A 111,473-nucleotide genomic window follows, 5' to 3' on the forward strand; every position below is an offset into this window, starting at 1 on the left:
CCTGCGTAACTCATTGTTTATCAAGGAGTTTTCCGTTTCGACTGCGCCGGAAGTGGGGCGAATTATAGAGATCTGAAATCTGCCGTCAAGCACTGATTCTGTTTTTCTATCAATGACTTGCAGAAAGCAGCAAGACGCCCCCGCCTGAGCTTGATAGAGACATCAAAATGCTCCTTCTATATAGAAGGACTTCCTCATTGGCAGCCACCGCCCACGACATAGCCAAAAAACAAGACCATCGCGCACTGACGACTGGCTGGCCGCCAAAAAACAAAAAAGCACCCAAGGTGCTTTTTTGTTGCTGCCATCAGCTATATAAAGCCGCCACCCTGGCCCGCGCCATATGCAGCTTCTTGTAGCTGTCGATCAGCCGAAGGTGCCTGTCGAGCCCTTCCAGTTTCATACTCGTCGGTGTCAGACCGTAAAAACGGACGCTGCCATTCACGGACCCTATCGCCGCGTCCATCCGCTCGTTACCGAACATCCGGCGGAAGTTGGCTTCGTAATCGCTCAGTTCCAGATCATCGTCCAGTTGCATTTCCAGCACGACGTTCACGGCTTGATAAAACAAGCCGCGTTCGACGGTGTTGTCGTTGTATTGCAAGAAGGCTTCCACCAGATCTTTCGCCTGATCAAACTTCTGCAAGGCGAGATAAATCAGCAGCCTCAGCTCCAGGATCGTCAATTTTCCCCAAGGCGTGTTGTCGTCAAACTCGATGCCGATCAGAGTGGTGATGTCGGTGTAATCATCCAGCTCACTGTTTTCCAAACCCTTGGCAAGCGTTCTCAGACCGACTTTGCTCAGGCTGTGCAGGTTGAGGATGTCGGCGCGGAACTGCAGCGCTTTGTTGGTGTTATCCCAGATCAAATCTTCTACCGGATAAATTTCCGAGTAATCCGGCACCAGAATGCGACAGGCCTTGGCGCCGATGTGCTCATAGACCGCCATGTACACTTCTTTGCCCATGTCTTCGAGAATACCGAACAACGTCGCGGCCTCTTCGACATTGGAGTTTTCGCCTTGACCGGAGAAATCCCACTCAACGAATTCAAAATCCGGCTTGGCACTGAAGAAGCGCCACGAGACCACACCGCTGGAGTCGATAAAGTGCTCAACGAAGTTATTCGGCTCAGTCACCGCCTGACCTTCGAAGGTCGGTTGAGGCAGATCGTTCAAGCCTTCAAAACTGCGGCCTTGCAGCAGCTCCGTCAGGCTGCGCTCCAGCGCCACTTCCAGGCTTGGGTGCGCGCCGAACGAGGCAAACACGCCACCGGTACGCGGGTTCATCAAGGTGACACACATCACCGGGAACTCCCCGCCCAGCGACGCATCCTTCACCAGCACCGGGAAGCCCTGCTCTTCCAGGGCCTGGATACCCGCCAGAATGCCCGGGTACTTGGCCAGCACTTCCTGCGGCACATCCGGCAGGGCCATTTCGCCTTCCAGGATTTCGCGCTTCACCGCACGCTCGAAGATCTCCGACAGGCATTGCACCTGCGCTTCGGCCAGCGTGTTGCCGGCGCTCATGCCATTACTCAGGAACAGGTTTTCGATCAGATTGGACGGGAAGTACACCACCTCATTGTCCGACTGGCGCACAAAGGGTAGCGAACAAATACCGCGCTGGGTGTTGCCGGAGTTGGTGTCGTACAGATGCGAGCCACGCAACTCGCCGTCCCGGTCGTAAATTTTCAGGCAGTACTCGTCGAGAATTTCAGTCGGCAGTTCGTCCTTCGGGCCAGGCTTGAACCAGCGCTCGTCCGGGTAATGCACAAACGCCGCATTGGCGATGTCCTCGCCCCAGAACTGATCGTTGTAGAAGAAGTTGCAGTTGAGCCGCTCGATAAACTCGCCCAGTGCCGATGCCAGCGCGCCTTCTTTGGTCGCGCCTTTGCCGTTGGTAAAACACATCGGCGAGTGCGCATCGCGAATATGCAGTGACCACACATTGGGAACGATATTGCGCCACGAAGCGATTTCAATCTTCATGCCCAAGTCGGCCAGAATGCCCGACATGTTGGCGATGGTTTGCTCCAGTGGCAGGTCCTTGCCCACAATGTAGGTGCCCGCCTCGCCAGTCGAGTGCGGCATCAGCAACGCCTGGGCATCGGCGTCGAGATTTTCGACCTCTTCAATCACAAACTCAGGCCCGGTTTGCACCACCTTCTTTACTGTGCAACGATCGATCGAGCGCAAAATACCCTGGCGGTCCTTGTCGGAGATATCCGCCGGCAACTCGACCTGAATCTTGAAAATCTGGTTGTAGCGGTTTTCCGGATCAACAATGTTGTTCTGCGACAGGCGGATATTGTCGGTGGGGATATTGCGAGTCTCACAATACAACTTCACGAAATACGCCGCACACAACGCCGACGAAGCCAGGAAGTAATCGAACGGACCGGGTGCAGAGCCATCGCCCTTATAGCGGATAGGTTGGTCGGCCACCACCGTGAAGTCGTCGAACTTGGCCTCAAGTCGAAGGTTGTCGAGAAAGTTGACCTTGATTTCCATGCGTGCTTACCAGAATAACGAGCTATACGATTTGGCCGCCATTATCCGGTTTTTCAGCACAGACCGTTAACTTTCCACTATTTTTCGACCAACACCACCCCGCGCTCCTCAAGCAAGCGCACAAACATCGTCAGGCTCTGCGACACCGTCCCCCTGCGCCACACCAGCCAGGTACACAAATAGCGGAACGACTCCGACAACGGCCAGACGCTGACCGTCGTGCATCCAGGCATGCTTTCGAGCATGCTGCGAGGCATCAGCGCCAGACCGGCACCGGCGCTGACACAGGCCAACATGCCGTGATAGGACTCCATTTCGAAAATCTTGCCGGGCACCGCTGCGCCATTGGCGAACCAGCTTTCGAAATGATGGCGATAGGAGCAGTTGGAGCGGAATGCATAGATGTTTTCGCCATTCACATCCTTCGCCCGATGAATCGGCTCATGATTGAGCGGCGCGATCAAGACCATTTCCTCCTCGAATACCGGCACCCCTTCCAGCGCCGGATGCAACACCGGACCATCGACAAATGCAGCGGCCAGCCGCCCTGACAGCACCCCATCGATCATGGTCCCGGAGGGCCCGGTGGACAGGTCCAGCTCGACCTTGGCGTGCTTCTGGTTATAGACCGCCAATAGCTCTGGAATACGTACCGCCGCAGTACTTTCCAGCGAACCCAGGGCGAATGCTCCTTGTGGCTCTTCACCCGCCACTGTGGCGCGAGCTTCCTGAACCAGGTCGAGAATGCGTCGAGCGTAATCCAGAAAGCTCCAGCCAGCCGGCGACAGGCGCAGGCGACTCTTCTCGCGGATAAACAGGTCCACCCCCAAGTCCAGCTCAAGCTGCTTGATTCTGGTCGTGAGATTCGAGGGCACCCGATGAATATGCTGGGCGGCCACGCTAATGCTGCCGTGCTCGGCGACAGCCTTGAAAATTTCGAGCTGAACCAGATCCAGGATACTTTCTCCAAACGTGAACATTATGCTCAGTATTATTCAGTTTCCATAAAACATATACCCCCATAACCTGAGCACATCCCCACCTTGCAGGACGGTGCCATGACCAACGTTTCCAGCCTTAGCCATGCCATTTCGATCAACCCGACTACCGGCGAACAGATCGGCCAGTACCCTTTCGAATCCGATTCAGCATTGCAGGCTACGCTGACGCGGGCCGCTATCGGGTTTCGTAGCTGGCGCAGCAAACCGGTTGAACAACGCGCACAGCTTTTGATCAACCTCGGCCAAGCCTTGCGCAACAACGCAGAGGCCATGGCGAACATGATCACCCGGGAAATGGGCAAGCCGATTACTCAGTCCCGCGGTGAAATTGAAAAGTGCGCACAACTCTGCGAGTGGTACGCCGAACACGGCCCCGCCATGCTGAGCCCGGAACCGACCCTGGTTGAAGGCGGCAAGGCACGCATTGAATATCGCCCGCTCGGTCCGATTCTCGCCGTCATGCCGTGGAACTTCCCCATCTGGCAAGTCCTGCGCGGCGCGGTCCCCACTTTGCTCGCCGGCAATACCTACGTGCTCAAGCACGCGCCAAACGTCATGGGCAGCGCCTACCTGCTGCTGGAAGCCTTCAAGCAAGCGGACTTTCCTGAAGGTGCTTTCGAAGTCATCAATGTCACACCGGAGGGGGTATCCAGGGCGATCGCCGATCCACGCATCGCGGCTGTCACCCTCACCGGTAGCGTCCGTGCGGGCATGGCCATCGGTGCTCAGGCTGGAGCTGCACTGAAGAAATGCGTGCTGGAACTGGGCGGCTCCGACCCATTTATCGTGCTCGACGACGCGGACCTCGATGAGGCGGTAAAAGCCGCCGTGGTCGGGCGCTATCAGAACACAGGACAAGTCTGCGCCGCCGCCAAACGCCTGATTGTCGAACAAGGCATTGCCCGGGAATTTACCCGCAGGTTTGTCGAGGCTACCCGACAACTGGTCGTTGGTGACCCACTAGCCAGCAACACCTACATCGGCCCGATGGCTCGCTTCGATCTGCGCGATGAACTGGATCAACAGGTACGCGACACACTGGAAGAAGGCGCGACGTTGCTGATGGGTGGAAAGAAGACTGAAGGCCCCGGCAATTACTATGAACCCACTGTACTCGGTGACGTGACCGATCAGATGACATCATTCAAACAGGAATTGTTTGGTCCTGTGGCCTCGATCATCACGGCCCGAGATGCAGCCCATGCGCTGGAGCTGGCCAATGACAGCGAATTCGGCCTCACCGCCACCCTCTACACGCGCAATGTCGAACTCGCCCGGCAGATGGCCGGCGAACTTGAAACCGGCGGCGTGTTCATCAACGGCTATAGCGCCAGCGATCCGCGTGTCAGCTTTGGTGGAGTGAAGAAGAGTGGCTTTGGCCGGGAGCTCTCGCATTTCGGGGTGCGCGAATTCTGTAATGCACAAACGGTTTGGCTGGATCGACGCTAAGGGTTCTGTAACAGCGCTAGCTCAATGAGCAGGAGGGATCAGGGCGGAAATCAACCCGCCCTGAAAGAGACGATAAAAGTATCAATCGTCCCTGTCGTCGCGATCGCGATACTGACGGTGGTAACGATCATAGTCACGATGATCATGTCGACGATAATAACCTTGATCATCGTCATCCCCTTGGTCGTATCCACGACGATAATCATGATCATAATCTCGACCGTACCTCCCTCCGTCTTCCCAGTGAGGGCCGCAGCCTCCCAGCAAGAGCGAACCTGAAAGGGCCAAGATCATCATTACTGCGCGCTTCATTTGAACGTCCTGAATGGTCAGAGCTACAGAGGCGGTTGTCACTCTCCGAGAAGATCGTCTGGATAGCATTCAACCGTAATTATGACCACTCAGTAACTCAATGATTCATTTGTGAAATACGGCAATCCGAAAATTCTCGCCTCAGGGCAAGCTACCCCTACCAGGAGCGGTCGGTGAAACAAGGCCGCTACTATCTCCATAAATGGGGCATTACACCCACCCAACCGGGCGTTTACCACCTGATTTGAGGAATATTCCCCACTCCCCTTTCTCCTGCTCGAAACGCCCGGAAGCAGTCTACTAATTAAGTTGAACTTTTTTCGCCCTATTGAAATGGCTCATTAGTTGCACCCCTCCTCGTACCCGTAACAGCTGTCGTCCCGGACATCATGCAGACGACGGGGCTTGCCAGACTCCGCATGACGCGAGGGGTGAAATATGCAACGCGCGACACCAGCAGTCAGCGGTTCTACCTGACTGGCGAGCACTGTTCATCCTGCCGGTGATCCCGATGTACACCCTCTGCAGCTATTACGTGTTCCGCGGAAAAGTGAGGATTGGTGATGGCTTCCACTAATAAATCAATTGCTCGAATCACGAATAGACCGATACCCCGTTATAAGCATATCGCTCAGTTGAGCCTGATGTTTATAGCGTTATTGATTGCGCTGGCGTTGTCCACTGTACTGGCGATGGAGTTGACGCTTGGAACGCTCTGACGAGGCCAGTTAAAAAAAGCAAATCATGCTCTTGGCATTGGCGAGCACTGTAATTGATAGTTATTTTCATCATCATTGCGAAACGACATGAAGATCACAACACCTACGCAATGGAATGATCGCAAGCCACGTCACCAAGTTCTATTTACAACCAATCGAAACAGCACTCATCAGGCTGACGGCATCAATAGCACTGGCGTCGGGTCCTCACCGAAAACCTGCCAACCGGGGCCGCGTATTTCCCTTGCAACTCTCGCCATCAGGCGTCCATAACTCGACGTCTGGTAAAAACGGAAGAACATTGTTTTAAAACCACTACTATTCCTTAATAAATACCAGCCAACCTCTTTAATACATAAGCCGGCATAAAACCATCGAAGTCGATCAACATTCACACACCATCGCGCCGAAAGTCACCCCCCCATTACCCATCATTACATTACAGCTCGTTGAACAGTCCTTACTGGGCGTACTCCAACATTCAAACTCTCTACGAGCAACATAACACCTTAATAACACCCAGCCTTACAGCAACAACCATCGCTGACTTCTTATAACAATCGTTGACACTAAGATTTAGACGCTCTAGATTAATGGCACTCTGCCAACATCCAGACGACGCATAAACTTTTCAAGTTGATGATTTAAAGTTAATGGAATGCTGAGTTTCTGAGTTATTCCATTCCTGGTACAACGCATGAAATATGTAGATGATATTGCGAAACTCTTTACACGTTTTGGCGCCAATGCGGAGAGCTACCAGGAAATACTACCGAACTATAAAGATTTCAAAGACAACCCGGCTACACCTGCGCCGGCTGAGCAAGAACCGTCGACGGCCTTGCCTCCCCCAACACCAACACCCCCTGTGTTTCAACTGGACGAGCCACAGCCCTCTTTATTGATTGGCGCGCCGATCGAGCCTGTGAAGAATGCTGCCCTCTCGCAACCTTCGCCCAAATCCCCTCTCCTGACCAAGCCACCTGCGAGTTCTGCTACGGGTGACCGTCAGCGATTGAGCGACCTGTTGCGCGAACTCAATCAGGTTCGTCGAGACGGTCTGCCAGAAACGACTCGCAAGCGGACCAGGGCGAAGGTCATCGCTATCGTTTCGGCGAATGGCGGGGTGGGTAAAAGCACCATTGCCGCTGGCCTCGCAAAAACACTTCGGCGTCCTGGCGGGCGAACCATCGCGATTGATCTGGACCCTCAGAACGCACTGTCCAGCCACTTGGGTATCACCCGGGAGGTTCCCGGGCTGATCCAGCTCAAAGAGCAGGACGCCGACTGGGGCGCTCATCGCCTGCCGGGCTTTAGCGACAGCGAGTGCCTGCCCTTCGGCACTGGCGATGTGAACGATCGCCGATTGCTCAAGCAGTTGATGCTTGAAGATTCTGACTGGTTGAATCAGCACCTTGCGTCAATGAACCTCAGCGAAAACGATACGGTGATCCTGGACACGCCTTCGGGTGCGACCGTCTATTCGCAACAGGCACTCGATGCCGCCGATCTGGTGCTGGTGATGACAGTGGCCGACGCGGCCTCCTACCTGGCACTGGACACTATGACCCAATGGCTGGAAACCAGCCGACGACGCGCGCAGCGGCACCGCTATGTGCTCAACCAACGGGATGACTCGCGTTCGTTCTGCAGGGACATGGGCGTGCTGTTTCGGCGGCGGCTCGGCGCCAACCTGATCGGAACGATTCGCCTCGATCACCAGTTCAACGAGTCGCTGGCCTATGGTCGGGACCTGCTGCAGTACGCACCCGGGAGCGTTGGCTGTCAGGACATTCTCTCACTGTCAGACGCGGTCCATGCCCTGCTTTGCGCAGGTGATTCCAGCGAGCAGGGCACGCCATGACCGTCCAGTTGAATCAGGCACCCGCGAAGGCGTGGTGGCTGGAGAAGCTATTGGATACTTTCCAGGCTCGCGTCAGTCGATGGCCCCTGCGTTGGCGCCAGGGCCTGAAGTTCTCGGCCGGGCTGATCGCCGCATTGTTGGTGCTGGGTATCCTCATTGCGCCGCTGAATCTGTATTCCCAGGCCGCGTTTGCCGCCGTCTGTTTCGCCACCAGCCTGATCATCCGCAAGCAAGCCGGGCGTCTGGCGATCCTGACCCTGATCACCCTCTCGCTGATCGCTTCGCTGCGCTACATGTACTGGCGCCTGACAGACACCCTGGGCTTCGACAACTGGCAGGATGCCGTATTTGGCTACGGGCTGGTGCTGGCTGAACTGTATGCCTTGCTCGTCCTCATCTTCGGCTACGTGCAGACCGCCTGGCCGCTGCACCGCAAACCGCAGTTTCTGCAACAGCCGCCTGCTGAATGGCCGACGGTAGATGTCTTCATTCCCACCTATAACGAAGCGTTGGGCATCGTCAAACTGGTGGTGCTCGCCGCTCAGGCCATCGACTGGCCCGAGGGCAAGCTACGGGTGCACATGCTCGATGACGGACGCCGGGAGGAATTCAAGGCTTTCTGTCAGCAGATTGGTGTCAACTACATCACCCGCGATAACAATCAACATGCCAAGGCCGGCAACCTCAACGAGGCACTCAAAGTCACCGATGGCGAGTTCATCGCCATATTCGACGCCGACCACGTGCCCACCCGCTCCTTCCTGCAGATCACCATGGGCTGGTTTCTAAAGGACCCGAACCTGGCGTTGCTACAAACGCCGCACTTCTTCTATTCACCCGATCCGTTCGAAAAGAACCTCGATACCTTTCGCTCTGTACCCAATGAAGGTGAGCTGTTCTACGGCCTGGTGCAGGACGGCAACGACCTGTGGAACGCGGCATTCTTCTGTGGCTCCTGCGCGGTCATCCGGCGGACTCACTTGCTGGAAGTCGGCGGCATCGCCACCGAAACCGTGACGGAGGATGCGCACACGGCACTCAAGCTCAATCGCCGTGGTTTCAATACGGCCTACCTCGCCATCCCACAAGCGGCGGGCCTGGCCACCGAAAGCCTTTCCCGACACATCAGCCAGCGCATACGCTGGGCTCGGGGCATGGCGCAGATTTTTCGGACCGACAATCCGCTGTTTGGCAAAGGTCTGAACCTGGGGCAGCGCATCTGCTACCTCAACGCCATGATGCATTTTTTCTACAGCCTGCCCCGCCTGGTGTTCTTGACCGCACCCTTGGCCTACCTGATGTTCGACGCGCAGATTTTCCATGCCTCGGCGTTGATGGTCACGGTCTATGTACTGCCGCATATATTCCACTCCAGCCTGACCAACTCCGCCATCCAGGGGCGCTTCCGCCACTCCTTCTGGAACGAAGTGTATGAGTCGGTGTTGGCCTGGTACATCATGCGGCCGGTACTGATGGCCCTGATCAGCCCTTCGCTGGGCAAGTTCAACGTGACTGACAAGGGCGGCACCATCGCAAAGGACTATTTCGACTGGAAGCTCGCACGGCCTTACATCGTGCTGCTGACCCTGAACATGGTCGGTCTGGTGATTGGCGCGGTGAAGCTGATCTGGAGTGATACGGCCGAGGTCACGACCCTGCTGATCAACCTGGCCTGGACCCTGTACAACATCATCATCGTCAGCACCGCCATAGCGGTGGCCACTGAGTCCTCTCAGGTGCGCAACGAACCCAGGGTGCCCGCCGACCTGCCCGTGCGCGTCTACCGCGAAGACGGCACCTCGTTCGATTGCAAAACCCAGGACTTCTCTCAGAACGGCGTGGGTCTGGCACTGCCACCGCAGGTTCAGCTCAGCGTCAATGAAAAGCTGCGGCTGTGCATTCTGCGCACACCTCCCTCAAGCCTCTTTCCTGCAACAACGATCTTCAGCAACGACGGCGTGGCAGGCGTGCAACTCGAGGGTTTGACCCTGCGCCAGCAAAGTGAACTGGTGCGACTGACCTTTTCACGGGCCGACACCTGGGCCAATACCTGGGGTAACGGCCGCCTCGACGCGCCCATGTCGGCATTGCGCGAGGTCAGCGGCATTGGCTTGCGCGCCATCCTGCGCTTGTTCATTGCAACCCTGAAGGATGGCCAGGCGCTGCTGCGCAAACGCCCGGACGCTCCATCACCTATCGACTCCACCGCGGACACGCAACGATCTTGAAGCCTTCCACTCGCCGGACCTTTCCTCCTCGTCGCTCACTCCTGCTGATTGCCTGCTCGCTAATGGGCTGGAGCGGCTGGGCGTTGAGTGCCACCACGCAAATCAGCGCCACAGAGCCGGCGGTGATACCAGTCGCATCGCTGCCCGGGACCGATGCCCCCGGCAACAGCTATACCCGCACCCTCAAGGAGCTGGGCAAAAGCTATTCGATGACCCTTAAAGGCGTGGAGGCTACCGACAGTGTGAATTTCGATGTGCGCGCCGATGAAGTCGTCACGGCTGCCCAGGTCACGCTGCAGTACAGCTACTCACCGGCCCTGCTGGCCGATCTTTCGCAAATCAACGTGCTGATCAACGATCAAGTGGCCGCCAGCCTGCCCCTCCCTAAGGAAGAGGCCGGTAAGTTGCAGACCCGGACCGTGCAGATTCCACCGCAGACGATCACCGAATTCAATCGGCTCAGCCTGCAGTTCATCGGTCACTACACGATGCAATGTGAAGACCCTTTGCACTCCAGCCTGTGGGCCAGGATCGGCAACGAGAGCCAGTTGAGCCTTCAGGTGTCGTCGATTAAACAGCCCAACGACCTGTCCGCTCTGCCACAACCCCTGTTCGATCGTCGAGACGCCTCGCCCCTGAAGCTGCCCTTCGTGTTCGCCGCTCGCCCGGGCGGCCCTGAGCTTGAGGCCGCCGGTATCCTGTCGTCCTGGTTTGGCGCCCTGGCCAGCTACCGCGGCGCAACCTTCCCCGCCAGCCTCACCAGCCTGCCGGCCAAAGGCAACGCGGTGGTGTTTGTCAGCGGTAGCGAATCAACGGCCTTGAGCGGCCTACCGATCAAAGAGGCCACGGGGCCGACGTTGACCCTGGTGAGCAACCCGAATGACGTTCAGGGCAAACTGTTGATCGTCTCCGGGCGCGATGGCGCCGATCTCAAAGTCGCCGCGACAGCGCTGGCCCTCGGTGGCTCGGCCTTTTCCGGGCAGAGCGTGGTGATCGACCGGATCGATTCGCTCAAGCCGCGCCAACCGTACGACGCGCCAAACTGGCTGCCCTCCGATCGCCCGGTTCGCCTGGGTGAACTGGCGAAGCCTGCGGAACTCAATGTGTCGGGTTACAACCCGGGACAAATGACGGTTGCGCTACGCCTGCCACCTGACCTGTTCAACTGGCGTGAGCCCGGTGCGCAACTTGACCTGAAATACCGCTACACGCCGCAACCGGTCTCCACCAACTCTTCGTTGCTGATCAGTTTCAACGACAGCTTCATCAAGTCGATCGACCTGCCTTCGATCGAGAAACTCGGCAACAGCGACAGCCTGCTGTCGATGCTCAAGACCGACGACAGCCTGGCCCGCACGTCGCGCATGCTGTTGCCGCTCAATTCAGTCGCACTGCAATCGCGCCTGCAATTTCGCTTTATGTATGACTACATCAAACAGGGCGAATGCCGCGACATCATCATCGACAACATGCGCGGTGTGATCGACCCGGACTCGACCCTGGACCTCAGCCAGTACGAACATTTCATGGCCATGCCCAACCTCGGGGTGTTCAAGGACAGTGGCTTCCCGTTCACCCGCATGGCCGACCTGTCGGAAACATCGGTGATCCTGCCCGACGAGCCAGGCCCGGCCGAACTGAGCGCCTATCTGACCCTGCTGGGCCGCTTCGGCGACTCCACCGGTTATCCGGCCACTGGCGTGAAGGTAGTCCACGCCGACCAGGTTGCCGAGCAAAGCGACCGGGATTTGCTGGTGCTCGCCTCGGGCAACAATCAGCCGCTGCTGGAGCAATGGCAAAGCCTTCTACCGGCCAAGGACGAAGGTGCCGCGCAGTACTTTGAACTGTCTGACCTGCCCTTGCGTCTGCGCAACTGGATCAGCCCGGATACGAAGACCAATCTGCGAGAAGCGCGCAGCAGCTTCAGGTTCAGTGCCGAGGACGGCAGTGCTTATCTGACCGGATTCGAATCGCCGCTCAAGAGTGGGCGCAGCGTGGTGTTTATCGCCGGCACAAGGCCTGGCGGCCTGGCCGACGTGACCAACGCCCTGCTCAGCAGCGAAGAAAATGCCCAGGATTTGCAAGGCAGCCTGGTGGTAGTCAGGGGCAAGCATGTCGAATCGCTGGTCGCCGAACAGGATTACTACGTCGGGCGCCTGGGTCCGTTGCGCTATCTGCAGTGGTACCTCTCGCAGAATGTAATGGCGCTCATGCTGTTCACCCTCCTCGGGGTCCTGCTGCTTGCTTCGATGGCCTATCTGGCTCTGCGCATACGGGCCAAACGCCGTCTTGGCCAATAAGCCGCGCAGGCCTGTGTCGTCCATGAGCAGCCGGGGTGTTTCACTTCGCCAGGGCCTGTGCGGTAACGCGCGCAGGTTGAGCGCCGTGCTTGCGCTTGCCCTGCTGGCGCCGGCGATAGCGGCCGCAACATCCTGCGAGTCGCCAGCCTGGCCACTTTGGCAAACCTACGCAACGCGCTTTGTCCAGGACGACGGCCGGGTTCTCGAATCGAGCCTGAAGAGCAATCACAGCACCTCTGAAGGGCAGTCCTACGGCATGCTCTTCGCACTGATCGGCAACGATCAGTCACGCTTTGACAAACTCTGGCACTGGACCTTGGCCAACCTCGCCGGCGCAGACATCGCCACACGCCTGCCGGGCTGGTTATGGGGGCAAGGCACAGACGGACAGTGGCGCCTGCAAGACGCCAATTCGGCCGCCGACGCCGACCTGTGGATCGCCTACGCCCTGCTCGAAGCCGCTCGCTTGTGGCGTCGGCCGGACTATCACCGAGACGCCCTGCATCTGATGGCGACAATCGAAGCGCAATTGGTCGTCAAGCTGCCGGGGCTGGGCCCGATGGTATTGCCCGGACCACAGGGCTTCGTCCAGCCGGACGCACTCTGGCGCCTGAACCCCAGCTACCTGCCACTGCCGCTGTTACGGCGGCTGGCCAAGGAAGCACCGTCCGGGCCCTGGCAAGCTATTGCCCACAACACTGCGACGATGATTGCCCAATCCAGCCGCCACGGATTCGTCGCGGACTGGGTCGGTTATCAAGGCACTTCAGCGCAATCGGGTGTCTTCTTCAGCGATCCGATCAATGGCGACACAGGCAGCTACGACGCCATTCGCGTGTACCTCTGGCTGGGCATGAGTGATACCTCCGAACCGCTGGCAGCGCTGCTGCTCAAACGGCTGGACGGCATGGCCCGCAGCACTGTCGCGACGGGTTCCCCCCCGGAAACGGTCCAGGTTCTCCACGGCAGTGTTCAGGGTCAGAGCCCGTTCGGTTTCCGGGCTGCACTGATTCCCTACCTTCAGGCCAGGGGGCAACCCAAGTTGGCCGACCAGCAACGAAGCCGCGTCGAACTCGCCTTGCGCGAAGCGCTGGCCAGGCCTGATGCCGACGCCGGTGCGCCGCGTTACTACGACTTGATGCTCAGCCTGTTCGCGCTCGGCTGGGCCGATAAACAATATCGATTCCGGGAAGACGGAACGCTGAAACTCTCCTGGGAGACCGCATGCACCCGCACCATCGCACGCTAGCCATCGCCGTCATGAGCGCATGGACGGCCGCTGCTGCCCACGCTCAAAGTCCGACGCCACAGACAATACTCGTCGAACAAGGGCAGTACTGGCAGTTGCACAACAACCCTCAACGCGCTGCGGAAGTCTGGTTGAAAGTCCTGCTGCTGGACCCGGTCCAGGTTGACGCACTGTATGGCCTGGGCTTGATCGGCGTACAACAGGGCAAGCCACAACAGGCGCAGCAATACCTCGCCCGCTTGCAGGCCATCCAGCCAGCGCCTCGGCAGGCATTGCAATTGGCGCAGGACATCACCCTGGCACAACCGCAGAACCAGCAGCGTCTGGAAGAGGCTCGGCGCCTCGTCGATGCCGGTGAGCGTGACAAGGCGACCGTCGTGTTTCGCTCGCTGTTCGATGGCCGTCCACCTCAAGGTACGATCGGCCGCGAGTATTACAACAACCTTGCCTTCAATCAGGCTGACTGGGCTGAAGCACGCGGCGGATTTCAGCGCCTGCAACGTGAGATGCCCAACGACTCGATCCTCGCGCTGTTTTACGCCAAGCATCTGGTGCGCCATGAAGACAGTCGTGCCGAGGGCATCCGCGCCCTGGCCGCGCTGACCCAGCGTACCGACATAGCCGGTGATGCCGACGAAAGCTGGCGCCTGGCGCTGACCTGGATCGGCCCGCCCAATCAGGCACAGGTGCCGTTGTTCGAGGCGTACCTCAAGACGCATCCGGATGACGTGGAAATCCGCGCGCAGATGAACAAGGGCAAGCAACAGGTGGCAACGACGGCCAGCAAGGCATGGCAACCGCCGGCCGAAGTCGCGCGCGGCCTGAAGGCGCTCAAAGAAGGTGATCTGGTCACCGCCGAACAGGCTTTTCAAGCGCGCCTGAAAACCCGGCCCGACGATGCCGACGCCCTGGGTGGCCTTGGGGTTGTTCGCCAGCAGCAACACCGATTGGCCGAAGCGGAACAGCTCCTGGGGCAGGCCACTCGACAACCTGACGGCAGCCAGTGGCAAGTCGCGTTGAACGAAGTGCGCTACTGGTCTGCGCTGCAGCAGGCTCGGGACGCCCAGGCCAAAGGCCAGACAGTCCAGGCACAGACCCTGGTAAACCAGGCGCTGCGCCTGACCCCGAACGGGGTCGACGCTCGCCTCGCCCTGGCGGACATTCAGGCCGGCGCGGGCCAGTTCGATGACGCTCAGGGCAACTATCGCCAGGTGCTGAGCCTGCGCCGCGACGACCCGCAAGCACTGGAAGGGCTGGTCAACGTGCTGCTCAAGAGCGGCAAGAACGATGAAGCCCTGCAACTGATCAACAGTCTGCCTGCCACTGGACAGACCAGGATCGGCCAGTCCGCACGCCTGCAAGCCTTGCGTGCGACGCAACTGGCCGCCCTCGCCGAACAGCGCAACGACCTGCCCGCTGCGCGCAACGCCTTGCAAGACGCTCTGCGCTACGAACCGGACAACATCTGGACACGTTTCGCCCTGGCCCGCCTGAACCTGGCGATGGGCGAACCGCAAAAGGCTCGGGACCTGATCAACGCCATGCTCCAGGACCACCCCGACAATGCCGATTCGCTTTACGTCAGCGCCTTGCTGTCGGTCCAGATGGGTGAGTGGAAAGCCGCCCAGACCACCTTGGGACGCTTGCGACCCGACCAGCGCACCCCGGACATGCAAGCGCTGGCCGCAGATGTCAGCCTCAACCTGCAACTCAGCCAGGCGATCGACCTGGGCAAGCGCGGACAGCGCCAGGAAGCCCTGATCTTGCTCGATCGTATTCAGCCGATGGCCAACAACAGCCCAGATCGCACGGCGAGCCTGGCCTCGGCCTATGTCGCCGTCGGCGAGCCGACCCGTGCACTGGCCCTCATGCGCGGCCAGTTGCAGCACACCGCTACACCCTCGGCGGACTTCATCCTGCAATACGCCGCCGTCCTGCTTGAATCCGGAGAAGACGCACAGGTCAACGAGATTCTGCGCGACCTTCAGAACAGGCCCTTGAACGCGCCGGCTCGCAAGCGTTTCGACGACCTGCTCCATCGCTATCGCATCCGCCAGGCTGACCAACTGCGTGAACGTGGCGATCTGGCCAACGCCTATGACACGCTGGCGCCCGCACTGGCGCAACGTCCCGGTGACAGCGCTGCCGTCGCGGCCCTGGCACGGATGTACTCGGCCAACGGCGACACGGCAAAAGCCCTCGAACTCTACAAACCGCTGTTGCAGCGCCAGCCAAGCGACCCGCAACTACTGCTGGGTGCTGCCGACGCGGCGGTGCTGGCACATGACACGGCCTTTGCCGAACAGGCGCTGCAACAGCTGCTCAAGACCGAATCCGGTAACCCTCAAACGCTGACCGAGGCCGCACGTCTCTACCAGAACATGGGCAAGACGGGCATGGCGACCGATCTGCTGCGCAAGGCAGTGGCCATCGAACAGAGCGAGAAACGCAGAAACCAGAGCGGCCAACTGGCAGGTTCGACAGTGGCGCCCAACCCTTTTGCCGGGGTGTCGGGTTCACGTAACGAAGTCAGTCGCGACACCTTGCTGGCAGCCATCCCGCCACCGGTTCAAGAGATGCCGGGCCGCATGACGTCCCGCCCCCCTTTTGCCGTCGACGCCACGCCAAGGCCGCAGCAGGCGAGCAATCCATTCGAGTCGCAACTGCCGCGCGCAGCACTGCTGAGCGAGGACATCAGCCCCGCGCAACTGGCGCTGAAGAAAATCCTTCAGGAGCGCAGTGCCTACGTCACCCAGGGCGTGAGCATTCGCAACAACGACAGTGAGTCGGGGTTGAGCAAACTGACCGATGTTGAAACACCGCTGGAAATCAGTCTTCCGCTGGATGAAAGCCGCCTCGCCCTGCGCGTGACGCCGGTCTCGCTGAACGCCGGCAGTGCCAGCAGCGAGGCGCTGTCGCGTTTCGGTAACGGTGCGCAGAGCGGCAGCGTCGGCTCGCAAAAAGCCGAGGGGGTTGGCCTTTCCGTCGCCATGCAACGGCCCGCGGATGGACTCAAAGCCGATCTCGGCACCACCCCGCTCGGCTTCAAATACTCCACCGCCACGGGCGGCATCAGCGTTGATCGCCCCATAAGCGACGCCTCTAATGTCCGCTACGGAGTGAGCGTTTCCCGGCGCCCGGTGACTGACAGCCTCACCTCGTTTGCCGGCACCACGGACAAACGCAGCGGGCAGTCCTGGGGCGGTGTGACCGCCAACGGCGGGCGTGGCCAGTTGAGCTATGACGACAACGAAGTCGGCGCCTATGGCTACGCCTCCTGGCACCAGCTATCGGGCAACCACGTCGAATCCAACAGCCGCAGTGAACTGGGCAGCGGTGTGTACTGGTACCTGCAAAATGCAACGGACAGCAAGCTGACCGTCGGCCTGAGCATGACCGGCATCAGCTACGCCAACAATCAGGACTTTTTCACCTACGGCCACGGCGGCTATTTCAGCCCGCAAACGTTCTTCGCCCTTGGCGTGCCGGTGACCTGGGCACAACGCACCGGGCGCTTGACGTATCAAGTCAAGGGCTCGGTCGGCGTGCAGCATTTCGAGCAGGACAGCGTCGACTATTTCCCGACCGACAAAGCCCTGCAGGCGGCCTCGGGCCTGCGCTACGCAGGGCAAAACAAAACCGGGATCGGCTACAGCGTCGCCGCGGCGGCTGAATACAAGGTCGCTTCGAAGTTCCTGCTGGGCGCCAATCTGGGCCTGGACAACGCCCGCGACTACCAACAACTCAGCGCTGCCCTGTCCTTGCGCTACCAGTTCGAAGAGACCGACGGCCCCATGAGCCTGCCGGTCAGCCCGTACACCTCGCCTTATTCCAACTGATCATTCTGGAGCTTTCGATGCCCACTTCTGCCCTTGCCGGCCTGACTCTCCTTGTCCTTGGGGAGAGCCATATGAGCCTCGCGGACCATTTGCTGGAGCCGCTGCACGACAACCTGAGTCGCCAAGGCGCCCAGGTCCATTCCATCGGTGCCTGCGGCGCCAGCGCCGGTGACTGGCTGATCAGCAAAAAGGTCGACTGCGGTGCCGAGCGCAAAGGCAACGACAAGATCGTGATCAAAGGGCGCGAGGCAACCACCACACCGATCCAGGACCTGATCGCCGCCGACAAGCCCGACCTGGTGGTACTGGTCATCGGCGACACCATGGCGTCCTATGACAAGCCGGTGTTCCCGAAGGCCTGGGCATGGCAAAGCGTCACCGGCCTGGCCAAGGCCATCGCGGCCACCGGGACCCGTTGCGCCTGGGTGGGCCCGGCCTGGGGCAAAGCCGGTGGCATGTACCAGAAGAATGATGCCCGCACTCAATTGATGTCACAGTTCTTGGCCGCGAACGTGGCGCCTTGTACCTACATCGATTCGCTGACGTTCTCCAAACCCGGGCAATGGATCACCACCGACGGGCAGCACTTCACCGTCGCCGGTTATCAATCCTGGGGCAATGCGATCGGTGATGCCCTGGCCAAACTGCCCGCCGACCGCGTCAGCAGCACAGGAGCCGGCAAATGACCCGATCCGCATTCAGCTGGGCGCTGTTCGCACCCTTGACGCTCAGCCTGCACGCCCAGGCCGCCGACATTGCCCTGTACCCGACGGGCCCGGATCAGGACTCGGCCTTCCTGCGCTTTATCAACGCCGCCGACCGTCCCCTGCAACTGCTGGCCGAAGGCTCGCGGGCAAGCCTCAGACTCGAAGGCACCCATGCCGTGTCCGACTACCTGCCCGTGCCCGCCAACCAGCCGATCAAGGGCACCCTGGAACGCAACGGCAAGAGCCAGCCGCTGGACATCCAGGTGGCGGCAGGCGAATTCGCCAGCGTGATCGCCTTGCCAGACAGCGCACAAGGTATCCGCCAGGTCGTTATCCGTGAGCAACCCGACGACTTCAATAGCCTGAGAGCCTCACTGGCGTTTATCAGCGCCGATCCAGCGTGCACCCAGGCCGGTTTGCGCGCTGCGGGGAAGAACGCCGAGCTGTTCAAGGAGGTGGCCGACGGCAGCGTGCAACGTCGCGCGATCAATCCGGTCAGCCTATCGGTTCAATTGGTCTGCGCCCAAACCAACGTCGGTGCCCCGCTTGACCTGGGCCAGCTCAAGGCTGGCGAGCGCTACAGTGTTGTGCTGCTGCCTGGCGCAAATGGCCCTTACCTGTTGCTCGCGACTGACGTCCTGGCCCACTGATCGGATCGCGCCACCACCATGGTTTTTGCCTCTCTCGAGTTTCTGACGTTGTTCCTGCCGCTGTTCCTGTGTGCCTATGCACTGTCCCCGGCCGCCTGGCGCAACGTCACGCTACTGATCGGCAGCTGGCTGTTCTATGGCTGGTTGAGCCCACGGTTCCTCGCTGTGCATGTGGCGCTGACGATCACGGCATGGGTCGGCGGCTTGCTGATTGACACCTTACGGGAAGAAGGCAAGGGCCGTGTGCGGCTGCTCACGACGCTGATCGTGCTCAACACAGCGGTGCTATGCTGGTACAAGTACGCCAACATCGTCGCCGGCACGTTGATTGATGCCGCCACCTGGTACGGCGCCATGCCCCTGGACTGGCAGCGGGTTATCATGCCGGCCGGGCTGTCGTTTATCGTCTTGCAGGCGATTTCCTATCTGGTGGATGTGCATCGCCATACCGTGCCGGTTGAACGCAGCTTCATCAACTACGCCACCTATATTTCGATGTTCGGCCATTCGGTCGCCGGCCCCATCATTCGCTATGACTGGGTTCGGCGCGAGCTGAATCTACGTTTCTTCAACCTGCAGAATTTTTCCCTGGGCGCACGCCGGTTCATGGTCGGGATGTGCATGAAGGTCCTTGTGGCCGACACCCTGTCGCCCGTGGTCGATGTGGCGTTCAGTTTGCCGGCCCCCAGCTTCTTCGACGCCTGGGTTGGCTGCCTTGCCTACTCCTTGCAACTGTTCTTCGACTTCGCCGGCTACAGTGCCATGGCCATTGGGCTGGGACTGATGCTGGGCTTCCATTTTCCCGAGAACTTCGACCGTCCGTATCTGGCCAACAGCATCCAGGACTTCTGGCGCCGCTGGCACCTGTCGCTGTCCAGCTGGTTACGTGACTACCTGTATATTCCGTTGGGCGGCAATCGAAATGGCACCTGGAAAACCTACCGCAACCTGTTCCTGATCATGGCCATCGCCGGTCTATGGCACGGTGGCGACAGCTGGAACTATCTGCTGTGGGGCTGCGCCCATGGCCTCGCGTTATGCGTTGATCGTGCCTGGAGCCGTTCCACCCTACCCTCTGTACCGCCTGTGCTGTCCCATGGACTGACACTGTTATTCGTCTGCCTGGCCTGGACACTGTTCCGCGCCCCCGACTTTCATGGCGCGCTGAACCTGTACGCCGGACAGTTCGGACTGCAGGGCATCGCCCTCGGTGATGAACTGTCCGCGACCCTGCGCCCGATACACGGCCTTGCGGGGTTGCTGGGTGTGTTCGGTGTCGTCGCACCGCTGCTGCGTCCTTACTGTGAGAAACAACTTGGCGGCCTTGTGCTCTACGCCGCCACCCTTTGGCCCATCGCCGGTTTCATGCTGTCGTTCGCTCTGATTGCCAGTCGCGAAACCGTACCCTTCCTGTACTTCCAATTCTGATGACGATCCCAAGGCACACCCCGTCCCCTACTACTCAGCCAGATGATCTGGCGACACGCAGCAGTCGGTTGGCAGGCGTCGCGCTGCTGATTTTCCTGTTCGTCGGACTGCTGTCCTCTGGCAGCCTGATCGTTTCAGGGCAGATCTCGCTGTCAGCCGATAAAGTGCTGGCTCCGCCGTTTTTTGACGGCGATATCACGCATCGGATCGCCAAGGAACTGTCGAACGCTCAACTCCCCACGACGTTCGCCGAGCTGGAGCGCGGTGTCAGCTGGCTGCTCCTCGGTGACACCGGGCCGAGAGTTCGCCCGGGTTGTCCTGACTGGTTGTTTTTGGCCGATGAGCTCAAGGTCCATCATCAAGCGCAGCGTAATGCCGATGCCAAAGCCCAGGCCGTGATTGATCTGCAGCAGCAGCTCACCCAACGTGGCATTAGCCTGCTGGTGGTCATCGTTCCAGACAAGAGCCGCATCGCTGCTGAGCAGCGTTGCGCACTGCACCGCCCAGACGCTCTCGAAGGGCGCATCCAGGCATGGACCTCGAAGCTGGAAGTGGGTGGCGTGTCGAATCTGGACCTCACCGCTGCGCTGACGCCACTGGGAGCCAGCGCCTGGTTGCACACCGATACGCACTGGAGCGAATCCGGCGCGAAGGCGGCAGCCGAGGCCATCGCGCAGCGCCTGAATACCCTGGGCATCAGCGCAACGCCGCGCAGGTCGTTCATCGAAAGTCATGCCCCGCTCGCGGTGCGACCTGGCGATCTGGTCCATCTGGCGGGCATCGACTGGCTGCCGCTCAAATGGCAACCCCCCCCCGAAATGGTCGCCCAGACCAGCACCCACGAACTTCCCGTTGCGTCAGCCGCCAGCCCTGACGCTGAGGCAGACCTTTTTGGCGATGCCGACCTCCCCGATACCGTGCTCATCGGCACGTCATTCTCACGCAACTCTAACTTCGCAGGGTTCCTGCAGCAGGCACTGGGCGCCCCCATAGGCAACTTCGCCAAAGACGGCGGAGCGTTCTCTGGCGCTGCCAACAGCTACCTCAACAATCCGGCCTCCAAGGAAACGCCGCCAAGGCAAATCATCTGGGAAATCCCCGAGCGGGACCTGCAGACGCCTTACGTCGATCCCATTACCTATCGCCCGTTGCGGTAGGCCAATCGCATCCGGCCGAACCAATGCCCAACACTGGACTTTTCGTATCTACCCTGTCACACCTTCGTCACACCTGCCAGGCACAATGCAGTCAGCCAAAGGGATTTGGCCCATCTACAGAAAGCCCGGCCAGTGCCGGGCTTTTTCGTAATCCTCCATTAGTCGGACAACAGGCGTCCCCGTCCATAGGTCGTTGACGACCCCGTCCCGCTGACGGTGAATTTTCTTGCAGCTAATGCAAGGAGGTTATCGCATGGCAAAAATAAATATCCTGGCCGGGGATTTCCTTGATGGAAGTGCAGTATTTGAACCTGGCTTCATAACGATACAAACGGCTGTTTATCCATGGCCTGGCCTGAAGATTGCCACCTCCGAAATACTCGACACCCTGGTGGTCAGTAAAACTTCGTACCTGGACGTATCGAGTGCTGTCGGTTTGGGGTTGGCTGGTGCATTGGGATTGGAGCTGTCGCCGGTGTGATGTTGGCAGACGATGAGATCGAGCTGACCTTTTCGATGCAACTGAGGGATGGACGGTCGCTTCTCTGCGCCGCCGAGAAACGCACTTACCGAGACATCGAGGCAGCAATAGGCAAGCAGGCGATAACAAAACACTTCAAATAGCCTTGAATGCGCAGTCCGCAACATTCTTGAGCCCGGCCCGGCGCCGGGCTTTTCATTGCTGGCCCATGCCTCCCATGCCGGACGGGAGGATTCAATTCAACCCGGTCTGATGTTGCCCGGCGAATTGTCTGTGGAACCAGTCCGAGAGCATGGCCTTCTCGGAGTAGAGTCTGTCACCTCTGTTGGCGCGCCCCGGACGTTGGAGGTAGAGCTGATCCATGACCCTGGCGTCGGCCTGGCTCACGATCTGGTCGTTTTGTTTGAGCACGTAATGCAGATCGATGCTCGGCCAGGTAATGTCGCGCATGAAGCGCACCTCATAGGCATTTGGCCTCCAGGGTTCGTAACGACCGGCCAGATCGATGTTACGTATTTCAATTTGCAGCTGCTGGCCGGCTGGCAGGTACCGCTCGCCAAGCTTCTGGATGTAGTTGCGCAGCTCTTTCATGACATAAGCATCGGCACCACGTTCATAACCTGGACTATCCAGGCTGGCATCGCTGAATTTTTCGGGGTTCTTGAAGACGACTTCGACCGAAGACGCTGCGGTGGCAAGTGGCGCCATAAACAGCGCCAGCAGTGCGATTGAAGTGCAAACGGGTATTGAGCGCATGGCTCACCTCCACGTGCAGCGCGTTTCAGTGCATGCTGCACCGCGTTTAGTTTACGCCTGAGGTGCATGTCAGGGCACTGACATGCACCATGGTCCTTCTCCCAGGTGGCGACCTCAACTGATGGATCAGCGCTACATCGCAGACAGACGGCCCCTCAGCAGGCTTTTTCATTCCAGCGACATGTTTTTCACGAAACGCTCACAGAATGGAGCGCAGATTAAAAGGACAAAAGGATTTGACCCCGTACAAAAAGCCCGCCACTGCGCGGGCTTTTTGCTGCCTGCTAAGCTTTTCCTCACTTAAAGGAGGATCAAGCCATGCCAACCAACGACCTCGTCCCGTCCCTGATCTACAAACTCAACGAAAACCAGCTCGCCATAGCGGCGGCTGTGGAAGATCTGTCCGTTTGGATTGAACAGCTTCATGGGCCCGCTGAAGATGGAGCCAGAATCCGCAACTCACTGACCAAGCTGGATGAAAACCTGGAATTCATCACGCGTGGGGTCGCCGAGTTGTTGAATGATCGATAGCTCTATAGGAGCCTTCTCTCCTCGCTATGTAGTGGTCTAATGAAACCGGACACCCATTCAGGCGAGAATGCTCACCAGATAGAGGTGTCTGATGACCAAACAACGTCGTCCCTTTTCCGCTGAATTCAAACGCAAGGCCACAGGCCGGGCTGCAAACGACCTGCCCCATGCGAAACGTGACGAATGATGTTGCACAGACTGGGTTGTCGCATTTCTTTCGGGCAGCGTGGTTTTGGGGCAATGCTCATGACTATTCCTCCCAATCCCAGCTCAGCTTCGGATCAATGGCCGGGTAGGCCTGGAGGGTTTGCAGATTCAGCAAGGTGAAGTGGCCGTCCATCCAGCCGCCAGTGTCTATGTGGTAGACATTGCCGAGAACGGCTGGCTGGCGCACTGGTGTATGACCAACCACAACAGCCCTGACCCCACCAACAACCTGGGAGCTTTCTTCAAAAATGCGCTTCCTCGACCATTGGGCAATCGCTGCAACGTGAGCTGCTTCCACGGGGCCTCCCTGCTCGATCGCCCATACGAATTCATTCCAGTGGTCATATGGGCAGTCGGCATGGACGATCCCGATAAGTCCCGCTGGCGTCCACACTTCGATCACCAGTGGCAAGTCGGCCAACAGCTCGGAGTAATAAGCTTGCTCAACTGACGAGTGCGCATAGAGCCAAGAACCACCGTTAATGAGGTGCATGCCCCTCATGCGACCTTCAGGGTCTGCACGGTAGGCCTCTACTGCCATCTGCTCATGATTTCCACGCACGGCGTGAAACCATGGCTTGACCAGCCATAAGTCAACCTGCTCCGACTCCGGCCCGCGATCCACTAGATCACCGACGCTGAAAAGCCGGTCAATATCAGGATTGAACTGAACTGTATCCAAGGCGGCTTGCAACCTGGAGAAGCAACCATGGATATCACCAACCGCAAAGTCCCGGCCGATTTCGTTGATTTTGAAGCGATCAATCCGATTCATGCCGCCACCTCGCCCAGCAAATCGGTGAGCACCACACCGTGCGCCGTGAAACCGGCCACGATGCGGTCCGTGTACTGGCTACCCCGGGCGTGATTGAACAAGCGAATCACCTGGAAGCCATCCGGACCGAACAGCGCGCCCCCGCCCATCAAATCGAGCTTCTGCCCGTAGCTCAGATGACGCATGGTGTGATACCAGCCCTCACGAAAGTCGGCATCCTCGTTGTGCAGAATCTGTACCCCGAAATGCAGCTTGCAGTAGCTGCACGCGTCCTCGGCACCACCGATCTGCATCATCTCGGCAACACGCTGGTAAAGAGCAAACCAGAGGGCGTTCTGGTCGAGGGGGCGATCCTTGCCCGGATGCAGAGAGACCACAGCGTACTTCTTGTCCCGGAACATGGTGTTCAGCCTCGTGATAGCCTCAGTGAACCTGGCTTGGCTGTTAACGCTGATTTTACCAGTCATTGCGCCGCCCTCTTCGCTTCCAGTTCACTATGAGCAATCGCAAGCCCAACAACATGCGGGGACGGATCGAGCGGTCCTGCCGGGCGTTGCTCAGCACCAACCACGGGCACATTTGCCGCATTCGGAATGAGTGAGCACTTCGCCCGCAAAGAGGCGAAGCGCAAGGTTCGCGGCTTCAAGTTTGAGAAGGGTCAGCGGATAGAGTTTTCCATGAGCCAGTGGCTTCAGGATGTAGAAGACCGCGTGATCAAGATCATGGACGGTAAGCGTGTCGCTCAACTCAGCAGTATGTTCGATGCCCCCCAGTACGCCGCCGAGTATGCGGAGCGCATCCGTAAACTGGAGCGGTGCCGCGACGTGATCATCAGGTCGCTGATCATTCTGTCTGGATCAGCACGCTCTTCGATTATGGTCACCTCACCACTTGGCAGGTGATGCTCAAGCAGCTTTCCCCCTGACACCGTTCCCATGCCCGTTTCCAATGTCATCCAGGCCTGCATTCGCAGATATGATCACGACCCTATGTGCGAAAGCTCTTCGTCAATGATTCGCTCTGCATTCTTCGCAGCGGTTGTCGCAAACTCGTAACAGACCCAGTAGTCCTGCTCTGTTACGGATGCAGATCCCTGCAAGTTCTCCAGGCAGCGCGTTAATGCATGCTTTATCAAGCCATTATTTAGAACATTGCAGGCTGCCTCTTCACCTTCAACCGCTCGAATGGCAGCTTCGATTTCTTTGATCTGCTCAATCTTTGCCGCCAGCACGACCTTGGCGAACTCATCTCGCTCGATGATTTTGGTCCAAGAGTGATCAACTATCAGCGTTTTCATTAGTAGCCCCCTGTCTTGCGGACTCATGCCAAGCAATCAAGCAATAGCCCAAAAACCCGAATCACGCCAGCCCGGGCAAGCCCCGGCATAGGACGCCCCATGCCCACAGAAAACCCGCCGACAGATCCATTCGGTCCAAATGGTCGCACCTTTCACATTCATCTGTGCGTGCGCGGCGCGCTACGCGAATTCAGCAAACGCCAGCTCAAAGGCATGTTCTGCTTTTAAGCCCAAGGCAAAGCGGTTTTACCGTTCGGGCCGCCCTGCGAAGGTTTCGATTTCACCGGCGGTGAATGCCCATGATCTGGTATCGATGGAGTGATCATCGGTCTCACCTTTTGTCGCAAGTCGATTGACTGACAGGGGCCTTGGGAGCTCAGTAATCAGCCGGCCAAACCTGATCAGAAGAGAAGCACCATGTCGAAAATTACAGTGATATCCGGTGACTTTCTGGCAGGTGATGCCGAATTTCAATCTGGACGGTTCACTCTAAAATCCGCATTAAAACCTTCTCGCGAATTAACGATATCCATTTCAAAACTAGAAGCCCTGGAAACAGCAACCGAAGAAGTCGTAAACAAGAAAGGAAGCGTTATTCGATGGAGCCTGGCTGGAGCATTGCTTTTAGGGCCGATTGGGCTAGTTGCGGGCTGGTTGCTATGTGATAAAGAAAGGGAAATAACCTTCTACGCAAAATTCAAGGATGGCCGCTCTCTTCTTGCTACAACTGATATCGACACTTACTCCAAAATCTCTGCCTCTCCCCTCAAGTAACACCTGTAGCAGAAGTTCTTGTTGGTGCCTGACAGTGCTTGGCCGGCACGGCCAGCACCCAACAGCAAACTACAACGGCCCTCCGTTAAGCGTTCGTACCGTTTTTCATTGGCGTGCGCCAGGTAAAGTGCAGCACGAGTGTCGTGAACAAGAAGAACGGAAGGCCGACACCGATTGAAATTTTTTCAGTCATCAGTAGGCCGGCTCCTCCACCTACCACCGCTGCAAGTATCAGAAACAAAATATCGCTTTCCCGTTTGGCTGGACGCACAAAATATCTGAGCAAAGTCTGCATATTTACTCCAGTTTTCTAGTCTTGGAAGAATTCTCGAATAACCAACATCACGGCCAGGCCGATCATGATCACGCCGGAAATTCTTCCTACGACCCGTGCAACACCTGGACGGGTTCGCAACGCCTTGTTCGCCCCGAAGCCCACCATTGAATAGACCACCGAGCAGCTCGCCGTATAAACCAAGCCGAGCGCCAGGATTTGAGCGGGGATGCTCCAGGTAGCAGTTTCAGACGTCCACGGCGGCAAGAAGGCGAGGAAGAAGATGAACGCCTTGGGATTCAAGCCGCTGACAAGCGCACCCTGTCGGAACCAAGTCATCCAGCTGCCCCCATTTTCGGCTCCGCTATCAGCATGCGGGACAGGCGGATTGCGCAACATCCCATAGCCCAGCCATGCCAAGTACATGGCACCCACTACGGTGAGGATGGCCATGAGAACCGGGTTGCCGGCGATCAGTACGCCCACTCCCGCAGCAATCAAAATGGTCAGTACCACATACCCGGCCAGCAGCCCCAAAACGGAAGCACCAACACCTCGGTTGCGAATTCCAGCCGAGATCGCATATGCCCAGTCAGCGCCGGGCGTAAAGACAAAGAGAAGTGAAAAGGCCCAGAAAGCCACCAGTGTTGATTCGCTCATGCTGGCTCCAGGGGGCTGAAGAAAATCTGTGATGTGTGCATGTTGAACTCGGAGTAAAAATCACCGCCCGTACCTATCCCGGAAACCAAGTCTGAGGTGGGTACGGTGCGTGGTAGATAAGCGTCAGAGATTTACTTGTGCAGCGAGAGACCTTTGATGGCCTTGTCGACTGCTTTTTTGGTGCCGCGAATGGCAATGCCGACGAAATCCATGTTGGCCGGATCCTCCTCGAGGAAGACCTTTCGGTTCGCCTCGTCATGACCGGTAGAGAACATGGCGAACACATACGGCAGCATGGTCAGCTCACGCTCCAGGCCTACACGGTGGGCCTTCTGAATTTCCTCAAGACTGGCCTCGAAGATCAGCATTGGCTGGCCGGAGATGTTTCCGTAGCAATGGCCGTTGGCATCCACGTAGGGCTCCCCCATGACCTCAGGCGCTGCTGATGGGATGCCGGTTGCAAGAAAGGCGACGACGTTCATCCGCTGCCACATGGCAAGGTCATTGCGGACGATGATCGCTATTTTAGTGTCGAACATTGCGTACTCCTTCAAAACTGAACAGTGATGATGGAGTCGAGAGCGGGCTTCAGTCTGTTAGATTTGTGCACAGCCGCTGATAGGCTGCTGGGGTAAGGCGGTAAGCGCGGCGGAACCATACGCCCATGTGGCTTTGATCTGAAAAGCCCACTTCGGCGGCCACTTCTGCTGCAGGCTTGCCTGCGGCCAGTAACGCTCGAGCAGCTCGTAGTCTGAGCCTGATCAAATAGGCGTGCGGCGTCTGGCCGTAGGTACGCTTGAACTGCCGGGTGAGCCTGAAACGGTCAATGCCAGTGTAGTTGGCGAGCTCATCCAGGCTGACGTCCGTGGCCATCAGGACATGCAGGAAATCTCTGGCCCTTTCCATCACAGGCGCCGACTCGGCCTTGTCTGATGGCTGCGCTGGTCGGAGGTGCTTGGAAAGTACCTCCATGAGCAGGTCCAGGCTCTCATCTCTAGCAAGACGGCCTTCGTTCTGATGAATGGCCAGGAAGGCACGCTGTATCGCATCCCTGAGGGTGACATCGTCGGTCAGGGTGTTGCGAAAGGCGGCACCGAGAGAGGATGCATCTCCCACTCCGAGGCGGTCTGTCATGCTCGATACCCACCGCTGTGGGAGATAGAGCATGCCGTAGGTGAAGCCCTCAGGTTCGGGGGCGAAGCCATCATGCAGCGCGCCTGGTTCGATCAACATCGATCTGCCAGGTGTGCTGGTATGCGTTAAGCGATTGCAGCTGAAGCGCTGCACACCTTGGTGCGTCACTCCCACCAACATCTCATCATGATCGTGGGGATCGTAGGCGTGGCCTTGGAAGTGTGCATGCACGCTTTCGATCCCGGTTTCCTGATCGCGGCGAATGTTGATCCAATCACTTCCGATTTGGCCATCGGACGGAAGAGTCATTTGAACACCTATGCTCTGGTCGTCGATGCTGAACTAGCACTTTAGACGACCATTCTACCCATTCAAGCTTGAGCTGGTTACTCGGCGTACTGAGCGATGCCATTGCCGAACGACCAGTTCTCCTTGACCACAACGCTGCCCGAGACACGTTTTTCCAGGGACTTGCCGCGAGCGGTTGGCAGACGGCGGGCATCACAATGCGTTTGCTGGTAGCAAGCCTGCCGCTTGCACGTGGCATCATTGGCGCCGGTGCAGAGATGGCCTGGCCTCAAGCGACACGACCCGGTGACGTGCTGCGCGTCACCAGTAAAATCATCAGCATCTCGCCGTCTCGATCCAAGCCAGACCGGGGAATCGTAGTGGTTGAATGCATCACGTCTAATCAGAAGGATGAGGTCTTGCAGCGAATGGTGACCAAGATCTTGTGCTTCAAGAAATCAGGGTGACACCGTGGGACGCTCATCGCAGTCCAAAGCTAAAGAGAACCGTGCTCAAATAGTCCAGACAGCTTCGCGAATGTTTCGTGAGGCTGGCGTCGAAGGCGTGTCCGTAGCTCAGATCATGGCCGCTAATGGAATGACTGTCGGTGGTTTTTACAAGCACTTCGAGTCCAAGGACGCATTGATAGCCGAGGCGTTCTCTACGGCATTCGAGCAATCTCTTGAGGCCTGGAACGAGGTTTACACTCGAGCGGATCAAGCTGCTGAAGACAGAGCTTCTTCGTTGGTTCGTCAGTACCTTCGCAATAGCTCGGCGAAGAATCGCTGTCCCCTGTTGGCATTTGCCCCTGGCGTAGCGACTGGAGGGGTGAATCAAACAGGCGCAGAAGCTTACGAAGCGGGCGCGAAAAGTCTGCTCGATAAATTCATGGAAGAAAGAGTGGGTGAGGTGGGCGATCTGGCTCAGCCCACTGAAGCCGAAAACGAGGCATTGGTGATTTTCGCTGCCATGGTTGGGACGCGATTATTGGCTCAATCGGTCGACCAGAGCCCATGGATTCGAGCAATGGAAGCCGCTGTTAACGTGGCCGCCAGTAAGCCAAACCAACTAGGGTAACTTTCCGCAGATGAATCAGATGACGCTGTTGAGCGATGGGTGTATCCCGCAATGGCGTGGATACCTGGAGCGATTGCAAGCAGCTCCTTGACTAGCTTTTGCCGACAACCGCGAACGGCGGCTTTGGATTTGCAGCCCTTTGAGAAAGGCAGCAATCGCCGAAGCAGTCACTTGGATGGGCCTGCTCGTACTGCAATTAAACAAATTGCGGTAGCTGATATCGCAGGCTATCCGTCAGTTAAATGTTCAACGGCACCGGCCAGAAGCAGTCCTCCGAACGCCAAGGTTAAGCGGGCTTGTTCAAGCCACCGTTGCAACCTTACGGTTACTAATCCTTGCGAGTAAGGGCTAATGACGAAGCATCCAGGGATGCCTCGTCTTGACGCTTAGGCTGGCTTGAAACAGTACGCAGCCAGCTTGTTCCCATCGAGATCCCGCGCGTAAGCCGCATAGGCGTCAGGTGCCCAGCCTCGCGGACCCGGTGCACCTTCGTCGGTGCCGCCACTGGCCAGCGCCGCGGCGTGAAAAGCGTCAATGGCGGCACGACTCGGTGCCTCGAAGCTGATGGTGACACCATTACCCACGCTGGCCGGGGCGCCGTTCGCCGGTTTCAGAACGAAGAAGGACGGAGCGCTCTCACCCCAGATCGAACCATTCTCGTCCAGATCAGCGATGCGTTTTTGGCCCAGGGTACCCAGGACATTGTCATAGAAGTTGCGCGCTTTTTGCAGGTCGTTGGTACCGACGGTCACATGAGTGAAAATGGTCATCTTGGTGCTCTCTTTGGTGTAGACACGGTGGGTTGATGTTGCAGGTTTTCGCGCCTTTGACTCGCCCTGACAGGCTTCGCCAATCTGTTGAGTCAGCGATCGAAATGGATAACGGTGCGGATGCTTTCGCCTTTGTGCATCAGGTCGAAGGCTCTGTTGATCTCCTCCAGCCCCATGGTGTGGGTAATGAAACTGTCCAGCGGAATATCGCCCTTTTGCGCGTTCTCGACATAGCTGGGTAGCTCGCTACGTCCTTTCACACCGCCAAATGCCGAGCCGCGCCAGACGCGCCCGGTCACCAGTTGGAAAGGACGGGTACTGATTTCCTGTCCTGCGCCGGCGACGCCAATGATCACCGACTCGCCCCAGCCCTTGTGGCAGCACTCCAGGGCGGCGCGCATCAGATGGACGTTGCCAATGCATTCGAAGGAATAGTCCACACCACCCTCGGTCATCTCGATGATCACGTCCTGGATCGGCCTGTCGTAATCCTTGGGATTGATGAAATCGGTAGCACCCAATTGCCTGGCAATCTCGAACTTGGCCGGGTTGATATCGATCGCGATGATCCGGCCGGCCTTGGCCATGGTCGCACCGATAATGGCGGCCAGCCCGATGCCCCCCAGACCAAAGATTGCCACGCTGGCTCCCTCCTCCACCTTGGCCGTATTGGTCACCGCGCCAATGCCAGTGGTCACACCACAACCGAGCAGGCAGACCTTCTCCAGTGGCGCATCCTTGGGGATTTTGGCCAGGGAAATTTCGGGAAGCACGGTGTATTCGGAAAAAGTCGACGTGCCCATGTAGTGAAAAATCGGCTGTCCTGCATAAGAGAACCGGCTGGTGCCATCTGGCATCAAGCCTTTGCCTTGAGTGGCACGGATTTTCTGACAAAGATTGGTCTTGCCGGATGTGCAGAATTTGCACTCGCCACACTCCGGGGTGTAGAGCGGGATCACATGATCGCCCACCGCCAGTGAAGTGACCCCCTCGCCAACCGCTTCGACGATACCGCCACCTTCGTGGCCAAGAATGACGGGGAAGATCCCTTCGGGATCAGCACCAGATAACGTAAACGCATCGGTATGGCAGACACCTGTCGCAACAATGCGTACCAGCACCTCGCCGGCTTGGGGCGGTGCCACATCGACTTCGACAATTTGCAGAGGCTGATTCGCCGCGAAGGCGACGGCCGCTCGTGATTTGATCATGTTCGTGATTTCCCGGACGCAAAGAGACGCCGTTCCTGTGTAGAAACAGTCAAGAGATTGTGTTCAGAGGGGCGTAACAGAGGGCGGGCGTCCTTGCCCTGGAGGCCGCTTAGAGCGATGCTTCGATCTTCTTTGCTGCGCCTTCGTCGACCCAGGTATGCCAGATTTCCGGGTGTTCCTTGAGGAACATCCTGGCCAGCTTCGGCGATTCGATGCGTTCCCGGGTCATCCTCGCCAGGTTCTGATTCAACAAGTCGATGGGAATGTTGACCTTCTCCAGTACCGCGACCAGTTCAGGAGCCTGTTCATGAAAAGCCTTGGAGAGTCCCACCATGGTGATGACGTCTTTGTTGGACCCGGTCTTTTCCTCCAGCCTTACCGCATCGATCTGCCCCATCAGCGGCGTCGGTGACCAGTAGTAGAACAGCACCGGTTCCCCGCGTTTATAACTGGACAGGACAGCCGCATCCAATGCGGCACCAGTGCCTGGCCGGAAATTCGTGAACGTGTTTTCAAGACCGTACTCTTTCAACATCTCGGTATTGTCCTGCTCACAAATCCAACCCGCAGGGCAGTTGTAGAAACGACCTTTGGACGGCTCCTCCGAATCGTGAAAAACACTCGCGTACTTGCTCAGGTCCGCGACGGCCCTGAGGTCGGGCGCCTGCGCTGGCCGGTTACGTTTAGCGTCCCCTTCAACGACATAACGCGGCACATACCAACCCTGAGTCGCACCAATGATCGGAGCGCCAACCCCGACAACCTTTCCGGCCGCCGCCGCCTTTTTCCAGACTTCGCTGCGCTCCATCCACTCTTCACCAAACACTTGAATGTCGTTGCCGGCCAGTGCGGTCTCGAGAATGATGGTGTTACCCACCAACTGATCCGTTGCACAGCCATAACCATCCTTGAGCACGATCATCATGATGTCGGTGAGGAGCATCCCGCTCTCCCAGTTCAGCCCGGCAAATTTCACCGGCTTGCCCGATTCACACCACCCTGAAGCCTGGCTTGAAGCACTACCGACAAGCAAGCCAAGGGTGAGCAACGAGGCCAACAAACTCTTCCTGTTTTTCATGATCAGACGCTCCGAATCATTATTATTGGGGGCAGCGAACTGTTGCGTGCGACACAGGAACAAACGAGTCCATCAGATTTAGCATGGACAAGTGCGTGCGCAAACACGTGAAGCGAAGGAGTGAATCAATTGCTTTTGTTGTTATTGGCGAAGCTCAAGCTAATGGATCAACAGAGGTACGCCCGTAGAACAGCTGGCGCGCATAAGCACTGAACTCGACATTGGGCTGGTCCACGTATGCAAACACCGCGTTGAGCCTCAGCCTGTCCCCTTCCACCGGCGTGACCCGGTGCAATGAATAGCGGCCGCGGAACAATGTCAGGGTGCCGGGCACTTGAGGCAGAACTTCTACCTGCTGTGTTTGCGGGTCATCGAGGAATTGCCTGACCGCGTCATAGCAATCGTCGCTTTCATTACGCAGCATCCGCACATACTCGAAATCCCCACCGGCGCTTGCAGCCTGAAGCGACAGCGTGACGCTGAAATCTGAACGATCAAAGTGCCACCCCAACTCCTGTCCTGCCGTGAAACCCTGCAAGTTAAGGGCGGCTAATGGATCGGCATGTCGATAGAGCGTGTCCAGACCCAGAACATCTTTGATGAAAGCAAGGACGTCGTCCGATCCATAGATCTGCCGGATCAAATGGTCGGCAGGAATATCGGCATAGGCAACAGTGTCTTTTGCCGTGTTCATCAAGCGTCGTAGTGGATGTTGCGGATCAACGCTTTCGTCCTGGGGTTTGAAATAAACCGTGTGGTTTTCCCGAAAATGAAACATGTGCGAGTGCAGTGCAAGTGTCTGCTGCGCCATCGCGACAACCGATGGATTGCGAACAAAACCCGGAAAGATCGCAACGCCCTCTTGTCCCAGCAACGACTGACTGTGAGTGACCAGTGCGAGATAAGCGGGGCTGGTGCGATCGGTAATGGGGTAACGCTCGAGATCGACGAGATCGCCCAGGGTTAGTGCAGGTGTGAAAGGCAGGGTAGTCATTGTTGTTGGTCTCCGTTGGCTCTGCTGGATTCAGATTGCATCGGCACCAAAAACAAGTCACGCTCATAATTTTACGCAATTTTGTGAATTATTTTCAGGTCGATAACCATGAGACTGACGCTGGATCACTTGGTGATGTTGCAAACCCTGTCGGAAGTCGAGTCCGTCACGGCGGTGGCCGAACGCTTATGGCTCACACCCTCAGCCGTCAGTCACCGCATACGAGAAGCGGAGCGGCGGCTAGGTGTGAGCCTGACGGAGAGATCAGGAGGAAAGCTCAGGCTCAGCCCTGCCGGCGTGCGCCTGGAACGGGCCGCCAAAGACATCATCGCCATACTCAATGAGGCTGAGTCAGAAGCCCGGTCCATGGCCGGTGGCGTCTCGGCATTTGTCCGTATGGGTGTCACCTCCTACGGTCCGTTTCGCTGGATTCCCAAATTCATCAAGCACTACTCAAGTCTTCGGCCGGACATCGAAATCACACTGGTGACCGTACCCCGTAACGACGTTTACGCGAGCCTGATGCAAGGCAGACTGGACGTGTCCATTATCGATGACGGCATGGTGCCTAGCGGCGTCGCCAAGTTGCCGCTTTTCCGGGACGACTTGGTTGCGATCATGGCAACCGATCATCCCCTTGCGGGAAGGAAAAACATCTACGCCGAAGACTTCAAGACTTACAACCTGGTGACGTACTCAACCGACCGCGCCAGCGGCTGGGAATATGACCGTTTCTTCGCCCCCGCCAGCATCTTGCCGCGCCGCATGATCACGGTTGAGTTGATCGAAGCCATCGTCGAACTGGTCCGTTCAGGATACGGAATCAGCATATTGCAACGGGATTTGGTAACCCCCAGCCTGGAGCGCGGGGAACTTGCGTGGGCGGCCCTGAATGACGGCCTGGATATCGCCTGGAATGCGATCGTTCGCCCCTCGGAACGAGATGATAGCGAGGTCAGTAAAATGGTTACGGAGCTTGATACCTGGATTAAACATGCAGGAAAACCTGAACGCAGCTAATCACTGGTTAGCGCGTAAAAATGTTTTTCGGTCGATGGCTGCCCTTCGCGACGGGTTGAATCCACAGCCAAAAGCGGACTGCCGTCCCGACGTTCCCAGGCGGCATCTGGTCATAGTTCAACGACGAAGGACAACCTTATATTCACGTCGCGAAAAGTGATGTGAGCACCACTTCGCTTCCAACCTGCCACCCGCCGTCGAGGCGGCTCACAGCTGAACGGGCCTGCCGATGATCCATACCACCAGGAGGCCTGTGCCATGGCGCGGACTGGCCGACCTACTTCTGCTGCTTGCTACCTTTGATATTGCCGGCAACCCCACCGGCGACGGCGCCGATCGCCGCGCCAGTCCATCCACTACCGCCGGAGATCGCGGCAATACCAGCGCCGGCCGCAGCACCGATGGCCGCACCGCTCACCGTCCCCTGCTGCTTGGCGGTCATCGAGGTGCAACCAATCACGCTCGCTGCGGTGAGGACTGCGGCAAACCATAGAAACCTCTTCATGTTCACCTCCGCTACTTACTCTGCTTCAGACCGGGCAGGACCATCTCGAACCAGATGGTCTCGATGACGGGGCGTTTCACTCGGTCGGGATTGGCGGCGTACCACTGGTTGAGCCCTTCCCGCACGGTGTCGAGCGTATGGCCCTTCAGGCCCCTGCCGAATCGCGGAATCAGGCTCTGCTCATCGGACGGCAGTTTCGACCCATAGTAGGCCGCCTCGACCTGGTACGCATTGGCGATGCCAATGAGATAGACCTTCTTGAGTTGCTCCGACGACTGCATCCATTGCTCGCCGGTGATCATGGGCACCTCGTCCGCACGGGCAATGCCCGATGCCGTCGCCAGGGTCACGCATGCCGCCAATGCCAGAGTGCCCATTCGCAATGTCTTCATCACCTTCCCTCCTCGCTAGACTGAACCTCAACGCCGTGGCACGGCCTGCACCGGCGGCCCTGGGTCGCTTCGGCGGATCGCGCTTCGAGCCAGTCGAACTCTCCCGGAGCTTCATCGGACTCTCGCCGGCCCCGAATATCAATTGCCCGCACCCACAGTTGCATCCGCTGCACGCGAGCTACACGCAGTCTTACTCAGGTTGAGTCATGATCTGCTCCGTGACTCGTTGCTTCGCCTCCTGCGCGTCAATAATCAGCCGATAGGCGATGTAATACTTGTAGATGTTGTTGACGTAAGTCACGGTCTCCGCACCCACTCGGTCGGCAGCGACATACTCAACGTTATGGAACCAGACATTTGGGTCCAGTCCGCGCTGAGCGGTTTCTTCGCGTAGCCGGGCAACCCTGGCCGGACCGGCGTTGTACGACGCGAAGGTGAACAGGACTTTATCCAAATCGGTCATCGGTTCGTCACCGTAGTACCTGTCTATCATCACCCGCATGTACTTGACTCCCGCCTCAATGTTCGGCTGGGACCGCCTGATATCACCTACTTTTAGTTCCTTGCCTGTTGCCGGCATGATCTGCATCACGCCGATAGCTCCCACGGGGCTTCGGACGGACTGATTAAGCCGCGACTCCTGGTATCCCTGGGCAGCCATCAGCAGCCAGTCCACACTGTACTTGTCGCCGTACTGCTTAAAGAATTGAATCAAATCGACGAACTTCTTTCGCTCCGATTCGGATGCAGCGTCCTTGAGATATTTCGCGCTCTTCAGATAACGCATCAGAATGATGTTTCCCGTTGTGGTCCCTTGTCGGTGACGGGTGACAAAGTCATCAACAGCGGCTTTGAGTTGCGGGCTCCCCTTCCGAATCGCCCAAGCAATTTCGCCACCCGTACGTATGGCAATCCCTTCGTGGACGGTTACCTTGGGAAAAACCTGCTTCCAGATGTCCGCTTTGTGCGTGTCCATGACGATGAGCGAAACCAGGCCGGCATTCAGCATCTCGACCAGATCTTCATCCTCCAACTCCTCCGGTGCCAAATTGATCTTCACCAAGGGCCGCTTTTCTGCGGCGAAGCGCTTATTGAGCTCGACCAGACTCTCGTAGTAACTGGAGGACTTGCGAACAAAAACCTCCTTTCCTGCCAGATCGTCGATGCTGGCTACCCGTGGTGAAGCGGGACCGGACAAAATCACTTCGCTGACATTGGTGTACCCTGGCACGGAGAAATCCACCAATTCCTGTCTTCCGGAGGTAATGGTGAGGTTAGACGCAGCAATATCGCCCTTGCCGGCAATTAGCGCAGGGAGTAGTTCGTCCCTCTTGACCGGGACGAAGACCACTTGAACCTTTAGATGTTTCTTGGCCCCCGACTTTGCGGACGCCATCTCCTTGTTCAGCTCCTTCTCGAACAGACTGAACCACTCGTAGGTTGCGCCGCGCTGGGTACCCTTGTCGGTGAAGTAAAAGGTCTTGCTATAGATCGTGAGGACTCGAATGAACCGCCGTTTCTTCATCTCCTCAAGATCACCGGTCCACGGCTTCTGGATCTCACGCGGATCGACGGTGAGCATCTGCGAAGGCGGTGCCTCTGAGGATTCGACCGCATCAGCTGCGAGGGTCGGGCCAATAAACAAGGCCCCGAGAAATGCCGCCAGACTACCAATGATCAGCCGCAAGTGCGTCGTGCGATGCGCCAGGGGGTGAAGTAGCCGCGACAGATCCAGCATGATCACGTTCCGACAATGTAGTGAACAGCGATTCACTACTGCGATGAGCAGCCCTTCGCGCTGAGCCTTGACAGTGGTTGAGACATGGGGTTCGCGGCAGAAAATGGTGCGTAGCGACAGCAGGATCGTTACAAACCAACCACCGCAACTAAATGCACGTTTACCCAGCCCCGTACTAAAAATTAAGTCTAGGTCCCGGAGTAAAAACCACAAAGTTTTTGGCACATTCTAGAACCGACGCGACAACCGGCACACACCACCGACGAGCCCCCTGATCCTGGTAACCGCGCGAAGAGTTTCCCCAGTTTGTATGTCTTCAATCTCCGACTCAGCAGCGCAATGCAGTTATCGCCAGTAAATTCTGAGAACACTATTTCAGAGATTGGAGAGTGTCTAAAAAAGCTGGGGCGATTCACTCATGCAGCCCTGAAGGTGACCGGCAACCTGTGTGTGCGTTTTACCCCCGATCCAGAATTGGCCTGCGTTATCGCGAGCCACATGAATGCGCCCTTTACGACCGAGGCGAGTGCCTTGGGCGGCGATATAGGTATCCTCAACCACGGCTGTGCTGAACAGCCACTGTGCCAGTGAGGCGTTCAGGCTTCCCGTGACAGGGTCTTCGACGGTAGCGCCCAGGTGATCGCTGAAAAAGGCGCGAACTTCGAAAGCAGCATCACCACGGGAATGAGGGCCAACCACGCCAATGTCGATTCGGCGCGGCCAACTTCGTTGCGGATTCAGGGAAAGCACCTTCTCTGCCGAAGCCAACCTGATCCCCAACCATCCGGGACCGTTGTCGATCCAGGCGGCATCGACGACCTCGCGCATTTCTATCCCCAGAAATCGAACCGCCTCTGTCAATTCTTCCTTCGCCGGAGGGCCGGAGCGAATCAGCGGTGGCGCGCCAAAGGACAGTAGTCCTTGGTCGCGGCGAATGGAAACCAGCCCGACGCCGCACTCCTGGATAATTTCCGTCGTTTTCTTCGGTGCCCGCCCGGTCGAAAGCCAGGCATGGCAACTGCCCAATGTCGGGTGTCCGGCAAAGGGCATTTCTCTTTCCAAGGTGAAAATCCGCACCCTGTAATCGGCCTGCGGATGCGTTGGCGATAGCACGAAGGCTGTCTCCGACAGGTTAAACCAGCGTGTGAGGCGCTGCATTTCATCGGTCTCCAGCGCATCGGCCCCGATGACTACCGCCAGCGGGTTGCCGGAAAGAGGTTCGGCGCCGAACACATCGATCATCTGAAACACCAAGGTCACAACACCACTCCTTACGTTCGTGACGAGATGGGAACGACCGATCAGCCTTGATGGCGGCGTGATCAATCGCCTCGGCTTTCGGCTTCGGCACACCGGGACATCAGTCTGGCGATACCAGGAGCTTCAATCCCGCGACGGCAAACAGTGCCGAGAAAAGCCCTTGAATCCAGCGTCGAAGCCTGGTGTAGCCAGCGATCATCCGGGCGGTCGAAAAGAGGATGGCGTAGCCACCGAATATGACGACGCCGAGCAAAGCGCAGCCGCCGAGGATCGCGGCCAGGGTGCCATTGGGCGCGTCCGAGCGGAGTCCCAGCGACATGATTGCCATCCAGGACATGATCGCCTTGGGGTTCCCGATGTGCATGAGGACGCCCTGGCGGTACAGCGGCAGGTAGCGCGGCGGCGTCCGTCCGCCATCCACGCCCGTGAACGCCGCGGTCGGCTGCACGGCGGACCTGCCGGCGCGCATCGCCAGATAGAGCAGGTAGATACCGCCGCTTACCCTGATGACGAGAAGCGCATGGGCATAGGTGGCCAGCAAGGTGGAAATACCGGTCGCCGCCAGCAGCGCCCAGAAGAGCGAGCCAGTCATGACGCCGGCTGCCAGGATGAGGGCGGGTGTGCGCCCGTCACGCATTGCCGCTGCCATGATCGCCATGTTGCTCGGCCCCGGACTGGCGGCGGCCAGGGCATACATGCCAAAGGCGAGTGCGATCGGACTGGCGATCATTGAGGCATCCTCCGGCGCGTATCCCGAAACCTATGCAAGGTTTTCGGCGATCCAATCCGCTCCATGGCGTGGAGTTTCTTTATCATTCCTGGAGGTCTGCGCGATAGACGATGTGGACCTTGTTCCCATCGGGGTCGCGCAGATAGGCGCCGAAGTAGCCATTGCCATAGTGAGGGCGCGGTCCAGGTATTCCTTCGTCCGTGCCGCCACTCGCAAGGCCCGCCGCGTAGGCCACTTCCACGGCCTCTTCCGAGGCAGCCAGGAAGGCGACCATGCTGCCGTTGCCAAACGTCGAGGGCTCGCCATTGCGGGGGATATAGACATAGAAGCGTGGCAGCGATGCTGCACTGCTCACCCAACACAGCGCCGGAGGCCCGCCATCCGGCGCGACAGCGCGACGTTTCAGGCCGAGCGGAGCGAGGGTGGCATCATAGAAATGGCCGGCTCGCTCCAGATCCTGCGTGCCAATAGTCACATGGCTGAACATCGGATTCTCCATTGCCTCCCTCATCGCAGCGAGGCCGTTCGTGAAACAGTTGAAAGTCGCAAACAACCATAATGCACGTTACACTTTTGATCTATTTAAATAGTGTCACGTGACACTAATAATCGATCTGGACGTTAACAATGCTTCTTCAATCGCCCTGGATGCCGCGCCTTGCGGAGATCGACGCGAGTGTCACCGAGCGGCTGGTACTGGCTCTGGCCGACGACATTGTCGAGGGACGGCTGAAAGGGGGCGACCGCCTGCCTGCCCATCGAGATCTCGCATGGAAACTGGAAATCGGCCTTGGGACGGTGACAAAAGCCTATGCCGCCCTCGAACGCCGAGGGCTGGTGCGCAGCGTCAAGGGCCGGGGAACGTTCGTGGCGATCTGCCAGGCACATGAGGAGCGGGAGATCGATCTTTCGTCCAATGTACCGCCGGCGATGCTGACCGCCCGCCTTCTGGCGCGGACCCTGTCTGGGGTCGCGCGGAAGATCGACGCAGACCATCTCAATCTCTACTCGCCACCTGCCGGGCATCTGGAGCATCGACGTCTGTTAGCCCGTTGGCTTGAAATGCTCGGTGTAACGGTCGATCCGTCGAATCTGGCGCTGACGGGCAACGCTCGCCAGGCTATTTCGCTGGCCTTCGATCTCGCCTGTGGGCCGCAGGGCGTGATCCTGACTGAAAGACTCACTTATCCCGGTGCGATTGCGCTGGCTCGGCGCAAGGGGTATCGGATGCAAGGCGTCGAGATCGACGCAGAGGGGATGGTGCCGGAAGCGCTCGCCGATGCCCTCGAAAGCGTCGCATCGACCGTCAGCAGGGCGGTATATCTCACTCCGACGTTGCATAACCCGACCACGGCAACGATGGGCGTGGCACGAAGGCAGGCTATCGTAGATGTTTGCCGGCAGTCGGGTGCCTGGATCATCGAGGACGGTGTCTACGCACTGGGGTCATCACATGCGCCTGCGCTCGCTGCATTGGCTCCCGAGAGAGTCTTCCACGTCAATGGGCTGTCCAAGTCCCTGGGGCCCGGATTGAGGATCGGCATGCTCACGCTGCCAACGGGCATGGCCGCCGCGGCGCAAGAAGTCTTGCAAGACATCCCCATGGCTCCGTCGCCTTTGTCCTGTGCGGTGGTGGAGGACTGGCTGTCCACTGGCGTGATCGCGTCCATCCCGCAGGACTTGCGTCATGAAGCGCGTCGCAGATCGAGCTTGGCCGCTTCGATCCTCGGCGCGGTCGAACTCGTTTCGCATCCGGATGCCTATCACGTCTGGCTACCGATGCCGCGCGATGCTGCCAATCGCTTCGCAGCCGCGGCCGCCTCGTTGAGCATCAGAGTGACGGCCCCCGAATCGGTCATGGTCGAGCGCAGTGACCAGGCGGCAGGAATTCGCCTTTGTCTCGGCGGTCCGTCTCTCGAAGATTTGACGCAAGGGCTGACGCTTCTGGCAAGGCTCATGAAGAACGAGACTGATGCGATTGCATGAGGTCTGGCGAACCTGCGGACAGGCGTCTGTCTTGTCGAGTGCGATAGGGTTGGCACAAAGGATGTGGAGCGAACTCCAGGGAGGAGCAGTTCATGGTTCACGAGTACAACCTGGCGGTACCCGCATTGTTCCAGCCACTGGAGCTCTCCATTGCAACACCGTCGAGGCGCTCGACCATTTCCATTGAGAGCCCCGGTTCCAGTTCATTGAACCAGACACCCAGCGTTGCGCTCATGATGCCGCCACCGACGAGCAGCACGTCGACCTTTTCAACTTCTACGGCGTTGGACTGCGCAGCTACGAAAGACAGTGTTAAACCTGCAGGATGTATTTCAGTTTCTTCGTGTTCATCATGTGTTTCTCTCGCGATTCGCGGCCTTCCCTGCCGCTCGACTACTCTCTCGTTGGTGAAAGGTGTTTCGATAAGGCGCTTGGTTTTCAGGAGAACGCGCTTTGCATTACCAGACTTTGTTGTTCCACATGCATCGACATGTTGCCGGGTGCCGTGGAGGTGCCGGGTGGTGGGCCAACGTAGCGCAGCGATACCATCGCCGGGAGGATGTCGCGCAGATAGTCATCAACGAACTTCCACGCGCCCTGGTTGCGCGCTTCCTCCTGGGCCCAGACCACTGATTGCAGGTTGGCGTAACGAGCGAACTCATGGGCCACTGCCGCACTCGGAAACGGGTAAAGCTGTTCCACTCGTACCAGAGCGATGTGGTCGGCACTCTCGGCACGGCGCCGGGCCAGCAACTCGTAGTAGATCTTTCCGGAACAGACGATCACTTGGGTCACCTTCTCTTCTGCGGCAGGGGTGCTGAAACCTTCACCCATCACTTCCTGGAAAGAACCCTCGGCAAACTCCTTCAGCTCGTTCACCGCCTCTGGATGGCGCAACAGCGATTTGGGCGTCATCACGATCAAGGGCCGGGGCACGGAGTGCAGCGCCTGACAACGCAACAGATGTAAGAACTGCACCGGCGTCGTCGGCTGGGCGACACGCATGTTGTCTTGCGCGCAGAGTTGAAGGTAGCGCTCCAGTCTGGCGGAAGCATGTTCCGGCCCCTGCCCCTCTTGCCCGTGGGGAAGCAACATCGTCAAGGCACTGTGTTGGCCCCATTTGGCGGCAGCGGCAGCAATGAACTGATCGATCACCACTTGCGCGCCGTTGGCAAAATCGCCGAATTGCGCTTCCCACAGCACCATGGCGTCAGGACGGGCAATGGTGTAGCCGTATTCGAAGGCCAGTACCGCGGCTTCGGACAAGACCGAGTTGATCACCGCAAAGCGACCTTGGTCGGGCGCTACATGATCCAGGGGCCGGTATTTTCCCTGCCCCCTGAAGCAGATGGAGGCCATGCTGACCATCAGGCCGCCGGTATTCAGTTTCGTCTTCGGTATTCCCCCGGCGGGCATTCTTGCAGCGTGCAAGTCATTGGGTATTTTGACCATGGGCACTGCCACCACGGTGCAGGAAGCCCGGGCGCTGGAAGAAGCCGGTGTCGATTGCATCGTGGCATCGGGCTTCGAAGCCGGTGGTCACAAAGGCTCGTTTATCAAGCCTGCGCACGCTTCGTTGACGGGGATTTTTTCGCTGATACCGCAGATCGCGGATCAGGTGGCGATTCCGCTGATCGCCGCCGGCGGTATCGCCGATGCGCGAGGCGTGGCAGGCGCACTCGCCCTGGGTGCTCACGGTGTGCAGATCGGCACGGCATTTCTGGCCTGCAAGGAGTCAGCGGCGAGCCCCGCTCATCGCAAGGCACTAGGCGAGCATCAATCGACAGCTACCACACTGACCAAGGCCTTCACAGGGCGTCTGGCCAGAAGCTTCCCTAACCGAATGACCGCCGACATGGATCAACAGGAATCCAGACTCGCACCTTATCCGGCACAGGCGTGGTACATGGGTCAGCTCACCAGAGCCGGGATGAGCCAGGGCCGTGATGAATTCAATTCCTTGTCAGCGGGGCAATCCGCATCTCTGATACGTCACAACAGTGCGCAAGCATTGATGGACGCAATTGTCAGCGAAACGCCATTGGTATTTGCGAAACATTGGGCGCCCAGGAAATAAAGGCGAGGATGGTGCACTTGGCAATCCGGAATTGGCATTGAGGTCCGTTAGATGCTCTTTACGAAGGGCTGCTATGAGTTCGATTTCAGCCGGTTCCAGCAGGCAGCTATTGGCCGCTTTTTGCCTGTCACCAAAGGCAGCAACCGCTAAAAGCGGACATTGTTAATGGGGTACCGTTCATCGTTACTAGCCACAGAACTAGATTGGCTTTGCGGACATTCAAAAACGTCTACACAGGGTCGTTTCAAGTAACTCACCCTTGATAGCTGACAAGGTTAAAACCTTTGAACTCAAGGATGGCGAGGAGGTTCTGACTGGACAACGCTGGCTCTTAGCGCTCTGGCTACCTGGGTTTGAATCTCGTAAGCAGGCGCCTCGACGGCTGTGTAATCACGGGTATAGCGAGTAGAAAACTCCCGAACACCCCACTGCAGGTACTGCTGCACGTGCTTCAATTCATGCGCCCACAGCGCGACATTGTTAAGTGCATCATCGGAACTGCGAAAGACGATGATGTCTATAAGGGTGACTGCACTTACATCGGGATTCTGCAGCATGGTGTTAGCGGCGTTCAGCTCCACATCATCGCCTACCTTGTAGCGAGCCGAGTCAAGCACTTGAATGTCATAGTAGGGTTCGAGTTGGGCTCGGATATTCAGCGGGATTGTCTGAATATCGCCAGTTGCCGCGGTGTTGCGCGATTGCACAATCCAACTCTGTAATCCAGAGGAAGCCATTTGGTTCATACGTTCAAAGATCGCCCCCGTTTCCTCTTTGGAGCCAGGAGCACAAAAGCAAGCGACCACGCAGACTTCGTACTGCCCTTTTGGGCAGGCGTAAGCAGAAAATGAAGTGCCAACGGAAAAGAGCAGTACCGCTAAGCGGAAAACTTGACGCAAAAAGACAGCTGACAATTGGTTCCCCCAGAGGTAGTGGTGGTCGGCAGGTGATGCTTCTGGTATCTCGCACCCGGTGTCCAGCCACGCGTATGACCGCTGCGGCCACCGTTTGTTGCCTTAGCCCGGATTCATCCCTCTATTTGTGTATTCATGCGCCGTAACAGGCAGCGATATGACGTTCCTGCCGGACCTTTCTACGGTTATAACCGCCCTGGTGCAAAACCGTCTGAGGGCATCATCTGGAACGGGTGGCGACAAGGCATGATGGGCTGCGCAAAAGCACACTATGACTGGATCGTAGCCTTTTCCAAGACCGACTTTACCGACGATCCAATCTGCACCGATGCCCCACGCTCAACTGGTTCAATGCCTCGTTTTTCGCTCGAGTAAACGCACACCGAGTGACAGTGGATAACACAGTGCAAAGTAAATTGCGCCGACAAGTATGTAGATTTCCAGCGGCATGAAATACACCGAACTCAAGTCCTGAGCTCGCAACATCAAGTCCGGCGCTGCAATCAGCGACGCCACGGATGTGTCTTTCAATAGTGAAATGGCCACGTTACCGATCGGGGCCAGCACAATTCGAATGGCCTGGGGCAACACGACCCAGCGCAGCACGTTGTGGTGTGCCATGCCAATCGCCTTCGCCGCTTCCACCTGCCCCTTGGGCACAGCCTCCAGCCCTGCACGGTAAATCTCGGCCAGGTACGCTGCAGCGTTGAGCCCCAGACCAATCATGGCGGCCTGGAACGAGCTGAAATGAACGCCGATTTCGGTCAGGCTGAAATAGACGATGAACAATTGCACCAAGGCTGGAGTGCCACGAAACAGCTCGATGTAATAGAGCGCAGCGCGCCTCAATGCCCGGTTGCCGGACAGTCGTGCCAGCGCCACCAGCAAACCGACAATCAAGCCAATGACCAACGCACCGAACGCCAACTGGAGCGTGGCCCAGGCGGCCGCCAGCAATTCGACATGGGTCGCGCCCCACAACTCGCCATAGCCCATGTCAATTCTCCTTGACGACTTTGAGACGGCGTTCGGTACGCGCCGCCCAGTGGGAAAGCACCAGGCTCAGGATCAGGTAGATCATCGCCAGCAAGAAGTAGATCAGGTTGGTCTGGTAAGTTTCGCTGACCAGCATTTTCGCCTTGAATGTCAGTTCCGGCACCGCCGCCGCAGACGCCAGGGACGTGTCCTTCAGCAGCCCGATGGCAAAGTTGGCCATCCCGGGGATCGCCACCTTGAACGCCTGTGGCAGTACGATAATGCGCATCGCCAAAGAGCGGGTCATGCCGATGGAAAACGCTGCTTCACTTTGCCCGCGGTCAATGGTGCGGATGCTCGACCGAAAAACCTCCGACAGAATGGCCGCACCGTTCAGACCGAAACCGATAATCGCCGCGCCAATTGCCGGCAAGGTAATGCCGATATAGGTCAGCCCGAAGTACAGAATAAAAAGCTGAGTCAGGATCGGTATGTTGCGAAAAATCTCCAGGTACACGCTGGCGATCAGGCTCAGGATGCGGCTGCGCGAAAGCCGCATCAACGCCAGGGAAAAACCCAGCAATGCCGCCACTACAAACGCAGCAGCAGTCAGGCCAACCGTGGTCAGCGCGCCGATACCCAGTACATTCAAAAAGTACGGCAGCATCTCAATGGCTTTGTGCAGCGCAGTGGTATCGAACATCAATCAATGCTCCTGCACAGCGCGGATGAAGGAGCGGGTGCGTTCGATCTGGCTCTCACGGAAAATTTGCCGCGGTGGCCCTTGCTCGACGATGTTGCCGTCGGCCATGAAGATCACCTGGTCGGAGACGCTTTCGGCAAAGCGCATTTCGTGGGTCACGATGATCATTGTCATGCCCTCTTCCGCCAGCCTGCGCATGACGCTCAGCACCTCCCCCACCAACTCCGGGTCCAGAGCCGAGGTGGCCTCATCGAACAGCATCAACTTGGGTTTCATTGCCAGCGCCCGGGCGATGGCGATGCGTTGCTGTTGCCCTCCCGAGAGCTGTTCCGGAAACGCGTCACGCTTGGCGAACATGCCGACCTTATTCAGCAGATCCTCGGCCAGCTCCACCGCTTCGGCGCGATTGCGCTGTTGCACCCTGAGCGGGCCGAGGATGATGTTTTCCAGTACCGAGAGGTGCGGGAACAGGTTGAAACGCTGGAACACCATGCCGATTTCGGCACGCATCCGCGCCAGTTCCTTATCGCTCATGGGCACTTTTCGGCTGCCCACCAGACGCTGGCCGATCAGTTCGTTATCGATGTAAATGTTGCCTTGGGTCGGCTCCTCCAGGTAATTGACGCAACGCAACAAGGTGGTCTTGCCCGACCCGCTGGGGCCGATGAGCGAGATCTTCTGACCCTGCTGTACATTGAGGTCGATGCCTTTGAGCACATCCAGGCTACCGAAGGACTTGTGCAGCCCCTCGATGCGCACCAATGGAGTTGATTCAGCCATGAGCTATGTCCTCGACTCAGGCAAAAGCCTGACTGAAATCACGCGGTGGGTGTTCGAACGGACCAATGAGGTTGCCCTTCTCGTCTCGATCCACGCCGATTCGCGGATCCTTGGACGGCGGCACGAGATAGTCCGGGTTCTTGATCCCGTACTTGGCGAGTATCGGTTTGATCTGGTCCGTTGCCTTCAACCAGCGCAGCCCTTGGTTCACGCCATCGAACAGGTCCTGATTCTGCGGATGAACACCCCAGATCGCCTCAAACTTGGCGGTCAGGCTGGGGAATTTTTCATCGTAGGCCATGGGAATCTGTTTGAGCTTGAGGCTCGGGTCCTGAAGGATCATGTAGTCGATGGTCGGCGCATCCAGCACGGCAAAATCCAGGCGCCCGGCGCGAACGTCGCGCAAACAGGAATCCGTGTTGTCGTAGAGTTTGACCTCCTTTACGCCCTCGATCTTTTTCATGTCCGGGATAGTGAAATAGCCGGTAATGGCGCCGATGGTGCGTCCCTTCACGTCGTTGACGGCAATGGTGGTATCGAACGGTTCACTGTCACGCATGATCACGTAGGCGCCGGTGTAAAACACCGGGTCGGTCAACAGCAGGATTTTCGAGCGCATCGGATTCCAGGCGAAGTTGCCGCCGAACCAGTCGGCACGCCCGGACCGCACTGCTTCTACCACCGCCGGGAAGCCCATGGTCAATACATCGAGCTTCAGTTCCAGGCGGTCGGCAATAAGCTTGAGCAACTCCAGATCGGTGCCGACCGGTACGCCTTCGCGGAGCGCGCCCAGGGGCATGTCGCCCAGGCACGCTGCCGTCAGGTAGCCGGGGCGCACGGTCTTGATCGGCTGCCCGGCGGCGAATGCGAAGGACATCGGTCCCATCGCGCTGCCCACACAGGCAGCCAAAGTGCCATAGCCCGCCGCCTTGAGCAGCCCGCGCCGGGAAAAACCTTGGGTATCAAACTTGAAGTCGGACATAGATCACCTATAGGGCTATTTGTTTTTTTTGACCGGTACAAGCCTTACAACTCAACGCCATCCCTGGCCGGGTTCCCTGTGATTTATGAACGTGACGGCAAGCCCGCCAGAATGTCGATGGCGTTCAAATGAGGCTTGCCGGCCTGTTGGCGTCGACGCTTGAGCATCAGGTAGGCAGCAGATACCACGCCGAGGCTGACGAGGCTGGCCAAGAACTGCGTACGCAAGGAATCCTGGAATGCCATGGCCACCAAAACACCTGCAATAACGGCCACCACAGCATAGGACAGCCAAGGAAACAGCCACATCTTGAGGGTCAGTCGTGCCGGTGCAGTGGCCTCCACCTGACGACGTACCTTGATCTGCGCCAACGCCACCGCCAGGTACACAAACAACATCACCGCACCGGACGCGTTGACCAGGAACAGGAACACGCCCTCGGGAGAAATGATCGCCGCCATGATGGCGATGTAGCCGATCACGCTACTGAGCAGCACGGCGGCTCTGGGCACTTTGCGCCCGGTCAGAACCGACAGTTTCGCCGGGGCGTCACCGCGCTGACTGAGACCAAACAGAATCCGCGAAGACACATACAGCCCGGAGTTCAGCGCCGACAGCACAGCCACCAGTACCACCGCCTGCATGATCATCGCCGCACCGGGAATGCGCATCACCTCCAGCGCTGCCACGAACGGCGAATGACCAGCCACGATCTGGCCCCATGGAACGACGCAGACGATCAGAAAGATCGAACCGACATAAAAGGTGATGACCCGGAAGATCACCGAACGGGTCATGTTCGCCACGCTCTTCGACGGATCGTCGGATTCAGCGGCGGCAATTGTCGCGATCTCGGCACCGCCCACGGCGAAAATTACGGTCGGTACCCCGGCCAGGATGGCGCTGACGCCGTAAGGCATGAAGCCACGGTCATTGACCAGGTTGCCCAACAGGTCACTGGTGCTCGGGGCAAAACCAAACAGGTAGGCACCGACGACAAAGATGAAGACGATGATCGCGAAGACCTTCAATGAGGCGAACCAGTACTCGAACTCACCATAGGATTTCACCGACAGGCAGTTGATGGCCGTCATGATTGCCAACAGGCTCAGCCCGATCATCCAGGCCGGCAGTGGTATCCACTGCTCAAGGATATTGGCGCCGACCACCGCTTCTACCGCTACCACGATCACCCAGAAATACCAGTACAACCAGCCGCTGGTGAACCCGACCCAATTGCCCAGCCCGATCCGCGCGTACTCGGTAAAGGAACCGACACCGGGCAAGGCAACGGCCATCTCACCGAGCATGCGCATGACCAGCATCACCACGATACCGGCAGCGAGATAACTGAGAAACGCGGCAGGCCCGATCGCCTGAATCGTTGCGCTACTGCCGACAAACAGGCCGGCACCAATGATGCCGCCCAGGGAAATCATGGTGATATGACGCTGACGCAGCGCCCCGCTGAGGCGCTGTTGGCCGGGCTTTGTCTCGGTTGGCTGGGCGTTGCTCATCGGATGACCTCCGCAGCATGGGATAGGGTCGATCGACCGGAAAATTTCATCGAAGACTTTGCGCGAGGGGAACAACTCACCGGATACTCTGTGCCGCCTGCTGACAGGGACAAGAGTCGGTGGTGTCGGGTAGCCAAGGCTGTGCCCGGCTGGAATGTCTCATTAGTCATGTGTTTACCCGTTTGGGCTGATCATGGCAGCCATTTTCTTATTGTGTTGCATGACAAGCATTACAACTAACACACTAATCACGGTTTTTTAGCTTGTCAATGGGCCTTGTATCGGATAAAAAGCAATACAAATTTGCTTATTGTCTTGTTTTGAGCATGACAAGCAGGGATAAAGCACCATGAGTCAATTCGAACAACTGCTGGACGAACTCAAAGCCAGCGCAGCTTTGCAACGCGACAAGGCAGAAACCCTTTACGCCCAACTGGCCGATTCACTGGCCGAGGCGATCGGCAATGGCAAGCTCAAGCCGGGCGAACGTCTGCCACCCCATCGCGATTTCGCCAGCGCACTGGGGGTGAATATCACCACGGTGACCAAAGCCATGGCCGTGCTGCAACAGAAGGGACTGGTGGAAAGCCGCCCGGGACGCGGAACGCAAGTCGCACAGCCGCGGCATCCGGCGGCGCAGTTTCAGTCGGCCCCCAGCAATGACCCGGGCACTGTCGACCTGAGCGTCAATCGCCCCGCCACCAATGGCTTCAATCGGGTGTTGGCGCAGCTGTTACCGCGCCTTGCCAGTGATCCGCGATTTGCCGACATGAAGGACTACCACCCGTCTGAAGGCCCGCTTTGGGCCCGCGAAGCCGCAGCGCAATGGCTGCGCCATACCGGCGTAGAGGCCCAAGCCTCGCAGATGCTGATCTGCGAAGGCGCCCAGCACGGAATCGCCAGCACCTTGCGCAGCCTGACCAACAGTGGCGATACCGTGCTGGCCGACAGCGTGACCTATCAAGGCATCAATGCGTTGTGCCGCTCGTTGGGCCTGATCCTTGTCGGAGTCGACGCCGACGCGCGAGGTATGTCCCCCGAAGCCCTGCGCCAGGCCTGCGTCGAACATCAGCCACGCTTGTTGTTTCTGGTGCCATCGATCCACAATCCGACCGCCATCACCCTCGATGCCGAGCGCCGTAAAGAGCTGGCAACAGTCATTTGCGAAACCAACCTGCTGGTCATCGAAGACGACGTCTATCGTCCCCTGCTGGACAAGTCGCCGCCGCCCCTCGCCGCGCTGATGCCAGAGCGCACGATCTATATCTCCGCCCTGTCCAAATGCATCGCGCCGGGACTGCGCATGGGTTTTGTCATGGCCCCGCAACCCCTGATGCAAGACATCGCCGCCATGCAGCGCATCGACTGCTGGAGCACCTCACCACTGACGGCGCTAATTGCTGCCCGGTTGATCGAGGACGGTCATGCCGAGCAGTTGGTCTCGGAACAGCGCGAAGAGCTGCGTATCCGCCAAGCGCTGCTTGCCACGCACCTTGAAGGTCTGGAGTTCCAGCACAGCGCCACCGGTACCCACGCCTGGCTGGTGCTGCCGCAACCCTGGACCGGCTCACGTTTCGCCCGCCTGTGTCAGGACCGCGGTGTGGTGCTGCTTGCTGGTGGCGCCTTCACCTTGCGTCCGGAACTCTCGCCGCAAGCGGTACGGATCAATATCTCCGCGGCCCTGTCACGGGAGCAGTTGACCAAAGCCTTGACCATCATCAGCCAATTGGCGCGTCAGGGTCACCTCCATATGCATAACCGGATCTGAGGACATGACACAGCCAGTTCATTGTGAAATCGCCGTTATCGGTGCCGGAGTCGTTGGGGTTGCCACCGCACTCTGGCTGCGCCGTCAGGGCTACCAGGTGCTGTTGCTCGAGCGCGACTCGATTGCCGCGGGTGCCTCCTATGGCAATGCCGGCACCCTGGCGCCTTACGGTGTGATGCCGATCGCGCAGCCATCCCTGTTGAAGGCCATTCCTTCGCTGCTGTTCTCGAACGAGTCCCCCTTCGTCATCAATTGGGCCCGCCTGCCCCGGTTGATGCCCTGGCTGCTGCGTTTTCTCAATGAATGTCGCGCGTCGCGCTGTGAAGCCAATACCCTGGCCCTGACCAAAATACTTGAGCACACCTACAGCGGTTATGCACCGCTGCTAGCCGACTGCCCAGAGGCCAATCAGCATCTGCACCATAACGGCTGCCTCTATGCCTACGGCACCTCGCAAGGTTTCGCCGGCGCACAGGCGGCCATCGAATTGCGTCGTTCACTGGGCATTGCCCAGCAAGTCTTGAACGCGGCGGATGTCGAGCAATTGGAACCGGCGCTGGCGGGCAAGGCGGTGGCCGGCATTCTGTTTCCCGAGTCGTCGCACATGGATGACCCGCGTGCCTTCATTGAAGCGCTGGCGGCGCCGCTGATTGCCGAGGATGCATTACATCAGGCGACGATCACCGGCGTGCAACGAAAAAGCGACGGCCTGTATCTGAGCAGCGCCGAGGGCAAATCGTGGCGTGCCGATCGCGTGGTGCTGTGTGGTGGCGCCTGGTCCGCCGGGTTGGCGCGCCAGCTGGGCGATCACATCCCGCTGGATACCGAGCGCGGCTATCACATCGAATTCGACGTGCAGGACACGCTGCTCAACCGCCCCTGCTGCCCGGTGGAAAGTGCGTTCTACATGACGCCCATGGCCGGCCGTTTGAGAGTGGCGGGCACGGTGGAACTCGGCTCGATCAACGATCCAGCCAATCCAAAGCGCTTTGACTATCTGGAGCGACACGTGCGTCGTGTCATGGGGTTGACTCAACCGGTCGCGCGCAAATGGCTGGGGTTCCGCCCTTCCCTGCCCGACTCGTTGCCGGTCATAGGTCCGTCACCGAACGAACCGCGATTGATCTACGCCTTTGGCCATCAGCACCTGGGCTTGACCCTGGCCGGAGCCACCGGACAACTGGTCGCCGACTGCATTGCCGGTAAGGCGCCCCATTGGCTGGACCGTTTTTCAGTGCAACGCTTCTGATCGACGCTATTCCACAGGAGAACTATCGATGCAAACAATTGAGCGCAATCACACCAACCAGCGCATGAGCCAGATCGTCATCCACGGCAATACGGTGTACCTGGCCGGGCAAGTGGGCGACCCCCGGCACAACATTGCCGATCAAACCCGCGACGCTCTGGCACAGATAGATGCCTTGCTCAAGGAAGCCGGCTCGTCCCGGACTCAATTGCTGCAAACCACCATCTGGCTTGCCGACATGGCAGATTTCGCAGCGATGAACGCCGTCTGGGATGCCTGGGTACCGGCGGGCCTCGCGCCGGCTCGCGCCTGTGGCGAGGCGAAACTGGCTGATCCGCAATTGCTGGTCGAGGTGATTGTCTGCGCAGCGAGGGGGTGAGTTTTTACCGCTTCCTCAAACGCCTCAAATGGCTAACAGTGCCGAGGTCGCGGGGCCGTGCCAGGCCTTCCAGGACTTTTGCTACGCTGACCTCTTTCATGGAGGACTTACGATGCCGAACGCAGACCTGCTCCCTTCCTTTCTGTTCAAGAGCAACCAGAATCAACTCGCCCTTGAGGCCGCCATTATGAAGCTCACGCTGTGGGTCGAGCAGCGTGGATCGGGTGACGTAGCCGACCACGTTCGGGGTGCATTGGAGGCCATTAGTAGGAACGAAGAGTTCATAAACATGACGTTAGCGGTGCTCGTGACACCGGAGTGATGTTTGCCTTAGGGTGTCGAAAAGAGCAGACAGTCGACAGTTTCCCAACCAACAAACGCTCTCTCCATTCAAATGCCGCTCATGCGCGCATTTATACCGCTACCCCTGCCCTCGCAACACCGCGATATCTCGCTTGGGAGGCACGCCAAACAGTCGACTGTACTCGCGACTGAACTGGGATGGGCTTTCGTAGCCGACCTTGAAAGCCGCACTCGATACGTCCTGGTGTTCATTGAGCATCAAACGCCTCGCCTCATTCAATCGCAGCCATTTCTGGTACTGCAAGGGGCTCATTGCGGTGAGTTGGCGGAAGTGGTGGTGAAAAGTCGGTGTGCTCATCTGCACTCGGGCCGCCAGTTCCTCGACGCGAAGCGCCAAGGTGTAATTCAACTTCAGCCAATCGATGGCTTTGGCGATCCGGTAACCCTGACCATCGACGGATGTGATTTGTCGTAGTCTGCCCGCCTGATCACTCTGCAAGAGACGGTAGTGAATCTCGCGCTGGATCAAGGGTGCGAGAACCGGGATGGACTCCGGCTCATCGAGCAGTGCCAATAAGCGTTCGAATGACGCCAGCATTGCCAGGGTCACTGAACCAATTCCTACCCCTTTCGCAACTGATCGATCCCGGATTGGCGGCAGGTCACTTTGCGCTATCAGCTCAGCCAGCATGCGCAGATCGAGTTTCAACGTCAGCCCCAGGCATGGCTTTTCCGGGCTTGCAGCAAGCACCTCTGAATTGGCTGGCAAGTCCAATGACGTGACCAGGAATCGCGACGTGTCATATGGATAACCTTCGCCGCCTACCCACAGCTGCTTCTCGCCCTGAGCGACAAGAACGATGCTCGGCTCGACCATGCAAACGACGGGGGGGGAAGGATGCTCACGCCGATAAAAGCCCAGGCCAGCAATCGAAGTAGCGTAGTCACCAGGCTTTGCGATCCGAGCACCAATGGTATGCGCAAGCGCTTCTTGGGGTGATGTGTGTGCAGCGGCGGTTTCGTGTTTGATCGTCATGTTCGTCTTGTACCTCTTCGCTGAACTCTAACTCGCCAGCTGATGACCGTCCTGCAAAAAAGCCAAGACTCATAGGATCAGGCAAGTAATCAAGCGGATTGCTCTACTGAGTCGCTGGGCAGAGCCGGAGAATGATCATCCGACACCGCCATTCAGGACTTTCCCATGCTTGTAAAAGCCTATGGTGCTCACGCGGGCGACAAACCGCTTGAGCCGTTGCAGATCAGCCGCCGTGCACCTGCCGCCCATGACGTTCAGATCGATATCGCCTTTTGTGGTATCTGCCATTCGGATCTGCATCAGGTGCGTGCCGAGTGGGCAGGCACGCAATTTCCCTGCGTACCTGGGCATGAAATTGTTGGCCGCGTATCAGCAGTGGGTGCGCATGTTTCGGACTTCACCGTCGGTGATCTCGTCGGCGTCGGTTGCATCGTCGACAGCTGCAAACACTGTGATGACTGTGCCACGGGCCTGGAAAATTACTGCGACGGCATGGTCGGCACCTACAACTTCCCGACCCCGGATGTACCCGGCTGGACACTCGGCGGCTACTCGCAAAACATTGTGGTGCATGAACGCTACGTACTGCGCATCCGCCATCCCGAAGACCAATTGGCAGCCGTCGCACCGCTGTTGTGTGCGGGCATTACCACCTATTCCCCGCTTCGTCACTGGAACGCCGGGCCGGGCAAGAAAGTCGGCGTGGTCGGCATCGGTGGCCTGGGCCACATGGGCATCATACTGGCGCATGCGATGGGCGCCCACGTTGTGGCGTTCACCACTTCTGAATCCAAGCGCGAGGCCGCGAAGCAATTGGGCGCCGACGAGGTTGTCGTGTCGCGCAATGCCGAAGAAATGGCCGCGCACGCCAAGAGCTTTGACTTCATTCTCAACACCGTCGCAGCCCCGCACGATCTCGATGCTTTCCTGGTGCTGCTCAAGCGCGATGGCGCGCTGACGCTTGTCGGTGCGCCCGCATCGCCACATCCGTCGCCGAACGTATTCAACCTGATCATGAAGCGCCGAACGATCGCCGGCTCGATGATCGGCGGCATTCCCGAGACCCAGGAGATGCTGGATTTCTGTGCCGAGCACAGCATCGTCGCCGACATCGAACTGGTTCGAGCCGATCAGATAAACGAGTCATATGAGCGAATGCTCAAGGGCGACGTCAAGTATCGCTTTGTGATCGACAACGCCACGTTGGCTGACTAAACGCCTGAGTCAAAAACTCCAGCGAACAACCATGCAATCGAAAGGAATATCCAATGAAAGGAATTTTGCTAGCCCTGGGGCTGCTCGTTACCTCTTTTTCTTCAATGGGAGCCGATATGTCGAACGGCGCGGACAACTTCTACAAAAGCGAGAAAGTGACCGTTGAAAAGGTCACCTTCAAGAATCAATACGGTATGCAGGTGGCGGGCAACCTGTTCACCCTGAAGGGTCTCAACCCCAAAGCGAAAAATGCCGCCATCATCGTCGGCCACCCCATGGGTGCGGTGAAGGAGCAGAGCGCGAACCTGTACGCCACCAAAATGGCCGAGCAGGGCTTTGTCACGCTGTCGCTGGACTTGTCTTTCTGGGGCGCGAGCGAAGGCACACCTCGCCAGGCAGTCTCGCCAGATATCTACGCAGAAGACTTCAGTGCCGCCGTAGACTTTCTCGGCACTCGTCCCTTTGTCGACCGTGAGCGTATCGGCGTCATCGGCATCTGCGGCAGTGGCAGCTTCGCTATTAGTGCGGCCAAAATCGATCCACGCCTGAGGGCAATCGCCACCGTCAGCATGTATGACATGGGTGCGGCAAACCGTAACGGACTCAAACACGCCGTGACGCTCGAACAACGCCAGCAGATCATTCGCGAAGCGTCCGAGCAACGCTATGCGGAATTCCAGGGTGGCGAAATCCGCTACACCGGCGGCACGCCGCTCAAACTGACCGGCAACGAAGTAGGCGACGAGTTCTTCGACTTCTATCGCACCCCACGAGGTGAGGTCACTCCGGCAGGCGCAACACCGCAGACAACCACCATGCCGACACTGACCAGCAACGTGAAGTTCATGAACTTCTACCCGTTCAATGACATCGAGACTATCTCTCCGCGCCCACTGCTGTTCATTGCTGGTGCCCAAGCCCACTCACGCGAGTTCAGTGAGGATGCCTACCAGCGGGCTGCCGAGCCTAAAGAGTTGCTCATTATCCCAGGTGCCGGACACGTGGATCTTTACGACCGGGTCAGCCTCATTCCATTCGCCAAGTTGACCACGTTCTTCAAAAGCAACCTGAAGTAGTCCGGTCGGTGCTCTGGCCGGGCATCGATTCTCTCGTAGCCTCGCCCTCGGGGCTACAACGCTTCGTGCAATACAGGATTCAAGCAATGACTGATCACCTCCTCCCAGTGCCCCATAAATCATGGGGTGCCGTATTCGCCATGTCGCTCGCCGCCTTCGTGCTCGTGGCATCGGAGTTCATGCCCGTCAGCCTGCTGACACCGATTGCCGCAGATCTGCATATCACCGAGGGGCAAGCCGGTCAGGGGATCTCCGTTTCGGGGCTGTTTGCCTTGTTCACCAGCCTTCTTATCCCGCTGGTGGCGACGTGGGTTGACCGTAAACCGCTACTTCTTTCACTGACACTGATGATGGTCCTATCAGGAACAGTGGTCGCGTTCGCGCCGAACTACTGGGTCTTCATGGTCGGACGAGCACTGATCGGAGTGGCAATAGGCGGCTTCTGGTCATTATCGGCGGCGACGGCCATGCGCCTGGTACCTGATGATCAGGTCACACGGGCCATGGCAATCGTCAACGGCGGCAACGCTTTGGCGACGGTGATTGCAGCGCCATTGGGCAGTTTTCTCGGTGCCTTGATTGGCTGGCGCGGTGCATTCTTGTGCGTCATCCCAGTCGCGATAGTCGCCGGTGTCTGGCTGTGGTTAAGCCTTCCAGCGATGAAATCGCACAGCGGCTCAGGCACTGGAAACGTCTTCAGGTTGATGAAAAGCCTACCGGTCGCGTTAGGCATGGTGGCGGTCAGTGTCTTTTTCATGGGCCAGTTCATGCTGTTTACCTATTTGCGTCCGTTTCTTGAAACGGTCACGCAGGTCAGTGTTTCCATGCTGTCGCTTATGCTGTTTGTCCTAGGCCTGGCAGGCCTCGCTGGCACCTTCCTGATTGAACCGTTTCTGAAAAAGGGCTTACATCGAACGCTGATCGGCATCCCGATGTTGATGGCTGTGATCGCATTGGCGTTAGTCTCGTTCGGTGGTACAGCGCTGAGTGTCACCATGTTGCTGGGATTCTGGGGATTGGTCGCAACTGCAGCGCCTGTAGGCTGGTGGACATGGCTGGCGAAAACACTACCGCAAGAGGCAGAGGCTGGAGGCGGACTGATGGTTGCAATCATCCAGTTCGCTATCGCTGCAGGTGCGACCGTGGGTGGCATCGTATTTGATTTGAGTGGATATCAAGCCACATTCGAATTGAGTGCAGCTTTACTTGTTGTCGCCGGCGCCCTTGCTGTATTGGCAGCGCGTGGGGCATCACAGAAGCCTCTTTTTTCCCGTAGCGTTGCAGCATAACTACGAGCGCGCGCCCTTACCCTTAGGCATCGGCGTGACTCAGTCTCTATGCCAACTGCATTAACGCTTCTTCCACTTCAGCTACCATCCGATTGCCCTTGGCGCCTGGCAGCTTCCAGGCCGCGATGACCATGTTGAGTGGAATGGATCGATCAATCGGCGCAACAAGCTCACCACTGTCCAGATACCGCTGGATGAGGCTACGGCGGCCAATCAGTACCCCTGCCGCCAGCAAGGCTTGCTGTACGGCGATGGAGTACAAGGAAAAACCGGGCCCACGGGCTACGAACTTCTGACCGGGCATGACTGAGCGAGTCCATATCTCCCAGTCACTCCATCCCACATCCGCGATACACCGGACATTGGCAAGATCATCAGGTTGGGTGATCCGTGACGCCAGCGCAGGTACGCAGACCGGTAGCACTTCCTCGACGGCAAGCATGCGCTGTCCGCGTTCCAGTTGCTCGGTGTAGAAAAGGCACAGGTCGAACGGGCTGCGTTTAAGGTTGGGAGGCTCATCGACTGCAGTAACCGATATTTCAATTGGTGCCAGGATTTCGGTGAGCCGGGGAAGGCGCGGCCCAATCCACAATTCCGCCAATGCGGGGGAAGTGACGATATGTACCCGCTGTGGTGCAGATAGTCGCCGAAGGGTTCGAGCGGCTTCCTCCACGGCATCGAATGCCTCGATGAATTGCTCCTTCACGCTCTCGCCCAGTGCCGTCAGCCTCACACCCTTTGCATGACGCTCGAACAGGGCTGCGCCGTATTCATTTTCCAGGGCCTTGACCTGTGCCGCGATGGCGCCTGGCGTCACCTTCAACTCATTGGCCGCCCTGGCGAAACCGCCAAGACGGGCAGACGCCTCAAAAGCGCGTAGAGCATTCAGTTGCAATGTGTGCCTTACGGGCGAGTCCAGATACATGTCGTTAGCCTCATTTTTTCTAGGCCTAATATTTCAGAAATCTGCCGTTGTTCCCAGTTGGCCCGAGCTTTATTTTGATCAGGCCTTCCTTGCTGACGCGAGTCGCAACGCGCAGCCATCAGTCTGATCACAATCAAGGAATTCAAATGAACTATCGAAGTGAGACACATGCGTTCATGCACGGTGCTCACACCGCCTCCCCATTCACCACCGGGATCATTCCTTTCGGCTTGATCGCTGGTGTCAGCGCTGCCGGGATGGGGATGTCACTCACCACCACCATGGGCATGACGCTGCTTTTCTATTCCGGCTCGGCGCAGATAGCGGTACTGCAGTTACTGCAAAATGGTGCCTTGCCGGTGACCATGGTGATCACCGCACTGGTGATCAATCTTCGCTTTCTGATGTACAGCGCATCGCTGGCGCCTCACCTGCACCACTTGCCCCGGCACAAGACCTGGCCTCTGTCCTATCTGCTCGCCGACCAGGTTTTCGCGCTGTTCAGCCTGAGAACAGCCTCTGGCGAACTGGGACGGTACGCTTTTCACTATTACGTCGGGGCGGCGATCACGATGTGGCTCGGCTGGACGCTTGCGGTGCTGGCGGGAGTCATCCTGGGTGCGCGCATCCCCGAAGCCTGGTCATTGGGCTTTGCGATTCCGCTGTCATTTCTGGCGCTGCTGATCCCCAGCATTCGTAGTGCTGCCACGCTCTGCGCCGCCCTGGTGGGAGGTGCGCTGGCGGTGCTGGCAGTCGATTTACCCTACAACCTGGGCATGCTGACGGCATCCCTTGGCGGGGTCATCGCCGGGCTTACCGTCGAGCACCTGCGAAAAGACATGGATACCGTACGCGGCAACGACGCCGAACAGGAGGCATCATGAGTGAGCTCTCCCAGTGGGGCCTGTTCCTGCTGATCGGCGCCGGCACCTTCGCTATTCGTCTGTCGTTTATCGAGTTTTATGGAAGCTTGCGCATTCCACCGCTGCTGCGCCGTGCCTTGCTGTACGTGCCAGCGAGCGTGTTGGCCGCGCTGGTCTTGCCGGCGGTGGTGTACCCGGATCGACAGTCAGCGTTCGACTGGAGCAACCCGCAAATTCCCGCCGCCATCCTAGCAGGCCTGGTTGCCTGGCGAACCAAAAGCACCTTGCTCACGCTGGTGGTCGGTCTGGGAGCATTGTGGGCACTGAAAAACTTGGGTGCCTAGCAATCTATTGATTGTTCCGTCGCGTAATCGACACCTGCAAGAACTCGACTGATGGCACTGAACACTGACCTGAAAAGGAATAGAAGATGCTCTACTTTCAGGAAATGCTAGGCATTGCCGTGTTTTCAATAACCGGGGTGCTGGCTATCCAAAAAGCCGATGTCGACTTATTCGGTGCTGTGGTGCTCGGCATCATCACCGCTATCGGTGGCGGCACCCTACGAGATCTGCTGCTGGATCTACCGATCTTCTGGATCGCAGATTTCAATTACATTTGGGCTGCATTGGTTGCCGCACTGCTAGCGTTTTTTCTGACCCAACGATTACAACGACGTTACCGCCTGCTGCTCTATCTCGATGGTTTGGCCGCTGCTCTGTTTGGGCTGGCCGCTACTGAGAAAGTACTGGATTTGCAGCTCGCCGCACCTTTGGCAGTGATGATGGGTGTGCTGACCAGCATTGGAGGCGGTATAGCACGCGATGTCCTGGCGGGAAGAGTTTCACTGTTGATGTCTCGGGAGATATACGCCACGCCAATCTTGTTAGGGTGCACCCTGTATGTTGTGTTGCGCAATATCTTCCCATCGGTCTGGGTCGCCGGTTGGATCGCTTTGAGTTTCACCTTCGGTCTGAGGTTTTTGGCCATCTACCTGCATCTTCAAATGCCAGCGATTTTCTCGACAAAACAGGGATAATTCGCCCATAGCCTCCGAAACCAGACATCGCTATCCGTTAAACCTTCAGCTTTTACTGCATCTAATGGCTGACTGGTCAGTACTCACGTGGTGCTCGATTTGATCTGAACTTCGACATTGATTGGCGCTACTCAACCATTTGCCGGCGTTCTTCGGCGTGAAAACGTGATCAAGTGGATGGATCGCACCACCGGCATGATCTTTGTTCTGTTCGCAGCTCGGCTTGCCTTCAGCAAGCGTTGAAAACGGCATTTCCCACGTTGCAGCGATGAACATCCGGGCCGATTGCCGCCTTTCGCAACAGACATGTCGAAAGCTGCCAGTTGCGACGTGACGCAATCGACCCCGTGCAGTCTTCTTCCATTAACTATCAGCAACGGTAGAGCCAGTCTCTTACGGGCTCTGCCTGGAGATATGTAGCGGATACGTGGAGTTTCATACCCGAAGAGGAAAACGCTCCTCCCTATTAACGATGCAATCGTGCACGCCTCGCAACCCGATGCTCTTGAGCACCCCGCTAAGGAGCACTCTACGTTAACACCCCTACCACCCGACCAGCGAATGATCTAAATCCTCAGTGGGGCAAAAAGTGGGGCCAAAATCAGCTCCGCGAAAAAACGATGAGCCATAAAAAAATCCAGTCACCGCTAAGTGACTGGATTTCTTGAAAAATAAATGGTCGGGACGGAGTGATTCGAACACTCGACCCCTAGCACCCCATGCCGGGGACTATATCGACGTAACTTATTGTTTTTCAAGGAATATTTTCTATTTCCAACTCAGCAAAACATCCTCTTTTTTGTACTTTTGCAAACGGTAATCCGCGGCTTGCAGCAGAGGTTTTGCGCAGCCGTTCAGCGCTCAGCGAGGACGTCTTGATGGTCTATGCTCGATTGGCTTGGACTGCCCCAGGCCTACCAAAAGGAAATTGATGATGGCTGATGATCTGAAAAACCGTGGCCCGAAAGACAGAGCTCGCGTGAACACATCTGAGGCTTGGGAATTGAAGTACTGGACGAAGGAATTCGGCGTCACCGAGGATCAGCTAAAAGCCGCTGTGAAAGCGGTCGGGCCGATGGTGACTGACGTACGCAAGAAGCTCGGCAAGTAAAGCAATGAAGCCCCGTGGATACCGCGGGGCTTTTGTGACAGGTTAAAGCCCACCATGTCAAGGCGACCAAGAAACCTACGTAAGTAGTTGATATAAAAAGGAAAAGCGGTGTTTTCAAGCAGATACAAAAACCCCGTAACGCCCCATAAGAATCAATTACTTAGCGTTGTATATTCCTACAGTAGTAGCCCTTCCACCGGCGTCCTGTCGACACGAAACCACACCTCTTTCCACCTGTAACTTTTTCGTTGGCCATGGTTTGACCAACTCCGCATTCTTGACGGCAACGAGGAGGCTCGCTAGCTGTCGCTTGAGCCTCCAGCTGAAGCGACCGACCGACGGGTTCAGCGATCGATCTTAGTAATTTTTGAACCCTGCAGTCCCAGCCCGGCCATTAAGCCCTTTTGATCAAAGATGAACGCATAAACATCAGACTGAGCCGTTGAAGTAGTCAGCGACTTAGCCATGCCTGAATCTACGACCACGATGCTTGGGCCCACGCCGACCTCAAATCCATGAACATTTTTCAGATCGTTCATGGCTGAATAGGTCATGAAAAACATCACGTAACCAAACTTCTGCGCGCCCGCCTGAAGACCGTATGAGGCTGCAGTGGTCGAGTAGTATCCCGTGACTTTGCCGTTCTCGATCAATTCGCCTTCGCCATGCTGTGCACCGACGATGAGACCCGCTTTCAGCACATCCGGGAAAACAAGGATACCCTTGGCTTTCTGCGCTAGGACACGCGCTTCCGGCGTACTGATATATAAACTCTTTAACGCCGCTTTTGCCTCCTGATCCATCTGAGCGTTCGCAGCCTTCACACTAGAGGCGGAAGTCGATTGATCCGTTTGGCACCCCGCAACGATCGCGAAGATAGAAACCAATGCCATTATTTGAAGGTGTCTGATCATGAGGAATACTCTTTTTCTAACTCCGCCACCGATGAACCTGCGTGACGACAGCCGTTGCTGATTAACGTTTCACAGGTTCGACTTTATTACGTGGTACTCATAGACAATTGGACTTTAGCCCTGCTAAGCGCTTGGTCAAATACGATGCGATGAACGCTACGGTTCGGCCCAGCAACCCCAGGTAGATTGGACAGCCTTTCAGCTCCTCCCCCGGTGTATTACCGACCGTCCCCTCACCCCTCCGCGTTTGACGACTGATACGCTGAAATCTCCACGGAGGATTCGCGATGCCAAACTCTGACCTGCTTCCTTCCCTGCTGTTCAAGCTCAACGGAAACCAACTCGCCCTCGAGGCCGCCATCATGGAACTTTCGAACTGGGGCGAGCAGCAAGTTTCAGCCGACGTCGCCGACAACGTGCGAGGTGCCCTGGAAGCCATCGACAAGAACGAAGAGTTCATCAAGATGACGCTCGCGGTGATGATGGCGCCGGAGTGAGCACGTTCTACGCGCCCCGGCACTCATCAAACACACGACACCTTCCACAACTGGTCAAGCTTGGTGGTGTAGCTCTGGCTCATCATCTCCCGTCGCATCCCCCAATCCGGATTGGCGGGTACGCTGGCGGCTCGAAGCGTTCCTGTACCCCACCGACCATTGATCTGATCCAGTACTGCCATTACCCGAGTCGCTTCCGCGGGCTGGGATGCAGCGAATAGATCGTCGGTGTACTCGCCTGGTTGGCACAGGTTCAGCAGCAACACCTCCGCCTTGCTGTAGTTGAAGCCTGGGCGGAATGTCCGATCGAGTGCATCCACTGCCGCTTTCGTCAGCAAGCGCACGTCGTCCGTTGGGTACGGCAGGTCTACCACCACGCCATTCGCGTACTTCGCCTCCTCGGGATTGAACATCCCGGTGCGGATGCTGACCCTGATCTTCTTGCACAGGGATTTCTGGGCCCTGAGCATTTCCGAGGCCCGCATCATGTACGTGGCCACAGCCTCCTTGATCGGCGGCAACTCCTTTAGCTTCTTACCAAACATCCGGCTGCAACAGATTTCCTGCTTGGGAGGATCTGGCTCGTCCAGCTCCAGGCACGGGGTTCCGGCCAATTCCCGCGCAGTCTTCTCGATCACCACGCTGAAGTGTTTGCGCAGTAACCAAGCATCGGCCTTGGCCAAGTCCATGGCAGTCTTGATTCCCATCGAGTTCAAGTGCACTTTCATGCGCCGTCCAACATCCCACACTTCACCCACGTCGGTGTTGCGAAGCACCCAGTCGCGCTTCACCTGATCGCAAATGTTCACCACGCCATCGGTCTGGACCTGCAAGCGTTTTGCCGTGTGATTGGCCAGTTTGGCCAGGGTCTTGGTGGGGGCGATGCCAACACCCACCGGGATGCCGGTACAGCGCAGTACTCGGCTGCGAATCTGCCGCCCGAGCACATCCAGCCCTTCGATGCCGGTAAAATCGACGAACGCCTCATCGATGCTATAGACCTCATCTGCCGGCACCATTGATTCAATCAACGTCATCACACGCTCACTCATGTCCCCATAGAGGGCATAGTTCGAGGAGAACGGGACGATACCGTGTTGCTTGAGCTTTTGTTTGATCTGGAAATATGGCTCGCCCATTTTCACGAAAGGCTTGGCGTCGTAACTGCGAGCGATCACACAACCGTCGTTGTTTGACAGGACGACGATGGGCACCTTGGCCAGGTCCGGGCGGAACACTCGTTCGCAGGACGCATAGAAAGAGTTGTTCTGGGGCCCTTCCTGCGAAACCAGGCAGACCCAGGCGATCCAGACGATCTGCCTCTAGAGGTGTTGCAGGGGACGTTTGGCTTAATCCCAGGCTGGAGCAAAGACACCAAGATTGCGCGACGCACCTACAACGCGCGGTCTGAGACCGTTGCGGAAAAACCCTCGTTCCGTAGCGCATGGAAGTCTGTCCAGCACTGCATTATCCCGGCTGCGGCCATTTACGAACCGGACTGGCGAAGTGGAAAGGCGATTCCGACGCGCATTGAGCGCAGCGACGGTGAACCGATGGGGGTTGCCGGTCTGTGGGAGCACTGGAAGAACCCGGAGGGTAAAACCGTTTACAGCTACACAATGCTGACGGTCAATGCAGACGACCACGAATTCATGCGCAACTACCACCGTCCGGAGGACGAGAAACGCATGGTCGTGATTCTGCCGAAGGGCCTGTACAAGGATTGGCTGGCGGCCAATGCGAGCGATAGCATGGAGTTCATGCGCCGTTACCCAGCAGATCGGCTGGTTGTTCGCTAAGGGCTGGAGACTGCCCTTGCATAGGTCTGGCAGGCCCTCAGCGCAATCAATCCCCGGTCACCGTCATCAGTGATGGCGACAATTCGTTGAGCATGCACTGGGTCAGGTTGGCGCTTGTGATTTAGAGAGGTACCTCGGGGCACCAGCAATCGCAGCCAATTCGTGTGAGAACGTCACCAGCATCACATTTAGAAAAAAAACTAATCAAATTAAGAGTTTCCCTACAGATAGGGAAGTGTCTGGAGAGTACGCTCGGGTCACCAAATCCACTTCTGAGATACCGAGTTTGATGCAGTATCTGGTCCTCATCACTATTGCCGCCGTCATAGCCATTCTTGGCCTAGCGTTGTTCGGTTGGTATCACCACCTGCAAGACGATGAAGATGACCTCGTTTAGCCTGCATTCCTCTCCCCACCCGAAAAACTATCTATCAAGCTCCCGCACATTGGTTGCAGTGATGGGAAGATATCGTGATGCGCCCACCCCCCCAGACAACAAAAAGGCCCACCTTTCGGTGAGCCCCTCTAGACCGCCCAACAGAGCGAATTTTGTTTGGTAGACGGCCGCTCAGAGCTGAAGCATTAGTCGCCGATTTCCCATTGATCTGGCCACCGATAGGCCACTTGTGGCTGTCATAACTCTAGAGTAACTTTGCACGCAGATCAGTTCTCAAAGGGATAGGTCTTAATAATGGAAATCATCATAACCACATTGCTGATTGGCTTTTCTTTTGGGGCAATCTGGATTTTTGCCTTGTTCGTTGGGCTATGTGTCCAAGCCAAGCAGTGGTGTCATGATTGGATCAACGACACCCCTTCGCCGGTCGAACCGAACATAATTCTTGAAAAAGTACTGGTGTTCGTTGGAGCGAGCAGTTTTGACCGATTCACCTGCGCCATGGTCATCCTGAATGCCCTGGTGCTCTGGCCTATTTCCCTAGTCCTGGCGGTTCCGGTAATCAAAGCCTTTCGCCAGCGTGAGCGGCGCAGGGTTGAAAAATCACTGGTATGTCAAAGCGAAGCAATGCGTCTGTCGCCGGACACGTCGACGCCTCTTGTAACCGCTATTAATATTCGCTCAACATCGAACGTTTGATTATGCAGGTGCAGAGTGGTGCTCGATTCTGGGTTATTCCTGAATGGATCATCCAGGACCATCCGCATCAGTGAATCGAGTAGTAGGCTTGCTCGCAGGTCAATCCCCTGGCTCTGGTCTGGTCAGCAACTGCAGCCAGGTCGCCCGCTCGCTGGTCAGCGCGCTTGAGCACGTCGGCAAGCACCATTGCGGCGCGGGTAGCTGCCTGGCTTGCGGCCGCAGTACAGGAATTGCCGCTGGCTTCACTGGCTGCGAGGCGACGGGCAAGATCGTCGGCTGCCCCGTGCACCCCGTCAGCAGAAGCGCGAGCAGCGGCAGCATCAGCTGTTGCTTGATCGATGATTCGTTGGCCATCTTGGACCGCCTTGTTGATTGACTGTTGATAGGTCTGCTCCCGGGCGCGTTCGCGACTTTCGTTTTCCAGCGCGGCCGCTTTGTCGTCCGCATCGCGTTCGTGCCAGGCCGACAGCCACTTGGCATCCGTGACGGTAACGCCATGGTGATAGGCACCGAACAGTGCGCCGGCTACCAACAGGACCGCTGCTATATAAGGAAGGAGTCGGAGCAGGATCGCATTCATGCCAGCACCTTCAGTGCGGCGGTGTAGAACGCCAGACGCTCAGCCAGGCCATTCAGGCCGCCATTGATTCGCCGAGTGATCCCGTTGAAGTCGCAGGCATCGGCCAATGCGTTCAGGTTTCGCGAGTTCCAGAACCACGCCGCCGACTTCGCCGCCCACTCGGCCTGTTCGAGCAATTCCGGTGTCCGGAGCAACCGGTCATCGCCGATCAGCGCCTTGCTGCAAGCCAGGTAGTTGTCGTGTCCGGTGATCTGAATCAGACCGCGCCCGCGATACTTCTGGCCGTCCCAATCAATCTCGGGAGTGTTGCCCAACCGCTTGGCCCAACGGGCCAGTGTCGTACTTGCTAAGGTACTGGTCACCGCCCAACTCCTCACATACCGGAATTGACCCGATTCATGCCCGACTTGGGCGATGAAGGCCGCCATGCGCAGCCGGGTGTTGATCTGGAACCGGTCCATGGCCAGGTTTAGCGCAGATGCAAAAACGCCGGCTTGTTTGCCGGCGCTCGGGAGGATCTGCAACAGTTGCTGCGGAGTAATTGGCATGCTTTTCTCCTAAAACTCAAACTCACGAGGTTTTATCGAAGATTTCTGGTTATCCACTTCTCATCTTTGGGGTACGATGCCCACGCCCAAGAACAAAGCATGAGCCATCTGGAAGTTTATTTATAATGACGTCTCTTTCCGTCGACAACTTTACCAGCAACAAAAATGAACTAGCGCACCCAAAATACCGTGCCGACATTGACGGCCTAAGGGCTATTGCGATTTTGTCGGTGTTAGTTTTTCACGCCTTTCCGACACTGCTACCGGGCGGTTTTATTGGTGTAGACATTTTTTTTGTAATTTCAGGATTTCTGATTTCAACTATACTTTATGAAAAGTTTGAACAGGGCAAATTCAAGCTAACTGATTTTTACGCTCGCCGAATCAAACGAATATTCCCCGCCCTATCACTAATCCTGATTACGTGTATCGCCCTGGGATGGTTCACCCTTCTAAGCGATGAATACAAGCAACTCGGCAAACACATTGCCGGCGGCGCGGGCTTTATTTCAAACCTTATACTACAACAAGAGAGCGGTTATTTTGACTCATCTGCGGACCTAAAACCGCTTTTACACCTGTGGTCTCTTGGCATTGAAGAGCAGTTCTACATTTTTTGGCCCATAGTGCTATGGGCAGGATACAAATGCAGGCTAAACATATTAGCAATTTGCACACTCATCTTGTGCGCATCTTTCACATGGAACATCTATCATATCCATAGCGACCCCGCGACGGTATTTTACATGCCCTACACCAGAATATGGGAGCTCTTGATAGGGGCAGCCGTCGCTTATGCGCACGTGTACCGAAAGAAATCACTTTCTACTGCACTCAACAATGCAAATGCGATGTTCATTAGATTTTTTCCGCCCAAACCGACTAAGACAGATAATAGTACCATACGAAATATCGCCTCAATATGTGGTACTAGCGCCCTATTCATAGGGCTAGTATTTATCAACAAAGACAGTTCATTTCCGGGTTGGTGGGCATTCCTCCCAACATTGGGCGCGGCGCTGATAATTTCAGCGGGCCCCGACGCCATTTTCAACAGGTTGATTTTGTCGTCCCGACCAATGACATGGGTAGGTCTAATTAGTTTTCCACTTTATCTATGGCATTGGCCAATATTATCATTCGCTCATATTTTTGAGGGCGGCCCAGTGCCACCAACCCTCAGAACTGCTGCGGTTGCACTCTCCATTTTACTGGCATGGTTAACTTACAAGGTTATTGAGCGACCAATTCGAACAAGTAACAATAAACTTACCACCATGCTATTGCTGGCACTCATGCTGCTGGTAGGGTATAGCGGATACTCTATATACAAACACAATGGGTTCGAGTCGAGACTGGGGGGCATACAAGGATTCTCAAGCTATTTTGAAAACTCACTTCCCGAGCAAAAATACTTCCAAAAAATCGACTTACTTAACACCTATAGAACCGATTGCGACTTTTACAATCTGGAAAAATATCGCAGCGGCAATGCCACGAACACTCCCCGTGCGTCTATAAAAGAAAGCTGCTATACAAAAGATGCCACCAAAAACAAGACTGTATTCCTGTGGGGGGATTCTCACGCGCAGCAGCTATATTCAGGGATGAAAAACAGGTTGCCGTCCGATTGGAACATTCTACAAATTACAAGCTCTGGCTGCGCTGCATCCCCCTCGGTTTCAAACCCGTCGACTGTAGATTATTGCGCGCAGTCAAACTGGTTTGCTCTCGAAACCTTAAAGAAAACGACACCCGATGTTGTAGTCATTTCTCAAATTGCCAATTATGACACCCCCACTATTTTTCAGTTATCCGAAAAGCTTAAATCAATCGGTGTAAAACGCACTGTTTTTGTCGGCCCCGTCCCTCACTGGACAGCCGAGCTACCAAAAATAATCATGAAATCATTATGGCTAAACACTCCGAAGCGCACGCTTATTGGTTTGAGTCAGGAAACCATTGATTACAACACAGCCTTACATAGAACCCTGCAGGATTCAGGCATAGTATTTGCCGACATCATAAACACACTTTGCAACGAGCAAGGGTGCCTCACTTATCTAGGTGAGGACAAGACCAAAGGCATCACCTCCTGGGATTACGGACACCTAACACCAATAGCATCTGACTATATAGCAAAAAAACTACTTGTTCAGTTAATAATCAATAGTGAGTCAGACACCCAAGCTACTAATAAATAATCAATTTGCCGAACTGACAAATTTTTCCCGGCAATAATATCGCTCAAGACAGCTTCAGCGATTCAGACGACTCTGGGTTGCGGTGGCCACGTCGGACTGGCCAGCGTCAGGTCGATCCGATTCACCACAACCCGGTACTGCTTTCACTTCTTCAGCAGCGCAACATCGTCAGGGGTGGCGTCATCGATATCCACTGCATCTTGCAGCGGGTTGATGGCTCGGGTGGCTTGGTCCAGCAAGAAGTCCCTGGTGGAAGTGTTCGACGCTTTGATCTCTTCCGGCGACGGGACGTAAACCGTTGAAGGTAGGAAAACCGATCCGTCATAGGTCCAGCGCTGATCTGGCTTTGGATTCTGGTCAGTGATATCGACCAATGTGCTGAAAAATTCCGCAGTGAACCGAAGCTCGATAGGAACCTCATTGCCGGCCTCGCCCACAAAAGGCTCGATGATTTCCAGAACCTCGGACCGCTCTACTCGTGCATACGATTTCATCAGGAGAACTCCGTAATGATGACCACTCCGCGGCCAAGGGTTTATGCCCGGACAACCCAGCAGCCAGCACGATCAATCGCATCGAGAAGAAGCAACGCAAACGCCACACCGTGGAGGGCCTGAAGGCCATCAGGGAGAAAGCGCCAGCCTGGCTACAGAACGCCATCGACTTGGCCCTGATCACCGCCCAGCGCCGCACCGACATCCTCGACATGCGTTTCGACGGCGTTCGGGAGGGATACCTATATATGGTCCAAAAGAAGACGGCGAAGGCCAGCGATGCGGCGTGGATTCGCTTTCGGGTAACCGCCGAACTGCAGTCCGTGATCAGTCGATGCCGTAGCGACACTGCTTCGCCGTACCTGGTACATCGAAAGCCTGATCGCCGGAAACAGAAGCAGGCGCAGACCAAGGACCACTGGACGAAGGTTGAGGAAAGGTATCTGACGCGAGCATTCAAGGAGGCCCGGGAGGCGGCGAACTGCTACGCGGGATGGAAGGAAGAAGAGATGCCGGGCTTCCACGAAGTGCGAGCACTGTCGCTGCACCTGTACAAGAAAGCCGGAAAGGACGGACAGAAAATTGCAGGCCATGCGAGCGAGGGCATGACCAAAAACTACCAGCGCGACCACGAGGAAGTCATCTGGTCCGAGGCAATTCCAGACCTGAATATCAGCGAAATCACGGGGGTAGTTTTGCGCCAGTTTTGCGCGGGTTTTGCGCAGGCACAAAAAAGCCGATCTAGCTGATCGGCTTAAGTGTCTGATTTTACTCAGGAATAATGGTCGGGACGGAGTGATTCGAACACTCGACCCCTAGCACCCCATGCTAGTGCGCTACCGGACTGCGCTACGCCCCGACTAGGCGTAAAACCTGTTCCTCATCTCGAGGAACGCTCAAGAATATATCGCAAGCTTTTGAAAACTGGAAGTATTTAAAGCAGGAATTTATTTCTTGAGCACCACTAGAACATCTTCGAGCTCAGCGATCATCTGGCGGATCATTTGTTTGTATTGGGTGGTGTCGTCTTTGGCTTCATCACCGGACAAACGCAGGCGCGCGCCGCCGATGGTGAACCCCTGATCGTAAAGAAGCGCGCGGATCTGCCGGATCATCAGCACGTCCTGGCGCTGATAATACCGGCGGTTTCCGCGGCGTTTGACAGGGTTGAGTTGAGGAAACTCCTGCTCCCAGTAGCGCAGCACGTGTGGTTTGACCGCACACAGCTCGCTGACTTCACCAATGGTGAAGTAGCGTTTGCCCGGGATGACGGGAAGCTCGTCGTTATGACTTGGTTCCAGCATAAGCCTCAACTCGGGCCTTCAACTTCTGCCCTGGACGAAAGGTGACCACACGGCGAGCCGTGATCGGGATTTCTTCCCCCGTTTTCGGATTGCGGCCAGGCCGCTGGCGTTTGTCCCGAAGGTCGAAATTGCCGAAACCGGACAATTTGACTTGTTCGTTGTCTTCAAGAGCGTGCCTGATTTCTTCAAAAAACAGTTCGACCAATTCCTTGGCCTCCCGTTTGTTCAGGCCCAGCTCTTCATACAGACGTTCCGCCATTTCAGCTTTCGTCAGAGCCCCCATACGTCACTTCCTTAACGTGGCGTTCAACCTTTGTTCAAGCGAGGTGAGGATGTTTTGCGTTGCGGTATTCACCTCATCGTCATTAAGAGTGCGCGATGGATGCTGCCAGGTCAAGCCGACTGCGAGGCTTTTTCTATCAGGATCAATGCCTTTACCCTGATACACGTCAAATAGCCTGAGGTCTGTCAGCCATTCGCCTGCATTTTCACGGATTACATCCAGTACAGCCGTGGCTGCAACGTCTTTGTGTGCAATCAGTGCAAGGTCACGACGCACTTCAGGAAAGCGCGATAACTCGTGGAATTCAGGCATTTTGCCCAGCGCCACTTCCGCCAGAACCAACTCGAAGACGAAGACCGGACGGTCGAGACCGAGGTTTTTCGACAATTCAGGATGGATGGCGCCAATGAAGCCAACCAGACGACCTTCACGCTCGATGCGCGCGGTTTGACCCGGGTGCAATGCCGGGTGCTTGCCCGGTACAAAAGTGAAGGAATCCAGCGCACCGGCAAAACCCAGAACCGCTTCGACATCGGCCTTGACGTCGAAAAAGTCGACGGGATCGCGACCTTGCGCCCAGCCTTCCGGCAGACGGCTACCGCAAACAACACCCGCCAACATCGGCTCTTGCTTCAAACCTTCGAGCTGACCAACGAAACGCAAGCCGCTTTCGAACAGACGCACGCGATCCTGCTGACGGTTCAGGTTGTGCTGAAGCGCCTTGACCAGACCCGGCCACAAGGACGACCGCATGGCAGCCATGTCATTGGAGATCGGATTGGCGAGCAGCAACGGCTCCACACCCGGATTAAACAGCTCGAACTGTTTCGGATCGATGAAGCTGTAGGTAATTGCTTCCTGATATCCACGGGCAACCAGCAGGCGGCGCAGTTCTGGCAGATCGCTACGCGCCTCTGCCTTGGCTTGCGGCGCCAGACGCGCCTGCGGATAACGAACCGGCAAACGGTTGTAGCCGTAAAGACGTGCCAGTTCTTCGATCAGGTCGACTTCCAGGCTGATATCGAAGCGATGGCTCGGTACGTCTACACGCCACTGCCCTGCCCCGTCGGCGGTAATGGTCAGGCCCAAAGCGCTGAGCAGACGCTCTACTTCAGCCGAATCCATTTCCATACCCAGCATCTGGGTAATGCGCTGGGCACGCAGGGTGATCGGAGGAATTTTCGGCAGGTACTGTTCGTTAACGGTTTCGATGATCGGCCCAGCCTCACCACCGGTGATTTCCAGCAGCAAGCCAGTTGCGCGCTCCATGGCTTCCCGGGCCAGTTGCCAGTCCACGCCACGCTCATAGCGATGCGATGCATCGGTGTGCAGGCCATAGGAACGGGCCTTGCCCGCTACGGCGATCTGGTCGAAGAAAGCACTTTCCAGGAACACATCACGGGTGGTCGCGGAAACACCGCTGTGCTCGCCACCCATGACGCCGGCGATTGCCAGTGCGCGGGAGTGGTCGGCAATCACCAGCGTATCACTGCGCAGGCTGACTTCCTGACCGTCGAGCAGCACCAGCTTCTCGCCCTCTTCGGCCATGCGCACACGGATGCCACCGTTGATTTCGGCGAGATCGAAAGCGTGCAGCGGCTGACCCAGTTCCAGCATCACGTAGTTGGTGATGTCGACGGCAGCATCGATGCTGCGCACATCTGCACGACGCAGACGCTCAACCATCCACAGCGGCGTAGGCCTGGACAGGTCGACGTTACGAATCACACGGCCCTGGTAGCGCGGGCACGCAGCGGGCGCCAGCACTTCTACCGAGCGCACTTCGTCGTGCGCGGCAGGAACCGCAGCCACCACCGGACGAACCACTGGCGCTGCGTACAGTGCACCGACTTCACGAGCCAGACCCGCCAGGGACAGGCAGTCACCACGGTTCGGGGTCAGATCGACCTCGATGCTGGCGTCTTCCAGATCCAGATAAACACGGAAATCCTCACCCACCGGCGCATCGGCTGGCAGCTCCATCAGACCGTCATTACCTTCACCAACCTGCAGCTCGGTTTGCGAGCACAGCATGCCGTTGGATTCAACGCCACGCAGCTTGGCCTTCTTGATCTTGAAGTCACCTGGCAGCTCGGCGCCAATCATGGCGAAAGGAATCTTCAGGCCCGGGCGCACGTTTGGCGCACCGCAAACAACCTGGAAGGTTTCCGAACCGTTGCTGACCTGACACACGCGCAGCTTGTCGGCGTCCGGGTGCTGCTCGGTGCTCAGCACCTCGCCAACTACCACGCCGCTGAAAACACCGGCGGCCGGCGTAACGCTATCGACCTCAAGACCGGCCATCGACAGACGAGCAACCAGCTCGTCGCGACTTACCTGCGGGCTAACCCAGCCACGCAGCCATTGTTCACTGAATTTCATCCTGCTCTCCTAAAAATTCGTTACGACTAGCGAAATTGCGCGAGGAACCGCAAGTCGTTGTCGAAGAACAGACGCAAGTCGTTCACGCCGTAACGCAGCATGGCCAGACGCTCAACGCCCATGCCGAAGGCAAAGCCCGAGAACTCTTCCGGGTCGATACCGGACATGCGCAGCACGTTCGGATGAACCATGCCGCAGCCCATCACTTCCAGCCAGCCAGTCTGCTTGCAGACACGGCAGCCTTTACCACTGCACATCACGCACTCCATGTCGACTTCAGCGGATGGCTCGGTGAACGGGAAGTACGAAGGACGGAAACGCACGGCCAGTTCTTTTTCGAAGAACACCCGCAGGAACTCTTCGATGGTGCCTTTGAGGTCGGCGAAATTGATGTCGCGATCAACCAACAGGCCTTCAACCTGGTGGAACATCGGCGAGTGGGTGATATCGGAGTCGCTACGGTATACACGGCCTGGGCAGACGATGCGGATCGGCGGCTGTTTCGACTCCATGGTGCGGACCTGTACCGGCGAGGTATGGGTGCGCAACAACATGTTCGCATTGAAATAGAAGGTGTCATGCATCGACCGGGCCGGGTGATGGCCTGGGATGTTGAGTGCTTCGAAGTTGTGATAATCGTCTTCGACCTCAGGACCTTCGGCGATGCCGTAGCCAATACGGGTGAAGAACTGTTCGACACGTTCCAGAGTGCGGGTGACCGGATGCAGACCACCGGAGGTCTGACCACGGCCAGGCAGGGTCACGTCAATGGACTCGGCAGAGAGTTTGGCAGCCAGGTCGGCTTCTTCAAACAATGCCTTACGCGCATTAAGGACCTCTGTGACACGCTCCTTGGCAACGTTGATCAGCGCACCGACCTGCGGACGCTCCTCTGCCGGCAAATTCCCCAGGGTCTTCATCACCTGAGTCAATTCGCCCTTCTTGCCAAGGTAGTGAACCCGGATTTGCTCCAGGGCATTGATATCTTCAGCGCTTTGCACAGCCTCTAGAGCTTGAGAGACGAGCGCATCCAGGTTTTCCATGTACAGACTCCAGATACAAAATAGGGGAAGAGCTTGAAGGCTCTTCCCCTATTTATGACGTTTAACACCTGACCCCACAGATGCGAGGCCGGGTGACTGTCGGGGGTACTTAAGCCAAGGTGGCTTTAGCTTTCTCGACAATCGCAGCAAACGCCGCTTTTTCGTTCACTGCCAGATCAGCCAGAACCTTACGGTCGATCTCGATGGACGCTTTTTTCAGGCCGGCGATGAAACGGCTGTAGGACAGACCGTTGATACGAGCACCAGCGTTGATACGAGCGATCCACAGAGCGCGGAACTGACGTTTTTTCTGACGACGGTCACGGTAGGCGTATTGGCCTGCCTTGATTACCGCTTGCTTGGCAACACGGAATACGCGCGAGCGAGCGCCGTAGTAGCCTTTAGCAAGTTTCAGAATTTTTTTGTGACGTTTACGGGCAATGACGCCACGCTTTACACGAGCCATGAGTTACTTCCTCTATTCTTGACTAAAATTAACGAAGGCGCAGCATGCGCTCGACTTTTGCCACGTCAGACGGATGCAGCAAGCTGCTACCGCGCAGTTGACGCTTACGCTTGGTCGACATTTTGGTCAGGATGTGGCTCTTGAAAGCGTGCTTGTGCTTGATACCGTTAGCAGTTTTCAGAAACCGCTTAGCAGCACCACTTTTGGTCTTCATTTTTGGCATGTTCGGATACTCCGCATTCAGTTGATAAACATAATCAGAAGGCCTGCCGTGCCCTGTTGATTACTTCTTCTTTTTCGGGGCGATGACCATGATCAGCTGGCGTCCTTCCATCTTAGGATGCTGTTCGACCGAACCGTACTCGAGCAAGTCACCTTCAACCCGCTTGAGGAGTTCCATCCCCAGCTCCTGGTGGGCCATCTCACGGCCGCGGAATCGCAAGGATACCTTGGCCCTGTCCCCGTCACTCAGGAAACGTACCAGGTTGCGCAGTTTTACCTGGTAATCCCCTTCCTCCGTCCCTGGACGAAACTTGATTTCTTTAACCTGAATCTGCTTCTGGTTTTTCTTGGCCGCTGCAATCTGCTTCTTCTTTTCGAAGATCGATTTGCCGTAGTCCATCACCCGGCAAACAGGCGGGACTGCGTCAGCGGAGATTTCTACCAGATCAAGCTTGGCTTCTTCAGCAATACGAAGCGCTTCATCAATCGAGACGATGCCAATCTGCTCGCCGTCAGCGCCAATTAACCGAACCTCGCGTGCCGAGATATTCTCGTTGATCGGGGCTTTCGGTGCAGTTCGTTTATCTTGTCTCATATCACGCTTAATAATAATTACTCCGAATCTTGGCGACCACGCCGGGAAACCGCTTGCGCGAGGAACTCGGAGAACTGGGCGACGGGCATCGAGCCCAGGTCAGCACCTTCACGAGTGCGCACAGCGACAGTCTGCGTCTCGACTTCCTTATCTCCAATAACCAAGAGATATGGAACCTTGAGCAAAGTATGCTCGCGGATTTTAAAGCCGATCTTTTCATTTCTCAAGTCAGACTTGGCACGAAACCCGCTTTCGTTGAGAGTTTTTTCTACCTGGGCGACAAAATCTGCCTGTTTATCAGTGATATTCATCACCACAGCCTGAGTCGGCGCCAGCCACGCAGGGAATGCACCCTCGTAGTGCTCGATCAGAATTCCGACGAAACGCTCGAACGAACCTAGAATCGCCCGGTGCAACATCACCGGATGCTTGCGACTGTTGTCTTCGGAGACGAACTCGGCGCCCAGACGGACAGGCAGGTTGAAATCGAGCTGCAAGGTACCACACTGCCACACGCGGCCGAGGCAATCTTTTAGCGAAAATTCGATCTTCGGACCGTAGAACGCACCCTCACCCGGCTGCAGGTCGTACGGCAGGCCCGCGCTATCGAGGGCTGCGGCCAATGCGGCTTCGGCGCGATCCCACAACTCATCGGAGCCGACGCGTTTTTCCGGACGAGTGGACAGTTTCATCTCGATGTCCTTGAAGCCGAAGTCGGCGTAGACATCCATGGTCAGCTTGATGAATGCGGCGGACTCGGCCTGCATCTGCTCTTCGGTGCAGAAGATGTGGGCATCGTCCTGGGTGAAGGCACGCACGCGCATGATGCCGTGCAACGCGCCCGATGGCTCGTTACGGTGGCATGCACCGAATTCGGCCAGGCGCATCGGCAGTTCGCGGTAGCTCTTCAGGCCCTGGTTGAACACTTGCACGTGGCAAGGGCAGTTCATTGGCTTGATGGCGTAGTCGCGGCTTTCCGACTCTGTGGTGAACATGTTGTCGGCGTAGTTGGCCCAGTGGCCGGACTTTTCCCACAGGCTGCGATCAACGACCTGAGGCGTCTTGATCTCGAGGTAGCCGTTTTCGCGCTGCACTTTGCGCATGTACTGCTCGAGTACCTGGTACAGGGTCCAGCCGTTCGGGTGCCAGAACACCATGCCTGGCGCTTCTTCCTGGGTGTGGAACAGGCCCAGGCGCTTGCCGATCTTACGGTGATCGCGCTTCTCAGCTTCTTCGATGCGCTGGATGTAGGCAGCCAGTTGCTTCTTGTCGGCCCATGCGGTGCCGTAGACGCGCTGCAATTGCTCGTTCTTGGCATCGCCGCGCCAGTAGGCACCGGACAACTTGGTGAGTTTGAAGGATTTCAGGAAGCGAGTGTTCGGCACGTGCGGACCACGGCACATGTCGACGTATTCTTCGTGATAGTACAGACCCATGGCCTGCTCGTTCGGCATGTCCTCGACCAGACGCAACTTGTAGTCTTCGCCACGGGCCTTGAACACTTCGATCACTTCGGCGCGCGGAGTGACTTTCTTGATCACGTCGTAATCTTTTTCGATCAGCTGCTGCATGCGCTGCTCGATGGCCGCCATGTCGTCCGGAGTAAAAGGACGCTCGTAGGCGATGTCGTAATAGAAGCCTTCGTCAATGACCGGACCGATCACCATTTTGGCGGTCGGATACAACTGCTTGACCGCATGGCCAACCAGGTGGGCGCAGGAGTGGCGAATGATCTCCAGCCCCTCTTCATCCTTTGGCGTGATGATTTGCAGCGACGCGTCGCTGTCGATGATGTCGCTGGCGTCGACCAGCTTGCCATTGACCTTGCCGGCGACGGTGGCCTTGGCCAGGCCTGCTCCGATGGATGCGGCGACCTCGGCTACGGAAACCGGGTGATCGAATGAACGTTGACTGCCGTCGGGAAGAGTAATAGTTGGCATGGCGCCTCCTCTCCTAGTGGTGACCCCTACCAAAGGTCACGTGGGTTGGGATGAGCCAGTACAAGATCCGGTCCAGGCCATTCAATGACGAACGCCTGCCTTACAGCGGCAGGAGCCTTGCGGCCAACCGGAAAACCGAACCAGAGTGACTGGGATTCAAATCAGGGTTAATCGGGCATCTGCCGCTACCGGGACCCAAGGTCCGCCGGAGCCTGCAAACGCCCGAGCCAGGCATCCTAGCACAGATGAACGGTTATCGACCTGCACGCATTCAGACCGTGAAAATTTACTCACTCTTATGGCGCAGAGTGAACTTGAGATGTACGAGTCGCCTCAAATTGACTGAGAATCGCCACAGATACCGATCCCAAGGAGTTCAAGTCATGCGCCTCATCCGTCTTTTTGCCGTTGCCGCCCCACTTGCCCTGCTGCTGCCACTGAGCGCCCACGCCGCCTGGCCAGCGGGCGTAAAAGCGCAGTACATGGGCGACTGCACAAAAGCCGCAAGCCAAAGTATTAATCCGGCCGAAGCAAAGAAACACTGCGCGTGCGGCGCCGACGTGCTGGAAAAGAAATTCACCACACAGGAGATTGCGCAGTTGATGGACAAAAACAACCCGCCCAGCGCTGAACTGGGCCAGCGCGCCCTGAAAGAAATCTCGGTGTGCAGAGTCCAGAAATAGAGCTTCGCAGGACGTTTTTGAGTAACCCAGGGGCCTGATACAGCCAAATATCGGCTGATTTGCATAATTTACGCAGCTTTCACGGGTTTTTTTAATCCCCTTTTTTGTAGCGCAACCCCCCTGAAACCGGGGCTCACAGCCATTCACAACAGTGAAAGACGTGCAATATGAAAGCAAACAACACGTCTGGGGGGCTCCCAAAGCGAACATTTCGACTATGATACCCGGGTGTGCCCAGTTGGCCTGAGCAGCACAGTACTACTGAAAATATATGTTTCTTGGAGATACACCATGTCTAATCGCCAAACCGGCACCGTTAAATGGTTCAACGATGAAAAAGGCTTCGGCTTCATCACTCCTCAAGGTGGCGGTGACGACCTGTTCGTACACTTCAAAGCTATCGAAACCGACGGTTTCAAAAGCCTGAAAGAAGGCCAGACCGTTTCCTTCGTGGCTGAGAAAGGCCAAAAGGGTATGCAAGCTGCTCAAGTTCGCCCAGAGTAATTTCCAGGCGCACTAAAAAAACCCCGTCCATGTGACGGGGTTTTTTATGGGTGAAACAAAAGCCGAGGGATCAGCCGCAGTTGACGCGGGTGACCACCCTGTTGGCATCGGTGTTCAAGTTCAGGCGATCGGAACGGTACTCCAGCGTCACCATATCGGTTGGCAGCAGGAACCGTGCGTTTTGCGCACCTGCGCGGGTACGCGCCTGCTCAAGCAACTGCGGCGATGCCTGTTTACCAATGGTGAACTCGGCAGCCTTCGCCTCACAGCGGCTGTGACCCGTGTCAGTCGTTGCAACATCAGCGGTTGCCGACTCCGTAGAGGCAGTGCTGCAACCGGCCAGCGTGGCAACGGCCAGCAAAGTACCCAATGACGCGAGCTTCCAAGGCATGAAGCCTCCTTATTCAATGATTAAGCTGAGATCGTGCGACAACCAGACTGACGTTTGGTTTCACAGGGAGCACTAGGGGGCGTTCTCAATTAGTTTCCCTACCGCGCCGGGTCTGCTGTTGTGCAGGGCAAGGCGTGAGAAGCGCAGTTTGGTCATTCCAAATCAGCTTCGAGCAACACAGCCCTGCACAACAGCAGGCCCGGCCCTTCGGGTTGTGCCTTAAAGCTGGCCATGCTGCGTTGCAGGCCTTGGAAAGGGAACAACCATTCCCAGCGGCCTACGCCTTGCCTGGCCAGCCTTAAGGCGACAACGCGGTGGGGAAACTAATTGAGAACGCCCCCTAGCACCCTGCCCATGATCCGGACGAGCCGCGATTCTGCCTGAGCGTCGCCCTCCCCTTGATCACTGAATCGTGACTGAATATGAACGATGCTCAATAAACGTCGATATAGTCGTAAGGCGGATTGGGCCAGTTCTCTTTCAAGGCATTGAATATCTGCATGACCCAGACTTCATCGCTGGCCGCGACCCGCCCGACATAACCGGAGCCCTTGGCCCAGGTTTCGAGACGAAACGACAACCCGTCGATATCGGTACCGCCCACGACACCCGAGGAGATATAGGCAATGCCTCCTTTGGTGACCCGCAACTGGGTGTGCTCATCGTCACTGGCGCCGGCCAGCAACTGACGCACGGCCTCAAGGGTCAGGCCATTTGGAGAGTTCAGATCGATCTGCACAGCGCGTTCCTTGAATATTCGTCAGAGACCAAGTGTCGCATAGCCCTCCTTTCCTGCCTAAGTCGGTGTGTCAAAAGCCCTGCAAAATGGTTAACTCGGCACTCAGACTTCCCCGACTTCACGAGTGCCAATATGACCATCGTAAGCATCGACGCTGACATCAAGGCCAAGTGGCAAGACGGCCACAGCTCCTACAGCCCAAGCAGCACGGAAGAGCTTGCCATTATCGGTATCGACCTGCTGGTCAGGGACCTTGGAACCGAAGCCGCCCAATCGTTCATCGAGCAGATTTTCGAGAAACACCTGTCGGACCAGAAGGCCTGAACTGTCAGCGGGCGGGAGTGAAACCCGCAGGCAGGCACCTGCGGGACATGATGCCTATTTCAGACGTGCCAGACGCTCGACCAGCAGGTCGAAGAAGCCCTGGGCATCGCCGCTTTCAACCCAGAAGGCATTTCTTGGCGCTTTCAAGCCGTCATACCAGTCGACGATGGTTTGTCCAAAAGTCGGTCCTTCGCGGCTGTCGACAACCACGTTGACCGAGCGACCGCTGAACAATTGCGGCTTGAGCAGGTAAGCGACAACCGTGGCGTCATGCACCGGGCCGCCCGGAATGCCGTAATGCTCCATGTCGCCCTTGATGTATTCATTGAGAATGTCGCCCACCAACCGGCCGGCATTGTTGTTCAGTGCCGCAATCTGTTTCAGGCGCGCTTCACTGGTGAGGATCTTGTGGGTCACATCCAGCGGCAGGTAGGTCAGTTTCACACCACTCTTGAGCACCACTTCGGCGGCATGCGGATCGGCGAACAGGTTGAACTCGGCTACCGGCGTGATGTTGCCGCCATTGAAGTGCGCACCGCCCATGACCACTACTTCCTTGATCCCCTGGACAATACCCGGCTCCTGGATCAGCGCCAGGGCCAGATTTGTCTGCGGGCCAAGCATGGCGATAGTGATGCTGTGGGGCCTGGCCGATTTAAGGGTATCAATCAGATAAGTGATGGCGCTGCCCTGGGCCAGGCCCTGCCTGGGCTCATGCACGGCAATGCCCGACAACCCTTCCTTGCCATGAATGTCCTCGGCGTAGATGGGGGTACGCATCAGGGGCTTCGGCGCCCCCGCATAGACCGGCACCTCTTCGCGCCCCGCCCACTCCCGGGCCAATCGCGCATTGCGCGAAGTCTTGTCCAGGCGAACGTTGCCCGCAACGGTGGTCAATGCCCGAACATTCAGCTCGTCCGGCGATGCCAGGGCGAACAACAAGGCAACGATATCGTCAGCCCCCGGATCGGTGTCGATGATCAAATCAATCTTTTGTGCCGCCTGGGCGTTCGTTGCGGTAATCAGGGACAAAATCAGCAGACTCCGGAGCAGTTGGTGCAGTTTCTGAGCATAGCGATACATGGCGCACTCCTTGCGCATGGAACATCAAAACGCGGGCAGCCCGTCAAAACGTAACCCCGGCGACCAGTACGATGTTGCAGTACGGCTGGCACTCGCCCGTACGAACAATCGCCCTTGCCTGCCGACTCAGGACCTTGAACTGGTCATGGGTGAGCACCTCACGCCGCCCCAATGCGCCTTCGCCGTTCAGTTCATCCAGCGTAATCAGGGGCGACGGCTTTTTATCGAAGATTTCCTGCGCCAGTACGTGGCTTTCGACTTGCATCTCAGTGAGCACCACCTTCAAGGTGCTGACAAAGTCCGGAATGCCATGGGTCAAGGCCAGGTCGATCAATTCAACGCCTGGAGGAACCGGCAGCCCCGCATCCCCGATGACGACCCTGTCGCCATGCCCCAATGAGGCGATCAGCCGCGACAGCGCAACGTTGAGCAGTGGAGTCTTTTTCATGATGTTTTAAACGCCTGCACTTCGCTCAAGACGGGAATCGAAGGTTGCGCGCCGGCACGGGTGACCGACAGCGCGGCGGCCACCTGTCCGAAGCGGATCGCCTGCGCCTCATCTTTACCCGCAGCCAACGCCGCTGCGAAACCGCCCACGAACGTATCGCCCGCCGCCGTGGTATCGACAGCCTTTACGGCGGGTGCGGGGAAATGTTCGAAGCGTTGGCCATCGGCAAACAGCGAACCTTGCGCACCGAGGGTGATGATCACCTTGCCGGCACCCAGGGCAATCAGGCGGGTTGCCGCCACTTGCGCAGTCTCCAGGGAGTCGACCGCCAGACCACTCAGGGCCGACGCTTCGCTCTCGTTGGGGATCAGGTAGTCGATAGACGCGTACCAGTCCGATGGCAGCGGACGGCTGACCGGTGCCGGGTTGAGGATAACCGTCTTGCCCAGCTCGCGGCCGCGCTTGAGCGCATGGCCAACAGACATATCGGGCACTTCCAGCTGACAGATGAGTACGTCCGCCGCCTGTATCACCGAATCAAAACGGTCAATAGCTTCAGCGGTCAATGCACCGTTGGCACCGGGGACGATCACGATGGCGTTCTGACTGCTGTCGTCGACCACAATCAACGCCACGCCGCTGGAACCGTCGACGGTGCTGACCGCCTGACAATCGATCTGCTCGGCCAATAGCGCCCCGCGCAGCGCCTCACCATAAGCGTCATTGCCCACGCACCCGATCATCGACACCTCGGCTCCCAGCCGCGCGGCAGCCACGGCCTGATTGGCGCCCTTGCCGCCGGAGACTGTGGCAAACGATTGACCAATCAGCGTTTCACCGCCCTTGGGCAAGCGCGGCGCCCGAGTCACCAGGTCCATGTTCAAACTGCCCATTACCACTACTTTTGCTGGCATACATTGCTACTCATCGATTCTGTTTCGGCGGCGCTGTTGGTTCAGCGGCTTTGTGTTTTCAACGGTTCTCTGTTTTCAACGGCTCTCTGTTTCAACGGAATTGGGCAAACACGCCGGCCAGCGGCGCCGTCGACTCACGTATGACAATACTCGGCGTCACAATCCGCTGATCGGTCATCAGGTCCGGCGTGGCAATTCGCCGTAAAAGCACTTCGGCGGCCATTTCGCCGAGTTGCAGGATCGATTGCCCGACCGTGGTCAACGACGGGTAGACATAACGACTCATCTGGATATCGTCGAAGCCGATCACCGACAACTCGCTCGGTACGCGAATATTGCGCTCGGCGGCGGCCCGCAGCACGCCGATGCCGATCATGTCGTTGGCCGCAAAAATGGCGCTAGGCGGATTGCTTTCCAGCAAAACCGCGGCAGCGCTGTAGCCGCCAGTGCTGGTGAAATCGCTTTCCAGCATGCGCCCGGAAGAGACTTCGACGCCCGCCTCCTTCAAGGCTCGGCGATAACCCGCCAGACGCATCTGCGCCACACTGGTGTTTTCCGGCCCGCTGATCGTGGCGATATCCCGGTGCCCCAACTCCAACAGGTGCCGGGTCGCCAGGTACGCGCCGTATTCATGGTCGATGCGCACCAGGTCCGCATCGACACCGTCCAGTCCGCGGTCGACGATCACCATGGGTGTGCGGACGCCTTTCAGGCCTTGTGCCAGGCCACTGTCACCGCCGGCCGAGGCGACAATCAGGCCGTCGATGCGTTTTTCCAGCAGCACACGCAGGTAGCTGCGCTGTTTGTCCGGATTGTCGTCGGAATTGCACAGGATGACGCAGTAACCATTTCGCTCGCAGTAATCCTCGATACCCCTGGCCAGTTCGGCGAAATACGGGTTGAGGCTGTTGGGGACCAACAGGCCGATGGTCGCCGTGGTTTTGGCCTTGAGTGAACGGGCCACGGCACTGGGAACGTAGTCGAGGGTCTTGATCGCCGCCTCGACCTTGATCCGCACCTCTTCACTGACCGGACGGGTCTTGTTCACCACATGGGAAACCGTGGTGTAGGAAATGCCCGCCAGGGCTGCCACATCTTTGATAGTCGCCATGACTCAGGTCCGCCGGCTTGCGCGTTGACTGCGATAAGTGTCCAGCACAACCGCCACCACAATCACCGCGCCGGTAATGATGCGCTTGGTCGGCTCGGTTGCCCCGATCTGCGCCAGCCCCGCGGCCAGTACGGAAATGATCAGAACGCCAAAAAACGTGCTGATCACCGAGCCGCGGCCGCCCATCAGGCTGGTCCCGCCGATCACGACAGCCGCGATCACTTGCAACTCAAGACCGGAGCCTGCGTTCGGGTCCGCGGCTTCCAGGCGAGAAATCTGGAACAACGCAGCAATACCGGCCAGCAACCCCATCAGGCTGAAGACCAGGATTTTATAGGGTTTTGGATTGATCCCTGCCAACCGCACGGCCTCTTCGTTGGTGCCGATACCGATCAGGTAGCGACCGAACACCGTACGGGTCAACACGGCCTGAGCGATGAAAATGATCAGCAACGCAATGATGAACGACGGCGAAATGCCAAAGGCGATCGGGTTGGATAACCAGGCGAACGCATCGCCGATGTAGGCCGTACGCGAACCGGTCATCTGATACGCCAACCCGCGAGCCATTTCCAACACGCCCAGGGACACGATGAACGACGGTATCCGCCACGCCACCGTGATCGAGCCGGTGATGGTACCGGCGAGCGCCGCGATGGCCATGCCCAGCAGCGCCGCCGGCAGAACGCCCCAACCCCAGCCGAGAATCGCCACGCTCACGGTCGAGGCTGCCAGCGCCAGCACCGAGCCTACCGACAGGTCGATGCCACCGATGATCAACACGAAGGTCATGCCGACCGCCAGCACCATCAGGTCCGGAATCTGGTTCGCCAGGGTGCTGAAAGTATCGTACGAGAGGAAATGACTGCTCAGCACTGAGAACAGCACGATCATCGCCAACAAGGCCCCCGCCAGGCCCAGATAAGTGCCCAGTCCGTAGAAGTTGCCATTGCGTTTGCCGGCGAAAGAAGCGGTATTCATGGAAGATCCCTAGGCGCGGCTTCAAAGAGCTGCGCATCACGTTTTTGGTAGCCGGCGAAAGCCGCGGCAAGCAACTCATCCTGAGTCCAGCTATCGCGATCGAATGTATCGATCAGGCTTCCTGCCGACAGCACACCGATCCGGTCGCAGATCAGCATCAGCTCGCGCAAATCGCTGGAGACCACCACCAGCGCCTTGCCCTGGCGGGTCAACTCACCGAGCAGGTTGTAGATATCGAACTTGGCACCGACGTCGATGCCTCGGGTCGGCTCGTCGAACAGCAGCACCGAACAGTCGCGCTCCAGCCAACGACCGATGACCACTTTCTGCTGATTGCCGCCGGACAGCTCGGACACCAGCTGTGCCGGACCGGAGCTGCGAATGCGCATGGCGTCAATCTGACGCTGGGCCAGGGCACTTTCCTTGTCGTTGTCGACAAAGCCCGCGCCGGAGATGCCGGGCATGTTGCCCAAGGCGATATTGGCGCCAATCGACTGCGTCAACAAAAGGCCTTCGCCCTTGCGATCCTCAGTGATCAACGCGATGCCATGCCCGACGGCATCCACTGGCGAACGGATGCTGACGACTTGCGCCGGCGCGCCCAAGGCGATCGTGCCGCTGTCGGCGGTATCAGCACCGAAGATCAGACGCAGCAACTCGGTGCGTCCCGCGCCGATCAAACCGGAAATGCCGAAAATCTCACCGGCACGGACTTCGAACGACACGTCGTGAACCTTGTCGGCACGGGACAGGCCCTTGACCGTCAACACCGGAGCGCCGATCTTGCGCACGCCCATATCGATGTGTTCGCCGAGCTCGCGCCCGACCATCAAGGTGACCAGTTGCTCGCTGTTGTAGTTGGCCATCGGCTCGACACAGACCAGGTTGCCATCGCGTAGCACGGCAATGCGCTGCGCGACCCGCGCCAACTCTTCGAGGCGATGGGAGATGTAGATGATCGATACGCCGCGAGCCTGCAGTCGGGTGATCTGCTCGAACAGCATTTCAACCTCGCGCGCAGTGAGCATCGCCGTTGGCTCATCGAGAATCAGCACCTGACAATCGCCAATCAGGTTGCGGGCGATCTCGACCATTTGCTGGTGGCCGATGCCCAGTTCACCGACCAGGGTGTCCGGGTCAATGGTGTCGAGCCCGACCTGAGCCATGGCCTCGATGGCAGCCTTGCGTAACTGCTTGCGCCTGATCCAGCCGCCGTTGCCGGGCAGATTGTGGAGAAACAGGTTCTCCGCCACCGACAAGGTCGGCAGCAGGTTGAGTTCCTGCATGACCATGCGGATACCCAGCTCTTCAGCCTCAGCGCGGCTACCCGGGCGATAGTCCTGCCCTTGAAACTGCATCTGACCGGTGGTCGGTGTGACCAGCCCGCCAATAATCTTCGAAAGCGTGCTTTTGCCTGCGCCGTTCTCGCCGGTCAACGCCAGCACTTCGCCGCGCATGAGCGTCAGGTCGATGCCGGTCAGAACCGGTTGGGCGTAGGTCTTGCCGATACCGCTGACCGAGAGGACAGCGTTCATAGCGCAAGCGGACATAAAAACTCTCCATGCGCTCATCCCGCTGGACGAGCGCCATTGCGTCGCCAGAAGGCTACTTGGTGACCAGTTCTACCGGCGTTTCGATCACGCCATTGGCGCCGCCGTCGACCTTATCGCCCTTGAGAATTCTCAATGCCGTCTCGATGCCGAACACTGCTTGCCTGGCCGCAAACTGGTCTGCCGTGGCCAGCACACGACCATCCTTGAGCATTGGCTGGATGGCGTTGATGTTGTCGTAGCCGACCACTTGTACCTTGCCGGTCTTGCCAGCGGCGCGCACCGCAGACACCGCACCGACCGCCATGCTGTCGTTGCCGGCCAACAGGGCCTTGGTTTGCGGGTATTCACTGAGAATCGACGCGGCCACCTTGTTACCTTTGTCGATCTCCCAGTCACCGGATTGCAGGGACACGACCTTGATCTGCGACGCCTCCATCGCATCCTTGAAACCCAGGGTCCGCTGCTGGGCATTGGTGGTGGTGGACACACCTTCGATGATGCCGACTTCGTCACCGGCCTTCAGCTGCTTGGCCAGGTAATCGCCCACCAGTCGTGCGCCCTTGCGGTTGTCCGGGCCTACGAACGGAACGTTGATGTTTTTGCTTTTGACGACGGAGGGGTCCAGCTGGTTATCGATGTTGATCACGGTGATGCCGGCATCGATGGCTTTCTTGATCACCGGAACCATGGCTTTGGAGTCTGCCGGCGCAATGACCAGTGCATTGACCTTGGCCAGGATCATTTGCTCGACGATGCGCGTCTGGCCTGCGGTGTCGGTTTCATCCTTGATGCCGTTGGAGATGAGCTCGAATTCGCCGGAGTGATCCTTCTGGTAGGCCTTGGCGCCGTCCTCCATCGTCAGGAAGAACTCGTTGGCCAGGGACTTCATGACCAGTGCGACTTTCGGCTTTTCAGCGGTTTCGGCAAAAGCCGAAGAGACAGGCAGTGCGGCGGATGCGGCAGCCAGCATAGCGACAGCGAGAAGACGTCCAGCGAATGGCAGCTTCATGGGTTCACTCCGATCTTATGATTATTGTGAGCAACGCTTGCGCTGGCGTAAGCTTCACGACCCACCGTGATGAATAGTCATCATTGGAGCCGCGCAAACGTTTGCGCTAACAGAACTATGCGAACCCTGCCTCTAATTGTCAACGACCCGAAAAATGCTTTCAGAGATGTTCTGCGAAAAAAACGGCATTCAGCTCATGCCGTGGTGTTGACCACCGATCCCGTGCCGGAACCCTTGGTCAGCTCTTTGATCAGACTCGCACTCACTTGCAGGATGGCACCGTTGGTTTCGGCAACCTGCCCCTGAATGGCCGCTACCGCGGTGGTCCTGGCTTGCGGAGTCGGATAGGACGCCGCCTGGGCCTGCGCCAGTTGCTGCTGTTGCTCACGCAATTGCTGCTGCAGCTCCTTCAGGCGTTTAAGCAACACCTTCACCGCAACGCTGGTGTTATCACTCGTTTCCGTTTCGGCCTGTGCGCCGGCACTTTCTCCCAGACCTACCGGGCCCGTTTTAACCTGGGCGCCTCCTTCCTTTGATCCCAACGCTTGAGCAGCCACATCCTCTGTCGCATCGCCCAAAGCACGAATGGTCGTCGCAGACTTTCCCCCGATGGTGATGCCCGCGGCATTTGGGAAGCCAATAGATAACGACATGTGAACTCCTGCAGAAAAAGATCCCTTGAAGGAGCATCGACCGACACACGCGTTTCTTGAGTCATTAACGACGATTCGATGCGTTGAAATCTTAAACATGACTGCCATCCGTTTCGGAGAGCCGAACGTAAAAACCAAACATGTTCGGCAATCCGAACATCCAGACTCGAAACCACATCGAACACAAACAGAAATACCGTTAAAAATCATTAAGTTACGAGTGCTTTTCGATTCAAGGTATTGCTGGTACAGATCCTGCTCTTCTCCTCGCACCCCAGCGTTCAGATTCGCCTGGGGCGCATCTAGATGAACTTGCATCAGCACCGCCTCACAACTAGAAGAGAAAAATAATGACATCTGCACTCAAGACCTTTGTTCCGGGCGCCTTGGCCCTCCTGCTGCTTCTGCCCACTGCCCTTCAGGCCAAAGAAGCCGAAAGCCAACAGAAACTGGCCAACGTGGTGATCCTGGCCACCGGCGGCACCATTGCCGGCGCTGGCGCCAGCACCGCCAACAGCGCAACCTACCAGGCGGCGAAAGTCGGCATTGAACAGTTGATCGCCGGCGTTCCGGAACTCAGCCAATTGGCTAACGTTCGCGGCGAACAAGTCATGCAAATCGCCTCCGAAAGCATCACCAACGAAAACCTGCTGCAACTGGGTCGCCGCGTAGCCGAGCTGGCCGACAGCAAAGACGTTGATGGCATCGTGATCACCCACGGCACCGACACCCTGGAAGAAACCGCATACTTCCTGAACCTGGTGGAAAAAACCGACAAGCCGATCATTGTCGTGGGCTCCATGCGCCCGGGCACCGCGATGTCCGCCGATGGCATGCTGAACCTGTATAACGCGGTGGCCGTGGCCGGTAGCAAAGATGCACGGGGCAAAGGCGTGCTGGTGACCATGAACGATGAAATCCAGTCGGGTCGCGACGTCAGCAAAATGATCAACATCAAGACCGAAGCGTTTAAAAGCGCCTGGGGTCCGCTGGGCATGGTGGTAGAAGGCAAATCCTACTGGTACCGCCTGCCGGCCAAGCGTCACACCATGGATTCCGAATTCGACATCAAGACCATCAAGAGCCTGCCTGACGTCGAGATCGCCTATGGCTATGGCAACGTCAGCGACACCGCCTACAAGGCCCTGGCTCAGTCCGGCGCCAAAGCCATCATCCACGCCGGCACCGGCAATGGCTCGGTATCGTCGCGAGTGGTGCCCGCCCTGCAAGCCCTGCGCAAGGATGGCGTGCAGATCATTCGCTCTTCCCATGTCAACGCCGGCGGTTTTGTACTGCGCAACGCCGAACAGCCTGACGATAAATACGACTGGGTCGTGGCCAACGACCTGAATCCGCAAAAAGCCCGGGTCCTGGCGATGGTCGCGTTGACCAAAACCAATGACAGCAAAGAGCTGCAACGGATGTTCTGGGAATACTGATTCGCCCTCGCCCGACCGGATCCGGTCGGGCACCACGTGCGCCATTCGCCAATCCTGGCGAGTGGCTGCCACTCGATCTGATAAAAAGACTCCCTTCGTCTTACGCCAAACGCAATAAACCGCTGTCAGAGGATTTTCTTGATTTTTAAGCAGTTGCGAAATTGCCTACAGTTAAATACTGTATGCACGTACAGCTTAATAAGGAAAATTCCGTGGACACCACCTCTACCTCTCCCGACACCTATGTACGCATGGGCCTGCGCGTTCAGAAAATCATCAACTCTCCCACCGCACAAAAGGCCAGGGCAGCGCTGATCTTCCGCCTTCCTGATGAGCCGGTGGATGAATGGGAACGCTTGCTGGAAGAAATCGACGAGAACGACAACGTCACCCTCGCCTATCGCGACGATGGCGGCGTGCAGATTTTCTGGGTTGTGCCGAAGGAAGATTGAGTCGATGAGTGTCCGCTGGTTTGCTGTGTTGTTTCTGTTTTTTGCCATGGGCGCGAAAGCTCTACGCCCCCCAATCCACAGAGTTTTACTGTGGCTGCAAGTACACCGACAACCGGGTGAACCTTGCCGCCTGCGGTTATGTGCCACGTAAAAATGCCAAACGCGCATCCCGCATCGAATGGGATGCATATCGTTCCAGCCTGGCAAATCGGTCATCAACGCCAGTGCTGGCAAGAGGGCGGCCACAAGAACTGCACCCGCCACGACCCGGTTTACCGGAAGGCCGAGGCTGACTTACACAACCTGGTGCCCAGCATTGGCGAGGTTTATCCAGGAGCGCCAACGCAACCAGCGCGCAGCATGCGTCATGGGGCGCGGCAACGAGTTCGTCGGTACGGTAGACATGAAGGCCTGCGGTTGAACCCGGACATATGAAACCAAAAAGGCCTCGAAACTGAACACCCGAGGCCTTTTAGTTTGTTCAACGTCTGCGCTACAGAATGTTATTGAGCGGCCGGACGCTCGAGCACCAGCAATTCGATGTTCTGCTTCTTGGCGCGAGTGAGGGCCGCACGGACTTCATCCTGCTTGGCTTCGGCCTCGGCTTTCGAATTGAACGGCCCCATCAGGATTCGCGTATTGCCATTGTCCTTGACGACGCTGGACATGAAACTGTGCTCGATCAGCCAGCCACTCAAATCGCTGACTGCCTGAGGGGTTTCACCCCGCACTTCAAGATCCCATTGCGGGCCGGACACTGTCGCGGGTACGGCAGCCATGGCCGGCTTGGGCTTCGGCGCATCCACACTACTGCCCTCGCCGCACCCCGTCAGCGCCAATATCGCGATTACCAAAACCATTTTGCGCACGACGCTTCCCTCCAAATGCATAAAGCGGCGATTTTAACATCCATGAATACTTCACGAGTGCCGTAAAATGGGCTCAAAACTACGAGAATCATGGTTGCGGCCTCTGTATAGTTACGCCTTGGGAATTAATGCCACATCTGCGCGTCAGAAAGAGGCCCCCAAACTGTGAGACTTCGCACTAATCTATACATACCACCGACCTCTGCACTGTCCGAATCAGGTGCCCCACATAGCAATCAAGGAGAAGACCATGCTGATACTCACCCGCAAAGTCGGTGAAAGCATAAACATAGGTGATGACATTACGATCACCATCCTGGGCGTAAGCGGCCAGCAAGTCAGGATCGGCATCAACGCTCCGAAGGACGTTGCAGTGCATCGTGAAGAAATTTATCAGCGCATTCAGGCCGGTCTGACCGCCCCGGAAAAGCCGCAATCCTGAATTCTGTTGCAGTCAGTAGCCAGCCCGTTCAGTCCGGAATCACGGCTGGCTAAAGATTCAGCATCGCATCGCTTCCGCTTGCTTTCCCACGCATGGTTCCGGGGTCGATACTAGCGACAAGCTCAACGCCCTGGCTGTCAGACCTATCTGGTTTGTACCAAGGAAGGACGCGTTCGCTCCGTGGTTAACCGGACATCACGCCACGCGCCATGCCAGTCGCCGCCACCACCATCGACAACACCAGCAGCGCCTCGACATGACTGATCCGGGCAAACAGCTTCGCACGACCAGTATCGACAGCCACTTTACGCCCCAGCGCTATCCGCCATTTGATCAACGTCACCATTGGCGCAACTTCCAGCAGCAAGATCAGGGCGAACAGCGTCATCTTCAGATGAAACAGCGGCTGGTGCAGGTAATAGTCCGTGCCTTTCTCGTACCCGCCAAAGGCTCGCATCCCCCCACTGATCAACAAGACGACAGCTGAAATACCCCAGATATTGTCCGCTATCAGTACATTGCGCACTTCTGCGGCCCCATCGGCCAAACGCCGAAAAGCGCTGCCTCGAACCAGCACCGCCCACAACCCCAGGGCAACTGCCAGAAGATGAACCGCCGCGAGTAACCAGTGAGTCAGCATCGAGAAACTCCTGCCAAGTCTGAGTTGTATGAGCCTGTCAGTAGTAGCCCATGAAATGGCTGCTTGCACGGCAACTGCGGACAATGCCCGGAACACAATATGACAGACCAACTAGACTCCACTGCGCTGGTATTGTGCATCCGCGGCAGTACCAGCCCCCAACAGCAACTCACTCTCACCTCATTGAACTGAGTAAACAAAATCATGTGTAAATCATGTGATTCAAGCTCTGCTTCAAACACAACAGGCCGTCGTCGTTTTCTTCAATTTGCCGGATTGAGCGCAGGCGCCCTGCTGCTGACCGGCACACTGCCCGGCCAGATCATCCAGGCAGCCGAAAAAGCGTCAGCCCCACCAAAACCTCAAAACGTAATCAGTCCCGATATGGCACTGAAAAGACTGATGGAGGGCAATGAACGATATGTAAGCGGTACTTCCACAACGCATGATTTCAAGGCTGAGCGAGAGGCCCTGGTATCCGGCCAAAATCCGTTCGTGGCAGTACTGAGCTGCTCTGACTCGCGGATCGCCCCGGAATACGCGTTCGACACCGCGCGCGGCGATCTTTTCGCCATCCGCGTCGCGGGCAACTTCGTGACTCCGGAAGGCCTGGCCAGTCTTGAATACGGGGTTGCCGTACTGGGCGCCCCGTTGATTCTCGTACTGGGGCATGAGAGCTGCGGCGCCATCGAGGCAGGTATCAAGGCTGTGAAGGATCATACGGTATTCCCAGGCCATATCCCCAAACTGACTGATGCACTCAAGTCGGCTATCGAGACAGTGCTGAAGCAACCCGGGAGCTTGATGGAAAACGCCACCGCGCAGAACGTCAAAAACTCTGTCAACAGCCTGAAACAGGCCTCGCCCCTGCTGACCGATGCGCAGAGCAAGGGCATGCTGAAGATCGTGGGAGGTATCTATCGCCTGGCGAGCGGCAAGGTGGAGCTGATCGCCTGAACCGCAACACGCACATTGCCCGCATCGGAGCACAACCCCGCATGCAAAGAGCCCAGCGCGGTGGCTGGGCTCTGTTTATCTTCGGTTTTCCATCATTTTGTCAGCAAGGGTTTTGGCCCTCTCGATCAACAGGTTTTGCCTGTCTTCGTGAGTAGCCCCACCAACAACCGGGGCAGTCAAATTGCTTTCGGCAATCAATGCAGCGCAGAAGTATTGATCCCAAACAGTCTTGTCCACAGATGCCTGCTTGATGATTTGATCGGCGTTCATGGGCGGCTCCTTTCAATGAGGCAGCACTAATAGTTTACGCCGGAATGACAAAGAAACCGGGTTATCGCCCACAGTGACCCGCCATTCGTCGCCTGCGAAAATCCAACGAAGAAATCACTCGCATCCGTGGCTTGAGGATTGCAAAGTACGCGCGTAGTCGCGCCGGAACGACATGATTCTGACGCCGCAGCCATTCAACCAATGCTTAAGGACTCCAGCGATACGCTTGGTCAGTCACCGGGAGATGTAACGTGTCAACGCTCAACGAAATCGCAATGAACCACGCGAGAATGGCTAAGGAAAAGGCAGCAGAGTCGACCGAACCGAGCGAACGACACCTCCAGATCGTAGGGAGCTTCGAGGTACCGTCCATTGAAGTACAGCAGAACATCCCAATGCACCTGATCGCTGGAACGCAGGAGGGCCATCTTGCTCATGCGACGGGTTTCTCGCTCTGACCTTTCATGAGGCAGGCGACACCCTGATCGATGCATCCGGCAACAGGTAAGCGGGTTCAGCGCTGGCAATGGAACATGCCGTCTGCACGCAATCATCTGTTGCCTGGCTCCCACCCGCCGCATCACAACTGGCCCGGAATCAGCCCAAAATCTCGCGGACGTAGTGCAGTTGGACTTTTGCTGCAGCGCCCCTGATTCGCTTTGTCACGACACCTTATGAGATTGCGGAAAAGGTCTCGCAGTCGTTTCACCTGCAGAGCCTGGTCGAGCTGGCGCGCGAGCCCGCAGACCTACCGAGCGATACTTGGTGATTGTTTTGTCCAGAGGAGGTTTATGGCATCAGTTTCAAGCATCAGGTTGTTACCGACCCTGAGCCAGAACAGTATGTCGTTAGGCGTTGATGCACTGAAAAAGATCCAGTGCCCTGCCCCATCGACCTTTTCCTCTACCTCTGCAACGTATAACGCGACCTCGATTTCGCTAAGTTCCAGGGCATCGGAGATTTCTCGCTGTGTCGGTTTTCTTACGCTGCTCATAGTGAAATCCATTTCTTGAACATAGTGCTGAAAGCATAGCTGTACACCACAACCTGGCATCTCCACCTGTCGCTTCAGGTCACGGAGGGCGGCGCCAGATTGCTGAGTTGTGGCTGACTCAAGGATTGGCAGGAGGCGGAGTCGACGTGCCTGATCAATCTCGCCACCGCACTTGCCGAAGAATCAGTCCGCATTGCCAGCATGTCGCAACCTGAAATCTTCGCTAAGGCAAAGTGGTCGCGTCAGCTCGAAGAGTTCGCCATGGCGGGTATTGAAACCTGAACCTTCAGTTACTGCGGGGGCATGGTGCCCGATGCCTGCGCATAAGCATCAATCATCACTTGAAGGGCGTTTGACACATGCGGATGCCCAACCCAGCGGTATGAAGCATTTCCAAGCAGGCCGGCTGCCGCGTTGTCCATCAGGCTTTTTACATCAAGCCCGCTGGCGATGGCCGCTCCAATAATTGCTGCAAGCGCTTGCTCAAGTGCAATTTCGCGATCAGTGACCATTTCATCTCCTTGACCCGGCTCCATGCCGGCCATAGAAGTAAATAGCTCACGAGCAATCAAAATGCCACTACATCTCGTCGAATCCGGTACGGAGGTCGGTGCCTGAGCCACCCCCATCTATTGGACTGAACCAAACAAAAGGCACCCGCAAAGCAGGCGCCTCTCACCGGATCAATATGGAAAAAACACGCTGACAGTATCGCCCGGGAAGACCCAGGGCTACGAAACCCTGTCCACCTGAAGATCACCTTGGGCGCGGCTCTGCATGAGCCAGACCGCCCAGCAGAGTGGATCTTGCTTGTCAGTCACGACGACTCATTGTTTGACAGCTGAAAGTTACTTCACCACGTACTTCGCGCCGTGCGGATCGTTAAGTTTTGCCTGCAACATCCCCCACTCGCGCTGAATGATCGAGTAAGGAATGAAGATACTGATCCTCTCAGCCCCCTTTACGCCGGGGTGATCGCTCACATCGTTCAGTGTGGTTGAGTAGAAGCCGACATTGATGCCGACAATACAGCCGTCGCTGGCGAGGACCGGCCCACCTGACATGCCCTTGACCAGCGGGGCATCGTGGATGCCATAGAGATCACCGCTGTGTTCATCGGCATTGATGAACGGCGTTTGATACACCCTGCCTTTCCCCGCAGCGGTCATGAGGTAAGGACTCGCCCCAGCGGCAGTTATGCTCTCGCCCACACGCGGTGCGCGCCATGATGGGTAGTGGCCGTTGGCCTTGTGCTGGATGAAGACGAGATCGCAGCCTGTGCTGCAACTGTACTTCACGTTGGGGATGAACGGAGTGTGGCGGGTGGTTACGGCGTAGTCCTCGTTCCATTGCACGGCCGAGGCCATGTATAGATACGGCACAGGGAAGCCCGAATAGACTGGAAAATATGAATCATTAGTTGGCCCCGAAAAGTCGGGTTTAACGATGCCGTTGCATCCTGCAGTTACAGCTCCAATTAAAAAGTAGGCCATGATTTTGATCATGATATATCACCGACTTAATAGGGAGAGTGTGACTGTTTTTTGTTGTCAGTATTTTGACTTTTATCGGGCTGCAGTACTCCTCGCCACTTGTTCTAGTTGGACGTTTTCTTACTTATGGCTGAGATCGCAATGACGCGTATGAATAAATCGCACTAAGGTCAATCGCTTTTCGAACAACTGCAGAAGTTCAAATATTTGGCGCCTGAAAAACGTTAAAGATGAGAGAAGAAAACGAGAACGCCTATAGACCCCTTCGTTAATGGCGCCTACCTGAATCAATCGCTATCCCCCCACAAGAGCGACAAGAAGCCTGATAAAACGACTACTCCCCACGAAATGCATAGTGCTGGACTTATCGGCAAATGGAACTGAACGCGTTGCAAGCGATGAAGAAGCCCTTGCAAGGTTAAACAAGGAACTTGGTAACTATAAAGGGTTGCGCATGCACCTCAGTGGACCACAAGCAAAATTCAAGAAAGTTACCAAGGGAGATAACTTTTTCAGCCAGCAAGAAATCGTTGTTACTGCCCCCAAGTAATGCATCCTGATTGATGCCCGATATCACAGGGACATGCGACTATCTATCAAACGAATTTCGGGAGGTTCGCCCAGGAATGAGTTGAAAATGGCAGTCACCTCAACCACTACATCGCGAGGCATATGGAGATATAGATCGGCTCCCTCTGTATCCATTTCGCGGTTGATACTTCTCTCACGCTCGCCTGACAAGTGACCAGCGCAATCTGTCCTTGATCGCAGGCTATCGGTGATAGTGAGAATTCGTTGAACATGCGCCAGGGCAAGTTGGGTGCGCGCCCTTTCATGAACCACGCCGCTGGCGCCGCCACTGACTGGCACTGGACAGTCGCCGCTTGAATCGGCGGTGTCGAGCTGGACTGACAACCGCAGATCGCCAGCGGCAAGGCGATCACGCCGTCAACTACTTCAGGAGGGGAGCTACGTTTAAAGCAACCGGCGAGGCGAACAATTAAACGCTAGCTGAATTGCTCAGCCAATCGCCTTCATCCTGTCTGAATTGGTGCCCACCCTGACCAGTTGCTGGCCATTCAGTAATCCATCTGAAACACACCAGGCCGGGCGAGCGATGCTGACTTTACCCAGAGCAGCGCCAAGTGTCCCGAACTCAAAGCTGAACAAAATTAACATTGAGCCTGCCGATGAACGGCGAATAGTCACCCGCACCACTGCGTCTCACAGGGTACTCCGTCGTTGTCGCCGTCCATTTTCACCCCTGGACAATTTTGCAGAAAGTTCTTGGCCTCTACGCACGAGGTCATCTGCGAACAATATTTGCGTCCATCACATTTGAATGGGGCCGAAACGGGTTTCGGTGCAGTCGCGACTGCAGAAGTTCCTTTTGGATTCGACTGCTGTGCCTCAGCCCAGGACTGTAATTCAGGGGAAAACTTCCAAGCCAGCAGACCAACAACAAGCACAACCAAAATCAGCTTCATTTTGATCCATCCATGATGAGAGACCGTTTGCACTCTCACGTTGCCTGCTTTACAGCGTAAACCACTAATCCACATACAGCCCGCCGGTGAACGGCAGTCGGGGCCCCGGGAAGACGCAAAACCACTCGCCGAAGGCGCGTAAACGCACCCAACTGAACACCAAGCTACACTGGAACGCAGTGACGTCGGAGTACCCGACCAAATCGCTTACCCAGGCGTGGGACGATTCGAAGGCCAACGAAGATTTGCCGGCCGGTGAGCGCCCTGCTTTCCACGAAATCCGCGCACTCGGTTCCTGGCTGTACGAGCAACAAGGTTTTGAGCAGGAATACATTCAGGGCCTGATGGGGCACGCCGACGTGAAAACGACCGAGCACTATCAGGCTTGGCAGAGGAATGATGAAGTGACTTACATGAAGGTGACGGCTGACTTGAACCCTTGAAAAACGGTTCGTTTTCCCGAATCGCTTCCAACGTCTTTCCAAATGGCAGACAACAAAAAAGGGCCCACCTTTCGGTGAGCCCTTCCAGACCGCCCAGCAGAGCGGATTTTGTTTGGTAGGCGCGATTGGACTCGAACCAACGACCCCCACCATGTCAAGGTGGTGCTCTAACCAACTGAGCTACGTGCCTGCTGTGAGGCGGCATTCTACGGAATTCCGGAGGGGTGTCAACACCTTTTTTCGAGCTAACCCTATGAATATGCAAAATATTTAATTTCACGGGTACGAAGAAGATTTTCCGGGTGGCTGGCGGCCGATTTTCAACTCGGGTAGGATCAACGCACTCGTAAAATATATTAAACAGAGGCTGCAGGATGGCGAACACCCCCTACCCAGAGTCCTACTACGCCGCATCGGCCAATGCGGTTCCGCCGCGCCCGGCGTTGCAGGATGACGTCGAGACCGATGTCTGTGTGATTGGCGCCGGTTATACGGGGCTGTCCTCTGCCCTGTTCCTGCTGGAGAACGGCTTCAAGGTCACGGTGCTCGAGGCCGCCAAGGTGGGTTTCGGGGCGTCCGGGCGTAATGGCGGCCAGATCGTTAACAGCTATAGCCGCGATATCGATGTGATCGAGCGCACGGTCGGCCCCAAGCAGGCTCAGTTGCTGGGGCAAATGGCCTTTGAAGGTGGCCGGATCATTCGTGAGCGCGTCGCCAAATACAACATTCAGTGCGATCTGAAAGACGGTGGCGTGTTCGCCGCCATGACCGCCAAACAGATGGGTCATCTCGAATCCCAGAAGCGCCTGTGGGAGCGTTTCGGACACACCCAACTTGAGTTGATGGATCAACACCGCATCCGCGAAGTGGTGGCGTGCGATCAATACGTGGGCGGCATGCTCGACATGAGCGGCGGACATATCCATCCGCTCAACCTGGCACTGGGAGAGGCGGCAGCGGTCGAGTCCCTGGGCGGAACGATTTACGAGCAGTCGCCGGCCGTACGCATCGAGCGCGGCGCCACCCCGGTCGTGCACACACCACAAGGCAAGGTCAGAGCCAGGTTCATCATCGTCGCCGGCAACGCTTATCTGGGCAATCTGGTGCCGGAACTGGCCGCCAAGTCGATGCCTTGCGGCACTCAAGTGATTACCACCGAGCCACTGGGCGAAGAACTGGCGAAGGCCCTGCTGCCTCAGGACTACTGTGTCGAGGACTGCAACTACTTGCTCGACTATTACCGCCTCAGCGGCGACAAGCGCCTGATTTTCGGGGGTGGAGTGGTATACGGCGCGCGGGATCCGGCGAACATCGAAGCGATCATTCGACCGAAGATGCTCAAAGCGTTCCCGCAGCTCAAGGACGTGAAAATCGATTACGCGTGGACGGGCAACTTCCTGCTGACCCTGTCGCGCCTGCCTCAGGTCGGACGCTTGGGCGACAACATCTACTATTCCCAGGGCTGCAGCGGCCATGGCGTGACCTACACGCACCTGGCGGGCAAGGTTCTGGCCGAAGCCCTGCGCGGCCAGGCTGAGCGTTTTGACGCGTTTGCCGACCTGCCCCACTACCCGTTCCCAGGCGGACAAATGCTGCGTACCCCGTTCGCGGCGCTGGGTGCCTGGTACTACGGATTGCGGGACAAGCTCGGCGTGTGACCGACAGATGCAAAAAGGGGCCGCTATGTGCGGCCCCTTTTTATATGGCGATGCTTTACAACCGGTCGCGCGCGATACCGCTACGAATCCGCAGGATGTCCGCCAGTACCGCCAGGGCAATCTCTGCTGGCGTCTTGCTGCCCAGGTTCAGCCCTATTGGTGCATGAATCCGCCCCAACTCGACCTCCCCCAGCCCACCAATGCGCCGCAACCGCTCGAAACGCTTCTGCGAGGTCTGCATGGAGCCCATCACGCCGATATAGAACGCCTCGGTGCGCACCGCCTCCATCATCGCCAGGTCATCGATACGCGGATCGTGGGTCAAGGCCACCACCGCTGTGTCGCTGTGGCAGCCGCCATCGGCAATGAACACCGACGGCAGTTGGCGGCGAATCTCCACGTTTTCCAGCACGACGCCGTCCAGCACTTCGTCTCGCGGGTCACACAGGATCACTTCGAAACCCAGACCCACGGCAAACTCTGCACAAGCCTGAGCGACACTGGAGTAGCCGGCCAGCAGCAAGCGCTGAGCCGCGCCGACACGCACACGCACCCGATCGATTTCACGCTCGATACGCAGCCCCTGCTCGCGATCATCGAACAGACTGCGCGCACCGCTGAGCAGATCCACTTCGCGGATCAACCGACGCCGACCCAACAGTGCCGACTCCAGCTCGCGCAGATGCGCTTGCACCTCGCAGTCGGCGTCAAGCTTCTCGACCAGCACATCCAGCACCCCGCCACACGGCAGGCTGACGCGGGAGCGCGGATCGTCGCCTTCGCCGTAACGAACAACGCAGACCGGCTGCAGAAACGCGCCCTCGGCGACTCGCTCGAGAAAATCTTCCTCGACACAGCCCCCCGACAGCGAGCCAACCCAGCGTCCATCAGTGTTCACCGCCAGCAGCGAACCCGGTGCGCGTGGTGCCGAGCCGTAAGTGGCCAGCACCGTACACAGCCAGATACGCTGACCGGCCGCCGACCACTCAAGCGCCCGGCGCACGACTTGCAGATCGAGATGCTGCATATCAGTGCGCCTTGTGCTCAAGCGGCGGTGCATCGGCCCGCAACTTCTGCACGTCGTTCACCGCCAGATCATTCGGCTGACCGCCCCATCCCTGGCGCAGGTAGTTCAACAGATCCGTGAGTTGCTCGTCGCTCAACTTCTCGGCGATCCCTGGCATCGGCTGCATGTGTTCAAAACCGGAGAATTTCTGCTCACCGATGCCGTCGTCGATCACCCGCACCAGGTTACGCGGATCTTCCAGGCGCAACGTGGTGTTGCCACGCATGGCCACGGCGATGTGCGGTTTGCCCTCGCCGCCCGGCGCATGGCATCCGGCGCAGACATTCAAATATTCCTGACGGCCACGCTGAGCGCTTGGGCTCAGCTTGCCCAAAGGCACTTCGGTGAGCACTTTCGCCGCTGGTGGCTGATCACCAAGCAGGAAAGTCGCCATCGCTGCCAGATCCGGATCGCTGAGGCCCTGGGTGCTGTTGTGGAACACCGGGAACATCTCGTTGAACATCGTGCCCTGGGCGCTCATGCCATGCTTGAGGAACGAGCTCAGGTCCTGATGATTCCAGCCACGGGCCGCCAGGTCAGTGGCCAACAGACTCGGCGCCAGATAACCGTTGAGAATGCCGCCGGTCATACGCTTGTCCTGCTGCATCGCACCCGGCAAGCCGCGCGGCGTATGGCATTCGCCACAGTGACCCAGCACGTCGACCATGTACTGACCGCGCTTCCAGGCTTCGCTCTTGCCCTCGCCAGGCTCCAGTTTCACGTCCTTGCCGTACATCATGTTCCAGCCCATCAGGCCCAGGCGCACGTTGAACGGGAAACTCAGGCTGGTGACCGGCGCTGCACGCTCGATCGGTTCGATGGTTTTAAGGTAGGCATGGATCGCGTCGGAGTCTGCACGGGGCATCAGGTGATATGAGGTGTACGGCATCGCCGGATACAGGTTTGCGCCATCGCGGCGCTTGCCTTCGGTCAGCGCGGCAAAGAACTCATCATCACTGTACAGGCCGATGCCGTGCTCTTTACTCGGGGTGATGTTGGTGCCGTAGATCGTGCCGAACGGCGAAACGATCGGCAGACCACCCGCATAGGGCGCGCCGCCCGGTGCGGTGTGGCACGCCATGCAATCGGCGCCGCGGGCGAGGTATTCGCCCTGCTTGACCTGCGCATCATCGGCGTGGGCCAGCAACACAGGCGCAGCCAGGCCGACCGCCAATGCCAGGCGGGAAAGTAGAGACTTCATGCTTAACCCTCCTTGACCAGGCCGAGATCGGTCAGCACATTGCGCGTGGCGCTGTAGTAGCGCACGTAGCCGGTGCAACGGCAGATGTGATGACCGAGGCTGTCCTCGATGACTTTTTCCAGCTGGCTTTTGACGATGGGCTGACGCTGCAGCTTTTCCACCAGCACGGTCGCGGCATTCACGAAACCCGGCGCACAGTAGCTGCACTGGAAGGCGAATTCATCGACGAAGCGCTGCTGGATCGGGTTCAGCTCGGTGACCTTGCCCTGCTCGTCGCGGGTGGCATGGCCTTCGATGGTCCGAACCTTCTTGCCTTCGAAATAGTGCGCGCCAGTGATGCAGGTGCGCACTTCTTCGCTGGTGCCGTCGGGGTTGTCGACGATCACCACGCAAGCGTGGCAGATGCCCTGGCCGCAACCCAGGCGCGAACCGGTGAGGTTCTTGTACTCATGCAGGTAGTCGATCATCGGCAGGTCATCAGGGATGTCCACCGGGCCGACGGATTGACCGTTGAGGGTCAGTTGAAGCGGACGGTTAGCCATTGAGGGCCTCCTTGATGCGTGCAGAAGTGATAGGCAGGTCGCGGACACGTTTACCGATGGCATGAGCCACGGCGTTACCGATGGCACCGACCACCGGAATCATCACCACCTCGGCGATGCCCTTGGACGGGTCGCTTGGCGACAGTGGCGGCAGGATGTCCGCCGTCTGTTTCCACACAGCAACGTGGCGCGCCATTGGCAGGCGGTAACGGTTGAAGTTCCAGTCGCCCTCCCCCGGGCCGCCTTCATACAGTGGCATCTCTTCCATCAACGCATGGCCGATGCCCATCGCGATACCGCCTTCGAGCTGGCCCTTGACCAGTTCTTCCACCAGCACTCGACCGCACTCGACCCACGAGTGATGGTTGAGCACCGACACTTCTGCCGACCCCTTGTTGACCTTCACTTCCACCAGCGTCGCGACCGGGCTGTAGTAAGTCACCGCCGCATTGTTCAACTGAGTTGCCGGGTAGGCGATGTTCTGCCGATCCAGCAAATGGAAACCAGCGCTGCTCATCTGCGCCTTCTTCGCCTTTGGCGCACCGTCACCGTACTTGACCGCCAACCCATCGAGCGGCAGACGCTCACGCACGCCGTCAATGCTGAACTCGGCCTCGGCCCAGCTCCAGCGGTTGAAGCCATGCACGGTCGCGCCAGTCACCAGCCCGCGTTCGTGGGCGCGCTTGGCCAGCATCGCAAACGGCAACGGTTCCATGCCGTTGGCGGTGAGTTTGCCGTCGACCCAATGGGCGTCTTCGCGGCGCACCACGTATGGGTTGGCCTGGCCGCCGTAAGGGCCTTGTCGCCAGATCTCCAGCGCCGCCGGCCACAGACCGTGGTTGAACAACACGCGCGCAGCTTCACGGGTGGCATGGCTGAAGTAGTAGGCGGAGTTGGTCGCCGACGACGCCGAAGCGATTTTGCCGACCCAGCGCGGGTTACGCAGGAAGCCGTCCTGCTCGGCCTGGCTCATGATGTATGGGTTGCCGCCAGTGATCAGCTGCATTTCCTTCCAGTCGGTTTCGCCGGTCTTCACTTCGTGCGCAGGCAGGCCGAGGAAGTCGGCCACTACCATCGCTTGTGAAGTGGACATGCCGGTGCCGATCTCGATACCAATGTGACGCAAGTTGATGCGCCCTTCAGCGGTGAACTCGATGCTGGCCATCGGCGCTTCCGAACCGGTACCGAAGTCTTTCTGGCAGATGGCGAAGCCGATGCCGTACCAGTTATCCGGATCGGCGGCTTCGCGCTGCTTCTTGATCGCGTCGCGGTTTTTCCAGGTGTCGTGGACGGCCGCCTTGTCGAGAATCTCGTGCAGGCGCAAGGCACCGGCCGGGATTGCGCCCTGGGTGTTTTTCATGCCCGAGCGCAGTGCGTTTTTGCGGCGCAGCTCAATGGCATCGACACCGAGGCGATCGGCGATTTCGTCGACCATCATTTCGGTCGACGCCATGCTCTGCAGGGTGCCGTAGCCACGCATCGACCCGGCTTCTACCGCGCGGGAATGGTAAGCCGTGACCTGCAGATCGTTCTGCGGCATGTAGTAGATCGATTGTGCTGCCGTGGCGCCCACTGCAGCCACCGAAGGGCTGTAGTTGATGCGCCCGCCACCGTCGACGCTCATTTCAGCGCGGAAGATCTTGAAGCTGTAGTCGTTCTTGTCCACCGCCAATTGATAGCGAATGTCGAACGGGTGACGCTTGATACCGCTCTGGAACTGCTCATAGCGGTCGTTGGCCAGACGCACCGGCACACCGGCGCCGTACAACGCCGCCAGCGCTGCGTAGTAGACGAAAATGTTGTGGTCCTTGGAGCCGTAGCCGACGGTATAGCCCGGGTGCATGTTCAGGTTGGCCAGGCCAAAGCGCGACGGCGCGATCATCTTCGCGGTTTCGGTCGCCGCCTCCAGCGGGCATTGGGTGGCAACCACGAAATTCAGGGTCTTGGTGGCCGGGTCGTACCAGCCGTTGCCGTTGTCCGGTTCCATGGCGGCCGGTTCGATCGACGGGGTCTTGTAGCGCTCATCGAACACCAGCCAGTTTTCCGGCGGCGCATCGATCTGCTGTTTCATGCGCTCGGCATAAAACAACCCACGCTCGGTCAGATTACCGTGCAGGTTCGGCTGGGCATTCCACACCGGACGGCGATTGCGCAGCATCGGGAACAGGATCGAATCCTTGAGGCTGGCAAACTCGTCTTCGTCCGCCGAGGTCGCTCCGCCAACGCGTACGTAGCGGAAGCTGCCGTACGGATCGCCTTCATAGAACGGCACCTGGGCACCGTAACGAATTGCCTTGTCATTGAACTTGAGTTGGTTCTTGGCCTGACGGAAACGCTCGAAATCGTTCCAGATCAGGATCGCCACGGGGTGCCCGATGAACATCGGCACCTTGCCGGCCGGCAGCAATGGATCCGGAGCGTGCTCCTCAGGGAACACGATACCGTCCTTGACCAAGTCTTCGGCGGTAACGATGCGGTCCGGCTGCAACCCGGCACCGAGCCACGACAGATCGATACCTGCAAAGATGTGGTCGGCCTTGATGGTTTTGAGCAGCATGGCGTGGCCCTGTTGCTGCGGCCAGCCCGGCATGTCCTTGGCGCGGATGTCGCGGGCAAAGACTTTGCTGCCGCAGACCTTGGACAAGGCATCGTTACGGGCGCGCGCCTTGCCATTGTTGCCGAGCCACTGCTCGGACGGCACGGTCACGCTGTTTTCCATCAAGGCAGCCAGCGCCTGGCTGCTCAATGGCGTGAGCGTCACGCTCACACCCGCTACCAGCCCGCCCTGAAGGAACGAGCGCCGGGATATATCACGGTTGGACATGGATCATCCTTTGGGCGGTCATGGAATCCGCCCTTCTGATTATGTACTGGAAATCTCGAGTCTTGCAGAAGCCCTTCTGGACGTGGCAAAGGGCTGTAATGACAGTGCAAAGCTGACCGAAAGGTTAAGTTTATAGGCTTACGACCTTGCGGAAAACCAAAAACTGACCAAAAGATCAAAAAACCGCGACTTTTTGGCGCAGGGCATTGAGGGTGTCGACGGACGACGAGAACAAGATTTGCCCGATTCGGGGACAGGCATTCAGAAAGGACTGACAGGAAAGATACAGGAAGGGAAAAATCAAATTTCAGAAACAAAAAACCCCGGTCTTTCGACCAGGGTCTTTGCTATCGACTCGAAGCAGCCAGTGGCTTCTTCGTAGCTCCAAGGCGTTCAGTTGGCCTTGAGGCAGATATGGCGCAGCGGACGGGACTCGAACCCGCGACCCCCGGCGTGACAGGCCGGTATTCTAACCGACTGAACTACCGCTGCGTATCGCTTTGAGCAGATGCTCAAGTAACTCGTCTGATTAAAAGCTCCGAGACTTTTCAATCTCTCTTTCAATCTCGAATCAGGGCATCCCCGACTCGGAAAATATGGCGCAGCGGACGGGACTCGAACCCGCGACCCCCGGCGTGACAGGCCGGTATTCTAACCGACTGAACTACCGCTGCGCGTCGGTGGAGGCATTTCAGCCTACCTCTTGCTTTCGCAAGTTTCTCGGGAGTGGTGGGTGATGACGGGATCGAACCGCCGACATTCTGCTTGTAAGGCAGACGCTCTCCCAGCTGAGCTAATCACCCGTTTGCATCTCCGAGGCCGCGAAATTTACGCAGGTAACGAACCTAAGTCAATACCCTGCTTGAAGTTTTTCTGAAAAAGACAAAATTCTTTCAATCGGGAGCGCATCTACTCCAGTCAGACTGCTTGCTCGCGAAGACGGTGGCACATTCAAGACCGGTCGGCGCCAATGCCGGATTACTCGCTATAAATCATCTTCTTGGTCATGCCGCCATCGACCACGAATTCCTGACCGGTGACAAATCCGGCATTCCTCGACAGCAGCCAGGCCACCATCGCCGCGACATCCTCAACCGTCCCCACCCTGCCCGCCGGATGCTGGGCATGATCAGCCTCGGTCAATGGCTCGGCACGCCGCACCGAGGGGTCGCGCGCATCGATCCAGCCAGGACTGACGGCATTGACCCGAATCTCCGGGCCAAGACTGATGGCCAACGCGTGAGTCAGGGCCAACAGGCCACCCTTGCTCGCCGCATAGGCTTCCGTATCGGGTTCCGACTGCCCGGCGCGGGTCGAGGCCAGATTGACGATCGAACCGCTGTGAGCCCGCAGGTACGGGGCGCAGTGCTTGGCCAACAACATCGGACCGCTGAGGTTCACCGCCAACACCCGATTCCAGTGAGCCAGATCCAGGCTTTCCAGCGTGATGTTGTGCGGATCGGCAACCGCCGCATTGCAAACCAGCGCATCCAGGCGCCCGAACTGACCGAGCACCTCGGCCACGCCCAGCGCAACCTGCCCTTCGTTGGCGACATCCATGGCGATGAACCAGGCGTTGTCGCCCAGCACTTTCGCCACTTTCGAGCCACGCTCCCGGTCCAGATCCGTCAGCACGACTTGCCAACCTTCGCTGATCAGCCAGGCCGAGATCCCCAAGCCAATGCCCCGCGCAGCGCCGGTCACCAGCGCAACGCGACCATTTGAGCCTGTGCTCGGTGCAGACAACTCGATCACAACGCTGCCAGGCCGCGCGCCAGATCGGCTTGCAGGTCCGCCACGTCCTCCAGGCCGACCGCAATGCGGATCAGGCTGTCACGAATGCCCGCCGCTTCACGCTCTTGCGGCGCCAGGCGGCCATGGGACGTGGTGCTCGGGTGCGTGATGGTGGTCTTGCTGTCGCCCAGGTTGGCGGTGATCGAAATCAGGCGCGTGGCATCGATAAAACGCCAGGCACCCTCTTTGCCACCCTTCACCTCAAAGCTGACGACAGCACCAAAACCCTTCTGCTGACGCAGCGCCAGTTCGTGCTGCGGATGACTCTTGAGGCCGGCGTAATGGACTTTCTCGATGCCTTCCTGCTGCTCCAGCCACTCGGCCAGTTGCTGGGCGTTGGCGCAATGCGCTTTCATCCGCAGGTTCAGGGTTTCCAGACCCTTGAGGAAGATCCAGGCGTTGAACGGGCTCAGGGTCGGCCCGGCGGTACGCAGGAAGCCCACCACTTCTTTCATCTGCTCGCTACGACCGGCGACCACGCCGCCCATGCAACGGCCCTGGCCGTCGATGAACTTGGTGGCCGAATGCACGACGATGTCTGCGCCCATTTTCAGCGGCTGCTGCAGTGCCGGCGTGCAGAAACAGTTATCGACCACCAGCATCGCGCCCTTGGCATGCGCGATTTCCGACAGAGCTGCAATGTCCACCAACTCGGCCAACGGATTGGATGGCGATTCGACGAACAGCAGCCTGGTGTTGGCCTTGATTGCCGCATCCCAACCGGACAGATCGGCCAGGGCAACGTAGTCGACTTCGATGCCGAAGCGCTTGAAGTACTTTTCGAACAGGCTGATGGTCGAGCCGAAAACGCTGCGCGACACCAGCACGTGATCACCGGCACTGCACAGGCTCATCACCACGGCCATGATGGCCGCCATGCCGGTGGCCGTGGCCACGGCCTGCTCGGCGCTCTCCAGCGCGGCGATGCGCTCTTCGAATGCGCGCACGGTCGGGTTGGTGTAGCGCGAATAAACGTTGCCCGGTACTTCGCCAGCGAAGCGCGCAGCGGCGTCGGCGGCGGTACGGAATACATAGCTGGAGGTGAAGAACATCGGATCACCGTGTTCGCCTTCCGGCGTACGGTGCTGACCGGCACGTACGGCCAGGGTATCGAACGCTACACCTTCGAGGTCGCTATCCAGCCGACCGGCATCCCATTCCTGACTCATGCTGTCACTCCTTGCCCTGCTCTTGATAGATGAAAGTCTTTTTGCCAGATACAAAACCGGCCCCTCAGGGCCGGTAGAAACTCAGTTGTTGTACAGATCGATGATCGCACTGACTGCCTGCGTCTTGACCTTGGAGGCATCGTTGCGTGCCTGCTCGATCTTGTTCAGGTAAGCCTCGTCGACGTCGCCGGTGACGTACTGGCCATCGAACACCGCGCAATCGAACTTGTCGATCTTGATCTTGCCGCCACCGACCGCTTCGATCAAGTCAGGCAGGTCCTGATAGACCAGCCAGTCGGCGCCGATCAGGTCAGCCACGTCCTGAGTCGAGCGGTTGTGGGCGATCAGTTCGTGGGCGCTCGGCATGTCGATACCGTAGACGTTCGGGTAGCGAACCGCTGGAGCCGCGGAACAGAAATAAACGTTCTTCGCGCCGGCTTCGCGGGCCATCTGGATGATCTGCTTGCAAGTGGTTCCGCGAACGATGGAGTCATCCACCAGCATCACGTTCTTGCCGCGGAATTCCAGCTCGATGGCGTTGAGTTTCTGGCGTACGGATTTTTTCCGCGCTGCCTGGCCCGGCATGATGAAGGTCCGGCCGATGTAGCGGTTCTTCACGAAACCTTCGCGGAACTTCACGCCCAGGTGGTTCGCCAGTTCCAGCGCCGCGGTGCGGCTGGTGTCCGGAATCGGGATGACCACGTCGATGTCGTGATCCGGACGCTCGCGCTGGATCTTCTCGGCGAGTTTCTCACCCATGCGCAGACGGGCCTTGTAGACCGACACGCCGTCGATGATCGAATCCGGACGCGCCAGGTAGACGTGTTCGAAGATGCACGGGGTGAGGGACGGGTTGGTCGCGCACTGACGGGTGTACAGCTTGCCCTCTTCAGTGATGTAGACCGCTTCGCCGGGAGCCAGGTCGCGAATCAGGGTGAAGCCGAGCACGTCCAGGGAGACACTTTCCGAGGCGATCATGTACTCGACGCCTTCGTCGGTGTGACGCTGGCCGAAAACGATCGGGCGGATGCCGTGCGGGTCGCGGAAACCGACGATGCCGTAGCCGGTGATCATCGCTACGACGGCATAACCACCGACGCAACGGTTGTGCACGTCGGTGACGGCGGCGAACACGTCTTCTTCGGTCGGCTGCAACTTGCCGCGCTGAGCCAGCTCGTGCGCAAACACGTTGAGCAGCACTTCCGAGTCGGAACTGGTGTTGACGTGGCGCAGGTCAGATTCGTAAATCTCCTTGGCCAGTTGTTCAACGTTGGTCAGGTTACCGTTGTGCGCCAGGGTAATGCCGTAAGGCGAGTTGACGTAAAACGGTTGAGCTTCAGCCGACGTCGAGCTACCCGCGGTCGGATACCGCACATGACCAATGCCCATGTGGCCGACCAGGCGCTGCATGTGACGCTGCTGGAACACGTCACGCACCAGACCGTTGTCCTTGCGCAGGAATAACCGGCCATCATGGCTGGTCACGATACCGGCAGCGTCCTGGCCGCGGTGCTGGAGGACGGTTAGCGCGTCATACAGCGCCTGATTGACGTTCGACTTACCGACGATACCGACGATGCCACACATGCGACGCAACCCCTACTTAATGGATCTGAACTGAGCACTACTCACTGAGGCGTTTTGGCCATCGGCAAGAGTTGCTCCTTGAACGGAATATCAGCGGGTACGCTGATTCCGCTGGCAAGCCACTGACTGCTCCACCCGAGGATCAGGTTTTTGGACCAGTCGGCGACCAATAGAAATCTTGGCACGAGCTGTGACTCTTTCCACCACCCGTCCTGCTGTACCGGCCCCAGGCTCAACAGCCCGACGGCGATAACCACCAGCAACCCGCCACGCGCGGCGCCGAAGGCCATGCCGAGGAATCGGTCGGTCCCGGAGAGCCCGGTGACGCGAACCAGTTCGCCGATAAGATAATTGATCATTGCGCCTACGATTAAAGTGGCGACAAACATGATGGCACAGCCCGTTATTATACGGGCCGACGGTGTTTGAATGTACCCGCCGAGGTACTCGGACAGTGAACCACCGAACATCCAGGCCACGACTCCTGCGATGATCCAGGTCACCAGCGACAGTGCTTCCTTGACGAAGCCGCGGCTCAGACTGATCAATGCGGAGATGGCGATGATTGCTACGATCGCCCAGTCAACCCAGGTAAATGGCACAGTGCAGCCTACAGACGGATAAGGCGGCGCATTTTAGCAGAGCCCATGCTTATCGGTAAGCTGCGATTGTCAGTGCATTTCATATCGGGGCGATAGTTTTAGCCACGTTCCGGCTGAAAACGCACGACAAAACCCTTGAGGTTCTGCTGGCGGTTGAGCAAGTCACGCAGACGGTCGGCTTCGGCGCGCTCGATCAACGGCCCGACAAACACCCGGTTTTTGCCGTCGGCGGTACGGATGTAGGCGTTGTAACCCTGGCTGCGCAGGGTTTTCTGAAGATTTTCTGCGCTTTCACGATTCGACAGGCTCGCCAGTTGCACCGACCAGCTGACAGACAAGCCATTGGCATCGACACGGCTTTGCGTGGTGTCCGGCTTGCCCGGAGCCGCCGCGATGGGCTGGGCAGGCGTTGTCGCAGGCTTGGCAGCCAGGGCCGGTGCTGGTGCTGGTGCTGGCGGCGGTGTAACCGGTTTGGCAGCCGCAGCGGTAGCCGGAGCTGGAGCCACCGGCGCAGTTGGCACCGCCGGCGCTTCCTGCTGGGCGATTTCGTCATCGCTCGGCACGGGCTCCTGAGGCAAGGCTTGCGGCTCAGGCACCACTACGGGCTCGACCCTCACCTGAGGCATCACAGGCGCCTGCGGAGCCGCAGGCGCGTCAACCGTCACCTGGCGCTGCTCGTCCTGGCGGGAAAACAGCATCGGCAGAAAAATCACCGCCAGCGCAACCAACACCAGGGCGCCAACCATGCGCTGCTTGTATGCCTTATCCAGCAATGCCATTTGCCGCGTCCTCCGTGGAGCGCCGGGCCAGCCATTCAAGGGCCTCAGCGACACAATAAAATGATCCGAACAACAGGATTTCGTCGTCGTTCGTGGCCTGGGCACACTGCCCTTCCAGGGCGGCCGCTACACTTTCGTATGACGTGACCGAAGCACCCAGACCTTGCAACGCATTATGCAAATCCGCAACCGGACGCGCCCGAGGCGAATCCAGAGGTGCGACAGCCCAGTGCTGGACACTAGCATTCAACTCGCCGACAACACCACCCAGGTCCTTGTCCGCCAGCAGCCCGAACACCGCCAATCGCTTGCCGACCGGCGGGCGACTGGCCAGGCGACGAGCCAGATACTCCGCCGCATGGGGGTTATGCCCCACATCCAGCAATAGATTCAAGCGTTTGCCTTGCCACTCGAACTTACGGCGATCCAGACGACCGACCACCCTGGTTGC

General features: G+C 57.6%; 113 protein-coding genes, 5 tRNA genes and 9 pseudogenes (1 of these 127 running past the window's edge). 50 read left to right on the plus strand and 77 right to left on the minus strand.

Going from position 1 to position 111,473, the window contains the following annotated elements:
* Positions 1-307: 307 nt before the first annotated feature.
* Both CAF65_RS12545 and CAF65_RS12550 read right to left on the minus strand, forming a co-directional pair.
* Positions 308-2,512, minus strand: a complete 2,205-nt coding sequence (locus CAF65_RS12545) for an OsmC domain/YcaO domain-containing protein (protein ID WP_085716563.1) — start codon at positions 2,510-2,512, stop codon at positions 308-310.
* Between the two features lie 77 nt (positions 2,513-2,589).
* The gene (locus tag CAF65_RS12550; protein ID WP_085717044.1) at positions 2,590-3,468 is read right to left on the minus strand and encodes a LysR family transcriptional regulator; all 879 of its coding nucleotides are present in this window, start codon (positions 3,466-3,468) and stop codon (positions 2,590-2,592) included.
* A gap of 102 nt (positions 3,469-3,570) precedes the next feature.
* Here CAF65_RS12550 and CAF65_RS12555 point away from each other — a divergent pair, with 102 nt between their 5' ends.
* Positions 3,571-4,962 (plus strand): aldehyde dehydrogenase family protein, encoded by a 1,392-nt coding sequence (locus CAF65_RS12555; RefSeq protein WP_085716564.1) that lies wholly within the window; start codon positions 3,571-3,573, stop codon positions 4,960-4,962.
* Between the two features lie 81 nt (positions 4,963-5,043).
* Here CAF65_RS12555 and CAF65_RS28720 read toward each other — a convergent pair whose 3' ends face one another.
* A complete protein-coding gene (locus CAF65_RS28720; RefSeq protein WP_085716565.1) occupies positions 5,044-5,274 on the minus strand; it encodes a hypothetical protein in 231 nt (76 codons plus the stop codon).
* 484 nt (positions 5,275-5,758) lie between these two features.
* On the opposite strand from CAF65_RS28720, the pseudogene CAF65_RS28460 reads away from it, so the two are divergent.
* From CAF65_RS28460 to CAF65_RS28725, 11 genes and pseudogenes are all read left to right on the plus strand, one after another.
* Positions 5,759-5,851, plus strand: a pseudogene (locus CAF65_RS28460) (hypothetical protein); the annotation flags it as partial.
* An 839-nt stretch (positions 5,852-6,690) separates the two neighbouring features.
* Entirely contained in the window at positions 6,691-7,857 is a 1,167-nt protein-coding gene (gene bcsQ, locus CAF65_RS12565; RefSeq protein ID WP_085716566.1) for a cellulose biosynthesis protein BcsQ, read from the plus strand.
* Complete coding sequence (gene bcsA / locus CAF65_RS12570) at positions 7,854-10,085, plus strand: UDP-forming cellulose synthase catalytic subunit (RefSeq protein WP_085716567.1); 2,232 nt, start codon at positions 7,854-7,856, stop codon at positions 10,083-10,085. The genes bcsQ and bcsA overlap by 4 nt, the downstream gene beginning before the upstream one ends.
* Positions 10,082-12,385: a cellulose biosynthesis cyclic di-GMP-binding regulatory protein BcsB gene (gene bcsB / locus CAF65_RS12575; RefSeq protein ID WP_256578638.1), complete on the plus strand. Its 2,304-nt coding sequence runs from the start codon at positions 10,082-10,084 to the stop codon at positions 12,383-12,385. The genes bcsA and bcsB overlap by 4 nt, the downstream gene beginning before the upstream one ends.
* Before the next feature lie 22 nt (positions 12,386-12,407).
* Positions 12,408-13,634, plus strand: a complete 1,227-nt coding sequence (bcsZ, locus tag CAF65_RS12580) for a cellulose synthase complex periplasmic endoglucanase BcsZ (RefSeq protein WP_085716568.1) — start codon at positions 12,408-12,410, stop codon at positions 13,632-13,634.
* Positions 13,610-17,473 (plus strand): cellulose biosynthesis protein BcsC, encoded by a 3,864-nt coding sequence (locus CAF65_RS12585; RefSeq protein WP_085716569.1) that lies wholly within the window; start codon positions 13,610-13,612, stop codon positions 17,471-17,473. Before bcsZ ends, CAF65_RS12585 begins: the two co-directional genes overlap by 25 nt.
* A 17-nt stretch (positions 17,474-17,490) precedes the next feature.
* Entirely contained in the window at positions 17,491-18,159 is a 669-nt protein-coding gene (locus tag CAF65_RS12590) for an SGNH/GDSL hydrolase family protein (RefSeq protein ID WP_085716570.1), read from the plus strand.
* The gene (locus CAF65_RS12595) at positions 18,156-18,830 is read left to right on the plus strand and encodes an alginate O-acetyltransferase AlgF (protein ID WP_085716571.1); all 675 of its coding nucleotides are present in this window, start codon (positions 18,156-18,158) and stop codon (positions 18,828-18,830) included. Before CAF65_RS12590 ends, CAF65_RS12595 begins: the two co-directional genes overlap by 4 nt.
* An 18-nt stretch (positions 18,831-18,848) precedes the next feature.
* Positions 18,849-20,258 carry an MBOAT family protein gene (locus tag CAF65_RS12600; protein WP_085716572.1) on the plus strand — a complete coding sequence of 470 codons (1,410 nt, stop codon included), beginning with the start codon at positions 18,849-18,851 and terminating at the stop codon, positions 20,256-20,258.
* Positions 20,258-21,415, plus strand: coding sequence for a cell division protein FtsQ (locus CAF65_RS12605; RefSeq protein WP_085716573.1), 1,158 nt, complete (start codon positions 20,258-20,260; stop codon positions 21,413-21,415). Before CAF65_RS12600 ends, CAF65_RS12605 begins: the two co-directional genes overlap by 1 nt.
* 253 nt (positions 21,416-21,668) lie before the next feature.
* A complete protein-coding gene (locus CAF65_RS28725) occupies positions 21,669-21,896 on the plus strand; it encodes a hypothetical protein (RefSeq protein ID WP_256578639.1) in 228 nt (75 codons plus the stop codon).
* A 234-nt stretch (positions 21,897-22,130) separates the two neighbouring features.
* Here CAF65_RS28725 and CAF65_RS12615 read toward each other — a convergent pair whose 3' ends face one another.
* On the minus strand, positions 22,131-22,652 hold the full coding sequence (locus tag CAF65_RS12615; RefSeq protein ID WP_085716574.1) for a DUF3016 domain-containing protein: 522 nt from the start codon (positions 22,650-22,652) through the stop codon (positions 22,131-22,133).
* A gap of 318 nt (positions 22,653-22,970) precedes the next feature.
* Between CAF65_RS12615 and CAF65_RS12620 the strand changes: the two genes are divergently transcribed.
* Positions 22,971-23,183, plus strand: a complete 213-nt coding sequence (locus tag CAF65_RS12620) for a hypothetical protein (RefSeq protein WP_008021224.1) — start codon at positions 22,971-22,973, stop codon at positions 23,181-23,183.
* A 250-nt stretch (positions 23,184-23,433) separates the two neighbouring features.
* Here the strand turns inward: CAF65_RS12620 and CAF65_RS12625 are convergent, their stop codons facing one another.
* Both CAF65_RS12625 and CAF65_RS12630 read right to left on the minus strand, forming a co-directional pair.
* Positions 23,434-24,165, minus strand: a complete 732-nt coding sequence (locus CAF65_RS12625) for a metallophosphoesterase (RefSeq protein ID WP_085716575.1) — start codon at positions 24,163-24,165, stop codon at positions 23,434-23,436.
* Positions 24,162-24,632, minus strand: a complete 471-nt coding sequence (locus CAF65_RS12630) for a hypothetical protein (RefSeq protein ID WP_085716576.1) — start codon at positions 24,630-24,632, stop codon at positions 24,162-24,164. Before CAF65_RS12630 ends, CAF65_RS12625 begins: the two co-directional genes overlap by 4 nt.
* A 126-nt stretch (positions 24,633-24,758) precedes the next feature.
* Between CAF65_RS12630 and CAF65_RS12635 the strand changes: the two genes are divergently transcribed.
* Positions 24,759-25,067 carry a hypothetical protein gene (locus tag CAF65_RS12635; RefSeq protein ID WP_085716577.1) on the plus strand — a complete coding sequence of 103 codons (309 nt, stop codon included), beginning with the start codon at positions 24,759-24,761 and terminating at the stop codon, positions 25,065-25,067.
* 77 nt (positions 25,068-25,144) lie between these two features.
* On the opposite strand, the gene CAF65_RS12640 is transcribed toward CAF65_RS12635, so the two are convergent.
* The gene (locus tag CAF65_RS12640; RefSeq protein WP_085717046.1) at positions 25,145-25,462 is read right to left on the minus strand and encodes a hypothetical protein; all 318 of its coding nucleotides are present in this window, start codon (positions 25,460-25,462) and stop codon (positions 25,145-25,147) included.
* 417 nt (positions 25,463-25,879) lie between these two features.
* Here CAF65_RS12640 and CAF65_RS12650 point away from each other — a divergent pair, with 417 nt between their 5' ends.
* Positions 25,880-26,236, plus strand: a complete 357-nt coding sequence (locus CAF65_RS12650; RefSeq protein ID WP_085716578.1) for a hypothetical protein — start codon at positions 25,880-25,882, stop codon at positions 26,234-26,236.
* Positions 26,237-26,321: 85 nt separating this feature from the next.
* On the opposite strand, the gene CAF65_RS12655 is transcribed toward CAF65_RS12650, so the two are convergent.
* From CAF65_RS12655 to CAF65_RS12670, 4 genes are all read right to left on the minus strand, one after another.
* Positions 26,322-26,531, minus strand: coding sequence for a hypothetical protein (locus tag CAF65_RS12655; RefSeq protein WP_085716579.1), 210 nt, complete (start codon positions 26,529-26,531; stop codon positions 26,322-26,324).
* A gap of 15 nt (positions 26,532-26,546) precedes the next feature.
* Entirely contained in the window at positions 26,547-27,170 is a 624-nt protein-coding gene (locus CAF65_RS12660) for a LysE family translocator (RefSeq protein WP_085716580.1), read from the minus strand.
* A gap of 131 nt (positions 27,171-27,301) precedes the next feature.
* Positions 27,302-27,709: a DUF2000 domain-containing protein gene (locus CAF65_RS12665; RefSeq protein ID WP_085716581.1), complete on the minus strand. Its 408-nt coding sequence runs from the start codon at positions 27,707-27,709 to the stop codon at positions 27,302-27,304.
* Between the two features lie 49 nt (positions 27,710-27,758).
* Positions 27,759-28,613, minus strand: coding sequence for an AraC family transcriptional regulator (locus tag CAF65_RS12670; RefSeq protein WP_085716582.1), 855 nt, complete (start codon positions 28,611-28,613; stop codon positions 27,759-27,761).
* 68 nt (positions 28,614-28,681) lie between these two features.
* Here CAF65_RS12670 and CAF65_RS12675 point away from each other — a divergent pair, with 68 nt between their 5' ends.
* Entirely contained in the window at positions 28,682-29,059 is a 378-nt protein-coding gene (locus CAF65_RS12675; protein WP_143492100.1) for a MaoC family dehydratase N-terminal domain-containing protein, read from the plus strand.
* A 4-nt stretch (positions 29,060-29,063) separates the two neighbouring features.
* Positions 29,064-29,669 (plus strand): TetR/AcrR family transcriptional regulator, encoded by a 606-nt coding sequence (locus tag CAF65_RS12680; protein WP_085716583.1) that lies wholly within the window; start codon positions 29,064-29,066, stop codon positions 29,667-29,669.
* A 386-nt stretch (positions 29,670-30,055) separates the two neighbouring features.
* On the opposite strand, the gene CAF65_RS12685 is transcribed toward CAF65_RS12680, so the two are convergent.
* The 4 genes from CAF65_RS12685 to CAF65_RS12700 all read right to left on the minus strand — a co-directional run bounded on the left by CAF65_RS12685 (position 30,056) and on the right by CAF65_RS12700 (position 33,722).
* Positions 30,056-30,439 carry a VOC family protein gene (locus CAF65_RS12685; RefSeq protein WP_085716584.1) on the minus strand — a complete coding sequence of 128 codons (384 nt, stop codon included), beginning with the start codon at positions 30,437-30,439 and terminating at the stop codon, positions 30,056-30,058.
* A gap of 92 nt (positions 30,440-30,531) precedes the next feature.
* Complete coding sequence (locus CAF65_RS12690) at positions 30,532-31,650, minus strand: S-(hydroxymethyl)glutathione dehydrogenase/class III alcohol dehydrogenase (protein ID WP_085716585.1); 1,119 nt, start codon at positions 31,648-31,650, stop codon at positions 30,532-30,534.
* A gap of 109 nt (positions 31,651-31,759) precedes the next feature.
* Entirely contained in the window at positions 31,760-32,728 is a 969-nt protein-coding gene (locus CAF65_RS12695) for an ABC transporter substrate-binding protein (RefSeq protein ID WP_085716586.1), read from the minus strand.
* A 154-nt stretch (positions 32,729-32,882) separates the two neighbouring features.
* Positions 32,883-33,722, minus strand: coding sequence for a hypothetical protein (locus CAF65_RS12700; protein WP_085716587.1), 840 nt, complete (start codon positions 33,720-33,722; stop codon positions 32,883-32,885).
* Between the two features lie 108 nt (positions 33,723-33,830).
* Here CAF65_RS12700 and CAF65_RS12705 point away from each other — a divergent pair, with 108 nt between their 5' ends.
* Positions 33,831-34,742, plus strand: coding sequence for a LysR family transcriptional regulator (locus tag CAF65_RS12705; protein ID WP_085716588.1), 912 nt, complete (start codon positions 33,831-33,833; stop codon positions 34,740-34,742).
* 277 nt (positions 34,743-35,019) lie between these two features.
* Here CAF65_RS12705 and CAF65_RS12710 read toward each other — a convergent pair whose 3' ends face one another.
* From CAF65_RS12710 to CAF65_RS12735, 6 genes are all read right to left on the minus strand, one after another.
* Complete coding sequence (locus CAF65_RS12710) at positions 35,020-35,247, minus strand: YMGG-like glycine zipper-containing protein (protein ID WP_085716589.1); 228 nt, start codon at positions 35,245-35,247, stop codon at positions 35,020-35,022.
* Between the two features lie 11 nt (positions 35,248-35,258).
* Entirely contained in the window at positions 35,259-35,639 is a 381-nt protein-coding gene (locus CAF65_RS12715; protein WP_085716590.1) for a hypothetical protein, read from the minus strand.
* A gap of 190 nt (positions 35,640-35,829) precedes the next feature.
* Entirely contained in the window at positions 35,830-37,377 is a 1,548-nt protein-coding gene (locus CAF65_RS12720; RefSeq protein WP_085716591.1) for a lytic transglycosylase F, read from the minus strand.
* Positions 37,378-37,770: 393 nt separating this feature from the next.
* Positions 37,771-38,619, minus strand: coding sequence for a PhzF family phenazine biosynthesis protein (locus tag CAF65_RS12725; protein WP_085717047.1), 849 nt, complete (start codon positions 38,617-38,619; stop codon positions 37,771-37,773).
* Between the two features lie 118 nt (positions 38,620-38,737).
* Entirely contained in the window at positions 38,738-39,367 is a 630-nt protein-coding gene (locus CAF65_RS12730) for a LysE family translocator (protein ID WP_085716592.1), read from the minus strand.
* 82 nt (positions 39,368-39,449) lie between these two features.
* Positions 39,450-39,854 (minus strand): VOC family protein, encoded by a 405-nt coding sequence (locus CAF65_RS12735; protein WP_085716593.1) that lies wholly within the window; start codon positions 39,852-39,854, stop codon positions 39,450-39,452.
* Positions 39,855-39,994: 140 nt separating this feature from the next.
* Here CAF65_RS12735 and CAF65_RS12740 point away from each other — a divergent pair, with 140 nt between their 5' ends.
* On the plus strand, positions 39,995-41,353 hold the full coding sequence (locus CAF65_RS12740; protein ID WP_085716594.1) for a PLP-dependent aminotransferase family protein: 1,359 nt from the start codon (positions 39,995-39,997) through the stop codon (positions 41,351-41,353).
* A 115-nt stretch (positions 41,354-41,468) separates the two neighbouring features.
* On the opposite strand, the pseudogene CAF65_RS12745 reads toward CAF65_RS12740, so the two are convergent.
* Positions 41,469-41,684 (minus strand): annotated as a pseudogene (locus CAF65_RS12745) (malate:quinone oxidoreductase); the annotation flags it as partial.
* Between the two features lie 107 nt (positions 41,685-41,791).
* The gene (locus tag CAF65_RS12750; RefSeq protein WP_085716595.1) at positions 41,792-42,805 is read right to left on the minus strand and encodes an alpha-ketoglutarate decarboxylase; all 1,014 of its coding nucleotides are present in this window, start codon (positions 42,803-42,805) and stop codon (positions 41,792-41,794) included.
* Between CAF65_RS12750 and CAF65_RS12755 the strand changes: the two genes are divergently transcribed.
* The gene (locus CAF65_RS12755; RefSeq protein ID WP_158090065.1) at positions 42,711-43,430 is read left to right on the plus strand and encodes a nitronate monooxygenase family protein; all 720 of its coding nucleotides are present in this window, start codon (positions 42,711-42,713) and stop codon (positions 43,428-43,430) included. The genes CAF65_RS12750 and CAF65_RS12755 overlap by 95 nt on opposite strands.
* A gap of 290 nt (positions 43,431-43,720) precedes the next feature.
* Here CAF65_RS12755 and CAF65_RS12760 read toward each other — a convergent pair whose 3' ends face one another.
* Positions 43,721-44,344, minus strand: coding sequence for a DUF4157 domain-containing protein (locus CAF65_RS12760; protein WP_256578640.1), 624 nt, complete (start codon positions 44,342-44,344; stop codon positions 43,721-43,723).
* Between the two features lie 144 nt (positions 44,345-44,488).
* Here CAF65_RS12760 and CAF65_RS12765 point away from each other — a divergent pair.
* Positions 44,489-44,680, plus strand: a pseudogene (locus tag CAF65_RS12765) (alpha/beta hydrolase); the annotation flags it as partial.
* A gap of 12 nt (positions 44,681-44,692) precedes the next feature.
* On the opposite strand, the gene CAF65_RS12770 reads toward CAF65_RS12765, so the two are convergent.
* The 5 genes from CAF65_RS12770 to CAF65_RS12790 all read right to left on the minus strand — a co-directional run bounded on the left by CAF65_RS12770 (position 44,693) and on the right by CAF65_RS12790 (position 49,301).
* The gene (locus CAF65_RS12770; RefSeq protein ID WP_085716598.1) at positions 44,693-45,340 is read right to left on the minus strand and encodes an amino acid ABC transporter permease; all 648 of its coding nucleotides are present in this window, start codon (positions 45,338-45,340) and stop codon (positions 44,693-44,695) included.
* 1 nt (position 45,341) lies between these two features.
* Positions 45,342-46,022: an amino acid ABC transporter permease gene (locus tag CAF65_RS12775; RefSeq protein WP_085716599.1), complete on the minus strand. Its 681-nt coding sequence runs from the start codon at positions 46,020-46,022 to the stop codon at positions 45,342-45,344.
* Positions 46,023-46,025: 3 nt separating this feature from the next.
* Positions 46,026-46,802 (minus strand): amino acid ABC transporter ATP-binding protein, encoded by a 777-nt coding sequence (locus CAF65_RS12780; protein WP_085716600.1) that lies wholly within the window; start codon positions 46,800-46,802, stop codon positions 46,026-46,028.
* Between the two features lie 16 nt (positions 46,803-46,818).
* On the minus strand, positions 46,819-47,784 hold the full coding sequence (locus CAF65_RS12785; protein WP_085716601.1) for a transporter substrate-binding domain-containing protein: 966 nt from the start codon (positions 47,782-47,784) through the stop codon (positions 46,819-46,821).
* Between the two features lie 83 nt (positions 47,785-47,867).
* On the minus strand, positions 47,868-49,301 hold the full coding sequence (locus tag CAF65_RS12790; protein ID WP_085716602.1) for an amino acid permease: 1,434 nt from the start codon (positions 49,299-49,301) through the stop codon (positions 47,868-47,870).
* 349 nt (positions 49,302-49,650) lie between these two features.
* On the opposite strand from CAF65_RS12790, the gene CAF65_RS12795 reads away from it, so the two are divergent.
* The 4 genes from CAF65_RS12795 (at position 49,651) to CAF65_RS12810 (ending at position 53,019) form a co-directional block, all read left to right on the plus strand.
* A complete protein-coding gene (locus CAF65_RS12795) occupies positions 49,651-51,069 on the plus strand; it encodes a PLP-dependent aminotransferase family protein (protein WP_085716603.1) in 1,419 nt (472 codons plus the stop codon).
* Between the two features lie 4 nt (positions 51,070-51,073).
* Positions 51,074-52,318: an FAD-binding oxidoreductase gene (locus CAF65_RS12800; protein ID WP_085716604.1), complete on the plus strand. Its 1,245-nt coding sequence runs from the start codon at positions 51,074-51,076 to the stop codon at positions 52,316-52,318.
* A gap of 28 nt (positions 52,319-52,346) precedes the next feature.
* The gene (locus CAF65_RS12805; RefSeq protein ID WP_085716605.1) at positions 52,347-52,697 is read left to right on the plus strand and encodes a RidA family protein; all 351 of its coding nucleotides are present in this window, start codon (positions 52,347-52,349) and stop codon (positions 52,695-52,697) included.
* 112 nt (positions 52,698-52,809) lie between these two features.
* Positions 52,810-53,019, plus strand: a complete 210-nt coding sequence (locus CAF65_RS12810) for a hypothetical protein (protein WP_085716606.1) — start codon at positions 52,810-52,812, stop codon at positions 53,017-53,019.
* Between the two features lie 99 nt (positions 53,020-53,118).
* On the opposite strand, the gene CAF65_RS12815 is transcribed toward CAF65_RS12810, so the two are convergent.
* Positions 53,119-54,036 carry an AraC family transcriptional regulator gene (locus tag CAF65_RS12815; RefSeq protein WP_085716607.1) on the minus strand — a complete coding sequence of 306 codons (918 nt, stop codon included), beginning with the start codon at positions 54,034-54,036 and terminating at the stop codon, positions 53,119-53,121.
* Between the two features lie 165 nt (positions 54,037-54,201).
* Between CAF65_RS12815 and CAF65_RS12820 the strand changes: the two genes are divergently transcribed.
* The 3 genes from CAF65_RS12820 to CAF65_RS12830 all read left to right on the plus strand — a co-directional run bounded on the left by CAF65_RS12820 (position 54,202) and on the right by CAF65_RS12830 (position 57,616).
* Positions 54,202-55,251 carry an NAD(P)-dependent alcohol dehydrogenase gene (locus tag CAF65_RS12820; RefSeq protein ID WP_085716608.1) on the plus strand — a complete coding sequence of 350 codons (1,050 nt, stop codon included), beginning with the start codon at positions 54,202-54,204 and terminating at the stop codon, positions 55,249-55,251.
* Positions 55,252-55,304: 53 nt separating this feature from the next.
* A complete protein-coding gene (locus tag CAF65_RS12825; protein WP_085716609.1) occupies positions 55,305-56,327 on the plus strand; it encodes an alpha/beta hydrolase in 1,023 nt (340 codons plus the stop codon).
* A gap of 86 nt (positions 56,328-56,413) precedes the next feature.
* Positions 56,414-57,616, plus strand: coding sequence for an MFS transporter (locus tag CAF65_RS12830; protein ID WP_085716610.1), 1,203 nt, complete (start codon positions 56,414-56,416; stop codon positions 57,614-57,616).
* 46 nt (positions 57,617-57,662) lie between these two features.
* Here CAF65_RS12830 and CAF65_RS12835 read toward each other — a convergent pair whose 3' ends face one another.
* Complete coding sequence (locus CAF65_RS12835; protein ID WP_085716611.1) at positions 57,663-58,541, minus strand: LysR family transcriptional regulator; 879 nt, start codon at positions 58,539-58,541, stop codon at positions 57,663-57,665.
* A gap of 146 nt (positions 58,542-58,687) precedes the next feature.
* Here CAF65_RS12835 and CAF65_RS12840 point away from each other — a divergent pair, with 146 nt between their 5' ends.
* The 5 genes and pseudogenes from CAF65_RS12840 to CAF65_RS12860 all read left to right on the plus strand — a co-directional run bounded on the left by CAF65_RS12840 (position 58,688) and on the right by CAF65_RS12860 (position 61,554).
* A complete protein-coding gene (locus CAF65_RS12840; RefSeq protein WP_085716612.1) occupies positions 58,688-59,425 on the plus strand; it encodes an AzlC family ABC transporter permease in 738 nt (245 codons plus the stop codon).
* Positions 59,422-59,748 carry an AzlD domain-containing protein gene (locus CAF65_RS12845; RefSeq protein WP_085716613.1) on the plus strand — a complete coding sequence of 109 codons (327 nt, stop codon included), beginning with the start codon at positions 59,422-59,424 and terminating at the stop codon, positions 59,746-59,748. The genes CAF65_RS12840 and CAF65_RS12845 overlap by 4 nt, the downstream gene beginning before the upstream one ends.
* 86 nt (positions 59,749-59,834) lie before the next feature.
* Positions 59,835-60,443 carry a trimeric intracellular cation channel family protein gene (locus CAF65_RS12850; RefSeq protein ID WP_085716614.1) on the plus strand — a complete coding sequence of 203 codons (609 nt, stop codon included), beginning with the start codon at positions 59,835-59,837 and terminating at the stop codon, positions 60,441-60,443.
* 72 nt (positions 60,444-60,515) lie between these two features.
* Positions 60,516-60,686 (plus strand): annotated as a pseudogene (locus tag CAF65_RS28730) (LysE family translocator); the annotation flags it as partial.
* 691 nt (positions 60,687-61,377) lie between these two features.
* On the plus strand, positions 61,378-61,554 hold the full coding sequence (locus CAF65_RS12860; RefSeq protein ID WP_085716615.1) for a DUF3606 domain-containing protein: 177 nt from the start codon (positions 61,378-61,380) through the stop codon (positions 61,552-61,554).
* A gap of 344 nt (positions 61,555-61,898) precedes the next feature.
* Here CAF65_RS12860 and CAF65_RS12865 read toward each other — a convergent pair whose 3' ends face one another.
* Positions 61,899-62,468, minus strand: a complete 570-nt coding sequence (locus CAF65_RS12865) for a YSC84-related protein (RefSeq protein WP_085716616.1) — start codon at positions 62,466-62,468, stop codon at positions 61,899-61,901.
* A gap of 287 nt (positions 62,469-62,755) precedes the next feature.
* Here CAF65_RS12865 and CAF65_RS12870 point away from each other — a divergent pair, with 287 nt between their 5' ends.
* The gene (locus CAF65_RS12870; RefSeq protein WP_085716617.1) at positions 62,756-62,965 is read left to right on the plus strand and encodes a hypothetical protein; all 210 of its coding nucleotides are present in this window, start codon (positions 62,756-62,758) and stop codon (positions 62,963-62,965) included.
* Positions 62,966-62,991: 26 nt separating this feature from the next.
* On the opposite strand, the gene umuC is transcribed toward CAF65_RS12870, so the two are convergent.
* On the minus strand, positions 62,992-64,257 hold the full coding sequence (umuC, locus tag CAF65_RS12875; protein ID WP_085716618.1) for a translesion error-prone DNA polymerase V subunit UmuC: 1,266 nt from the start codon (positions 64,255-64,257) through the stop codon (positions 62,992-62,994).
* Between umuC and CAF65_RS12880 the strand changes: the two are divergent.
* Positions 64,234-64,764: pseudogene (locus CAF65_RS12880) on the plus strand (SOS response-associated peptidase); the annotation flags it as partial. The gene umuC and the pseudogene CAF65_RS12880 overlap by 24 nt on opposite strands.
* Here the strand turns inward: CAF65_RS12880 and CAF65_RS28735 are convergent.
* Positions 64,761-64,868, minus strand: a pseudogene (locus CAF65_RS28735) (lysis protein); the annotation flags it as partial. The pseudogenes CAF65_RS12880 and CAF65_RS28735 sit on opposite strands and share 4 nt — an antisense overlap.
* 587 nt (positions 64,869-65,455) lie before the next feature.
* On the opposite strand from CAF65_RS28735, the gene CAF65_RS12885 reads away from it, so the two are divergent.
* Positions 65,456-65,860: a hypothetical protein gene (locus CAF65_RS12885; protein ID WP_085716620.1), complete on the plus strand. Its 405-nt coding sequence runs from the start codon at positions 65,456-65,458 to the stop codon at positions 65,858-65,860.
* Positions 65,861-65,927: 67 nt separating this feature from the next.
* Here the strand turns inward: CAF65_RS12885 and CAF65_RS12890 are convergent, their stop codons facing one another.
* Positions 65,928-66,440 (minus strand): DUF2514 family protein, encoded by a 513-nt coding sequence (locus tag CAF65_RS12890; RefSeq protein WP_085716621.1) that lies wholly within the window; start codon positions 66,438-66,440, stop codon positions 65,928-65,930.
* Positions 66,437-66,988 carry a glycoside hydrolase family 19 protein gene (locus CAF65_RS12895; protein WP_085716622.1) on the minus strand — a complete coding sequence of 184 codons (552 nt, stop codon included), beginning with the start codon at positions 66,986-66,988 and terminating at the stop codon, positions 66,437-66,439. The genes CAF65_RS12890 and CAF65_RS12895 overlap by 4 nt, the downstream gene beginning before the upstream one ends.
* 125 nt (positions 66,989-67,113) lie before the next feature.
* Here CAF65_RS12895 and CAF65_RS12900 point away from each other — a divergent pair, with 125 nt between their 5' ends.
* Complete coding sequence (locus tag CAF65_RS12900; protein WP_085716623.1) at positions 67,114-69,192, plus strand: acyltransferase family protein; 2,079 nt, start codon at positions 67,114-67,116, stop codon at positions 69,190-69,192.
* Positions 69,193-69,254: 62 nt separating this feature from the next.
* Here the strand turns inward: CAF65_RS12900 and CAF65_RS12905 are convergent.
* Positions 69,255-69,686: pseudogene (locus tag CAF65_RS12905) on the minus strand (tail fiber assembly protein).
* Positions 69,687-69,706: 20 nt separating this feature from the next.
* Here CAF65_RS12905 and CAF65_RS12910 point away from each other — a divergent pair.
* A pseudogene (locus CAF65_RS12910) lies at positions 69,707-70,375 on the plus strand (tyrosine-type recombinase/integrase); the annotation flags it as partial.
* A 93-nt stretch (positions 70,376-70,468) separates the two neighbouring features.
* Here CAF65_RS12910 and CAF65_RS12915 read toward each other — a convergent pair.
* The 9 genes from CAF65_RS12915 to thrS all read right to left on the minus strand — a co-directional run bounded on the left by CAF65_RS12915 (position 70,469) and on the right by thrS (position 77,921).
* Positions 70,469-70,545, minus strand: a tRNA-Pro gene (locus CAF65_RS12915).
* 88 nt (positions 70,546-70,633) lie between these two features.
* A complete protein-coding gene (locus CAF65_RS12920; RefSeq protein ID WP_003179985.1) occupies positions 70,634-70,990 on the minus strand; it encodes a MerR family transcriptional regulator in 357 nt (118 codons plus the stop codon).
* Positions 70,971-71,273 carry an integration host factor subunit alpha gene (gene ihfA, locus CAF65_RS12925; RefSeq protein WP_002553164.1) on the minus strand — a complete coding sequence of 101 codons (303 nt, stop codon included), beginning with the start codon at positions 71,271-71,273 and terminating at the stop codon, positions 70,971-70,973. The genes CAF65_RS12920 and ihfA overlap by 20 nt, the downstream gene beginning before the upstream one ends.
* A gap of 3 nt (positions 71,274-71,276) precedes the next feature.
* Positions 71,277-73,655 carry a phenylalanine--tRNA ligase subunit beta gene (gene pheT / locus CAF65_RS12930; RefSeq protein ID WP_085716624.1) on the minus strand — a complete coding sequence of 793 codons (2,379 nt, stop codon included), beginning with the start codon at positions 73,653-73,655 and terminating at the stop codon, positions 71,277-71,279.
* 26 nt (positions 73,656-73,681) lie between these two features.
* Positions 73,682-74,698, minus strand: coding sequence for a phenylalanine--tRNA ligase subunit alpha (gene pheS / locus CAF65_RS12935; protein WP_007992477.1), 1,017 nt, complete (start codon positions 74,696-74,698; stop codon positions 73,682-73,684).
* Between the two features lie 109 nt (positions 74,699-74,807).
* Entirely contained in the window at positions 74,808-75,164 is a 357-nt protein-coding gene (rplT, locus tag CAF65_RS12940; protein WP_007905879.1) for a 50S ribosomal protein L20, read from the minus strand.
* 28 nt (positions 75,165-75,192) lie between these two features.
* Positions 75,193-75,387: a 50S ribosomal protein L35 gene (gene rpmI / locus CAF65_RS12945; RefSeq protein ID WP_002553160.1), complete on the minus strand. Its 195-nt coding sequence runs from the start codon at positions 75,385-75,387 to the stop codon at positions 75,193-75,195.
* 60 nt (positions 75,388-75,447) lie between these two features.
* The gene (infC, locus tag CAF65_RS12950; RefSeq protein ID WP_178076697.1) at positions 75,448-75,999 is read right to left on the minus strand and encodes a translation initiation factor IF-3; all 552 of its coding nucleotides are present in this window, start codon (positions 75,997-75,999) and stop codon (positions 75,448-75,450) included.
* The gene (gene thrS / locus CAF65_RS12955) at positions 75,999-77,921 is read right to left on the minus strand and encodes a threonine--tRNA ligase (RefSeq protein ID WP_085716626.1); all 1,923 of its coding nucleotides are present in this window, start codon (positions 77,919-77,921) and stop codon (positions 75,999-76,001) included. Before thrS ends, infC begins: the two co-directional genes overlap by 1 nt.
* A 383-nt stretch (positions 77,922-78,304) precedes the next feature.
* On the opposite strand from thrS, the gene CAF65_RS12960 reads away from it, so the two are divergent.
* Both CAF65_RS12960 and CAF65_RS12965 read left to right on the plus strand, forming a co-directional pair.
* Positions 78,305-78,604 (plus strand): hypothetical protein, encoded by a 300-nt coding sequence (locus CAF65_RS12960; protein ID WP_008016384.1) that lies wholly within the window; start codon positions 78,305-78,307, stop codon positions 78,602-78,604.
* A 291-nt stretch (positions 78,605-78,895) separates the two neighbouring features.
* Entirely contained in the window at positions 78,896-79,108 is a 213-nt protein-coding gene (locus tag CAF65_RS12965; RefSeq protein ID WP_007956027.1) for a cold-shock protein, read from the plus strand.
* Between the two features lie 70 nt (positions 79,109-79,178).
* On the opposite strand, the gene CAF65_RS12970 is transcribed toward CAF65_RS12965, so the two are convergent.
* Both CAF65_RS12970 and CAF65_RS12975 read right to left on the minus strand, forming a co-directional pair.
* Complete coding sequence (locus CAF65_RS12970) at positions 79,179-79,499, minus strand: I78 family peptidase inhibitor (protein ID WP_085716627.1); 321 nt, start codon at positions 79,497-79,499, stop codon at positions 79,179-79,181.
* A 433-nt stretch (positions 79,500-79,932) separates the two neighbouring features.
* Positions 79,933-80,238 carry a hypothetical protein gene (locus CAF65_RS12975; RefSeq protein ID WP_085716628.1) on the minus strand — a complete coding sequence of 102 codons (306 nt, stop codon included), beginning with the start codon at positions 80,236-80,238 and terminating at the stop codon, positions 79,933-79,935.
* A 132-nt stretch (positions 80,239-80,370) separates the two neighbouring features.
* On the opposite strand from CAF65_RS12975, the gene CAF65_RS12980 reads away from it, so the two are divergent.
* On the plus strand, positions 80,371-80,562 hold the full coding sequence (locus CAF65_RS12980; RefSeq protein WP_085716629.1) for a hypothetical protein: 192 nt from the start codon (positions 80,371-80,373) through the stop codon (positions 80,560-80,562).
* Positions 80,563-80,616: 54 nt separating this feature from the next.
* On the opposite strand, the gene CAF65_RS12985 is transcribed toward CAF65_RS12980, so the two are convergent.
* The 8 genes from CAF65_RS12985 to CAF65_RS13020 all read right to left on the minus strand — a co-directional run bounded on the left by CAF65_RS12985 (position 80,617) and on the right by CAF65_RS13020 (position 88,314).
* A complete protein-coding gene (locus CAF65_RS12985) occupies positions 80,617-81,645 on the minus strand; it encodes a nucleoside hydrolase (protein WP_085716630.1) in 1,029 nt (342 codons plus the stop codon).
* Between the two features lie 43 nt (positions 81,646-81,688).
* Positions 81,689-82,093 carry a D-ribose pyranase gene (gene rbsD, locus CAF65_RS12990; protein ID WP_085716631.1) on the minus strand — a complete coding sequence of 135 codons (405 nt, stop codon included), beginning with the start codon at positions 82,091-82,093 and terminating at the stop codon, positions 81,689-81,691.
* Entirely contained in the window at positions 82,090-83,007 is a 918-nt protein-coding gene (gene rbsK / locus CAF65_RS12995; protein WP_085716632.1) for a ribokinase, read from the minus strand. The genes rbsD and rbsK overlap by 4 nt, the downstream gene beginning before the upstream one ends.
* A 91-nt stretch (positions 83,008-83,098) precedes the next feature.
* Complete coding sequence (locus tag CAF65_RS13000; RefSeq protein ID WP_085716633.1) at positions 83,099-84,118, minus strand: LacI family DNA-binding transcriptional regulator; 1,020 nt, start codon at positions 84,116-84,118, stop codon at positions 83,099-83,101.
* A gap of 3 nt (positions 84,119-84,121) precedes the next feature.
* The gene (locus CAF65_RS13005) at positions 84,122-85,099 is read right to left on the minus strand and encodes an ABC transporter permease (protein WP_085716634.1); all 978 of its coding nucleotides are present in this window, start codon (positions 85,097-85,099) and stop codon (positions 84,122-84,124) included.
* Positions 85,096-86,649 carry a sugar ABC transporter ATP-binding protein gene (locus tag CAF65_RS13010; protein ID WP_085716635.1) on the minus strand — a complete coding sequence of 518 codons (1,554 nt, stop codon included), beginning with the start codon at positions 86,647-86,649 and terminating at the stop codon, positions 85,096-85,098. The genes CAF65_RS13005 and CAF65_RS13010 overlap by 4 nt, the downstream gene beginning before the upstream one ends.
* 55 nt (positions 86,650-86,704) lie before the next feature.
* The gene (locus CAF65_RS13015) at positions 86,705-87,661 is read right to left on the minus strand and encodes a sugar ABC transporter substrate-binding protein (protein ID WP_085716636.1); all 957 of its coding nucleotides are present in this window, start codon (positions 87,659-87,661) and stop codon (positions 86,705-86,707) included.
* Positions 87,662-87,855: 194 nt separating this feature from the next.
* Entirely contained in the window at positions 87,856-88,314 is a 459-nt protein-coding gene (locus tag CAF65_RS13020) for a hypothetical protein (RefSeq protein WP_085716637.1), read from the minus strand.
* Between the two features lie 350 nt (positions 88,315-88,664).
* Between CAF65_RS13020 and CAF65_RS13025 the strand changes: the two genes are divergently transcribed.
* From CAF65_RS13025 to CAF65_RS28740, 3 genes and pseudogenes are all read left to right on the plus strand, one after another.
* On the plus strand, positions 88,665-89,753 hold the full coding sequence (locus tag CAF65_RS13025) for an asparaginase (protein WP_085716638.1): 1,089 nt from the start codon (positions 88,665-88,667) through the stop codon (positions 89,751-89,753).
* Between the two features lie 182 nt (positions 89,754-89,935).
* Positions 89,936-90,205, plus strand: coding sequence for a DUF1654 domain-containing protein (locus tag CAF65_RS13030; RefSeq protein WP_057396111.1), 270 nt, complete (start codon positions 89,936-89,938; stop codon positions 90,203-90,205).
* A 56-nt stretch (positions 90,206-90,261) separates the two neighbouring features.
* Positions 90,262-90,532, plus strand: a pseudogene (locus CAF65_RS28740) (endonuclease); the annotation flags it as partial.
* A 176-nt stretch (positions 90,533-90,708) separates the two neighbouring features.
* On the opposite strand, the gene CAF65_RS13040 reads toward CAF65_RS28740, so the two are convergent.
* Entirely contained in the window at positions 90,709-91,074 is a 366-nt protein-coding gene (locus CAF65_RS13040) for a penicillin-binding protein activator LpoB (RefSeq protein WP_085717049.1), read from the minus strand.
* A gap of 250 nt (positions 91,075-91,324) precedes the next feature.
* On the opposite strand from CAF65_RS13040, the gene csrA reads away from it, so the two are divergent.
* Positions 91,325-91,516, plus strand: coding sequence for a carbon storage regulator CsrA (gene csrA, locus CAF65_RS13045; RefSeq protein WP_007975691.1), 192 nt, complete (start codon positions 91,325-91,327; stop codon positions 91,514-91,516).
* A 184-nt stretch (positions 91,517-91,700) separates the two neighbouring features.
* Here csrA and CAF65_RS13050 read toward each other — a convergent pair whose 3' ends face one another.
* Positions 91,701-92,156, minus strand: coding sequence for a DUF2214 family protein (locus CAF65_RS13050; RefSeq protein ID WP_085716639.1), 456 nt, complete (start codon positions 92,154-92,156; stop codon positions 91,701-91,703).
* A 204-nt stretch (positions 92,157-92,360) separates the two neighbouring features.
* On the opposite strand from CAF65_RS13050, the gene CAF65_RS13055 reads away from it, so the two are divergent.
* Positions 92,361-93,113: a carbonic anhydrase gene (locus CAF65_RS13055; RefSeq protein WP_085716640.1), complete on the plus strand. Its 753-nt coding sequence runs from the start codon at positions 92,361-92,363 to the stop codon at positions 93,111-93,113.
* Between the two features lie 75 nt (positions 93,114-93,188).
* Here the strand turns inward: CAF65_RS13055 and CAF65_RS13060 are convergent, their stop codons facing one another.
* Entirely contained in the window at positions 93,189-93,383 is a 195-nt protein-coding gene (locus tag CAF65_RS13060; protein ID WP_007993363.1) for a hypothetical protein, read from the minus strand.
* Positions 93,384-93,634: 251 nt separating this feature from the next.
* Between CAF65_RS13060 and CAF65_RS13065 the strand changes: the two genes are divergently transcribed.
* A complete protein-coding gene (locus CAF65_RS13065) occupies positions 93,635-93,841 on the plus strand; it encodes a hypothetical protein (RefSeq protein ID WP_085716641.1) in 207 nt (68 codons plus the stop codon).
* A gap of 290 nt (positions 93,842-94,131) precedes the next feature.
* Here the strand turns inward: CAF65_RS13065 and CAF65_RS13070 are convergent, their stop codons facing one another.
* The 3 genes from CAF65_RS13070 to CAF65_RS13080 all read right to left on the minus strand — a co-directional run bounded on the left by CAF65_RS13070 (position 94,132) and on the right by CAF65_RS13080 (position 95,882).
* On the minus strand, positions 94,132-94,377 hold the full coding sequence (locus CAF65_RS13070) for a hypothetical protein (RefSeq protein WP_085716642.1): 246 nt from the start codon (positions 94,375-94,377) through the stop codon (positions 94,132-94,134).
* Positions 94,378-94,667: 290 nt separating this feature from the next.
* Complete coding sequence (locus CAF65_RS13075) at positions 94,668-94,889, minus strand: hypothetical protein (RefSeq protein WP_085716643.1); 222 nt, start codon at positions 94,887-94,889, stop codon at positions 94,668-94,670.
* Positions 94,890-95,225: 336 nt separating this feature from the next.
* Entirely contained in the window at positions 95,226-95,882 is a 657-nt protein-coding gene (locus CAF65_RS13080; RefSeq protein WP_085716644.1) for a trypsin-like peptidase domain-containing protein, read from the minus strand.
* Between the two features lie 343 nt (positions 95,883-96,225).
* Between CAF65_RS13080 and CAF65_RS27940 the strand changes: the two genes are divergently transcribed.
* Positions 96,226-96,420, plus strand: coding sequence for a hypothetical protein (locus tag CAF65_RS27940; RefSeq protein WP_143492101.1), 195 nt, complete (start codon positions 96,226-96,228; stop codon positions 96,418-96,420).
* Positions 96,421-97,075: 655 nt separating this feature from the next.
* Here the strand turns inward: CAF65_RS27940 and CAF65_RS13090 are convergent.
* Positions 97,076-97,357: an excalibur calcium-binding domain-containing protein gene (locus CAF65_RS13090; RefSeq protein ID WP_085716646.1), complete on the minus strand. Its 282-nt coding sequence runs from the start codon at positions 97,355-97,357 to the stop codon at positions 97,076-97,078.
* A 179-nt stretch (positions 97,358-97,536) separates the two neighbouring features.
* Here CAF65_RS13090 and CAF65_RS13095 point away from each other — a divergent pair, with 179 nt between their 5' ends.
* Positions 97,537-97,800 (plus strand): tyrosine-type recombinase/integrase, encoded by a 264-nt coding sequence (locus CAF65_RS13095; RefSeq protein WP_085716647.1) that lies wholly within the window; start codon positions 97,537-97,539, stop codon positions 97,798-97,800.
* 113 nt (positions 97,801-97,913) lie between these two features.
* Here the strand turns inward: CAF65_RS13095 and CAF65_RS13100 are convergent.
* Positions 97,914-97,990: transfer RNA gene (locus CAF65_RS13100), tRNA-Val, on the minus strand.
* Positions 97,991-98,174: 184 nt separating this feature from the next.
* Here CAF65_RS13100 and CAF65_RS13105 point away from each other — a divergent pair.
* Positions 98,175-99,458: an FAD-binding oxidoreductase gene (locus CAF65_RS13105; RefSeq protein ID WP_085716648.1), complete on the plus strand. Its 1,284-nt coding sequence runs from the start codon at positions 98,175-98,177 to the stop codon at positions 99,456-99,458.
* 55 nt (positions 99,459-99,513) lie between these two features.
* Here CAF65_RS13105 and CAF65_RS13110 read toward each other — a convergent pair whose 3' ends face one another.
* From CAF65_RS13110 to folC, 13 genes are all read right to left on the minus strand, one after another.
* Positions 99,514-100,485 carry an XdhC family protein gene (locus CAF65_RS13110; RefSeq protein WP_085716649.1) on the minus strand — a complete coding sequence of 324 codons (972 nt, stop codon included), beginning with the start codon at positions 100,483-100,485 and terminating at the stop codon, positions 99,514-99,516.
* Between the two features lies 1 nt (position 100,486).
* On the minus strand, positions 100,487-101,725 hold the full coding sequence (locus tag CAF65_RS13115) for a cytochrome c (protein WP_085716650.1): 1,239 nt from the start codon (positions 101,723-101,725) through the stop codon (positions 100,487-100,489).
* A gap of 2 nt (positions 101,726-101,727) precedes the next feature.
* A complete protein-coding gene (locus CAF65_RS13120; RefSeq protein ID WP_007982256.1) occupies positions 101,728-102,267 on the minus strand; it encodes a (2Fe-2S)-binding protein in 540 nt (179 codons plus the stop codon).
* On the minus strand, positions 102,260-105,091 hold the full coding sequence (locus CAF65_RS13125) for a xanthine dehydrogenase family protein molybdopterin-binding subunit (RefSeq protein ID WP_085716651.1): 2,832 nt from the start codon (positions 105,089-105,091) through the stop codon (positions 102,260-102,262). The genes CAF65_RS13120 and CAF65_RS13125 overlap by 8 nt, the downstream gene beginning before the upstream one ends.
* A 415-nt stretch (positions 105,092-105,506) precedes the next feature.
* Positions 105,507-105,583 (minus strand) — tRNA-Asp (locus tag CAF65_RS13130).
* A gap of 105 nt (positions 105,584-105,688) precedes the next feature.
* Positions 105,689-105,765 (minus strand) — tRNA-Asp (locus CAF65_RS13135).
* Positions 105,766-105,818: 53 nt separating this feature from the next.
* A tRNA-Val gene (locus tag CAF65_RS13140) sits at positions 105,819-105,894 on the minus strand.
* Positions 105,895-106,069: 175 nt separating this feature from the next.
* Positions 106,070-106,846, minus strand: a complete 777-nt coding sequence (locus tag CAF65_RS13145; RefSeq protein WP_085716652.1) for an SDR family oxidoreductase — start codon at positions 106,844-106,846, stop codon at positions 106,070-106,072.
* Positions 106,843-108,054, minus strand: coding sequence for an O-succinylhomoserine sulfhydrylase (locus tag CAF65_RS13150; protein ID WP_085716653.1), 1,212 nt, complete (start codon positions 108,052-108,054; stop codon positions 106,843-106,845). The genes CAF65_RS13145 and CAF65_RS13150 overlap by 4 nt, the downstream gene beginning before the upstream one ends.
* Before the next feature lie 81 nt (positions 108,055-108,135).
* Positions 108,136-109,641 (minus strand): amidophosphoribosyltransferase, encoded by a 1,506-nt coding sequence (purF, locus tag CAF65_RS13155; RefSeq protein ID WP_008016246.1) that lies wholly within the window; start codon positions 109,639-109,641, stop codon positions 108,136-108,138.
* 41 nt (positions 109,642-109,682) lie between these two features.
* The gene (locus CAF65_RS13160; RefSeq protein ID WP_085716654.1) at positions 109,683-110,243 is read right to left on the minus strand and encodes a CvpA family protein; all 561 of its coding nucleotides are present in this window, start codon (positions 110,241-110,243) and stop codon (positions 109,683-109,685) included.
* Between the two features lie 98 nt (positions 110,244-110,341).
* On the minus strand, positions 110,342-111,022 hold the full coding sequence (locus CAF65_RS13165) for an SPOR domain-containing protein (protein WP_085716655.1): 681 nt from the start codon (positions 111,020-111,022) through the stop codon (positions 110,342-110,344).
* On the minus strand, positions 111,006-111,473 hold the final stretch of the coding sequence (folC, locus tag CAF65_RS13170; protein ID WP_085716656.1) for a bifunctional tetrahydrofolate synthase/dihydrofolate synthase. The gene runs 840 nt beyond the window's last position; only the last 468 of its 1,308 coding nucleotides appear in the window; its start codon lies beyond the right edge, outside the window — the gene reads right to left on this strand; its stop codon occupies positions 111,006-111,008. Before folC ends, CAF65_RS13165 begins: the two co-directional genes overlap by 17 nt.

Source organism: Pseudomonas sp. B28(2017) (genome assembly GCF_002113025.1).
GTDB lineage: Bacteria > Pseudomonadota > Gammaproteobacteria > Pseudomonadales > Pseudomonadaceae > Aquipseudomonas.

Excerpts from the sequence above, each read along its gene's own strand:
- CAF65_RS13080 (WP_085716644.1), bottom strand. The coding sequence starts at position 95,882 with ATGATCAAAATCATGGCCTACTTTTTAATTGGAGCTGTAACTGCAGGA.
- CAF65_RS12775 (WP_085716599.1), bottom strand. The coding sequence starts at position 46,022 with ATGTTCGATACCACTGCGCTGCACAAAGCCATTGAGATGCTGCCGTAC.
- purF (WP_008016246.1), bottom strand. The coding sequence starts at position 109,641 with ATGTGTGGCATCGTCGGTATCGTCGGTAAGTCGAACGTCAATCAGGCG.
- CAF65_RS13025 (WP_085716638.1), top strand. The coding sequence starts at position 88,665 with ATGACATCTGCACTCAAGACCTTTGTTCCGGGCGCCTTGGCCCTCCTG.
- rbsK (WP_085716632.1), bottom strand. The coding sequence starts at position 83,007 with ATGCCAGCAAAAGTAGTGGTAATGGGCAGTTTGAACATGGACCTGGTG.
- CAF65_RS12740 (WP_085716594.1), top strand. The coding sequence starts at position 39,995 with ATGCTTCTTCAATCGCCCTGGATGCCGCGCCTTGCGGAGATCGACGCG.
- CAF65_RS13055 (WP_085716640.1), top strand. The coding sequence starts at position 92,361 with ATGTGTAAATCATGTGATTCAAGCTCTGCTTCAAACACAACAGGCCGT.
- bcsQ (WP_085716566.1), top strand. The coding sequence starts at position 6,691 with ATGAAATATGTAGATGATATTGCGAAACTCTTTACACGTTTTGGCGCC.
- CAF65_RS13015 (WP_085716636.1), bottom strand. The coding sequence starts at position 87,661 with ATGAAGCTGCCATTCGCTGGACGTCTTCTCGCTGTCGCTATGCTGGCT.
- CAF65_RS12685 (WP_085716584.1), bottom strand. The coding sequence starts at position 30,439 with ATGACCATTTTCACTCATGTGACCGTCGGTACCAACGACCTGCAAAAA.
- CAF65_RS12600 (WP_085716572.1), top strand. The coding sequence starts at position 18,849 with ATGGTTTTTGCCTCTCTCGAGTTTCTGACGTTGTTCCTGCCGCTGTTC.
- bcsA (WP_085716567.1), top strand. The coding sequence starts at position 7,854 with ATGACCGTCCAGTTGAATCAGGCACCCGCGAAGGCGTGGTGGCTGGAG.
- CAF65_RS12660 (WP_085716580.1), bottom strand. The coding sequence starts at position 27,170 with ATGAGCGAATCAACACTGGTGGCTTTCTGGGCCTTTTCACTTCTCTTT.
- CAF65_RS12655 (WP_085716579.1), bottom strand. The coding sequence starts at position 26,531 with ATGCAGACTTTGCTCAGATATTTTGTGCGTCCAGCCAAACGGGAAAGC.
- CAF65_RS13150 (WP_085716653.1), bottom strand. The coding sequence starts at position 108,054 with ATGAGTCAGGAATGGGATGCCGGTCGGCTGGATAGCGACCTCGAAGGT.
- CAF65_RS12980 (WP_085716629.1), top strand. The coding sequence starts at position 80,371 with ATGACCATCGTAAGCATCGACGCTGACATCAAGGCCAAGTGGCAAGAC.
- CAF65_RS12750 (WP_085716595.1), bottom strand. The coding sequence starts at position 42,805 with ATGGTCAAAATACCCAATGACTTGCACGCTGCAAGAATGCCCGCCGGG.
- CAF65_RS12710 (WP_085716589.1), bottom strand. The coding sequence starts at position 35,247 with ATGAAGAGGTTTCTATGGTTTGCCGCAGTCCTCACCGCAGCGAGCGTG.
- CAF65_RS28720 (WP_085716565.1), bottom strand. The coding sequence starts at position 5,274 with ATGAAGCGCGCAGTAATGATGATCTTGGCCCTTTCAGGTTCGCTCTTG.
- CAF65_RS12730 (WP_085716592.1), bottom strand. The coding sequence starts at position 39,367 with ATGATCGCCAGTCCGATCGCACTCGCCTTTGGCATGTATGCCCTGGCC.
- CAF65_RS12810 (WP_085716606.1), top strand. The coding sequence starts at position 52,810 with ATGCCGAACGCAGACCTGCTCCCTTCCTTTCTGTTCAAGAGCAACCAG.
- CAF65_RS12700 (WP_085716587.1), bottom strand. The coding sequence starts at position 33,722 with ATGACTACCCTGCCTTTCACACCTGCACTAACCCTGGGCGATCTCGTC.
- CAF65_RS12770 (WP_085716598.1), bottom strand. The coding sequence starts at position 45,340 with ATGGGCTATGGCGAGTTGTGGGGCGCGACCCATGTCGAATTGCTGGCG.
- CAF65_RS12670 (WP_085716582.1), bottom strand. The coding sequence starts at position 28,613 with ATGACTCTTCCGTCCGATGGCCAAATCGGAAGTGATTGGATCAACATT.
- CAF65_RS12790 (WP_085716602.1), bottom strand. The coding sequence starts at position 49,301 with ATGAGCAACGCCCAGCCAACCGAGACAAAGCCCGGCCAACAGCGCCTC.
- csrA (WP_007975691.1), top strand. The coding sequence starts at position 91,325 with ATGCTGATACTCACCCGCAAAGTCGGTGAAAGCATAAACATAGGTGAT.
- CAF65_RS12665 (WP_085716581.1), bottom strand. The coding sequence starts at position 27,709 with ATGTTCGACACTAAAATAGCGATCATCGTCCGCAATGACCTTGCCATG.
- CAF65_RS13120 (WP_007982256.1), bottom strand. The coding sequence starts at position 102,267 with ATGGCTAACCGTCCGCTTCAACTGACCCTCAACGGTCAATCCGTCGGC.
- thrS (WP_085716626.1), bottom strand. The coding sequence starts at position 77,921 with ATGCCAACTATTACTCTTCCCGACGGCAGTCAACGTTCATTCGATCAC.
- CAF65_RS13050 (WP_085716639.1), bottom strand. The coding sequence starts at position 92,156 with ATGCTGACTCACTGGTTACTCGCGGCGGTTCATCTTCTGGCAGTTGCC.
- CAF65_RS12895 (WP_085716622.1), bottom strand. The coding sequence starts at position 66,988 with ATGCCAATTACTCCGCAGCAACTGTTGCAGATCCTCCCGAGCGCCGGC.
- CAF65_RS12650 (WP_085716578.1), top strand. The coding sequence starts at position 25,880 with ATGTCGAAAATTACAGTGATATCCGGTGACTTTCTGGCAGGTGATGCC.
- CAF65_RS12725 (WP_085717047.1), bottom strand. The coding sequence starts at position 38,619 with ATGATCGATGTGTTCGGCGCCGAACCTCTTTCCGGCAACCCGCTGGCG.
- CAF65_RS12605 (WP_085716573.1), top strand. The coding sequence starts at position 20,258 with ATGACGATCCCAAGGCACACCCCGTCCCCTACTACTCAGCCAGATGAT.
- CAF65_RS12885 (WP_085716620.1), top strand. The coding sequence starts at position 65,456 with ATGGAAATCATCATAACCACATTGCTGATTGGCTTTTCTTTTGGGGCA.
- CAF65_RS12860 (WP_085716615.1), top strand. The coding sequence starts at position 61,378 with ATGGCTGATGATCTGAAAAACCGTGGCCCGAAAGACAGAGCTCGCGTG.
- CAF65_RS12805 (WP_085716605.1), top strand. The coding sequence starts at position 52,347 with ATGCAAACAATTGAGCGCAATCACACCAACCAGCGCATGAGCCAGATC.
- CAF65_RS12820 (WP_085716608.1), top strand. The coding sequence starts at position 54,202 with ATGCTTGTAAAAGCCTATGGTGCTCACGCGGGCGACAAACCGCTTGAG.
- CAF65_RS12705 (WP_085716588.1), top strand. The coding sequence starts at position 33,831 with ATGAGACTGACGCTGGATCACTTGGTGATGTTGCAAACCCTGTCGGAA.
- CAF65_RS12735 (WP_085716593.1), bottom strand. The coding sequence starts at position 39,854 with ATGTTCAGCCATGTGACTATTGGCACGCAGGATCTGGAGCGAGCCGGC.
- pheS (WP_007992477.1), bottom strand. The coding sequence starts at position 74,698 with ATGGAAAACCTGGATGCGCTCGTCTCTCAAGCTCTAGAGGCTGTGCAA.
- CAF65_RS12555 (WP_085716564.1), top strand. The coding sequence starts at position 3,571 with ATGACCAACGTTTCCAGCCTTAGCCATGCCATTTCGATCAACCCGACT.
- rpmI (WP_002553160.1), bottom strand. The coding sequence starts at position 75,387 with ATGCCAAAAATGAAGACCAAAAGTGGTGCTGCTAAGCGGTTTCTGAAA.
- CAF65_RS12545 (WP_085716563.1), bottom strand. The coding sequence starts at position 2,512 with ATGGAAATCAAGGTCAACTTTCTCGACAACCTTCGACTTGAGGCCAAG.
- CAF65_RS13030 (WP_057396111.1), top strand. The coding sequence starts at position 89,936 with ATGCACGTACAGCTTAATAAGGAAAATTCCGTGGACACCACCTCTACC.
- CAF65_RS12630 (WP_085716576.1), bottom strand. The coding sequence starts at position 24,632 with ATGACTGGTAAAATCAGCGTTAACAGCCAAGCCAGGTTCACTGAGGCT.
- CAF65_RS12970 (WP_085716627.1), bottom strand. The coding sequence starts at position 79,499 with ATGCCTTGGAAGCTCGCGTCATTGGGTACTTTGCTGGCCGTTGCCACG.
- CAF65_RS12845 (WP_085716613.1), top strand. The coding sequence starts at position 59,422 with ATGAGTGAGCTCTCCCAGTGGGGCCTGTTCCTGCTGATCGGCGCCGGC.
- CAF65_RS13115 (WP_085716650.1), bottom strand. The coding sequence starts at position 101,725 with ATGAAGTCTCTACTTTCCCGCCTGGCATTGGCGGTCGGCCTGGCTGCG.
- CAF65_RS13110 (WP_085716649.1), bottom strand. The coding sequence starts at position 100,485 with ATGCAGCATCTCGATCTGCAAGTCGTGCGCCGGGCGCTTGAGTGGTCG.
- CAF65_RS28725 (WP_256578639.1), top strand. The coding sequence starts at position 21,669 with ATGGCAAAAATAAATATCCTGGCCGGGGATTTCCTTGATGGAAGTGCA.
- CAF65_RS12715 (WP_085716590.1), bottom strand. The coding sequence starts at position 35,639 with ATGAAGACATTGCGAATGGGCACTCTGGCATTGGCGGCATGCGTGACC.
- CAF65_RS12620 (WP_008021224.1), top strand. The coding sequence starts at position 22,971 with ATGCCAACCAACGACCTCGTCCCGTCCCTGATCTACAAACTCAACGAA.
- CAF65_RS12815 (WP_085716607.1), bottom strand. The coding sequence starts at position 54,036 with ATGACGATCAAACACGAAACCGCCGCTGCACACACATCACCCCAAGAA.
- CAF65_RS12920 (WP_003179985.1), bottom strand. The coding sequence starts at position 70,990 with ATGCTGGAACCAAGTCATAACGACGAGCTTCCCGTCATCCCGGGCAAA.
- pheT (WP_085716624.1), bottom strand. The coding sequence starts at position 73,655 with ATGAAATTCAGTGAACAATGGCTGCGTGGCTGGGTTAGCCCGCAGGTA.
- CAF65_RS12585 (WP_085716569.1), top strand. The coding sequence starts at position 13,610 with ATGCACCCGCACCATCGCACGCTAGCCATCGCCGTCATGAGCGCATGG.
- CAF65_RS12615 (WP_085716574.1), bottom strand. The coding sequence starts at position 22,652 with ATGCGCTCAATACCCGTTTGCACTTCAATCGCACTGCTGGCGCTGTTT.
- ihfA (WP_002553164.1), bottom strand. The coding sequence starts at position 71,273 with ATGGGGGCTCTGACGAAAGCTGAAATGGCGGAACGTCTGTATGAAGAG.
- CAF65_RS12635 (WP_085716577.1), top strand. The coding sequence starts at position 24,759 with ATGAGTGAGCACTTCGCCCGCAAAGAGGCGAAGCGCAAGGTTCGCGGC.
- CAF65_RS12840 (WP_085716612.1), top strand. The coding sequence starts at position 58,688 with ATGAACTATCGAAGTGAGACACATGCGTTCATGCACGGTGCTCACACC.
- CAF65_RS13020 (WP_085716637.1), bottom strand. The coding sequence starts at position 88,314 with ATGTCGTTATCTATTGGCTTCCCAAATGCCGCGGGCATCACCATCGGG.
- CAF65_RS12965 (WP_007956027.1), top strand. The coding sequence starts at position 78,896 with ATGTCTAATCGCCAAACCGGCACCGTTAAATGGTTCAACGATGAAAAA.
- CAF65_RS13090 (WP_085716646.1), bottom strand. The coding sequence starts at position 97,357 with ATGAAGCTGATTTTGGTTGTGCTTGTTGTTGGTCTGCTGGCTTGGAAG.
- CAF65_RS12835 (WP_085716611.1), bottom strand. The coding sequence starts at position 58,541 with ATGTATCTGGACTCGCCCGTAAGGCACACATTGCAACTGAATGCTCTA.
- CAF65_RS12640 (WP_085717046.1), bottom strand. The coding sequence starts at position 25,462 with ATGAAAACGCTGATAGTTGATCACTCTTGGACCAAAATCATCGAGCGA.
- CAF65_RS12625 (WP_085716575.1), bottom strand. The coding sequence starts at position 24,165 with ATGAATCGGATTGATCGCTTCAAAATCAACGAAATCGGCCGGGACTTT.
- CAF65_RS12695 (WP_085716586.1), bottom strand. The coding sequence starts at position 32,728 with ATGAAAAACAGGAAGAGTTTGTTGGCCTCGTTGCTCACCCTTGGCTTG.
- CAF65_RS12690 (WP_085716585.1), bottom strand. The coding sequence starts at position 31,650 with ATGATCAAATCACGAGCGGCCGTCGCCTTCGCGGCGAATCAGCCTCTG.
- rplT (WP_007905879.1), bottom strand. The coding sequence starts at position 75,164 with ATGGCTCGTGTAAAGCGTGGCGTCATTGCCCGTAAACGTCACAAAAAA.
- CAF65_RS12720 (WP_085716591.1), bottom strand. The coding sequence starts at position 37,377 with ATGCTGGATCTGTCGCGGCTACTTCACCCCCTGGCGCATCGCACGACG.
- CAF65_RS12960 (WP_008016384.1), top strand. The coding sequence starts at position 78,305 with ATGCGCCTCATCCGTCTTTTTGCCGTTGCCGCCCCACTTGCCCTGCTG.
- CAF65_RS12595 (WP_085716571.1), top strand. The coding sequence starts at position 18,156 with ATGACCCGATCCGCATTCAGCTGGGCGCTGTTCGCACCCTTGACGCTC.
- CAF65_RS12795 (WP_085716603.1), top strand. The coding sequence starts at position 49,651 with ATGAGTCAATTCGAACAACTGCTGGACGAACTCAAAGCCAGCGCAGCT.
- CAF65_RS12800 (WP_085716604.1), top strand. The coding sequence starts at position 51,074 with ATGACACAGCCAGTTCATTGTGAAATCGCCGTTATCGGTGCCGGAGTC.
- CAF65_RS12590 (WP_085716570.1), top strand. The coding sequence starts at position 17,491 with ATGCCCACTTCTGCCCTTGCCGGCCTGACTCTCCTTGTCCTTGGGGAG.
- bcsZ (WP_085716568.1), top strand. The coding sequence starts at position 12,408 with ATGAGCAGCCGGGGTGTTTCACTTCGCCAGGGCCTGTGCGGTAACGCG.
- CAF65_RS12900 (WP_085716623.1), top strand. The coding sequence starts at position 67,114 with ATGACGTCTCTTTCCGTCGACAACTTTACCAGCAACAAAAATGAACTA.
- CAF65_RS13010 (WP_085716635.1), bottom strand. The coding sequence starts at position 86,649 with ATGTCCGCTTGCGCTATGAACGCTGTCCTCTCGGTCAGCGGTATCGGC.
- CAF65_RS12785 (WP_085716601.1), bottom strand. The coding sequence starts at position 47,784 with ATGTCCGACTTCAAGTTTGATACCCAAGGTTTTTCCCGGCGCGGGCTG.
- CAF65_RS12830 (WP_085716610.1), top strand. The coding sequence starts at position 56,414 with ATGACTGATCACCTCCTCCCAGTGCCCCATAAATCATGGGGTGCCGTA.
- CAF65_RS12850 (WP_085716614.1), top strand. The coding sequence starts at position 59,835 with ATGCTCTACTTTCAGGAAATGCTAGGCATTGCCGTGTTTTCAATAACC.
- CAF65_RS13125 (WP_085716651.1), bottom strand. The coding sequence starts at position 105,091 with ATGTCCAACCGTGATATATCCCGGCGCTCGTTCCTTCAGGGCGGGCTG.
- CAF65_RS12755 (WP_158090065.1), top strand. The coding sequence starts at position 42,711 with ATGCTGACCATCAGGCCGCCGGTATTCAGTTTCGTCTTCGGTATTCCC.
- CAF65_RS12890 (WP_085716621.1), bottom strand. The coding sequence starts at position 66,440 with ATGAATGCGATCCTGCTCCGACTCCTTCCTTATATAGCAGCGGTCCTG.
- CAF65_RS12870 (WP_085716617.1), top strand. The coding sequence starts at position 62,756 with ATGCCAAACTCTGACCTGCTTCCTTCCCTGCTGTTCAAGCTCAACGGA.
- CAF65_RS13165 (WP_085716655.1), bottom strand. The coding sequence starts at position 111,022 with ATGGCATTGCTGGATAAGGCATACAAGCAGCGCATGGTTGGCGCCCTG.
- CAF65_RS13005 (WP_085716634.1), bottom strand. The coding sequence starts at position 85,099 with ATGAATACCGCTTCTTTCGCCGGCAAACGCAATGGCAACTTCTACGGA.
- rbsD (WP_085716631.1), bottom strand. The coding sequence starts at position 82,093 with ATGAAAAAGACTCCACTGCTCAACGTTGCGCTGTCGCGGCTGATCGCC.
- CAF65_RS12865 (WP_085716616.1), bottom strand. The coding sequence starts at position 62,468 with ATGATCAGACACCTTCAAATAATGGCATTGGTTTCTATCTTCGCGATC.
- CAF65_RS13060 (WP_007993363.1), bottom strand. The coding sequence starts at position 93,383 with ATGAACGCCGATCAAATCATCAAGCAGGCATCTGTGGACAAGACTGTT.
- CAF65_RS13070 (WP_085716642.1), bottom strand. The coding sequence starts at position 94,377 with ATGAGCAGCGTAAGAAAACCGACACAGCGAGAAATCTCCGATGCCCTG.
- CAF65_RS12825 (WP_085716609.1), top strand. The coding sequence starts at position 55,305 with ATGAAAGGAATTTTGCTAGCCCTGGGGCTGCTCGTTACCTCTTTTTCT.
- CAF65_RS12780 (WP_085716600.1), bottom strand. The coding sequence starts at position 46,802 with ATGGCTGAATCAACTCCATTGGTGCGCATCGAGGGGCTGCACAAGTCC.
- CAF65_RS13105 (WP_085716648.1), top strand. The coding sequence starts at position 98,175 with ATGGCGAACACCCCCTACCCAGAGTCCTACTACGCCGCATCGGCCAAT.
- CAF65_RS12985 (WP_085716630.1), bottom strand. The coding sequence starts at position 81,645 with ATGTATCGCTATGCTCAGAAACTGCACCAACTGCTCCGGAGTCTGCTG.
- CAF65_RS13075 (WP_085716643.1), bottom strand. The coding sequence starts at position 94,889 with ATGGTCACTGATCGCGAAATTGCACTTGAGCAAGCGCTTGCAGCAATT.
- CAF65_RS13000 (WP_085716633.1), bottom strand. The coding sequence starts at position 84,118 with ATGGCGACTATCAAAGATGTGGCAGCCCTGGCGGGCATTTCCTACACC.